The organism is Streptomyces sp. NPDC045778 (assembly GCF_056431945.1).
Genome location: NZ_JBWKJZ010000007.1, coordinates 234,540 through 338,617 on the forward strand (window position 1 = coordinate 234,540; position 104,078 = coordinate 338,617).

73 protein-coding genes and 3 pseudogenes (1 of these 76 only partly in view) are annotated in these 104,078 nt (G+C 72.6%); 35 read left to right on the top strand and 41 right to left on the bottom strand.

Features of this window, described 5'->3' with window-relative positions:
- Both AC07GB_RS11975 and AC07GB_RS11980 read right to left on the bottom strand, forming a co-directional pair.
- Positions 1-589: pseudogene (locus AC07GB_RS11975) on the bottom strand (transposase) (its annotated part extends 260 nt beyond the left edge of the window); the annotation flags it as partial.
- A 274-nt stretch (positions 590-863) separates the two neighbouring features.
- The gene (locus AC07GB_RS11980; protein WP_478844161.1) at positions 864-1,082 is read right to left on the bottom strand and encodes a hypothetical protein; all 219 of its coding nucleotides are present in this window, start codon (positions 1,080-1,082) and stop codon (positions 864-866) included.
- Positions 1,083-1,301: 219 nt separating this feature from the next.
- Here AC07GB_RS11980 and AC07GB_RS11985 point away from each other — a divergent pair, with 219 nt between their 5' ends.
- Positions 1,302-1,871, top strand: coding sequence for a hypothetical protein (locus tag AC07GB_RS11985; protein ID WP_478844163.1), 570 nt, complete (start codon positions 1,302-1,304; stop codon positions 1,869-1,871).
- Positions 1,872-1,879: 8 nt separating this feature from the next.
- On the opposite strand, the gene AC07GB_RS11990 is transcribed toward AC07GB_RS11985, so the two are convergent.
- Both AC07GB_RS11990 and AC07GB_RS11995 read right to left on the bottom strand, forming a co-directional pair.
- On the bottom strand, positions 1,880-2,731 hold the full coding sequence (locus tag AC07GB_RS11990; protein WP_478844165.1) for a helix-turn-helix domain-containing protein: 852 nt from the start codon (positions 2,729-2,731) through the stop codon (positions 1,880-1,882).
- Between the two features lie 10 nt (positions 2,732-2,741).
- Positions 2,742-3,476 (bottom strand): DUF6879 family protein, encoded by a 735-nt coding sequence (locus tag AC07GB_RS11995; protein ID WP_478844167.1) that lies wholly within the window; start codon positions 3,474-3,476, stop codon positions 2,742-2,744.
- 173 nt (positions 3,477-3,649) lie between these two features.
- On the opposite strand from AC07GB_RS11995, the gene AC07GB_RS12000 reads away from it, so the two are divergent.
- From AC07GB_RS12000 to AC07GB_RS12010, 3 genes are read left to right on the top strand one after another with little or no spacing between them, the layout of a single operon-like run.
- Positions 3,650-3,853 carry a hypothetical protein gene (locus AC07GB_RS12000; RefSeq protein WP_478844169.1) on the top strand — a complete coding sequence of 68 codons (204 nt, stop codon included), beginning with the start codon at positions 3,650-3,652 and terminating at the stop codon, positions 3,851-3,853.
- Positions 3,850-4,074 (top strand): hypothetical protein, encoded by a 225-nt coding sequence (locus AC07GB_RS12005; RefSeq protein WP_478844170.1) that lies wholly within the window; start codon positions 3,850-3,852, stop codon positions 4,072-4,074. Before AC07GB_RS12000 ends, AC07GB_RS12005 begins: the two co-directional genes overlap by 4 nt.
- A complete protein-coding gene (locus AC07GB_RS12010; protein WP_478844172.1) occupies positions 4,074-4,250 on the top strand; it encodes a hypothetical protein in 177 nt (58 codons plus the stop codon). The genes AC07GB_RS12005 and AC07GB_RS12010 overlap by 1 nt, the downstream gene beginning before the upstream one ends.
- Positions 4,251-4,455: 205 nt before the next feature.
- Here the strand turns inward: AC07GB_RS12010 and AC07GB_RS12015 are convergent, their stop codons facing one another.
- A complete protein-coding gene (locus tag AC07GB_RS12015) occupies positions 4,456-4,728 on the bottom strand; it encodes a DUF6355 family natural product biosynthesis protein (protein ID WP_478844313.1) in 273 nt (90 codons plus the stop codon).
- A 590-nt stretch (positions 4,729-5,318) separates the two neighbouring features.
- On the opposite strand from AC07GB_RS12015, the gene AC07GB_RS12020 reads away from it, so the two are divergent.
- On the top strand, positions 5,319-6,248 hold the full coding sequence (locus AC07GB_RS12020) for a phosphotransferase (protein WP_478844174.1): 930 nt from the start codon (positions 5,319-5,321) through the stop codon (positions 6,246-6,248).
- A 385-nt stretch (positions 6,249-6,633) separates the two neighbouring features.
- Positions 6,634-7,476, top strand: coding sequence for a SpcZ (locus AC07GB_RS12025; RefSeq protein ID WP_478844176.1), 843 nt, complete (start codon positions 6,634-6,636; stop codon positions 7,474-7,476).
- A gap of 100 nt (positions 7,477-7,576) precedes the next feature.
- Here the strand turns inward: AC07GB_RS12025 and AC07GB_RS12030 are convergent, their stop codons facing one another.
- From AC07GB_RS12030 to AC07GB_RS12055, 6 genes are all read right to left on the bottom strand, one after another.
- Positions 7,577-8,449 carry a TauD/TfdA dioxygenase family protein gene (locus AC07GB_RS12030; RefSeq protein ID WP_478844178.1) on the bottom strand — a complete coding sequence of 291 codons (873 nt, stop codon included), beginning with the start codon at positions 8,447-8,449 and terminating at the stop codon, positions 7,577-7,579.
- A gap of 89 nt (positions 8,450-8,538) precedes the next feature.
- The gene (locus AC07GB_RS12035; RefSeq protein ID WP_478844180.1) at positions 8,539-9,243 is read right to left on the bottom strand and encodes a hypothetical protein; all 705 of its coding nucleotides are present in this window, start codon (positions 9,241-9,243) and stop codon (positions 8,539-8,541) included.
- Positions 9,209-10,267: a GSCFA domain-containing protein gene (locus AC07GB_RS12040; RefSeq protein WP_478844182.1), complete on the bottom strand. Its 1,059-nt coding sequence runs from the start codon at positions 10,265-10,267 to the stop codon at positions 9,209-9,211. The genes AC07GB_RS12035 and AC07GB_RS12040 overlap by 35 nt, the downstream gene beginning before the upstream one ends.
- A 30-nt stretch (positions 10,268-10,297) precedes the next feature.
- Positions 10,298-19,459 (bottom strand): amino acid adenylation domain-containing protein, encoded by a 9,162-nt coding sequence (locus AC07GB_RS12045; RefSeq protein WP_478844184.1) that lies wholly within the window; start codon positions 19,457-19,459, stop codon positions 10,298-10,300.
- Complete coding sequence (locus AC07GB_RS12050; RefSeq protein ID WP_478844185.1) at positions 19,456-23,418, bottom strand: non-ribosomal peptide synthetase; 3,963 nt, start codon at positions 23,416-23,418, stop codon at positions 19,456-19,458. Before AC07GB_RS12050 ends, AC07GB_RS12045 begins: the two co-directional genes overlap by 4 nt.
- Before the next feature lie 428 nt (positions 23,419-23,846).
- Positions 23,847-24,731 carry a LysR family transcriptional regulator gene (locus AC07GB_RS12055; protein WP_478844186.1) on the bottom strand — a complete coding sequence of 295 codons (885 nt, stop codon included), beginning with the start codon at positions 24,729-24,731 and terminating at the stop codon, positions 23,847-23,849.
- A gap of 84 nt (positions 24,732-24,815) precedes the next feature.
- Here AC07GB_RS12055 and AC07GB_RS12060 point away from each other — a divergent pair, with 84 nt between their 5' ends.
- Together AC07GB_RS12060 and AC07GB_RS12065 are read left to right on the top strand one after the other, a co-directional pair.
- Positions 24,816-25,583, top strand: a complete 768-nt coding sequence (locus AC07GB_RS12060) for a sulfite exporter TauE/SafE family protein (RefSeq protein WP_478844187.1) — start codon at positions 24,816-24,818, stop codon at positions 25,581-25,583.
- 14 nt (positions 25,584-25,597) lie between these two features.
- Complete coding sequence (locus AC07GB_RS12065) at positions 25,598-26,131, top strand: hypothetical protein (protein WP_478844188.1); 534 nt, start codon at positions 25,598-25,600, stop codon at positions 26,129-26,131.
- On the opposite strand, the gene AC07GB_RS12070 is transcribed toward AC07GB_RS12065, so the two are convergent.
- Both AC07GB_RS12070 and AC07GB_RS12075 read right to left on the bottom strand, forming a co-directional pair.
- Positions 26,103-26,555 carry an SRPBCC family protein gene (locus tag AC07GB_RS12070; protein ID WP_478844189.1) on the bottom strand — a complete coding sequence of 151 codons (453 nt, stop codon included), beginning with the start codon at positions 26,553-26,555 and terminating at the stop codon, positions 26,103-26,105. The two genes, AC07GB_RS12065 and AC07GB_RS12070, sit on opposite strands and share 29 nt — an antisense overlap.
- Positions 26,556-26,772: 217 nt before the next feature.
- Positions 26,773-28,266: a carotenoid oxygenase family protein gene (locus AC07GB_RS12075; protein ID WP_478844190.1), complete on the bottom strand. Its 1,494-nt coding sequence runs from the start codon at positions 28,264-28,266 to the stop codon at positions 26,773-26,775.
- A gap of 229 nt (positions 28,267-28,495) precedes the next feature.
- On the opposite strand from AC07GB_RS12075, the gene AC07GB_RS12080 reads away from it, so the two are divergent.
- From AC07GB_RS12080 to AC07GB_RS12090, 3 genes are all read left to right on the top strand, one after another.
- Positions 28,496-29,620, top strand: coding sequence for a hypothetical protein (locus AC07GB_RS12080; protein ID WP_478844192.1), 1,125 nt, complete (start codon positions 28,496-28,498; stop codon positions 29,618-29,620).
- A gap of 58 nt (positions 29,621-29,678) precedes the next feature.
- The gene (locus AC07GB_RS12085; RefSeq protein ID WP_478844194.1) at positions 29,679-30,296 is read left to right on the top strand and encodes a TOPRIM nucleotidyl transferase/hydrolase domain-containing protein; all 618 of its coding nucleotides are present in this window, start codon (positions 29,679-29,681) and stop codon (positions 30,294-30,296) included.
- Positions 30,297-30,495: 199 nt separating this feature from the next.
- Positions 30,496-31,761, top strand: a complete 1,266-nt coding sequence (locus AC07GB_RS12090; RefSeq protein WP_478844196.1) for a hypothetical protein — start codon at positions 30,496-30,498, stop codon at positions 31,759-31,761.
- Positions 31,762-31,834: 73 nt separating this feature from the next.
- Here AC07GB_RS12090 and AC07GB_RS12095 read toward each other — a convergent pair whose 3' ends face one another.
- The 3 genes from AC07GB_RS12095 to abc-f form a co-directional block, all read right to left on the bottom strand.
- Positions 31,835-32,386, bottom strand: coding sequence for a CGNR zinc finger domain-containing protein (locus AC07GB_RS12095; RefSeq protein WP_478844198.1), 552 nt, complete (start codon positions 32,384-32,386; stop codon positions 31,835-31,837).
- A gap of 63 nt (positions 32,387-32,449) precedes the next feature.
- Entirely contained in the window at positions 32,450-34,081 is a 1,632-nt protein-coding gene (locus AC07GB_RS12100; RefSeq protein ID WP_478844200.1) for an ABC-F family ATP-binding cassette domain-containing protein, read from the bottom strand.
- Between the two features lie 78 nt (positions 34,082-34,159).
- Positions 34,160-35,794, bottom strand: a complete 1,635-nt coding sequence (gene abc-f, locus AC07GB_RS12105; RefSeq protein WP_478844202.1) for a ribosomal protection-like ABC-F family protein — start codon at positions 35,792-35,794, stop codon at positions 34,160-34,162.
- Between the two features lie 536 nt (positions 35,795-36,330).
- Here abc-f and AC07GB_RS12110 point away from each other — a divergent pair.
- From AC07GB_RS12110 to AC07GB_RS12120, 3 genes are read left to right on the top strand one after another with little or no spacing between them, the layout of a single operon-like run.
- The gene (locus AC07GB_RS12110; protein WP_478844204.1) at positions 36,331-37,737 is read left to right on the top strand and encodes an AfsR/SARP family transcriptional regulator; all 1,407 of its coding nucleotides are present in this window, start codon (positions 36,331-36,333) and stop codon (positions 37,735-37,737) included.
- Between the two features lie 14 nt (positions 37,738-37,751).
- Positions 37,752-37,946: a hypothetical protein gene (locus AC07GB_RS12115; RefSeq protein ID WP_478844315.1), complete on the top strand. Its 195-nt coding sequence runs from the start codon at positions 37,752-37,754 to the stop codon at positions 37,944-37,946.
- Positions 37,943-40,531, top strand: coding sequence for a BTAD domain-containing putative transcriptional regulator (locus AC07GB_RS12120; RefSeq protein WP_478844317.1), 2,589 nt, complete (start codon positions 37,943-37,945; stop codon positions 40,529-40,531). The genes AC07GB_RS12115 and AC07GB_RS12120 overlap by 4 nt, the downstream gene beginning before the upstream one ends.
- A 57-nt stretch (positions 40,532-40,588) precedes the next feature.
- Here AC07GB_RS12120 and exaC read toward each other — a convergent pair whose 3' ends face one another.
- The 5 genes from exaC to xylB all read right to left on the bottom strand — a co-directional run bounded on the left by exaC (position 40,589) and on the right by xylB (position 48,674).
- Positions 40,589-42,112, bottom strand: coding sequence for an acetaldehyde dehydrogenase ExaC (exaC, locus tag AC07GB_RS12125; protein WP_478844206.1), 1,524 nt, complete (start codon positions 42,110-42,112; stop codon positions 40,589-40,591).
- Between the two features lie 197 nt (positions 42,113-42,309).
- A complete protein-coding gene (locus AC07GB_RS12130) occupies positions 42,310-43,617 on the bottom strand; it encodes a GAF domain-containing protein (protein WP_478844208.1) in 1,308 nt (435 codons plus the stop codon).
- 162 nt (positions 43,618-43,779) lie between these two features.
- Positions 43,780-44,451: an N-acetylmuramoyl-L-alanine amidase gene (locus AC07GB_RS12135; protein ID WP_478844210.1), complete on the bottom strand. Its 672-nt coding sequence runs from the start codon at positions 44,449-44,451 to the stop codon at positions 43,780-43,782.
- Between the two features lie 1,455 nt (positions 44,452-45,906).
- Positions 45,907-47,226, bottom strand: coding sequence for an ROK family protein (locus AC07GB_RS12140; protein ID WP_478844212.1), 1,320 nt, complete (start codon positions 47,224-47,226; stop codon positions 45,907-45,909).
- Positions 47,223-48,674: a xylulokinase gene (xylB, locus tag AC07GB_RS12145; RefSeq protein ID WP_478844214.1), complete on the bottom strand. Its 1,452-nt coding sequence runs from the start codon at positions 48,672-48,674 to the stop codon at positions 47,223-47,225. Before xylB ends, AC07GB_RS12140 begins: the two co-directional genes overlap by 4 nt.
- 247 nt (positions 48,675-48,921) lie before the next feature.
- Here xylB and xylA point away from each other — a divergent pair, with 247 nt between their 5' ends.
- Entirely contained in the window at positions 48,922-50,088 is a 1,167-nt protein-coding gene (gene xylA / locus AC07GB_RS12150) for a xylose isomerase (RefSeq protein ID WP_478844216.1), read from the top strand.
- A gap of 333 nt (positions 50,089-50,421) precedes the next feature.
- Positions 50,422-50,694 (top strand): hypothetical protein, encoded by a 273-nt coding sequence (locus AC07GB_RS12155; protein ID WP_478844218.1) that lies wholly within the window; start codon positions 50,422-50,424, stop codon positions 50,692-50,694.
- A gap of 29 nt (positions 50,695-50,723) precedes the next feature.
- Here the strand turns inward: AC07GB_RS12155 and AC07GB_RS12160 are convergent, their stop codons facing one another.
- From AC07GB_RS12160 to AC07GB_RS12170, 3 genes are all read right to left on the bottom strand, one after another.
- The gene (locus AC07GB_RS12160) at positions 50,724-52,082 is read right to left on the bottom strand and encodes an esterase-like activity of phytase family protein (protein WP_478844220.1); all 1,359 of its coding nucleotides are present in this window, start codon (positions 52,080-52,082) and stop codon (positions 50,724-50,726) included.
- A 461-nt stretch (positions 52,083-52,543) separates the two neighbouring features.
- The gene (locus AC07GB_RS12165; RefSeq protein ID WP_478844222.1) at positions 52,544-53,911 is read right to left on the bottom strand and encodes an SWIM zinc finger family protein; all 1,368 of its coding nucleotides are present in this window, start codon (positions 53,909-53,911) and stop codon (positions 52,544-52,546) included.
- Positions 53,904-56,777, bottom strand: a complete 2,874-nt coding sequence (locus AC07GB_RS12170; protein WP_478844224.1) for a DEAD/DEAH box helicase — start codon at positions 56,775-56,777, stop codon at positions 53,904-53,906. Before AC07GB_RS12170 ends, AC07GB_RS12165 begins: the two co-directional genes overlap by 8 nt.
- A gap of 250 nt (positions 56,778-57,027) precedes the next feature.
- On the opposite strand from AC07GB_RS12170, the gene AC07GB_RS12175 reads away from it, so the two are divergent.
- From AC07GB_RS12175 to AC07GB_RS12185, 3 genes are all read left to right on the top strand, one after another.
- Positions 57,028-58,083: an acyl-CoA desaturase gene (locus AC07GB_RS12175; RefSeq protein WP_478844226.1), complete on the top strand. Its 1,056-nt coding sequence runs from the start codon at positions 57,028-57,030 to the stop codon at positions 58,081-58,083.
- Positions 58,084-58,237: 154 nt separating this feature from the next.
- On the top strand, positions 58,238-58,420 hold the full coding sequence (locus AC07GB_RS12180; RefSeq protein WP_478844228.1) for a hypothetical protein: 183 nt from the start codon (positions 58,238-58,240) through the stop codon (positions 58,418-58,420).
- A gap of 824 nt (positions 58,421-59,244) precedes the next feature.
- Positions 59,245-62,583 carry a hypothetical protein gene (locus AC07GB_RS12185; RefSeq protein ID WP_478844230.1) on the top strand — a complete coding sequence of 1,113 codons (3,339 nt, stop codon included), beginning with the start codon at positions 59,245-59,247 and terminating at the stop codon, positions 62,581-62,583.
- A 162-nt stretch (positions 62,584-62,745) separates the two neighbouring features.
- Here AC07GB_RS12185 and AC07GB_RS12190 read toward each other — a convergent pair whose 3' ends face one another.
- The gene (locus AC07GB_RS12190; RefSeq protein WP_478844232.1) at positions 62,746-63,603 is read right to left on the bottom strand and encodes a hypothetical protein; all 858 of its coding nucleotides are present in this window, start codon (positions 63,601-63,603) and stop codon (positions 62,746-62,748) included.
- A gap of 478 nt (positions 63,604-64,081) precedes the next feature.
- The gene (locus AC07GB_RS12195; RefSeq protein ID WP_478844234.1) at positions 64,082-64,357 is read right to left on the bottom strand and encodes a hypothetical protein; all 276 of its coding nucleotides are present in this window, start codon (positions 64,355-64,357) and stop codon (positions 64,082-64,084) included.
- 97 nt (positions 64,358-64,454) lie between these two features.
- On the opposite strand from AC07GB_RS12195, the gene AC07GB_RS12200 reads away from it, so the two are divergent.
- Positions 64,455-65,360, top strand: a complete 906-nt coding sequence (locus AC07GB_RS12200; RefSeq protein WP_478844236.1) for an oxygenase MpaB family protein — start codon at positions 64,455-64,457, stop codon at positions 65,358-65,360.
- On the opposite strand, the gene AC07GB_RS12205 is transcribed toward AC07GB_RS12200, so the two are convergent.
- Positions 65,349-65,870 carry a PadR family transcriptional regulator gene (locus AC07GB_RS12205; protein ID WP_478844238.1) on the bottom strand — a complete coding sequence of 174 codons (522 nt, stop codon included), beginning with the start codon at positions 65,868-65,870 and terminating at the stop codon, positions 65,349-65,351. The genes AC07GB_RS12200 and AC07GB_RS12205 overlap by 12 nt on opposite strands.
- A 138-nt stretch (positions 65,871-66,008) precedes the next feature.
- Between AC07GB_RS12205 and AC07GB_RS12210 the strand changes: the two genes are divergently transcribed.
- Positions 66,009-66,764 carry an alpha/beta fold hydrolase gene (locus AC07GB_RS12210; protein ID WP_478844318.1) on the top strand — a complete coding sequence of 252 codons (756 nt, stop codon included), beginning with the start codon at positions 66,009-66,011 and terminating at the stop codon, positions 66,762-66,764.
- 28 nt (positions 66,765-66,792) lie between these two features.
- Here AC07GB_RS12210 and AC07GB_RS12215 read toward each other — a convergent pair whose 3' ends face one another.
- On the bottom strand, positions 66,793-67,392 hold the full coding sequence (locus tag AC07GB_RS12215; RefSeq protein ID WP_478844240.1) for a class I SAM-dependent methyltransferase: 600 nt from the start codon (positions 67,390-67,392) through the stop codon (positions 66,793-66,795).
- Between the two features lie 184 nt (positions 67,393-67,576).
- On the opposite strand from AC07GB_RS12215, the gene AC07GB_RS12220 reads away from it, so the two are divergent.
- Positions 67,577-68,830, top strand: a complete 1,254-nt coding sequence (locus AC07GB_RS12220; protein ID WP_478844242.1) for an MFS transporter — start codon at positions 67,577-67,579, stop codon at positions 68,828-68,830.
- A gap of 13 nt (positions 68,831-68,843) precedes the next feature.
- On the opposite strand, the gene sbnA is transcribed toward AC07GB_RS12220, so the two are convergent.
- The 3 genes and pseudogenes from sbnA to AC07GB_RS12235 all read right to left on the bottom strand — a co-directional run.
- Positions 68,844-69,950, bottom strand: a complete 1,107-nt coding sequence (gene sbnA, locus AC07GB_RS12225; protein ID WP_478844244.1) for a 2,3-diaminopropionate biosynthesis protein SbnA — start codon at positions 69,948-69,950, stop codon at positions 68,844-68,846.
- A gap of 28 nt (positions 69,951-69,978) precedes the next feature.
- Positions 69,979-71,022 carry a 2,3-diaminopropionate biosynthesis protein SbnB gene (sbnB, locus tag AC07GB_RS12230; RefSeq protein ID WP_478844246.1) on the bottom strand — a complete coding sequence of 348 codons (1,044 nt, stop codon included), beginning with the start codon at positions 71,020-71,022 and terminating at the stop codon, positions 69,979-69,981.
- Between the two features lie 147 nt (positions 71,023-71,169).
- Positions 71,170-71,916 (bottom strand): annotated as a pseudogene (locus AC07GB_RS12235) (TauD/TfdA family dioxygenase); the annotation flags it as partial.
- A gap of 15 nt (positions 71,917-71,931) precedes the next feature.
- Here AC07GB_RS12235 and AC07GB_RS12240 point away from each other — a divergent pair.
- From AC07GB_RS12240 to AC07GB_RS12275, 8 genes are all read left to right on the top strand, one after another.
- On the top strand, positions 71,932-77,250 hold the full coding sequence (locus tag AC07GB_RS12240; RefSeq protein ID WP_478844248.1) for a non-ribosomal peptide synthetase: 5,319 nt from the start codon (positions 71,932-71,934) through the stop codon (positions 77,248-77,250).
- Between the two features lie 43 nt (positions 77,251-77,293).
- Positions 77,294-78,613, top strand: a complete 1,320-nt coding sequence (locus tag AC07GB_RS12245) for a cysteate synthase (RefSeq protein ID WP_478844250.1) — start codon at positions 77,294-77,296, stop codon at positions 78,611-78,613.
- Positions 78,610-79,176, top strand: a complete 567-nt coding sequence (locus AC07GB_RS12250; RefSeq protein ID WP_478844252.1) for a cysteine dioxygenase family protein — start codon at positions 78,610-78,612, stop codon at positions 79,174-79,176. The genes AC07GB_RS12245 and AC07GB_RS12250 overlap by 4 nt, the downstream gene beginning before the upstream one ends.
- A gap of 169 nt (positions 79,177-79,345) precedes the next feature.
- A complete protein-coding gene (locus tag AC07GB_RS12255) occupies positions 79,346-80,179 on the top strand; it encodes an MHYT domain-containing protein (protein ID WP_478844254.1) in 834 nt (277 codons plus the stop codon).
- A gap of 63 nt (positions 80,180-80,242) precedes the next feature.
- Positions 80,243-82,729, top strand: a complete 2,487-nt coding sequence (locus AC07GB_RS12260; protein ID WP_478844256.1) for a sensor histidine kinase — start codon at positions 80,243-80,245, stop codon at positions 82,727-82,729.
- Positions 82,726-83,160 carry a roadblock/LC7 domain-containing protein gene (locus AC07GB_RS12265; RefSeq protein WP_478844258.1) on the top strand — a complete coding sequence of 145 codons (435 nt, stop codon included), beginning with the start codon at positions 82,726-82,728 and terminating at the stop codon, positions 83,158-83,160. The genes AC07GB_RS12260 and AC07GB_RS12265 overlap by 4 nt, the downstream gene beginning before the upstream one ends.
- 123 nt (positions 83,161-83,283) lie before the next feature.
- Positions 83,284-83,697 carry a DUF742 domain-containing protein gene (locus tag AC07GB_RS12270; protein ID WP_478844320.1) on the top strand — a complete coding sequence of 138 codons (414 nt, stop codon included), beginning with the start codon at positions 83,284-83,286 and terminating at the stop codon, positions 83,695-83,697.
- Positions 83,678-84,292: a GTP-binding protein gene (locus AC07GB_RS12275; protein ID WP_478844260.1), complete on the top strand. Its 615-nt coding sequence runs from the start codon at positions 83,678-83,680 to the stop codon at positions 84,290-84,292. Before AC07GB_RS12270 ends, AC07GB_RS12275 begins: the two co-directional genes overlap by 20 nt.
- A 54-nt stretch (positions 84,293-84,346) precedes the next feature.
- Here the strand turns inward: AC07GB_RS12275 and AC07GB_RS12280 are convergent, their stop codons facing one another.
- The gene (locus AC07GB_RS12280; RefSeq protein ID WP_469921069.1) at positions 84,347-84,775 is read right to left on the bottom strand and encodes a PPOX class F420-dependent oxidoreductase; all 429 of its coding nucleotides are present in this window, start codon (positions 84,773-84,775) and stop codon (positions 84,347-84,349) included.
- Between the two features lie 93 nt (positions 84,776-84,868).
- On the opposite strand from AC07GB_RS12280, the gene AC07GB_RS12285 reads away from it, so the two are divergent.
- Positions 84,869-85,282, top strand: coding sequence for a roadblock/LC7 domain-containing protein (locus AC07GB_RS12285; protein ID WP_478844262.1), 414 nt, complete (start codon positions 84,869-84,871; stop codon positions 85,280-85,282).
- Positions 85,283-85,414: 132 nt separating this feature from the next.
- The gene (locus tag AC07GB_RS12290) at positions 85,415-86,467 is read left to right on the top strand and encodes a DUF6397 family protein (RefSeq protein ID WP_478844264.1); all 1,053 of its coding nucleotides are present in this window, start codon (positions 85,415-85,417) and stop codon (positions 86,465-86,467) included.
- 48 nt (positions 86,468-86,515) lie between these two features.
- Here the strand turns inward: AC07GB_RS12290 and AC07GB_RS12295 are convergent, their stop codons facing one another.
- From AC07GB_RS12295 to AC07GB_RS12305, 3 genes are all read right to left on the bottom strand, one after another.
- Positions 86,516-87,061, bottom strand: coding sequence for a tetratricopeptide repeat protein (locus AC07GB_RS12295; protein ID WP_478844266.1), 546 nt, complete (start codon positions 87,059-87,061; stop codon positions 86,516-86,518).
- A gap of 105 nt (positions 87,062-87,166) precedes the next feature.
- The gene (locus AC07GB_RS12300) at positions 87,167-88,066 is read right to left on the bottom strand and encodes an acyl-CoA thioesterase (protein ID WP_478844268.1); all 900 of its coding nucleotides are present in this window, start codon (positions 88,064-88,066) and stop codon (positions 87,167-87,169) included.
- A gap of 37 nt (positions 88,067-88,103) precedes the next feature.
- Complete coding sequence (locus AC07GB_RS12305) at positions 88,104-90,677, bottom strand: DEAD/DEAH box helicase (RefSeq protein WP_478844270.1); 2,574 nt, start codon at positions 90,675-90,677, stop codon at positions 88,104-88,106.
- Between the two features lie 61 nt (positions 90,678-90,738).
- Here AC07GB_RS12305 and AC07GB_RS12310 point away from each other — a divergent pair, with 61 nt between their 5' ends.
- On the top strand, positions 90,739-91,533 hold the full coding sequence (locus tag AC07GB_RS12310; RefSeq protein WP_478844272.1) for a metal-dependent hydrolase: 795 nt from the start codon (positions 90,739-90,741) through the stop codon (positions 91,531-91,533).
- Positions 91,534-91,562: 29 nt separating this feature from the next.
- Here AC07GB_RS12310 and AC07GB_RS12315 read toward each other — a convergent pair whose 3' ends face one another.
- Positions 91,563-92,573, bottom strand: coding sequence for a helix-turn-helix domain-containing protein (locus AC07GB_RS12315; RefSeq protein ID WP_478844274.1), 1,011 nt, complete (start codon positions 92,571-92,573; stop codon positions 91,563-91,565).
- A 112-nt stretch (positions 92,574-92,685) separates the two neighbouring features.
- Between AC07GB_RS12315 and AC07GB_RS12320 the strand changes: the two genes are divergently transcribed.
- On the top strand, positions 92,686-94,137 hold the full coding sequence (locus AC07GB_RS12320) for a pyridoxal phosphate-dependent decarboxylase family protein (protein ID WP_478844276.1): 1,452 nt from the start codon (positions 92,686-92,688) through the stop codon (positions 94,135-94,137).
- 28 nt (positions 94,138-94,165) lie between these two features.
- Here the strand turns inward: AC07GB_RS12320 and AC07GB_RS12325 are convergent, their stop codons facing one another.
- The 3 genes from AC07GB_RS12325 to AC07GB_RS12335 form a co-directional block, all read right to left on the bottom strand.
- Complete coding sequence (locus AC07GB_RS12325; RefSeq protein ID WP_478844278.1) at positions 94,166-95,581, bottom strand: MFS transporter; 1,416 nt, start codon at positions 95,579-95,581, stop codon at positions 94,166-94,168.
- A gap of 1,339 nt (positions 95,582-96,920) precedes the next feature.
- On the bottom strand, positions 96,921-98,702 hold the full coding sequence (locus AC07GB_RS12330; RefSeq protein ID WP_478844280.1) for an ABC transporter ATP-binding protein: 1,782 nt from the start codon (positions 98,700-98,702) through the stop codon (positions 96,921-96,923).
- Positions 98,699-100,624, bottom strand: coding sequence for an ABC transporter transmembrane domain-containing protein (locus tag AC07GB_RS12335; RefSeq protein WP_478844282.1), 1,926 nt, complete (start codon positions 100,622-100,624; stop codon positions 98,699-98,701). Before AC07GB_RS12335 ends, AC07GB_RS12330 begins: the two co-directional genes overlap by 4 nt.
- Before the next feature lie 303 nt (positions 100,625-100,927).
- On the opposite strand from AC07GB_RS12335, the gene AC07GB_RS12340 reads away from it, so the two are divergent.
- Entirely contained in the window at positions 100,928-101,662 is a 735-nt protein-coding gene (locus AC07GB_RS12340) for a L,D-transpeptidase family protein (protein WP_478844284.1), read from the top strand.
- 62 nt (positions 101,663-101,724) lie between these two features.
- On the opposite strand, the gene AC07GB_RS12345 is transcribed toward AC07GB_RS12340, so the two are convergent.
- Both AC07GB_RS12345 and AC07GB_RS12350 read right to left on the bottom strand, forming a co-directional pair.
- Positions 101,725-103,173, bottom strand: a complete 1,449-nt coding sequence (locus tag AC07GB_RS12345; RefSeq protein ID WP_478844286.1) for a Gfo/Idh/MocA family protein — start codon at positions 103,171-103,173, stop codon at positions 101,725-101,727.
- Positions 103,174-103,321: 148 nt separating this feature from the next.
- Positions 103,322-103,945: pseudogene (locus tag AC07GB_RS12350) on the bottom strand (heterodisulfide reductase-related iron-sulfur binding cluster); the annotation flags it as partial.
- Positions 103,946-104,078 lie beyond the last annotated feature (133 nt).

A 104,078-nucleotide genomic window follows, 5' to 3' on the forward strand; every position in this document is an offset into this window, starting at 1 on the left:
CCGGGGTCATGGCGGCCAGCCGCTCGCGCGCCACGGTGGCCAGCACTTCGAGATCGCGCGCACGCTGCACGGTCGCCTCGGTCTCCTCCAGCCATGAGGTGGCCTCGTCGCGCAGCTCGGCAAGCCGGCGTCGCTCCTCTACAAGGGCAGCGCTGGCCGAGACGACAGCCGACGCGGGCAATCCCGCCTTGGCGTAGTCCTTGACCATCACCGTGATGGCCTTGTCCAGGTCCGCAATCTGGCGGTCGAAGCCCTCGATGCGGTTTGCGTGCTGCACCTCGTCGCCAGCGGCCATGCCGACCCACTCAGCCGCCATCGCCTTGAGAGGGTCCGGGGCACCCAGCAGCTTGACGACCTCACCCCGGACGGCGGCCTCCATCGCTTCGGCGTTCACCATCTTGCAGGTGCACTTGGGGTCACCCGGGTACCGCTCGGCCAGGCCGGTGCATCGGTACCAGCGACCCTCGCGCCCCGTGGGCTTCATGCCGATGTGATGCGAGTTGCAGCCGGTGTGCTCGTTGCACAGCAGCTTCGACAGCGGGTAGGCCAGCGGCTGTGACTTCGGCTTGCCGTTCGCCAGCCGCCCCATGGCCAGCTTGAGGGCAGCCACCTCGTCCGGCGTAAAGGTGGTGTCCGGCGTGTGTGCGGTTGGGGTTGCGGAAGATCACCCGGGCGTTCAGCGTCGACTCGGACAGGAGCTTGCCCCGTGCGTTGACTGCCGACCACGGCAGGCCCGACCGCGTCAGCAGGCCAAGGATGTTGAGCCGCTCGGCCAGCTCGTTCGTGTTCATGCCGTTTTCGACGACCAGCCCCCACATGGCCTTGAGAACCAAGACCTCGGCCTCGCACTGGACAAGGTGTAACTAGCCCTTCTGACCATCGAGGTCGATCTGGGAACCATAGGGCGGGGCACCGCCCGGCCAACCGCCCTCCTCGGCGTCACGGCGCATCTTCTTGCGCCCCTCTTCCATGCTGTTGTCGTAGTCGTCCTCTACTACGCCGACGTAGATGCCGAGGTCGAGCCCCGCACAATTTGTGTATAGCGCAAGTAGCTGGAGGGTCGGCCCCTGAGCGCCAGTCACGAGAAGTATTGAGAGCAATCACGGGAGGTAAGGCCGGCGAGCACCTGGGGCCTCAACCTGACGCCCGGCCGTCCGGGGCTCCGGCCTGCGGGTACAAGCATGCCCAGCGGCGGGCTCCCGTGGGGTCTCCGGCGGCCTGGAGCCCCCGCCCGGGGCCGCCCCGGCTGTAGATCCCCGGACGAGGCCACGGGAGACCCCACGGAGCCCTACCCTCCCGACATGGCACTGGAACCCTGGGAAGCCACCCTCATAGCCGCGTCCGTCGGCGCTGTAGCTTCAACATCCGCCGTATTGCTCACGCACCTGCTGACCCGTGCCCGCGATCGCCGGCACAAGGTTTGGGAGCGCCGGATGGATACGTACGTCGAGTTGCTGAAGTCGCGTCGGGCCATGGGGTCCGTCCGGGGGGACTTCCTCGCCGAACGAGCTACCCCTTCCCAGGTCTTCGACGCAGAACAGGAACTCAAGGACCTCGGTCCACTCCGAGCGCAGCTCTCGATGTTCGGTTCAACAGCCGTCCAAGCCCTGGATGACCTGGCGTTGATCGGGTTCACGCAGTGGATGAAGGCCGTCAGCGAGTGGCGTGACTTCGACAACATGGCTCACGCTGACCCCGAGTCGAGTCGCAAGGCGGACGAGAAGCTTGAACAGATCAAGACGCTGAGCGAGAACGCCGACCTGGTCGAGAAGCGGATGACCGAGGCGATCCTGGCCGAGGCCGACTTCAAGGTGCCGTTCAAGCTGGAGCGCTGGCGGAGCCCCTTTCGAAGGGACGTGGTCAAGCGCTGACTGACCCGTCAACGCGGGTTCAGGGCATGCCGGGCGGAGTTGATGACGTTGTGAGCGTCGGCCCCGTACACGGCCGACTCGCTAAGGGTCTTCCAGACCTTCGAGTACAGGGCGATGTTGTCGGCGTCGTCCAACCACATCTCGGCGTGCCAGTCCTCCGCGACCACCAAGCGGTCATCAAGGACCCAGAAGCCGTTGGCGGGCACGATCTTGACGGAGGCCGTGAACGGGATGATGCCAAGCTTTACGGTGTCCATCCCGAGCATCCCGGTAAGCCGGTCGAGCTGGGCGGCCAGCACCGAGGGCGGGCAGATCAGCGACCGCAACGCCGCTTCCCACGTCAGGACGTGCAGCTTGCGGCCGGGCCGGTACAGCCACTCTTGCCGCTGCACCCTGGAGCGCACTGCGGCCTCAATGTCGCCGGCTCCGCCGAGCAGTTCGGCGTACCGCTGGATGACGTGGCGCGCGTACTCGGGGGTCTGCAACAAACCGGGGATCACCGACTCTTCCCAGACCCGCATTTCCGAGGTGCGGTCGATCTCAGCGCTCAGGCCCTCGTGCAGCGGCTTGAAGCCGTTCGCCAGCGCGCGACGCCATGACCGGATGTGGGACTCGAACCCCGCCAGCCGGGCGGCAAGCTCGGCGTACACGCCCGGCTGTTCGGTGGCATCGGCCCACGCCCTCAGGTCCTCGGGAGTGGCCGTTTGCTTGCCGTTCTCCAGCTTGCTGACCTTGGAGCCGGGCCAGCCGAGCCGCTGGGCGAGCTGCTGACCGGTGAGCCGACCTCCGGGGCAGGTGAACCGGAGTTCGCGCAGACGCGCCCCCAGGGCCAGCCTGGCTTGCTGGTAGTCAGTGCTCACCGGCCACGCGTCATTCGGTTGCGGCGAACTGGTCGAACGGCACCGCGTGGTGCATCGCCGCGTCACGCACCATGGCGTACCGCACGACCTCAGCCGGTTCGGTGATCAGCTCGATGTTCGTGATGTTGTCGGCGTCGTCGAAGTGCAGAAGGGCGACCAAGCGCGAGTCGAAGATCCAGAAGTCTTCGGCGGGCAGGTCGGGAGCGTCCTCGCGCCACAGGTACCGGATGTCCTCGCCGACTGCCGCATTGTGCCGGGCGTAGTCGAGCAAGAACCGCTGCTCGGTGGTCATCGGCTTGTCGGCGATGCGGACCCGGCCGACCCTCTTGCCTGCCTCGGTCTGGGCCTTGATGTTCACGAACCAGGGCTCGCTGGGGTCGCAGGGCGCGGAGCCGGTGGCCAAGAACGCCTGAAAATCCGGGTCCTCGCGGTCGGACGCGTAACCGCGTCGTGTCTCCAGCCGCCAAGCCGTGTGCTTGAAGGTCTCGAACAGACGGCGGAAGGTGGCCCGGTCGACAAGTTCGGGCACGCGCTCCATCTCCTTCGGTCCCCGGTTCACGAGCAGTTCGCGCGGCACGGCCACCGCTGCCTCGTCGGCCCCGAAGTGCTGGAGCTGTGCGAGGTCTTCCGGGGCGGTGACGGGCGTGCCCTGAACGATGATCTCGCCGGTGCCTTCGTCCGTGTGCAGGGCGGGGCAACCGTCGACCTTGCTGTCCGTGCCGGTGAAGCGCAACTGACGAGCCATGGACGCTCTCCCTTCGAGGGGTCTTGATCCAACAGCATGGGCCGGGTGCTGGGCTCGGTTCTACGGGGTCAGGCGGGGTGCAGGAGAAAACACCAGAAATCTTGGCGCGCAGTCGAGCAAATTCGAGAAAACACCATACCGTCAGCCAACTGCCCACCTCTAGCGTCCCGTTCATGGCTACCAAACAGCGGAACAACGTCGACCCGCACGCGGCGCTGGAGACCCTCAGAGCGGCACTGACCGAAGCCGGAATCGTCCTGCCTTCGCTGAGGGTCGACGCCGCGTCACCGCAACTGCGGCTGGTGGAGCTGGGACGGGTGCGCGCCGAGGTGGCCGTATGGCTCGCCGAGGCCCTCCGGCGAGGAGGCCGCGAGTGAACCAGCCAACGGGGGCACTGGTCGTCGACACCCAAACCAAGAAGCTCGGCTACGTCATGGGCCACGTCGGTCCGGCCGTGCAGCTCCGGCCGGTGACGGGCGGATGCGAGTGGGACGCCGACCCTGTTCACGTCCGCCGTGCAACGGACGAGGAGCGGCGCAGAGCCATGGAGGAGCGGACGCGCGCTCTGAACTCGGCCAGCAGCGGCGGGGTACTCTGATGACCGCGCCGGACACCTCGACCATGTCCGCCGAGTGCGCCGTCGCACAGCGTCCGGAGTACAAGGACCTGCACAGCAAATGCCGCCAGACCGAGGACGTACCGCTCCTCCACAGCAGCGGCATCCTGCTCATGCGGCGCTGCACCTGCCCCCACCACTACTACACCCCCACATAGGCCGCCGTGGGGTCCCCGTCGCTCTCCCTTGGGCATAGAGACGCCCCGCCGGGGCGAGTACCGGCGGGGCGTCTCTGTGCGGCGGGAGGGCCGTCCGTGGGCTCAGGCGGCGATGGCCGCCCGGAATCGGATCGGAGCCAGAGCGGCGCCCCCGGAAAGAGGTGGCGGGGCGCCCCCCCTGTGAGCGCCCCGCCGGTGGCCGGTGTCAGCAGGTGCGGCCGACGTAGTGGGCGCCCTGGATCTTGCTCGCGGACCCCAGCCAGGTCCTGCCGGGCGCGACGCACCGCTCGTAGTCCTGGGCCAGGGCGACCCTGACGTGGATCACCACACGGGAGCCGTCCGACGTGCAGTGCCGGTAGTAGGCGTCGGAACTCGTCTCGTAGAAGCCGCACGGGTCGGCAGCCGCCGGGGTCGCGGAGGCGGTCACCACCCCGAACGACGTCAGCGCGAGAGCGGCCGAACCGAGGGCGCCGATCACCTTGTGACGGATACGCACCAGAGAACTCCTTGGTCGGAAGAGAGGGGGACCGTACGCGCCGCGAGCGCGGTCGCCGGGACCCGGTCGTCGGCCCGAGGATCGCCGCCGCGCCCCCGTGCCGGAGGGCGGATCACGGCAGGTCTCACCTGGCGCATCGTTTCCGCATGTGCCGTTCGAGTGATCATTGAGGGAACGTCACCACCCATGAGGATCAGGCCATTCGGTGGCCAGGGTCACAACACACCGGCCTGGCGCGGCCGGTGGGGGCGGGCCTACGATGCGGATGCTTCGGCTGTGAAGGAAACGTGCGGCCGACGGCGTACCCGAACAACTGAATGCGTACGCGACTGGGGAAAGCCGGTGGGTCACCGGTTCTACGGCCCCCTGCCGCTTCCTTCCTGGAACGCGCGTAGGGGTTTTTCGTGCGGCACCGGCGGCCGTGGCGCGGGGTCCCGGCGCGACCCCAACCGAAGGGCAGGCAGAAGTACAGACCGACGGCGGCGCCCCGGAGTTGTTAGCGTGGAGCGATGCGGAATCCCCCTGAACAGTTCAGTGAAACGCGCCTGTGGGAAGCGTTGAGGGGATTCGGCGTGTCTCCTGCGAGTGTCACCTACGCCCCGGTGGGCTTCGGTGACTATCACTGGACGGTGACCGACGACGACGGCCGGCCATGGTTCGCCACCGTCTCGGACCTGGAGCACAAGGAGCACTGCGGGCAGGGGGCAGTGGCCGCGCTCAAAGGGCTCCGGCAGGCCATGGACACGGCGCTGGCCCTGCGCGACCGCGAAGGGCTGCGGTTCGTCGTGGCCCCGCTGGCCGCCGCCGACGGCGGTGCGGTCCTGCCCCTGGACGGGCGGTACGCGCTCACGGTGTTCCCGCATGTCCCGGGCCGGGCGGGGGAGTTCGGGCAGCGCCTGTCGCAGGCCGAGCGGGACCAGGTGCTAGAGCTGCTCGCGGAGCTGCACGGCAGGACGCCGCCGGAGACCACCCCGCCCACCGGCACGGAGCCGGCCGGGCTGCACGGCGTGCGCGCTGCCCTCGCCGAGTCGGACGGCCCCTGGACGGGCGGCCCGTTCGCGGAGCCCGCGCGGCGGCTGCTGCGCGAGCACAAGGAGGTGCTCGGCGCCCGCGTCGCCGCGTTCGAGGCACTCGTCGAGCGGGTGCGGGGCAGGGGCGCGCCGCTCGTCGTCACCCATGGCGAGCCGCATCCGGGCAACCTCATCCTGGGTGAGGAGGGCTATTCCCTGGTGGACTGGGACACGGTATGCCTCGCCCTGCCCGAGCGCGACCTCTCCCTGATCTCGGCCGACCCCGCGGCCCTCGCCCGCTACACCCGGCTGACCGGACGCACCCCGGACCCGGACGCCCTCGCGCTCTACCGGCTGCGGTGGAGCCTCCTCGACGTGGCGGAGTTCGTGGACTGGTTCCGCGGCGATCATCAGCACACGGAGGACACCGAGTCCGCGTGGAAGGGCTTCACCAGCACACTGGAGCAACTGGCGGCGGAGCCGGGCACCTGACCCTGGAGGCTTGCCCGCCGTCCCCGCCCTCGGCTTTCGAGGAATAAGCCGGAGAAACAGAAGCGGAATACGATGATGTCAGCTTCCCCTGCGCCTACGAAATAAAAACCGACACCTTATAGCTGCCCGAAAAGGAGCCTCAAGTACTCCCGGCCGAGATCACGGCCGCGTACCGCCGGAGCGCATTCCAGCAGCGTAAGTACCGTGTCCGCCGACGTCACGTGCACAGCACAGGCAGCAGGAAAGCGGAATGCGCTAACGGGAATAGAACGCAAGGAATTTCGGTGGCGTGGGACCGTTCTCTCCTCGTCTGCGGGACGCATGAGAAGGTGTACGGACGGCCGATGATCGTGCCGTGGGAACGGATGAAACAGGAGACAGGCAGATGAGTCGCACACCGGGCGCCCCGGAACCGGCGGAGAGCACCCCGGGACCGGCGGAGGCGGCGGAGACGACCGAGGCGTTCGACCGGTTCGTCGCCCGGCTCGCGGCAGGCCCGGCCGGCCCGGAAGACCCGGCCCCGCACGAGCACGAGCACGGGCCCGAGCTGCCGTCGTGGCTGGCCCAGCTGGCCGCGGCTCTGTTCCAGGGCCAGGACGAGCAGGCGGCGCGGGCCTGGGCGGCGCGCGTGCACACCGCCGTGGGCCGCCTCGACGGAGGCGTGCCGTTCGAGGTCGTCCACGGCTGGCACGCCCGCACCGTGGCGCCGCTGCTCACGGCCGTCGCCGCCCGGCGCGGTGGCGACAGCGCGGCCCTGGACGCCGTACAGCGCCTGCACGAGCGCGCCCTGGCGGGGGAGCGGGTGACGGAGGCGGAGTGGACCGACGCGCTCGGCCCCGCCCTGACCCAGGTCTACGGCTACGCCTACGCGTACGCCGACGCCTACGCCACGGCCTCCGTCAGCGCGCGCGAGTACGCGATGGACAACGACTACGGCGAGGAGAAGGCCGCCGAGTTCGCCGCCATGTACGCGAAGCTCAACACCGACGCCAACGCCCGCTCCTACGCCGACGCCAACGCCCTGGCGCACACGCGGGCGCTTGCGGCGGCCTTCGCCGAGGCCGACGCGCGGGCGTTCGCTCAGGCATATCCCTTCGCCTACGTCCACGCCTACGCGCTCGCCGACGCCGAGCGCGAGGAGCGCGCCGGACGCGACGAGCGGTACCGGGCCGCGTGCGCGCGGCTCGCGGACGGCCTGGCCGAGGCCCTGGACCGCGCCGCCGGCTGAGCCCGCGTACGGACGGACGATCAGCGGAGAGCCCGAGAAGGAGGGGGCGGCAGGCCACCGCGGCCTGCCGCCCCCTCCTTCTCGGCTCCTTCTCCGCGCGTCAGGCCGTGGGGCGGTGGCCCTTGATGGCGACGCGCTGGGCGTAGCGCGAGTGCGGGAAGTAGTCCCAGATCGCGTGGTGCTGCACGCAGCGGTTGTCCCAGAACACCAGCGTGTTCGGGGTCCAGCGGACGCGGCAGCTCAGCAGCGCGGTGTTGGTGATCTGCTTGACGAGCATGTCGATGATCGCGCGGCTCTCGCCCTTGGAGAGCTGCTCGATGTGCGAGACGTAGATGCCGTTGATGTAGAGCAGCTTGCGGCCCGTGTCGGGGTGGCGTGCCACCACCGGGTGCACGTTCACCGGCACGTCGTACTCGGGCGGCGGCGTGGCGCCCTCCCAGGCGAGCAGGCCGTTGTGGACGGCCGTCATCGGGTCCAGGAGCGCCTTCATCGCGGGCGACAGCATCTCGTACGCGAGGTGCATGTTGGCGAACATGGTGTCGCCGCCGCTGCCCACCTCCGGGGTGCGCGTGACGTACAGCATCGAGCCGAGCGACGGCTTGAGGTCGGCGGTGCCGTCGGCGTGCCAGCCGTGCCCCGCGACGTTCCGCGACTCCGCGTCGGCGCTGATCTCCAGGATGTGCGGGTCGGAGCCCTCGGGGGCGAGTGCCACCGGGTGCAGCTCGCCGAAGTAGCGGGCGACCCGCTTGTGGTCCTCGCCGGTGATCTCCTGGTCGCGGAAGACGAGGACGTGGTGGCGCAGGAACGCCCGCTTGACCTCGGCGACCTGCTCGTCCGTCAGCTCCTTGGACAGGTCGAGTCCGGACACCTCGGCGCCGATCACCGGGGTCAGCGCGTCGACGGCGATGTGGTCGTAGACCTCGGGCGGCCGGGTGGTGATGGCCTTGATGGCGTCGAGCGCGAACTGTTCCATGGTCGTGTCCTCCTACGGATCGGATGAAGGGGTGGGGCCGGTGGTGTCGGACCGCGCGGTGCGGCCCCGCGGCCGTGGGGTGGGGCCGGTCAGAGGCCTAGGGCGAGCAGTTCGGCCAGGATCAGGCGGCCGAAGGCGAGACTGCCGTGGATCGCGTCGGTGGCCTCGCTGAACTCCGGGCGCTGGACGCCCGCCCCGTCCGTGACGCGGGCGCGCAGGTCCACGACCTCGACGCCGAGTTCCAGGAGCGCGCGGCGCATGACGTCCTGGGCCGCCATGAAGACCACCGGGTCGGACATGCCGGGCACCCGTTGCGGCGGCATCACGGAGACCACGCGCAGGCCCAGGCCGCGGGCGTGCTCGTAGAAGGCGAGGGCGTCGCGGACCGTGGCGCGGACGAGGTCGTCGAAGAGGCGGCTCTCCAGGAAGCCCGGCACGAAGCCGTCGCCCACGCGGTAGACGTCCCAGTTCGCGGTGGTCGCGACGAAGTGCGCGCTGAAGCCGAACGTGCACACCAGCGGCACGGTGACGGCGTCGAGCCCCTCGGCGCCCAGCTCGTCGAGGAAGCCCCGGTAGAGCGTGTCGGTCTCGGGCTTGCGGAAGACGACGTCGTTGCCGCGCAGGTCGAAGAAGCCCGCGTTGAACTCGCGCCCCGAGCCCACGGGCCCGCCGCTGAAAGCGATCCCCGCCGCCTTGGCCGCCCGGCCGATCACCCCCGCGTGCGAGTCGCCGAGCAGCAGGAACCGGCCCGTGGCGGTCTCAGTGGGAGTTGTAGTAGTCGAGTACGGCGTCATCGCACCAGAAGTCCTCTCCGGCGGTCGGGGTGGTGGGGCGGGCGGCGGGCGGCCGCTGCTCGGCGGCCGGCCGCGGGGCCCGGGTGAGGCCGTCGAAGAACCGGCCCATGACGAAGTCGATGCCCTCCGGCGTGACCGTGCGCAGGTTCGGCTCGAAGAACCCCGCCCTGAAGGGGGCGCCGGTGACGATCTCGTACGACGGGAAGTAGTCGACGTGGTCCAGCTCTTGCGCGAGCTGTCCGGCCACCGCGCGCAGGACGGACTTGGAGTACGTGGTGGCGGTCAGCGCGTGGCCGCCCGTCGCGGTCGCCGTCAGCGGGACCGGGGAGACGGTGAGGAGTACCCGCAAGCCCGGGTTGAACGACCGGGCCAGCTCGACGGCGGCGGACAGGTCCCGGTGCACCTCGGCGAAGGTGAAGTTGTGGAACGCGTGCCGCTCGGCGTCGTAGGTGCCGCGCACGGTGCCCGGGCAGACCGGGTGGACCGTGCCGTCGGCGCGGTCCAGCCAGGCCTCCGTCAGGCCGAGCGTGAAGACGAGGCAGCTCGCCTCGGCGACCGCGCCCCGGATCGCCGCCAGGGTGTGCTCGCGCGCCCCGGCCAGCTCCTCGGGTGAGGCGTACCCCTCCGGCTCGACGGACGGCCGGAACGGGTCGAAGAAGCGGCCCTCCTCCTGCCACACCTCCCGCGGCGGGGCGCTCTCGCCGAACGCCCACGACAGCCACTGCCGCAGCGTGGCCGCGGTGTAGATGTTGCCGGTGCGGAACGAGAACGCGCCGTAGTGGCGGGCCTCGCGCTCGGCCGGGGTCAGGCCCGGCGGGGCCGGTTCGGCGTCGCGCCAGTTCATGCCGCGCTCCAGCAGGGCGCGGCCGATGTGCCGGGCGAAGCACGACCCGGCGGTGAGGATCACGTCGTCCTGCCCCAGGGCGAACTTGGGCGTCCACAGGTCGGTGATGTCGCGCGGGTCCGGCTCGGCCACGGCGGTGCGCCAGAAGGAGCGCGGCGGCAGCGATTGATAGGGGTTCATGAGGGTCCTTCGAAGGTGCGTCGGGCGGTGTCAGCCGGCCCCGGGGACCGGCGTCGACAGGGCGTTGACGGTGTCGGCCACCGCCCGCACCGCGGGCGCCCGGACGATGTCGTAGTGCGTGGTGTCGAGCGGGTGGCACTCCTGGAGGGGCAACCGCTCCTGCCACAGCCGCCGTTGACGCCCGGGCGCGCCGAGCGCGGGCAGCCCCGCCACCGGCCGCGTCGCGAGCCAGAGCCAGGTGGGCGTGGCCGCGAGGCCGGGCGGCTCGTGCTCCGCCAGGGCCGCGATGTTGGCCCGGCAGCAACGCGCCAGACGCTCCGCGTACGCCGTCGCCCCGGCGCTCGCCCCCGCGCCGCCCTGGTGCAGCTCGTGGGCGAAGACCGCCTCCAGGCGGGTGTCGTCGTACGCCCGGAAGTGCGGCCCGGCGTCCGGCGGCGGCGGGTCGAGCAGATAGAGCGCGTCGGCCGGGCGCCCGGCCGCCTCCGCCTCGGCGGCCATGGCCTGCGCCACCCAGGCGCCGAAGGACCAGCCCGCGAGCCGCCACCGCCACGAGCCGTGCGGGAAGCGCGCCTGGAGCGCCGCGTGGTACTGGCGGGCCCGCTCGGCGAGGGACCACACGGGCGGTTCGGCCGCGCGCAGCGCGGGATCGGCGATCAGACAGACGGTGAGACGGGGGTCGAGGGCCGACACCAGGGCGCGGTAGGCCTGGATGTCACCGCCGACCGGGTGCACCAGGCACACCACCTCGTCCCCGGTGCCCTCCTGCCAGACCTCCAAGGTGACCGGCTCCGCGGCGGCGGGCGCGACCTCGCCGAGGTGCGTGAGCACCTCGTTGAGGCTCACCCGGTGGCTGAGCCGGGACAGCTCGATGCCGACGCCGAAGCGGTCCTCCACCTCGGCGATCAGGTCGATCAGCGTCAGCGAGTCGGCGCCGTGGTCGTACAGCGAGGCGTCCGGGTCGAGGTCGTCGAGGCCGAGGGCGTCCCGGAGCCACCCGGCGAGTTCACCGGGGTCCGGGGCCAGGGGCCCGGCGTCCACCGCCTCGTCCTGCCGCGCGGGGGGAGCCGCGTCGGCCGGGGGCGCGTAGAAGTCACGCACCCGCTCGATGTCCGTCGTGGACACCAGGAGCTGCGGCAGCTGGAGGCGCAGCGCCCGTGCGAAGAGCCGCTGCCCCTCCTTGACCGCCAGGCCGAAGGCGAGGTGGGCCTGGTGACGGGCGTCCGAGCGCAGCGCGTCGCGCGCCATGCCGACCTCGCTCCAGATGTCCCAGTCGACGCCGATCCGCAGCGTGTCCTCGTCCGCGTGGGACCGGTACCGGGCGAAGCCGTCCAGGAGCCCCGCGGAGGCGGCGTAGTCGAACTGGCCGATGCCGCCGAAGAGCGCCGCCATGGACGAGCAGTACACGGCGAAGTCCGGCCGGTGACGCTCGATCAGGCGCTCCACGAGCAGCGCGCCGCCCAGCTTGGCCGCCGTCACCCACCGCATCGCCTCGCCGTCGCGCCGGGCGATCAGGCCGCCGCCCGCCGCGCCGGCGGCGTGCACCACGCCGTCGACCCGGCCGATGTGCCGCTCGATCCGGGCCAGGACGTCGTCGGCCGCGTCCGCGGCCAGGTCCGCCGTGACCAGCTCCACGCGCTCGGCCCACTGCGCCAGGTCGGCCGGGAGCCGCCCGCTGCGCGACAGCAGCACCACCCGGCAGTCGGCCTGGGTGAGGAGCCAGGCCGCGAGGGCGCAGCCGATGCCGCCCGTGCCACCCAGGACGACATAGGTGCCGCCCGGCGTCACGGACAGCGCGGAGGGCGCCGCGAGCGCGGGCGCGGGCACCGGGAGCAGGGCCTGGCGCCACCAGTAGCCCTGCCGCAGCGCGAGCCGCCGGGGCAGCTCGGCCGCGGCGTCCGCCCCGGAGAGCAGGCCCGCCACGGCGACGGCCCAGTCGGCGGGCGTGGCGCCGGGCAGGTCGAGCCAGCGGCCGTCGACGCCGGACTCCTGCGGCACGACCTCACCGGCGCCCGCGAGGAGCCCAAGCTCGGGCCGGTCCACGGCGCCCACGACGGGCTGGGCGCCGTACGACAGCCACCAAGGGCGCAGCCTGAGGTCACCGGCCGCCTGGACGAGCGCGGCAGGGGTGTCCAGACAGGCCCACCGGGCGCGCTCCAGGCTCGCCTCGCCGACCGGCCCCTCGACGGTGAGCGGCAGCGCGTGCAGCCAGTCGACCCCGGCCCCGGCCGCGTCGCCCAGGGCGTCGAACAGCTCCCGCAGCGAGTCCGCGTCGGCCGGGTCCACCGCGTACACGTCGTCGGCCACGCGGGCGAAGGCACCGGCCGCTTCGACCCGCACCACCCGCTCGTACGCCGCGTCGAAGGCGCGCAGCGCCTCGGCCGGCAGCGGCCCGGCCGTCATGACGACGAGCAGGCGGGGCGCGGCGGGGCCCTGGGTGCGGGCGGCGCGGGCGAGGCGCACCCAGTGCGGCTGGTGCAGCCAGTCGTCCTCGGGCAGCCGCTGCGGCGCCGGGACTGCCGTGCCCGGCCCAGCGGTCGCCGTCCGTGGCTGTGCCGCGCGCTCGAAGTCGTACGTCGTGAGGCGGAAGACCGGCGGCGGGAAGTCCCACGGCGCCTGGGCCGGGCCCTGCGGCCACCGCACGGTCCGGCCGGCCAGCCAGGCCTCGGCAAGGTCGTCGGCCGTGCGGCCCTCCGCGGGGCACGGCTCGTCGTCCGGGGTCACCTCGGTGCCGGACACCGTGCGCAGCCACGCGACCGCGGCGGCGGCGTCGGCGGGCACGGCCGCGGCCCGCCAGCGGCGCGGCGCGCGCCCCGCCTGGAGGTGGCACAGCACCTGGCCGTACGCCTCGGGCCGCGCCTCCAAGTAGGAGGCGATGCGCGCGGCCTCGGCGCGCAGGCCCTCCGCGCTGCTGCTGGAGAGCAACAGGCAGGCGGCGGCGGGGTGTTCGGCGGTGGCGCCCCGCGCCTCGGATGCTTCGAGCAGCAGGTGCGCGTTCGTGCCGCCGATGCCGAAGCTGCTGACGGCCGCGACCCGGGGCCGGCCTTCGGGCCAGGGGAGCGCCCGCGTCGGCACGTAGAAGGGCGCGATGTCCGGGCCGAGCTTCGGGTTGAGCTGGTGGAAGTCGACGTTGGGCGGGATCACGCCGTGGTGCACCGCGAGCGCGGCCCGCACCAGGCCCACCACGCCCGCGGCGGCGCCCAGATGGCCGATCTGGCTCTTCACCGACGTCAGCGCGCACCGGTCGGAGCCGTCCAGGTCGAAGGCCTGCCGCAGCGCGCCGACCTCGACCGGGTCGCCGAGCTGGGTGCCGGTGCCATGCGCCTCCACGTAGCCGAGGTCGGCGCTGGTGCGGCCGCTGCGGCGCAGCGCGGCGCGGATCACCTCGCGCTGGCCCGGCAGCGACGGGGCGCTGTAACTCAGCTTGCCCGAACCGTCGTTGTTGAGGCCCGAACCGGTGATCACCGCGTACACGGTGTCGCCGTCGCGGCGCGCGAGCCGCAGCGGCTTGAGCACGACCACGCCGACGCCGCTGGCGCCGATGGTGCCGCTGGCGTCGTCGCTGAACGGCCGGCAGTGGCCGTCCTTGGAGAAGATGTGCTGCGGGCGGTAGCGGTAGCCGTCGGTCAGGAGCGTGTCGACGAGCACGCCGCCCGCCAGCATCACGTCGGCGTCGCCCTGGCGCAGCAGCCCGGCCGCCACGTGCACGGCCACCAGCGAACTCGCGCACGCCGCCTGGACGGTGAAGGCAGGACCCGTCAGGTCGAGGTGGTAGGCGACCTTGGTGGTGAGGAAGTCCTTCTCCTGGTGGAGGGCCATCTGGAAGCTGTCGGGCAGCCGCTCGGGATCGGCCTCGCGCACCAGGGACTGGTAGTACGTGTTCTCGCCGCACCCGGCGACGATGCCGACGCGCCGCTCCGCGGGGTCCGCGATCCCGGCGTGCGCCAGGGCCTGCACACAGCTCATCAGGAGATGGCGCTGCTGCGGGTCCATCAGCCGCGCCTCCTGGCGGCTGATGCCGAAGTGCTCCGGGTCGAAGCCGAGGAGACCGGACATCTGGCTGCGGGCGCCGACCAGGCCTTCGGCGGCGTCGAAGTGCTCCATGCCACGGCCCCCGGACCGCACCAGGTCCCAGAAAGCGGCCAGGTCGTCGGCGCCGGGCAGCCGCACGGCCATGCCGACCACCGCGATCGGCTCGTCGGCCAGGCCCTCGGTCCCGGACTCCCCGCGCGCGGGCGCGGTGCTCGCCTCGGCGCCGGCCGCCCCCTGGTCCAGGAACCGGGCCAGGCCGCGGATCGTGACGTGCTCGAACAGGTCGGGAATGGTGAAGTCGAGGCCGGGCTCCGCACCGCAGCGCAGATGGAAGCGCATCAGGTCCAGGCTCGTCGCGCCCGCGTCGAAGAAGCGCTGCTCGGGCCCGACGGGACGGCCGAGCACCGATTCGAGCACCTCTGTCAGCCGCGCCTCGCGCGCCGACAGGACCGGCGCGGCCCCGCCCCGCGGCCGCAGCTCGTCACCGGGCGCGGTCAGCACCGCGCGGCGGTCCAGCTTGCCGCTGGGCGTGAGCGGCAGGCGCGTGAGCCGCCGGAACCGGTCGATCCGTACGTACGCCGGGAGCAGCGGCGCCAGATGGCGCGTCAGGTCCTCCGGCGCCGGGGTGTGCCCGGGGCACTCCAGGCACGCCACGAGGCGGCCGTCGCCGTCCCGCGTCACCACGGCATTGGCGACGTCGGGGTGGCTCAGGAGCGCCGCCTCGACCTGGCCCAGTTCGAGCCGGTGGCCGCTCAGCTTGATCTGCTGGTCGTCGCGGCCCAGGTAGTGCAGGAGGCCGTCGTGGTCGAAGCGGGCCACGTCGCCGGTGCGGTAGAAGGTGCCGAGACCGGGCAGGTCGACGAAGCGCTCGGCGTTCAGGGCCGGGGCGTTGAGGTAGCAGGGGGACACCATCGGCCCGCCGACGAGCAGCCGCCCGGGGCAGCCCGGCGGCACCGGCTCGCCGGCCTCGTCGACCACCCGCAGCCAGGCGCCCGCCACGGGTACGCCGATCGCGGGGCGCTCCGGCCAGCCGGCCGGGTCGCCCTCCAGGCACAGGGCGCTCACCACGTGCGTCTCGCTCGGCCCGTAGTGGTTGAACAGGCGCGCCCCCGGGAGCCCGGCGAGCCAGGCACGGATCGCGTCGGTGCACAGCAGCTGCTCGCCGGCGGTGATCACCTCGCGCAGGCGCGCGGGGTAACGGCCGAGCCGGACCCCGTGCTCGGCCAGGACCTGGAGCGCCACGTACGGCAGGAAGAGCCGCTCGATGCCGGCGGATTCGAGCTGTTCGAGGAGCGCGGGCGCGTCCTGGCGCCAGGCGGGCCGCACGAGGTGCAGCGTGCCGCCGCCGCACAGCGTGCTGTAGATCTCCTGGAAGGAGACGTCGAACGACAGCATGGAGAACTGCTGGGTGGCGGCGGGCGCCCCGAGGCCGCCGGACGTGCGCTGCCACTGGAGCAGATTGCACATCGTCAGCTCGGGCACCTGGACGCCCTTGGGGGTGCCGGTGGAGCCGGAGGTGAACAGCGTGTAGAGCGGTCGCACGCCGTCGTGCGGCGGAAGCTGCGGTTCCACGTGCGCGGGGGCGGCGGCCAGGGTGACCGGGTGGCGCGGCAGGCCCTCCGGGGCGATCGCGGCGACGGCCGCCTCGTCGCCGGGCGTGACGAGCACGCACAGCGGCTCCACCTGGTCCAGGATCTGCCGCAGCAGCCCGGGCGGGTACGTCGGGTCGAGCGGTACGGCGGTCAGGTTGAGCCGGGCGAGCGCGAGGAGCGCCACCACGTGCTCGACGGACGGCTGGAAGTACAGCGCGACATGGCACGGGCTGCCCGCCGGCACCGGGTGCCGCTCGTGCAGCTCGGCCGCGAGGGCCGCGGCGTACGCGTCGAGTTCGGCGTACGTCACGGTGCGGCCCTCGGCGGCGAGCGCGGGGGCGTCGGGCGTGCGCCGCGCCTGCCGGGCGAAGCCCTCGGTGACGGTGGTGAAGGGCAGCGGCTCCGCGGTGGAGCGGCCGAGGTCGGGCAGGGCGCGGCGGTAGGGCGCGACCAGCTCGGCCAGGGTGGTGCCGGCCCCGTCGGCCAGGTGGTCCAGGGCGCGCCGGAACAGCTCGTCGAGGGCCGCCACCTGGGCGGAGTCGAAGTGCGCGGTGTCGTACTCCCACAGGCAGTCGAAGCCGGTGCCGCGCTCGACGACCGACAGGGTCAGCGGGCACTTCGCCCGCTGAGGGACCGGCCACGCGGGGCGGGTCGCGCAGCCGGGCAGCGCGAACGCATCGAAGTCGGTGTTCTCCAGGACGAAAAGGAAGTCGAACGGCGCGTCGCCCGCGCCCCCCGCGCCCCGGTCCGCCAGGGCGTCGGCGAGGGCCACGTCCTGCCGGTCGAGGACGGCGCGCGCGGCGGCGCCGTGCCGCTCCAACTGCGTGCGGAGCCGTTCGCCGGGCGCCAGGTCGAGGGGCAGCAGGACGGTGTTGGCGAACATGCCGACGCTGGCCTCGAAGTCCTGCACCGGCCGGTTGGCCACGGGCCCCGCGATCCGGGGCCGGGCGCGGCCCGTCACCCCGTACAGGCCCCAGGCGTACACGCCGAGCAGGAGCTGGAAGCGGGTGAGGCCGAGGTCGGCGCAGAGCCGGTCGAGCGCGGCACGCCGGTCCGCGTCGAGCGTGGTGTGCAGCAGCCCCGCGCGGCCCTCGCCGCGGACCGGTTCCAGGGCCGCGTCGCCGGGCGAGCCGTCGGCGAACTCGGCGAAGTCGTCGTAGTGTGCGCGCAGTTCCTCGCGCTGCGCCCGGTATGCGGGGCGGGAGAACCACTCGCTCTGCCAGGTGGCGTAGTCGAGCGGGGTCGGCGCGGGCCGGGTCTCCCGCGCCGGTCCTTCACCGGGGTGCGCGTAGTCGGCCGACAGCTCGCGGAAGAGCACGTTGAGGGACCAGCCGTCGACCGCGATGTGGTGCAGGAGGAGCAGCAGTTCGCCACCGCCGGGCCGGGGCAGCCAGCAGGCCCGGAAGAGCTGGGGCAGCGCCAGGTCGAAGGGGGCGGCGAGGAACCGCTCGGTGAAGGCGCGGCGGCCGTCCTCGTCGCTCAGCGCCTCCTGGTCGGGCTCCGTCCACGGGTCGTACGGCTCGGCCACCACCTGCCGCACCCCGTCGGGCGTGGCCTCGAAGGCGGTGCGCAGCGCCGGATGGCGCTCGACGAGACGCCGCAGCGCGCGCCGCAGCGCGTCGGTGTCGACCTCGCCGTCCACGCGGAAGACCATCGGGACGTGGTACGCGAGGGACGCGGGGTCGCGCTGGTGCAGCAGCCAGAGGCGCTGCTGCTCGGAGGTCGCGGGGGCGGAGCGCGCGCCGGCCGGGGCGGGCGCCGCCGGGTAGGGCGAGCCGCCGGTGCCGTCCGTGTCCGCGCCCGCCTCGACGGCGGCGGCCAGCTCGGCGAAGTCCCCGTGCAGGACCACGGCCTGGGGCAGCTCGCAGCCCCAGCGGCGGCGCGCCTCGAAGCGCAGCCGCAGCGCCTTCAGGGAGTCGCCGCCGCACGCGATCCAGCGATCGGCGAGGCGCAGGCCGGTCAGGCCGAGGACCTCGCCCGCCAGGTCGAGCACCTCGCGCTGGTGGGGGGTGACGTCCTCGGCCGCGCCGGGCGCGTTCGCACGCCGCCAGGGCTCGTCGGCGCGCCGCAGCAGCGCCTCCTTGTCCACCTTGCCGTTCGCGTTCAGCGGCAGCGCGTCGACCAGATAGGCGCGGTGCGGCCGCATGTACGCGGGCAGGCTCGCCGCCAGGTGCGCCTCGAAGGCGTCGTACGAGAGGTCGGCGCCGAGGACCAGGTAGGCGAGCAGTTCGTTGACGCCGCTCGCGTCGCGGCGGGTGCACACATAGGCCTGGCGCACCGCGGGGTGCGCCACGATCTGCCGCTCCAGCTCGCCCGGTTCGACCCGGAAGCCGCGGACCTTGACCTGGCGGTCGGCGCGCTCCACGTACGCGATGTGGCCTTCGGCGTCCAGCCGCACCAGGTCGCCGGTGCGGTAGTGGCGCGTGGAGCCGTCCCCGTGCCAGGGCAGCGTGACGAAGCGGCGCGCGGTCTCCTCGGGAAGGTTGCGGTAGCCCGCGGCGAGCGCCTCGCCCGCCAGATACAGCTCGGCCACCTCGCCGGGCGCGGCCGCGCGACTGCCGTCGGCCGCCACGAGCAGCGTCCCGGTGCCCGGCAGGGCGCGCCCGATCGGCACCACGTCGCCGTCGAAGTCACGCGGAATGGGGTGGCACAGCGCGAACGTGGTGGCCTCGGTGGGGCCGTACACGTTGTGCAGGCGCGTGCCGCTGCCGGCGTTGTCGCGGTACCAGCGGCGGATGAGCCGGGCGTTGAGCTGCTCGCCGCCGGTGAGGACCTGGCCGACGGAGGAGAAGCAGTGCGGCACCTTGTCCACGACGGCGTTGAACAGCGCCACCGTGATGAACACGATGTCGACGCGCTGCCGCTCCAGGGCGGCAGCGAGAGCCTCGGGGTCCTGGACCGTCGCGTCGCCGATGATCACGCAGCGGCCGCCGGTGAGCAGCGGCACCCACACCTCGAAGCTGATCGCGTCGAAGGCGGGGTTGGACATGCAGGCGAAGCCGTGGCCCTCGCGCGTCTCGACGTAGCCGGGGCGGGCGAGGCGCAGGATGCCCGCGTCCCGCACCTCGACGCCCTTGGGCTGCCCGGTGGTGCCGGAGGTGTAGAAGACGAACGACACCGGCGCGGCGGGCGCGAGCCCGTGCGACGCGCCGTGGCCGCCGTCGAGCAGCGCGGCGACCGGCAGCGGCCGCACGCCGTCGGGCAGCGCGTCGGGTGCCGCGGCACCGTGGATCACCGCCACGCATCCCGAGTCGGTCAGGATGTGGGCGCGCCGGTCGGCCGGGCTCTGGGCGTCCAGCGGTACGACGACCGCGCCCGCGCGCAGCGCGCCGAGCATGGCGCAGACCAGCTCCCAGGAGCGCGGCAGGCAGATGGCGACGGCCTGGCCCGGGCGCACGCCGTGGTGGCGCAGGGCGGCGGCGACGGCGGCGCTCGCCGTGTCGAGCCCGCCGTAGGTGTGGGACCGCTCCCCTTCGACGACCGCGACGGCGTCGGGGTGGCGGCGGGCCCGGTCGAGCACCGACCGGGCGAGCGTCGGGGCCGGGGACGGCACCGGTGCGATGGTGGTCATTCCGCCTCCCGCGCCGGAGCGGACTGGGCGGACCGCGGCTGACCGGCCCCGGCGAAGCGGGCCAGTTCCGACTCGATCCGCGCGGCGACCTTGAGGATCTCGGCGGACTCCAGCATGCCCCAGTGGTCGCAGGCGATCGACTCCACCTCGAAGTCGCCGTCGGCGCGGTCCCGCCAGAAGTCCCGTACGCCCGCGAGGAAGTCGTCCGACGCGCCCTCGATCGCCTGGAGGAAGACGGTGCGGGCCGCGGTCGGCCGCGGGTCGTAGGCGACCGCGGTGGTGCGGTTGTGGTTGTAGATGTGGAAGTACTGCTCGATCTGCCGGTCGTCGATGCCCGGGTACATGCCGTTGAACTTCACCAGTTTTTCCCGGAATTCGGCCATGTCCACGGTGACGATGTTGGCGCGCTGCTCCTCGTTGCCCGCGCCCTGGGCGTCGAGCAGCACCACGCTGACGTCCTCGTGGCCCGCGGCGGCGAGGCGGCGGCCCATCTCGTGGACGACGAGACCGCCGTAGGACAGGCCGGTGAGGACCAGCGGCCCGCCGGACAGTGGCTCGATGAGCTTCAGATAGGCCTCGGCCATGGCCTCGACCGTGGGCAGGAAGTCCTCGCCGGGGTTCACGCCCGGGGACTGGACGCCGTGGACGCCGACGTGCTCCGGCAGCGCCTTGGCCAGCGAGAGGTAGCAGAAGGCGGTGCCGCCCGCCGGGTGGACGCAGACGACGTGCGCGTCGCCGTCGCCCGCGCGGAACCGCAGGAGGTTGCTCGGCGGCGCTCCCGACGCGCCCCGGCGAAGGCGTCCGCCCATCTCCTCGATGGTCGGGTGCAGCATGACCTCGCGGACCGACAGGGTCTCGCCGAAGGCCTCGCGGACGGCGTGCACGAGCTTGATGGCGGAGATCGAGGTGCCGCCGATGTCGAAGAAGCTGTCGCGGATGCCGATGTCGGGCTGGAGCAGCAGGCGCCGCCATATCTGATAGAGGGTCAGCTCTATGTGGTCGCGCGGGCTCGCCTGGTTGACCTGGGCGGGCCGGTCGGCGCGCGCCCGCTCCAGGAGCGCGGCGCGGTCGAGCTTGCCGTTGCGGGTCTGCGGCAGGCGCGGCACCTCGACGAAGACGCCCGGGATCATATGGGCCGGCAGGCGCCGCGCCAGGGCCGCGCGCCACTCGGCGGCCGGGCGCGGCGCGGCGTCGCCCACGCCCACGGCGGCCACCAGCTGCGGCTCGCCCGCCCCGTCGCGGTCGGCGATGACGGCGGCCTCGGACACGCCGGGCTGGTCGAGCAGCGTGGCCTCGATCTCGCCCAGCTCGATGCGGAAGCCGCGCAGCTTGATCTGGTGGTCGCGGCGGCCCGCGTACACCAGGTCGCCCTCGGGCAGCCAGCGGGCCAGGTCGCCGCTGCGGTACATCCGCGCGCCGGGCACGAACGGGTCGGCCACGAACCGCTCGGCGGTCAGGTCGGGACGGCCCAGATAGCCGCGCGCCATGCCCGCCCCGGCGATGTACAGCTCGCCCACCACGCCGACCGGGACCGGCCTGAGCCGCTCGTCGAGCACGTACGTACGGGTGTTGGCCACCGGCGGCCCGATCGGCGCCTGCCGCTCCAGGGGCCGCGGCGTGAGGTACGCGGTGCAGTACAGGGCGGTCTCGGTGGGGCCGTAGCCGTTGAGGATGTGCAGACCAGGAAGCACCTGGGTCATGCGGTGCAGGCTGTCCTCGGGCAGCGGCTCCAGACCGGTGTGGATATAGCGCAGGGACAGGCCCGCGAGGCGCTCCTCGGGGGCCTCGCAGATCCACTTCACGTAGGCGGGCGGAAGCAGCGCCTCCACGATGCGGTGCTCCCGCATCCAGCCCACGAGGGCCTCGGGGTCGTCGCGGACGTCCTTGGGCACCAGCTGGAGCACGCCGCCCGAGGTGAGCGGAAGCAGCAGCTCCTGCACCGAGGCGTCGAAGGCGAAGCTCGGCCACATCGCCGACGCCTGGCCCGGCGCCGCGTCGAACCGCGTCAGCCAGTAGTCCAGGAGGTTGAGGATGCCCCGGTGCGTCGCGGCCACGCCCTTGGGGCGGCCGGTGGAACCGGAGGTGTAGATCACGTACGCCAGGTCGTCCGGGCGGAAGCCGCGGCCGGGCGCGTCGTCCCTGAGCCCCTCGGCCTCGACGGCGGTCAGCGGCAGCCAGGCCTCGCCCGGCGGCGCGGCGTCGTTGCTCAGCACCAGCATGGCGCCGGCGTCCGCCGCCATGCCGGTGAGCCGCTCCGCGGGCAGCGCCGGGTCGAGCGGCAGATACGCGCCGCCCGCCTTCAGGACGCCCAGGATGCCCACGAGCAGGTCCACCGAGAGGTGCGTGTGCAGGCCGACCACGCGGTCGGTGCCGATGCCTCGCGCGATCAGGGCGTGGGCGAGCCGGTTGGCGCGCCGCTCCAGGGTGGCGTAGTCCAGCGTCTCGCCCGCGTGCACCACGGCGGTCTGGCCGGGCCGCTCCCGCACCTGGGCCTCGAAGCGCTCCACCAGGCCGGCGGGCGAGCCCGGGGCGGCGGTGTCGTTGAAGTCCACGATCACCTGGCGGCGGGCGTGCTCGTCGAGCACGGTCAGCTCGGCGACGGGCGTGTCGGGGCCCGCGGCCAGCTGCTCCAGGACGTGCCGCAGCTGACGGCCGTACCGCTCGGCCGTCCCGGCGTCGAAGAGGGCGGTGGCGTAGCCGAGCGTGCCCGTGAGCCGGCCGTCCTCCTCCGCCAGGGTCAGGGTCAGGTCGAACTCGGCGACCGGGCACGGCGTCGTGAGCGGCGTCGCCTCCAGGCCCGGCAGCGCCCAGGCGCCCGCCTCGCCGTCCCGCCAGGCGAACATCACCTGGAACAACGGCGTGTGCGCCAGGCTGCGGGCCGGCTTGACCAGCTCGACGACCTGCTCGAAGGGCAGGTCCTGGTGGCGCAGTGCTGACAACGTTGCCGTACGGACGCGGTCGAGGAACCCGGCCACCGTCAGGTCGTCGGACACCTCGATCCGCAGCGCCACGGCGTTGGCGAAGGAGCCGACGAGCCCTTCGAGTTCGCCGCCGCCGCGGTTTGCGGTGGGCATGCCGATCACCACGTCGGACTGGCCCGCGGCGCGCGCGAGCACCAGCGCCCACGCGGCCAGGACCGTCATGGACAGCGTCGCGTCGCCGCGCCGGCCGAGGTCCTTGAGCGCGGCCGTCAGCTCCTCGTCGAAGGCGAGCCGCAGCTCCCCGCCGCGGTGGTCCCGCTCGGCGGGGCGCGGCCGGTCGGTCGGCAGCTCCAGGAGTGCGGGGGCGTCCGCGAGGGCCTGCCGCCAGTAGGCGCCCTGCCGGGCCGCGGCCCCGTCGGGCGAGGCGTCGGCCAGCCACTCCTGCTGCCAGGCGGCGTAGTCGGCGTACTGCGCGGGCAGCGGCGGCAGCGGGTCCGGGGCGCCCGCGCGGAAGGCCGCGTACAGCGCGCCGGCCTCCTGGATCAGGACGCCCAGGGACCAGCCGTCGCACACGAGCTGGTGCGCCGTGAGCAACAGGACGTGCCGGTCGGCGCCGAGCGTCAGGAGGCGGCCGCGGATCAGGGGGCCGCGCGCCAGGTCGAACGGGGCGGTGGCCTCCTCCCGCCGCGTGCGCGCGAGTTCGGCCTCGGCGTCCGGGTGGCCGGTCAGGTCCTCGGTCGTCAGGCGCAGGCCCGTGCCGGGCGGGTCGATCTCCTGGACGGCCGCGCCCGCGACGGACACGAGGCGCGTGCGCAGCACCTCGTGGCGCGCGACGAGCGCGTCCAGGGCCCGGCTCAGCGCCGCCCGGTCCAGGGCACCCCGCAGCTCCACCGCCGTGGGCAGGTGGTGCGCTTCGCTCGCGCCCGGCATTTGCGACAGGAACCACAGCCGTTGCTGTGCGGAGGACGCCACCAGGGGGGCGGCGCGGTCCGCGGTCGGGAGGGTGACGGAAAGGGGGACGTCGCTGTTCGCGGACAAGGCTGACTCTTCCACTCTGCGGGTGGCGTGTTCACGGCGGTACGGGAAATGGTGACGGAAAGGCGCGGAGCTATCACTCAGCGAGGTCGGCCGAGTATTCCGACAGTTCCGAATTTGCAATCGGATCCAGAATGCGTCGAGCCTTTGGGGCCAAGGGGCGCTGATCGTACGCGAATTCGTTGCCGAGCCGGCCCGACGTGCCGTCTGACCTGCTGTGCGGCCTGTATACCTCCGGACAGGTGGGGAGCCGTCAACGGGATGATCGATCAGTCCTTGAGGGTCTGTCAATATGGCTGCGGCTGTCCTGCCCGGCCGCAAACGCGCGGTATGGGAAAGGTCATAGACTTAGGCTCGGGTATTGCCTGGAGGTGCCGGTTCCGGGCAGATTGAGCCGACCCCTCCGCGCCACGGGCCCCGTTCGCCGGTCCCTAAGCCGCCCGCCGCAGGTGCCCGGCGAGGGCCACGGTCGCCGGAGCCGCGGCCCGCTCCCCGACGCCCCAGGCCAGCAGGAGCCGCCGCCGTGCCCAGGGGTCCTGGAGCGCGCACACGTCGAGCGGCCGCCGCGGATCGAGGGCGCGGCGGGGTACGACGGCGAGCCCGACCCCGGCGGCCACGAGCGAGACGAGGGTGCTCAGCCCCGCGACGCTCGTGCGGTAGCGCACCACCGGGGCGTGCGGGCCGAGGTGCTCCTCGATCCAGCGGCGCAGCGAGGACTCGGCGTCGAGCCCCACGAGCGGATGCTCGGCGACCTCGCTGTACGACAGCGCGGTGCGCCCGGCGAGGATGCCGCCCGCCTGGCCGATCACCACCAGGGAGTCGTCGCCGAGGGGCTCCAGGTCGAGCCCGCTGTCCCGGGCCTCGTCGTCGACGACGACCCCGAGGTCGGCCTCGCCGTCGGCGAGCATCCGCACGGTCCGCGGGGTCCGGCTCTCCGTCACCGTGACATCGGTGTCCGGGTGTTCACGCAGGAACGACACCAGCGCCCGGGGCACGAGGCCGTGCATCGCGGATCCGCCGCTGAGCAGCGTCAGGGGCGCGGCGGGGGAGCGGGTGTAGCTGGCGACGGCGCTCTCCAGGCGTGCCGTGTGCGTGAGCACGTCCCGGGCGTGACGGGCGAGGGCGGTGCCCGCCGGTGTCGGCCGCACCCCTCGCCGCCCCCGGATCAGCAGCGCGACGCCCGCGTGCCGCTCAAGGGAGCGCACCCGGGCGCTGGCCGACGGCAGGCTCAGATGCATCCGGCGCGCGCCCGCCGTGATCGACCCCTCCGCCACGATGTGCAGGAAGAGCCGGAGGTCGTCCAAGTCGTAGCGCACCCCCGTGAGCCTATGGCACAGGCTGAGGCACAGTGTGTCGATTGCGCATTGTGGGCCCGCCCCTCACCGCGTGATGCTCGGCGGGTGTCCGAGATCCTGTTGGCCCTCGTCGCCGGTGTCGTCGCCGGCACGCTGAACGCGCTCGGCGGCGGTGGCACCTTCGTGGCGCTGCCCGCGCTCGTCGCGGTCGGCGTGCCGCCCGTGACGGCGAACGCGTCGTCGACCGTCGCCCTCCTGCCCGGCACCATGGCCAGCGCCTGGGTGTACCGCCGCGACGTCACGCCGGTGGGGGAGACGTCCACGACCGCGCTCACCTCGGTCAGCGCGGTCGGCGGCGGCCTCGGCGCGGGACTGCTCCTGACCCTGCCCGCGGCCTCCTTCGACGCGGCCGTGCCGTGGCTGCTCGCCTTCGCCACCGTCGTCCTGGCCTTCGGGCGCCGCTGGGCGCGGGCCCTCAGCGATGCCACCGGACGCCCCTTCGGCATCGGCTCCACGGCCGTGCTCGGCGGTCAGTTCCTGCTCGCCCTCTACGGCGGATACTTCGGCGGAGCCGTAGGCATCATGATGATGGCCCTGTGGAGCGTGGGCCTCGGCCTCGACACCGCGGTCAGCAACCCCATGCGGACCGTCCAGATCGCGGCCATCTACCTCACCGCGGCCGTCCTCTTCCTCCTCGCGTCGGACGCCCTGGACACCCCCTGGCTCCTCGCCGCCATGCTCACCGGCGCGGTGACGGGCGGCTTCACCGGTGCCCACTTCGCCCGCCGCCTGTCCGCGCGGGTGCTGCGGGGCGTCATCCTCACCACCGCCGTCACCATGACCGTCCTGTACTTCGTCCGCAGCTGGGGCTGACCGAGGTGCCCGACATGTCCGGAGGCCCCGCAGCCGCCCCACCGCCGTCGGACCCGTTCCCGGACGCGGCGCGTGCCCGGCTGTTCCTCGCGTACGAGGCGTACGAACTCTCCGAACGGGCGCGCACCGCCGTGCCGGTCGGCCGGCACGAGGTGGGCCCCGGCGGCACGCCCCGATCGCCGGGCGCCGCGCTGGCCGACGCCGCCCAGGTGCTCGCGTCCGCGCGCCGGTTGCTCGCGGCGGCCGTGGTGTACGAACGCCTCGGTGGCGCCTCCTGGCAACGCGTCGGCGAGGTGCTCGACCTACCGGCGCACACCGCGAGCGAGCGGTTCGCACCCGCCGAGGCGCGGTTCCGCGCGGGCGTGCCGGAGGCACCGTGCCGCTGGTGGTGTGCCCATGTACTGCGGGCGCCGCTGGAGGCCGCGCGCGACCTCGACGACTGGGTCCTGCGCCACGCCGATGGCGACGCGGACCTGGGCGCCGCCCCGGTCTCCGGCGGCCTGACCGGCGGCGCGGGCCCTAACGCCCTTGGCGGGCCTGCGCCATGAGGGCCCGCCGGCCGCCCCGCAGGGCCAGCGCGTGGTTGACGCGGAAGACCGGGCGTGCCATCGGCATCCAGCGCCGGAGCGCGGCCTTGCGGACGGTGACGTACTGGGTGAGCGAGGCGACGCAGCCGTCGTGCCCGTCGGAGGCCACGGTCCAGCGGACGCTGCCCGAGATGTCCCCGTCGAGCGCCGCCTCCAGGACCCGCTCGACCGGGTCCTCCACCACCGCGGTCAGGCTCGCCCTGAGCGCGTACGGGAGCACCGACCTGATCACGACCTCGCACTCCCGCTCCCCGGTCCGCCGCACGGAGTGGAAGGCGGGCCACCACGTGGCGTAGGACTCCACGTCGGCGAGCTTCGCGTACACGGTGTCCGGGGCGAGCGGGGCTCGCCAGGTGCCGGAGAGGCGGATGTCGTGGCGGTTCACGCGGTTCTCCCTGGGGACGGTGGGGCGGAGGACGGAATCAGCCGGGCGCGGGGCCCGCCCGTCCCTCCTGCCGCCCAACGACGGCGGCGAGCACAGGGTTGTGCGTGCCGGGCGGCGAAGCGGAACTCCTCCTGCTCGGGGGCGGCCTCAAGATCGGGACGTTCAGTGTGCGGGCCCGGCCCTGCCGTCTGACCACCGCGCGCGTCGGTGGACGCGCCTACTGGTCCGCCACCCAGCTGCCGTGGAAGCCGAGCGGCACCCGGCCGGGCAGATGGACGCCGGCCAGTGGGCGGCCCGTGAAGTCCTGTGCGGAGAGGACCAGCAGGTCGGTCGCGCCCCGGCCGGGGTCGTTCACGTAGGACAGGACATAACCGTCGTCCTCGTCCCGCGCGCCCCGGCGCGGCACGAACACCGGCTCGCTCGCCGCCGCGCCCTCGGGGAAGCGGTGCACCTGCCTGCCGCCGCGCAGCATGTCGTGTTTGACGAGGCAGTTGGTGAACTTCCCGGCCGGCGGCACGCCGTCGACCGTCTCGTACGCGCGCCACATCTCCGCCGCGCTCGCCGTGTACCCGAAGCGGTGCCTGCGGGAGACAAAGGACTCGTTCACGCGGGGGAACTCCTGCGGCAGGTCGTCGACTCGGGTGCCGCGGACCCGGCCGGCGCGCAGGTCGATCGTCCAGCGGTCCAGCGCCGGTGACCCGGTCGCCGTCGGCCCGCCGCTGCCCCGGCCGGCCGCGTGGAACGGGGCGGGCATGGAGGTGTACTCCACCACCACCTCATGGCCCTGGTCGTAGGCGTTCAGGGTGTGTGAGTAGTAGACGGGGTCGATCTCGAACCAGCGGGCGGGGCCTCCTGCCCGCGGCACGACCCCCACGCGCGTCGGGTGGCGCTCGTTCCAGACGTAGGGCACCAGCGCGCCCGCCTCGGCGGCCGCCGGGTCGAACGTGACCGGCACGTCCACGATCACCACGTACCCGCGGGTGAGCGCGAAGTCGTGCATCATCGGCGCGTCCGCCACCGGGATCCTGGTGGTCCGCGCCACCCGCCCGGTGCGGTCGACCACAAGGTGCCGCACATGGTCCCAGGTCGGGTAGTACGTCACCGCGTGCAGCTCGTCGGCCGCCGCGTCGTACTTCGTGTGCGCGGTGAACGAGCCCTTCAGGGTGCGGCGGAAGTCGTAAGGGCGCACCGTGCCCAGTTCCCCGTCCAGCTCGTACGGCAGCGGTCCGCCTTCCTGGAGCGCCAGGATCCGCCCCTTGTACGGGATCACGTGCGTGTTGCACGCGAAGTCGTCCGGCGGCACCCGGCCCGGGTACGCCTCGCCCAGCTTCTTTGCCACCCGGGAGGAGCGCACCCAGCGGTTGCGGTACCACTCGGCCCGTCCGTCGCGCAGCCGCACCCCGTGCACCATGCCGTCGCCCAGCATCCAGTGGTGCGCCCGCGGGTCCTCCAGGCCGAGCGCGTTCGGGCCGGTACGCAGATAGCGGCCGTCCAGGTCGCGTGGCAGCCGGCCGGTCACCTCCAGGTCGAAAGCGGTCAGCTCCTCGGCGACCGGCGCGAAAGCGCCTTCCAGGAAGGGAAGTTCACCGCCACCCGCCGCGCGGCCCGGCGCCGCCGCCGCGTAGTGGCCGCCCCCGTACCCGCCGACCACGCTGCCCGCCGCCGCGAGCGCCGCGCCCTGGAGGATCCTCCGCCGTGTGTGACTGGCCATCACGTCTCCCCGCTCCTCGTCGCCGTCCGGCCGGAGGGCCGGGCGTCCGCCGGTGTCGGGACAAGCCTGCGCCGACGGGGGCGCCGGGTCACGAGGCCCAGGACCCGGACCAGGGGTGGTGCTGACAACACTCACGCGCGTGCGTTCCCTCTTCGCCCGCCTTGCTGCACGCTCTCCTCACGCACGGCCCGCACCACTCGCCCGGCCGCACGCGACAGGGGGCAACGCCATGGACAGGAGACGCTTCGTCGGGGGCGCGTTGGGGGTGGCCGCGGGGGCCGCCCTGCTGCCGGTGACACCGGCCGGGGCCGCCGCGCGGGCCGACGGCTGGCAGCAGGTCCCGGTGCCCGGAGGCGTGGAGATGGCGGGCCTGCGCTCGGTGGCCGCCGCGGGGCCGCGCCTCGCCTGGGCCGTGGGCACGGAGGGCCTCGACCGCGGCACGTACGGCAAGCCGCTCTCGTACCTCTGGGACGGCACCGCCTGGTCCCGCACGGACACGGCCGCCCTGCGCCTCAACGGCGCTCTCATGAACGTCGCCGCCAACACCTCCGGCGACACCTGGGCCGTCGGACTCGACCGCGAGAACAGCCTGTGGCGCCTGTACGCCTGGGACGGCGACGGCTGGGAGCGGGTCCCCTTCCCCGGCGACGAGATCCCCGGCAACGCCGTCCACGACATCGTGGTCACCCCCGAAGGGGACGCCTGGGCCGTCGGGTCGTACGAGAACGAGGCGCGGACGATGCACTGGAACGGGCGGCGCTGGCGCTGGCTGCGTCCGCTGCCCAGCGGCAACAACAACACCGCGGTCGGGGTGCGCCGCACCCGCCGCGGGGACATCTGGATCTACGGCAGCGGAGTGTGCGCCCGCTGGGACGGCACCTGGCACGAGATCCCCGTGGAGGGGCACCCGAACTACGTCACCGGCATGCTCCCGGTCGCGTCGGACGACATCTGGGTGTGCGGCTACAACTGGATCCTCACCGGCGGCCGCCCGCCCGGGGCGAGGCTGCGCCACTACGACGGCACGGGGTGGCACCACGTCGAGCTGCCCTTCGTCGCCGGAGAACTCGTCTCCCTCGTCGGCGAAGCCCGGGACCGCCCCGACCGCATCGCGGGCTGGGAGTACCCGAACTGGAACCAGGCGCACTACCTCCGGTGGGAGAACGGGAGCTGGGTGAGCGAGCGGGGACCGGCGTCCACGTCCCCGGTACTGATGAGCGAGATCACGCGGGTTCCCGGGACCCGCGAGTACTGGGCGGCGGGTTCGACGTCCTTCTTCCCCTATCCGCCGGGCCAGGCGCGGATCGAGCGGCTGTGCCTGCCCGGCCCGACGGGCCCCTCCGCCCCCGGGTGATCGGCGCGGCGGCGGAAACTCACTACCGCCACGGCCGGAGACGGCGGAGACTCGCCCCATGTCTGACATGGAGGAGTTCCGGGAAGCGGTCACCGCGTGGGCGGCCGGCGGGCCCGGCGACCTTGCGCGCGACCTCGCAAAGCGGCTGCCGGTCCGGGTGGTCGTCCTGCTCGAAGGGCCGAGTGACGTCGCCGCGGTCGACGCCCTCGCCGCGAGCCGCGGCCGGGACCTGGCGGCCGACGGCGTCTGCGTCCTCGCGATGGGCGGCGCGATGAGCGTGGGCCGTTTCGCCCACCTCCTCGGCCCCTCCGGTCTCGGCCTGCGCCTCACGGGCCTGTGCGACGAGGCGGAGCGCCGCTACTACGCGCGCGGCTGGGAGCGGGCGGGCGCGGCGCGGCAGGACTTCTTCGTCTGCGCGGCCGACCTGGAGGACGAGCTGATCCGCGCCCTGGGCGTGGCCCGGGTCGAGCAGCTCGTCCGGGCGGAGGGTGACCTGCGTGCCCTGGAGACCTTCGTGCGCCAGCCCGCGCAGCGGGACCGCACCGAGGAGCAGCGGCTGCGGCGGTTCCTCGGCACGAAGAAGGGCCGCAAGATCCACTACGGCCGCGTGCTCGTCGAGGCCCTCGAACCCGACCGCGTCCCCGCCCCGCTCGACGGGCTGCTCACCAGCCTCTGACGGCCCCGGCCGCTCCCGCCCGCTCCTGTCCGCGCGGGCTCCGGGAACGCGAGCCCGGGGAAACGCGTGGCGTACCGGTGGTGGCGGGAACGTTGCCCCGCGTGCGGCAGGAGTGTCGAAGTTGTGGACGGGGTAGCGCTTCCTTCGACAGAATCACAGACCATACTGGTCAGGCCCTGATCACCCACAGAACGAGTCAATGGCCGAGAACAGCACCTCCTCAACCGCCGCCCCCGACACCGCGTGGCTGGGGCGCGGGCGCCACCTCGGGCCCGAGCCCGAGCAGGACGTCCGACGTAACCTGATCGCCCTCAAGGCGGCCGGGGTGCTCGACGACTTCCTGGACCTCGACCCCGCCGACGCGGCCCGCGCCACCGTGCTGCACCCGCGGGACGAGACCGCCGACCCCGGCCCCTCGGCCCGTCGCCTCTTCGAGGCCCGCTGGCGCGTCGCCGACGACGTCACGGTGCGCGCGCAGCTGACCACGTACGACCCCGAAGGCCGCCGCAAGGACAGCGAGGGTGTCCTCTGGGTCCTCGCCGCCGAGGCGGAGCGGGCGTGGGACGCGCACTGGCCCTCGCCCGCCACCATGTTCTGGCCCGACAGCGAGCGGGTCCCCTGGGACCACGACACGGTGCCGGACCTGCGCCTGCGGACCACGAACCACCTGCCGAAGGACGACGACGAGCTGCGCCGCCGGCTGCGGGACAGCATCCGGCAGAGCTGGTTCATCCACGTCGTCGTGCACGAGGCGATGACGCCCGACGCCATAGGGCAGCGGCCCGTCTCGACGTTCCTGCCGCCGAGCCTGCGGCACCGGGTGGTCGAGCACCGGGGCACACCGGAGCAGGCACAGATCGCCGACTTCGCCATGAAGCGGGAGGTGAGCGTCCGGATGCCGCGCGGCGGCGCCGTCATCCTGCCCGTGGAGCCGCGGAGTCCGGAGTACGACGCGGACCGCTTCACGGTGCGCAACGTCTTCCTCGACGGCTCGGAGCCCACGGAACTCCTCGACAGGATCGCGGAGTTCGCCGCGCTGCCCCGGGCGCTGCCGGAGGAGGCCGAGCGGGCCCTGACCCGGCTGCGCCAGGGCTGGCACCTGCTCACTCCGGACGAGGAGCTGGCCCACGCGCAGACCATGGTCACCAAGTACGCCGGGGCGCTCGACGCCATGACGAAGTCCCGTGACCTCTACCGGGAGGCGGCCGAGGCGGCCCAGGCCGCGCTGGCCGTGGCCTCCGGTGGCGACGGCGGGGCCCGGCCGCCCGGGTCGGGCCCCGCCAAGGCGGAGGGCTCACCGCTGAGCGCCCTGACGAAAGCGTTCGGCCGCTTCCGCAAGGACCCCCACAAGGAGCGGAACAAGGGCGCGGCGGTCGCGGAGCCGGACGAGAGGCCCGGCGATGATCCGGACGCGGACCCGGGCAGGGAAGCCGACGAGGACCCCGGCAAGCAGAGCCGCGCCTGAAGCGGACGCCCGAGCCGATCGGCTCCCGGCCGGTCTCCCCCCGGATCGGCGGACCACGGCCGGGCGGGGTGTGTCAGGCGGTCGTGGTCTTCTTGCGTGCGCGGTAGGCCGCGGCTTTGATCTTGTTGCCGCAGGACTCCATGCCGCACCACTGGCGGCGCATGCCGCGGGAGCGGTCGATGTAGACGCGGGTGCACTCCGGGTTGCCGCACTCCTTGAGGAGGGGGAGGTCGGGGCCGCTGAGGAGTTCGACGGCGTGGCGGGCGACGGTGGCCAGGGCCTGGGCGGGGGTGGCCTCGTTGTGCCGGCCGGTGAGGGTGAGCTGGGGTGTGACCGGGGTGTGGCGGGCGGCGCCGTTGAGGACGGCCAGGGCCTCGCGGTCGAGTTCCTGGCCGAGGCGGCGGTCGGTGAGGAGGCGGTAGAGGGCCTCGCGGACGGTGATCGCCGCCCGGACGTCGTCGTCCGTGCCGGGGGTGATCGTGTCCACGAGGCCTGATTCCAGGTACCAGGCGTTGAGCCGCTCCGGCGTCACGAACATCTCGAACCGCGTCGAGCGCCGTGCGCGGAGCGTGGCCGCGAAGTCGAGGGCCGGGTGTCCGCAGACGAAGACGTGGTCAAGATTCACATCACCATCCTGGCAGGTGACTGTCGGGGGCAGCAAGAATCGCCGCGGAGCCGGACCGTCCGCTCACTGCCCTCGGCCCTGCTCAAGCCGCATCGTGCGGCCCTGCCAACGGCGGCGCAGCCAACGGTCGTGGCTGGCCAGGACGATCGCTCCCGGGCCGCTCCCCAGGGCCGCTTCCAACTCGTCGCACAGGCGCGGGGAGAGGTGGTTGGTGGGCTCGTCGAGCAGCAGCAGTCGGGGCGGGCGGGCCACGAGGAGGGCGAGGGCGAGGCGCCGCCGCTGCCCGACGGACAGCCGGCCCACGGGTTGGTCCAGGTCTCCCGCGTGCAGCAGACCGAGCGAGCCGAGCGGCACCCGCTCGGCCCGCGCCGGACCCAGGGACAGCGCGTAGGTGTCCCGCGCCGTGCGGTCGGGCCGGTCGAACACGGTGTCCTGGGCGAGCAGCCCCACCGACAGATCACGCCGTCTGCGGACGACACCCTCGGCGGTGAGGTGTCCGGCGAGCACGGCGAGCAGGGTCGACTTGCCGGTCCCGTTGTCACCTGTGATCAGCAGCCGGTCGGTCGGCGACACCTCCAGAGCGGCGAGCGCGAGCCGGCCCGGCACCCGTACGTCGTGCAGCGTGACCAGGGGCCGCGAGTCCTCCTCCGCCGTCGCGGCCGGCGCTCCGGCCGCGAACCGCAGGGGGCGCGGCGGCTCGGCGACTTGCCCACGCTCCAACTCGTCAAGGCGCCGTGCGGCGTTGCGTACGCGGCGGGAGATCTGGCTCTGCACCCGGCCTGCCCGGTGGCCGTAGCCCATCTTCTCGTTGTCGAGCCGCCCCCGGCCCGGTGCGACCAGGTGGGCGGTCACGCCCGCCGCGTGCCGCAGTTCGTCCAGCTCCTGTTGCTCCTCGGCGTACCGGCGCTCCCAGCGCTGCCGCTCGGCGCGCCGCTCGCTCACGTAGGCGCTGTACGTGCCGCCGTAGCGCACCGGCCCTCCCACCGCCGGGTCAAGGTCGACGAGATCGGTACAGACGGCGTCGAGGAACGCCCGGTCGTGGCTCGCGGCCACCACGGTTCCGGGCAGCTCCCGGAGCTGTTCCTCAAGGAAGGCGGCGGCGCCGTCGTCGAGGTGGTTGGTCGGCTCGTCGAGGAGCAACGCCGACGGCCGCCGGACCAGGAGCGCGGCCAGGGCGAGCCGGCCGCGCTGCCCGCCGGACAGCGACCCGAGCGTGCGGTGATGCCCGAGCGCGCCCAGGCCGAGGCCGTCCAGGACCAGGGCCGCGCGGCGGTCGGCGTCCCAGGCCTCGCGGTCCTGGGCTTGTTCGAGTTGTCTCCCGTAGGCGCCGAGGAGTTCCTGGTGGGCGGGGGTGCCCTCGGGGGCGCGGGCGAGTCGCTCGCCGAGCCGTTCGAGCTGGGCGAGGTCCTCCCGAGCCTCGCGCAGCGCCTCGTCGACGACCGCGGCGATGGTCGAGTCCGCGTCGAAGGGCATTTCCTGGTGCAGGAAACCGAGGTCGCCGGGGCGCGAGACGCTTCCGGCGTCCGGTTCGTCCGCCCCGGCGAGGAGCCGTAGCAGGGTGGACTTGCCGACGCCGTTCTCCCCGATCAGGCCGATGCGGTGGCCGGGCGGCGCGGTCAGGCAGACGCCGTCGAGGACGCGTCGGCCGCCGAGGACGCGGACGAGATCACGGGCGAGCAGAGCAGGCTCGGGCACAGGAGGTCCGTTCCAGGTGAGGGGTGGACGGCCCGCGGGGCACACGGCCTCGGCGCGGGCTTCTGGGCACCTGGGGTCTCACATGGCGGGAGCTGCGGTTTCTGTGAGTGTTCCGTCGGTGAGGTGCAGCCAGCGGTTCACTCCGATCTGGGTGAGGAAGCGTTCGTCGTGGCTGATGACGATGAAGGCGCCTTGGTAGGCGTTGAGGGCGCTTTCGAGTTGGTGGGTGCTGGTGAGGTCGAGGTTGTTGGTGGGTTCGTCGAGCAGGAGCAGGTGGGGGGCTGGTTCGGCGCACAGGAGGCAGGCCAGGGTGGCGCGCAGCTGCTCGCCGCCGGAGAGGACGGCGACGGGCAGGTGGGCGCGTGGGCCGCGGAAGAGGAAGCGGGCGAGCAGGTTCATCCGCTCCGCCTCGGTGCGGTGGGGGGTGTAGGCGGCGAAGTTCTGCGCCACCGTGTGCTGGGTCTCCAGCAGGTCCAGGCGCTGGGAGAGGTAGGCGATCGGGCCCTCGTGGCGTTTGATGTGCCCGCTGCCGGGGGTGAGGTGGCCGGTGATCAGGCGGAGCAGGGTGGTCTTGCCCGCGCCGTTGGGCCCGCTGAGCGCGATGCGTTCGGGGCCGCGCACGCTCAGGTCGATGCCGCCCTCGGCGAAGACGGGCCGTCCTGCGTGGTGGACCTGTAGCCCCTGGGTGAGGACGAGGTCGCGTCCGGCGGGCACGTGGGTGTCGGGCAGTTCCAGGGTGAGGCGCTCCTCCTGGCGCAGGGCGCGCCCGGCTTCCTCCAGGCGGGCTTTGGCCTGGCTCACGCGGTCGGCGTGCAGTTGGCCGGCTCGGCCCGCGGATTCCTGGGCGCCGCGTTTCATGGTGCCGGCGAAGATGCGGGGCAGGCCCGCATTGCTCAGGTTGCGGGCGGCGTTGCTCTGGCGGCGCTCGGCGCGTTCGCGGGCCTGTTGCAGCTCGCGTTTTTCGCGCTTCAGCTCCTGCTCGGCGTTGCGGATGTTCTTCTGGGCGGCCTGCTGCTCGGCGCGCACGGCCTCTTCGTAGGCGGTGAAGTTGCCGCCGAAGAAGCGCAGTTCGCCGCTGTGGAGTTCGGCGATGTGGTCCATGCGGTCCAGCAGGGCGCGGTCGTGGCTGACCAGGAGCAGGCAGCCGGTGAAGTCCGCCAGGGCGTCGTGGAGGTGGTGGCGGGCGGTGCGGTCGAGATTGTTGGTGGGCTCGTCCAGGAGCAGGACCTCGGGGCGCTTGAGGAGCTGGGCGGCCAGGCCGAGGGAGACGATCTGGCCTCCGCTGAGCGTGTCCAGGCCGCGCTCCAGGGCCAGTTCGGCCAGGCCCAGGCGGTCGAGCTGGGCGCGGGTGCGTTCCTCGATGTCCCAGTCGTCGCCGATGGTGGCGAAGTGCTCCTCGCGTACGTCACCGGACTCCACGGCATCCAGCGCGCCGATCACCGCGTCGACGCCCATGACCTGCGCGACGGTGAGGGTGCTGCTCAGGGGCAGATGCTGGGGGAGGTAGCCCAGAGTGCCTTGAATTTTCAACGTACCGGTGGCGGGCTTGAGTTCACCGGCGATGAGCTTGAGCAGGGTGCTCTTGCCGGAGCCGTTGGGAGCGACCAGACCGGTGCGCCCGGCGGCCAGGGTGAAGGACAGGTCGTGGAAGACGGGGGTGTCGTCGGGCCAGGCGAAGGAGAGGTTCGAGCAGACGACAGCGGCATCGGACATGGAGGTGACCTCGGACAAGTGACGGGCAGACAGACCTCTGCCCTGGCAGGCGTGGGACAAGGAGGTACGACGAAGACGGCCACGGCACGCACGCTCCTACAGCGCCGTCCGACGGCCGGTCACATCCGGGTCTCACCCGGAGATGTCGTCGTCACCCACCACGTCTGCGACTCCTCGATTCCTCGATGAAGCGGTCCAAGTCGCTCACAGCGTAACAGGGGCAGCCGGTGCGGCCGGTTCAACGGCTGTCATACGCGTCTCCTGCTGGCCGGTACCGGGCGGGGTCGGGGGTCGGGGCAGGGGTGCGAGTGCTGGGGGTGGGCTCCGCCAGGTGCGAGGGTGCGGCGCTCACCCGCGCGGCGGTCCTTCTCTCATCGGCGCGCCGGTCCTACTCCCACCTGCGCGGCGGTCCTTTCCTCGGCGCGGTCCGGCGACCTCGTGACGCGCTGCCCAGCTAGGATTCAGGCCGGCGTACGTCGTGGGGGCGACGGCGTGCCGAGTGCCCGGGGGGAGGCGGCGCCGGCCCGCCGTGCGGCATGCGCGCCCGAAGCGTCAACGGGGTGGGGCGGAAGATGGTCACCGGGGTCACCGGGGTCACCGGGGACACCGGGTTGCGGTTCGTGCTGCTCGGTCGGCTGCGCGCGTGGTGTGGCAACAGGGAGTTGGAACTCGGCCCTCCGCAGCAGCAGGCGTTCCTCGCGGTGCTGCTGCTGCGTCAGGAACGGGCCGCCTCGGTCGACGGCGCCGGGGAGGCCCTGTGGGGCGGGAGCCCGCCACCCCGCCGCGTCGTGTGCACCCTGCTGACGTACGCCTCGCGGCTGCGTGAACTCCCTGAGTCGGACCGGCCCGTGGGCAAGTCCCCCCAGGCCCTGGTGTCCGTCCCCGACGGCTATGCGCTGCGTGTGCCGCGCGAGGCCGTGGACCTCGCCCGGTTCGAGGGCCACGTCGTCTCGGCGGGCCGGGCCCGGGCGGCCGGACAGCTCGCGGAGGCCCGCGCCCGGCTGCGCCTCACTCTGGAAACCTGGCAGGACGCCCCCCTGCCAGGCATCCCCGGAGCCGCCATGGAGGCGTACCGCGCCTGGATCGCCGACCAGCGCGTGACAGGCGTCGAAGCCCGCCTGGAACTCGACCTGGAACTCGGCCTGGAACCGGACCTAGAACTGGACGGCCCGCAGCCGGTTCTCGCGCGACTCGCCGGCCTGGCCGCGCGCCACCCCCTCCGGGCACGGCTGCGCGCCCTCCGGATGCGGGCACTGCGCCGCGACGGCCGACCCACCGAAGCGCTCGCCGTCCACGACGAGCCCCGTCTGCTCCTGAGCGAGGAACTCGGGCTCGAACCCGGCCGCGACCTCACCCAGGCACGGGACCTGCTCACGGCGCCGGACCCCACCGGCGGCACCGGCCGCCCGGGCCCTTCCGCGCCGCCGCTGCCCGCCCAACTCGCGGGCGAACGCGCTGACTTCACCGGGCGTGCCGCGCTCGTGGCGGAACTGTGCGCGCTCTCCTCGCCCCGCTCGGCGACCGGCCCGCGCGCCGGGACGGTTCCCCTGGCGAGAGGGGTCTGCTCTCCTCGCGTGCCGGACCCGTCACGGCGGCACCGGCTTCCCTGGTGGCACTCCTCCCGTGACCTCTCACCAGCCCGAACCCCTCGGCAGCCCGTGACGTCCCGTCAACCCGGAGCCCCCCGCCGGCCAGCGGCCTCCCGTCGACCCGTGACCTCCCGTCAACCCGCCAAAAGGCCCTCACGCCAAATGGTCCCCACGTCATTTGGAGACATCCCATGCCCTCCACCGATTCCCCCGACCACTCCTCCGACGGCGCCTCCGGGCAGACACCCGGCCACCGCTTCGCCGTGCTCGGCCCCCTCCGCGTGCACGACGGGTCGGCCGCGGTACCCGTCGGCGCTCCCCGACTACAGGCGGTGCTCGCGGTCCTGCTGCTGAGGGCGCGTACCTCCGTGTCGGCCGGGGAACTGATCGCCGCGGTCTGGGGCGACGACGCCCCGCTCGGCGTGGTGGGGTCGTTGCGTACCCACGTCTTCACTCTGCGTCGACTCCTCGAACCCGACCGGGCACCCGCGCCACCGCGCGTACGCTGCGGACGACGGGCGACGGCTACACCCTGCACGTCGCCCCGGAGGACGTCGACCTGACGGTCTTCGAGCTGCGTACGGCCGAGGCGCGGCAGGCCCGGGCCGCCGGCCGGCTCGAACGGGCCCGGTCCCTGTTCGTCTCGGCGCTCGACCTGTGGCGCGGCAGTCCGCTCGCCGGCGTGCCGGGCCCGTACGCCGAATCCCAGCGCTCCCGCCTGGAGGAGCTGCGCCTGTCGGCGGTCGAGGCCTGCTGGGAGGTCGAGATCGCGTTGGGCGGGCACGAGCGCGCGATCGGCCCCTTGCGCGCACTGGCCGCCGAACACCCCTGGCGCGAGCGGATCCACGAGCTGCTGATGACAGCGCTCCACCACGCCGGCCGTCCGGCGGACGCACTCGACGTCCACGCCCGCGTCCGCCGCGCTCTCGCCGAGGAGCTGGGCATCCGCCCGGGGCCCGGCCTTGAGCGGCTCCAGCAGCAGATCCTCACCGAAGGCCCCAGGGGGCAGGCGGGGGACGCGGCCGAACCCCTGGCGCCGGGCCGGCACCACGGACCGTCTCAACTGCCCCAGGACCTCGGCGACTTCACGGGCCGGAGCGCCGAGGCCGACCGGCTGTGCGCCGCGCTGGACAAGGGCGGGGTCGTCGCCCTCAGCTCCATCAGCGGGATGGGCGGCATCGGCAAGACCGCCCTGGCCGTCCACGTGGCCCGGCGGATGCGCCACCGCTTCCCGGACGGGCAGCTCTACGCGGACCTGAGGGGCACCGACCCCCGGCCCGCGGAGCCCATGGAGGTGCTCGGCCGCTTCCTGGGCGTCCTCGGCGTGCGCGCCGGTCACCTCCCGAGGCTGCCCGAGGAGCGCGCCGCCCTCTACCGTTCCCTGCTCGCCACCCGGCAGGTGTTCGTCGTCCTCGACAACGCCCGCGACCCGGCCCAGGTGCGCGACCTGCTGCCCGGCGCGCCCGGCAGCGCGGTGGTGGTCACCAGCCGCTCCCGCCTCGTGGGCCTGACCGGGGCCACCCTCGTCGACCTGCGCCCCATGGCGCGGGCGGAGGCCTTGGAGCTGCTGACCCGGATCGTCGGCGAACCGAGCGTGGCCGCCGAGCCGGAGGCCGCCGCCGAGGTCCTCGACGCCTGCGGCCATCTGCCGCTCGCCATCCGCGTCGTGGCCTCCCGGCTCGCCGCCCGGCCGGACCACACGCTCGCGGGGACCGCCGCGCAACTGGCGGACGAGCGGCGCCGCCTCGGCGTGCTCAAGGCGGAGGACACCGCCGTGGAGACGACCTTCCGGCTCGGCATGGAACTGCTGGACCCCGAGCAGATACGCGCCTTCCGGCTCCTCGCCCTGCCCGAGATGCCCGAACTGGGCGTGCCCGACGCCGCCGCGCTGCTCGCCCGGCCGGAGCGGCGGGCGGAGGAGCTGTGCGAGTCGCTGGTCGACCTGAGTCTCCTCGAGTCGGTCGCCCCCGGCCGCTACCGCTACCACGACCTGCTCCGGCTCTTCGCCCGCCAGACCGCGCGCGCCGAAGTGCCGGACCACGAGCGAACCGCCGCGCTCACCCGCCTCCTTGAGTTCTCCCTGGCCGCCGCCCTTGGCGCCCACCGGGCGTCGCTGCCCGACGACGTGTTCCCCGGGCAGGTGGCCGCCCTGCGCTACGAAGGCCTGCACTTCACCGGCCCGCAAGAGGCCAGCGCCTGGCTGCTCGACGAGCAGACGTCGCTCCTGGGGCTCATCGAACAGGCCGCGGGCGACGCCTCCCTGTCGCTGACCGTCTGCGCGGACCTGCTACTCGCGGCGGACCCGCTCGGCCGCCTCGGCGCCCAGCCCTACGGCATCGAACGCGCCGCCCGGGCCCTGGCCGAGGCCGCCCGCGCCGCAGGTCACCGCACCGCGGAAGCACGTGCCCTGTACATGCTGGGCAGCTCCGTGCAGTACCGCTTCGCCATGCGGCTCGGCGCCCCCGCCCTCGACCGGGCCATCGAGCTGTGCCGCGAGGCGGGGGACCGGACGCTGCTCGCGCACGTCCTGATCACCCGGGGCGGAGGCGCCCTCGCCCTGCGCGACTTCACCGCCGCGCACGCCCTCCTGACCGAGGCGCTGGCCCACGGAAGGGCCCTGGCCAGCCGAGGCATCGAGGCGTACGCGCTCGGCTTCCTCGGCCTCGCCCTGCTGGCCACCGGCCAGGCCGAGGAGGGCCTCGCGCACTGCCGCGAGGCCGTCGCCATCACCTGGGCCACCGGAGACGTGGCGGGCCGGGCCAACGCGCTGCACAACCTCGCCCAGGTCTGCCTGCGGACCGGGCGGACAGCCGAGGCCTTCGACAGCCTGCACGAGAGCCTGCGCCTCTGGCGCGAGACGGGCTCCCGCTTCCGCGAGGGCCTCCTGCTCGGCGCGATCGCCCAGGCCCACAACCTCTCGGGACGCCCCGCGGAAGCCGCCGAACACGCCGCGCGAGCACGGGACATCGCCGAGGCACGCGGCGACGCGGGCATTGCTGCCCGTGCCCTCGCCCAACTCGGCCACGCCCACCGCGCCCAAGGCGACACCCGCCAGGCCCAGGAGCACTACCGCCGCGCGCAGAACGTCTTCCGCGAACTCGGCCTCCCCGACGCGGACGACATCGCCCGGCACCTCGAAGAACTCTGAGATACGCGGTCGGCCGCCCGAGGCGCAGCGCCCACCTCGGGCAACCGCCCTCGGCCCTTAGAAGAACCCGAGCTTCTTCGGACTGTAGGAACACAGGATGTTCTTCGTCTGCTGGTAGTGCTCCAGCATCATCTTGTGCGTCTCACGGCCGATGCCCGACTGCTTGTAGCCGCCGAAGGCGGCGTGCGCCGGGTACGCGTGGTAGCAGTTCGTCCACACGCGCCCCGCCTGGATCGCCCGCCCGGCGCGGTACGCCGTGTTGATGTCCCGCGTCCACACACCCGCGCCGAGCCCATACAGGGTGTCGTTGGCGATCTTGATGGCATCGTCGAAGTCGTTGAACGACGCCACCGAGACGACCGGGCCGAAGATCTCCTCCTGGAAGATCCGCATCCGGTTGTCGCCCTCGAAGATCGTCGGCTGTACGTACCAACCGCCCGCCAACTCGCCGTCGTATTCGACGCGCTGGCCGCCGGTGAGGATCTTCGCACCCTCCTGCTGGCCGATGTCCAGGTAGGAGAGGATCTTCTCCAACTGGTCGTTGGAGGCCTGCGCGCCGATCATCGTGTCCGTGTCCAGTGGGTGGCCCGGTTTGATCAGCTCGGTGCGGGCGACCGCCGCCTCCAGGAACTCGCTGTAGTTCCCGCGCTGGACCAGCGCCCGCGAGGGGCAGGTGCAGACCTCGCCCTGGTTGAGCGCGAACATCGTGAAGCCTTCGAGGGCCTTGTCCCGGAAGTCGTCGTCGGCCGCCCAGACGTCGTCGAAGAAGATGTTCGGGCTCTTGCCGCCCAGCTCCAACGTGACCGGCTTGATGTTCTCCGAGGCGTACTGCATGATCAACCGCCCCGTCGTGGTCTCACCGGTGAACGCCACCTTCGCCACGCGCGGGCTGGACGCCAGCGGCTTGCCCGCCTCCACGCCGAAGCCGTTGACGACGTTCACCACGCCCGGCGGCAGCAGGTCGCTCACCAGGCTCAGCCACACGTGGATCGATGCCGGGGTCTGCTCGGCGGGCTTGAGCACCACGGCGTTCCCCGCGGCGAGCGCGGGCGCCAGCTTCCACGTCGCCATCAGGATCGGGAAGTTCCACGGAATGATCTGCGCCACCACACCCAGCGGCTCGTGGAAGTGATACGCCACCGTGTCGTCGTCGACCTCGCTGAGCGTCCCCTCCTGCGCGCGGATCACCCCCGCGAAGTAACGGAAGTGGTCGATGGCCAGCGGGATGTCCGCCGCCAGCGTCTCCCGTACCGGCTTGCCGTTCTCCCAGCTTTCCGCCACCGCCAACTGTTCGAGGTTGGCCTCCATCCGGTCCGCGATCTGCCGGAGCACGGCCGCCCGCTCACCGGCGGACGCACGGCCCCACGCGGGCGCGGCGGCGTGCGCCGCGTCCAGCGCCCGCTCCACGTCCTCGGCCGTACCCCGGGCGATCTCCGTGAACGGCTGCCCGTTGACCGGACTCGGGTTCTCGAAGTACTGCCCACGCGCCGGCGGCACGTACTCGCCCCCGATGAAGTGGTCGTACCTGGCCTGGTAGGACACGACCGCGCCCTCGGTACCCGGCGCCGCGTAACGGGCCATCTTGACTGCCTCCCCGGACACGCTGCCCGCCGTTGGGCAGCTCTCGCCGGGAGCGTACGAAGCGCGAGGTTGCAAGTACGTTGCGTACGGATGAGGCCCGCGCACACCGCGACACCCGCACGTGAGGCCGCGCTGCACCAGGCCGCGGTGCCTTCGGGCGCTGTGCCCGTCGTGCCCGTGTCGCCGTTGCGGCCCCGTCAGCGGGAGCGCGCCGGGCCACGGGCACTACGGTCGGAGCGCGCGCGGCCGCAGCCGTCCACCGCCAGCTCCTGGTCAAGGGCCCGCAGCCGGGCCACCACCGGTGGCGTCGGCCGCACCGCGGCCAGCGCCCGCCACACCTCCACGTCCTCCTCACCCCACGGCGCGTGCGCCCAGTCCGACAGGAGGTCCGGGTCCCCACGGGCGATCAGCGCCGCCCGCATCTGGTCCGTGAGCCGCCGCCGCAACCGCGCCACGGCGGGCGCCCGCGCCCCGGGCAACAGCGGCCCCGAGTAGACCGAGAACGCCGCCGTCACCGCCCCGCACCCCAGCCGCCGCTCCACCACGTCCACATCCGACGTGACCGGCACCACGAGGCGGTACGGCCGCGACCGCAACACCTCCGGCCCCAGCACCTGCCGCAGCCGCGTCAGCTCCGCCCGCAACGTCACCGGCGTCACCGCCTCGTCCTCGTACAGCGCGCACAGCAGTTCGTCGCCGCTGAGGCCCTCCGGGTGCCGGGCCAGCAGCACCATGATCTCGCTGTGCCGTCGGCTCAGGCGCCGCTTGCGTCCCCCCACGAGCACCAAGGCCTCATCACGGCCGAGCGCCGTCAGCTCCAAGGCGTCCGCCGGATCCGTCTCCGGCGCGAGCAGGGCCAGTTGAGACTCGGCCGCCCGCGCCACCGCCTGCACGAAGGCCAGGCTGTGCGGGTGGGCGAGGCCGTCCCCGCCGGTCACGTCGACAGCCCCGAGCAGGCGCCCGGTGCGCGGGTCGTGCACCGGCGCGGCCGCACACGTCCACGACTGGACCTCGCGGACGAAGTGCTCCGTGGCGAACACCTGCACCGGTCGATCGACGGTCACGGCCGTCCCCGGCGCGTTGGTCCCCATCGCCGACTCCGCCCAGCGCGCCCCGGGCACGAAGTTGATGCGCCCCGCCCGCGCCCGGGTCGTGGCGTGACCCTCGACCCACAGCAACCTGCCGTGCGCGTCACACACCGCTAGCAGATGCTCGCCGTCCTTGGCGAAGCCGCCCATCAACTCCCGGAACAGCGGCATCACCCGCGACAGCGGATGCTCCGCCCGATACGCGCCCAGATCCCCGGCTGTCAGCTCGACCGCCGCCCCGGTGTCCGCGGGGCTGACCCGGGCCCGCGCCGAACGCCGCCACGAGTCGGCCACCACGGAGCGCACCGGCCGTGCGACGGTACCCGCCGCGGTGAACCGCTCATGGGCCCGGCGCATCGTGCGGACCCGCTCGGCGGGGTCGTCGCCGTGTTCAAGGGCCACCCACGGATCGGTCAAGTCGGCCTCCCGGACGGCGATGACGGCGATGACGGCGATGACGGCGATGACAGCGGTGCGGTGTCGTGCGGTGCTGCCATCGTCACCCCGGGAACAGAAGCCGACAAGCGCCCGCGCGTCCCCGTCGGCCGATCTTCCCGATTGTCCTGGCCGTCCAGGCCGTCAGACCAAGTTGATCATTCGGATGTAGCGCGACCAGTCCCAGTACCGTCCGGGGTCCGTGTGATCGGTGCCGGGGACCTCCACGTGACCGATGATGTGCTGGCGATCCTTGGGGATGGCGTACTTGTCGCAGATCGCCGCTGTCAGGCGGGCGGACTGCTCGTACATCGCGTCGGTGAAGTACTCCGGTTGATCCACCCATCCTTCGTGCTCGATGCCGATGCTGCGCGTGTTGTAGGTCCAGTTGCCCGCGTGCCAGGCGACGTTCCGCTCGCTGACGCACTGTGCGATGTGTCCGTCCTTCGAGCGGACCACGTAGTGCGCGGACACCTTCTTCGCCGGGTTCTTGAAGATGGCCAGCGTGTCGGCGTACGTCTCCTGGGTGACGTGCACGACGACGTAGGTGACGGGGTAACTGCTGGGGCGGTTGGAGGCCGTGTAGTTCGAGGAGCTGGCCGGTACCCATTCGAGGGGCGGATAGGCGGCCGCCCGTGTCTTCGCCACGGCGTGGGGGGACGTCAGCAGGGCCGAAGGCACGGCGGCGAGAGCCGCGCCCTGGAGGATGCGGCGCCTGCTGGGCAGCAGTCTCGACGGGCGCGGCGCCTGTGGTCGCGTACCGTCGCCCGGCACGTCCGGCGTCTGGCGCGTCGCTCGTTCACTTGCTTGATCCATGGCTGTTCTGCCTCTCGGTGGGGGGAGGGGCTGGGCCGCACGGGGTGTGCGACTCAGGGTGCGTGGAAGGCTGGATCGGGCAGGGAGAGCTTCATATCTCGTGGCGCGCGGCATAGCCGCGATGGCGCTGTGCGAGGTCCGAGCCGGCCGCGCCGGAGGCTGCCGGGCCGGTCCGTGTCGTGGTCGTCTCCCGGAGCCGGGCGTACGGGGCACGGCGGGACCCGTGTGCGGGCAGCCGCTCTTCCCGGAGCGGCACCACGTGGGGGTGGCTCGTGTCGCAAACGCTGGCCAGGGTTGCTTGCACAGTGTGAGTGGCGTGCTGGTACGCGTCCAGATCGCTGGAGCCGAAATTCTGTGGGGGCGTTGTGCGAGGGCGAGTTCGGCGAGAGGGCTGGGGCTTGGTGCGGGGGGTCAGCAGGGGCGGGGGGCTGATCATTGTGGGGGATCCGCTCTGGCTGTGGGGTTGGGCGGGTATGTGGGGTTGGTGTGTGTGGTGGGGGGCGGGCTGTGTGGCTGGTGGGGGTTGGTTCGGGTTGTGTGGCGGGGGCGTGTTGTGGGGTTCGGTTCGCTCTGGCTGTGGGGCTGTGGCGCTGTGCCTGTTATGGGGTTGGGGCCGGGCTGCGTGGGTGGTGTGTGGACTGTGGTTGGTCCGGACTGGATAGGGGCGGGTCCGGGCTGTGTGGCTGCTGTGGGGGTTGTGGAGCTGTCCCGGGCTGCGTGGGTGGCGTGTGGTCGGTCTGGGCTGGATAGAGGCTGGCCCCGGGCTGGGCGGCGCGGCTGGCCCGGCTGTGCGGGGACCGGCCTGTGTAGCTGGTCCAGGATGTGTGGTTGGGCGGCCTGTGTAGCTGGTCCAGGTCACGCGGTCGGGCCGGGGGCTGCGGCTGGTCCAGGTCACGCGGTTGGGCCGTGCCACGTGACTCTAAAGCCGCGCGGCAGGGCCAGGCCGTGCTGAGGATCTGGCGTGCGCGGCCTGCCCACGCGAGCCGTCGCGGGCACGAGGGTGACACTTCCGGCCATGGTCGTGCGGAGCTGACGCGCCGGTCCCAGCTTGATTTCCCCTGACATGCGTGACCTCGACATGTGAATCCCCCGATCATGGCGGCCCCGCCCCACCGTTTGCGAGGTGGTCGGCTCACGTGAATTACCGTACGGGCGCGGGCGATTGAGGTGGAAGTGCTTGCAGCGCATCTGTGTATGGCACGGTGGCTGTGGAAAACCTGATCACTCGTGTGGGGGACAGGGAGACGAAGGCCCGGCGTTCGCCCGGCCCCGGCCCCGGCCCCGGCCCGGGCCAGCCCGGCTCAGCCCGGCCGCGTACTGCCCGCTCGGGGGGTCCGAAGTCGGCCGGGCCTCGCCCGGCCGGATCGGATGAGGGCTAGGCGGCCCTCGCCGCGACTACGCGCTCCCTGTCGGGACTACACGCCCCTCGCCGGGACTACACGCCCCCCGCCGGGGCTACGCGGCCCCCACCGGATCATCGAGCACCGCCTGCACCACAGCATGTGCCGCCCCCAGCACTGGCCCTTCCGAGCCGACCCGAGAGACGACGACAGCGCAACCACGACCCGCGGTGCGCTGGCCCAACTCCCCTTCCAGGCAGGGAAGGAGCCACGGGGCGAGGCGGGACAGGGCCCCGCCGAGCACGATCGTCCGCGGGTCGAGGAGGTTGACGGCGCTGGTCAGCGCGATCCCCAGCGCGGTCCCGGCGTCGCGCAGGGCCGCGAGAACCCGCTCGTCGCCGGCGGCGGCGCGCTCCGCAAGCAGGCCGACCCGGTCCGGGCCCGGCGGCAGTGCCGCTTCCTCGCCTGGCTCTGGAGGCAGTGCCGCTTCCTCGCCTGGCTCTGGAGGCAGTGCCGCTTCCTCGCCTGGCTCTGGAGGCAGTGCCACTTCCTGGTCCAGGCCCGACAGCAGCCCCGCGGCACGCAGCACCGCTTCCTCTCCCGCGTACCGTTCCAAGCACCCGCGTCCCCCGCACGCGCACACGGGTCCGTCGGGGCGTACCGGAACATGCCCCAGCTCACCCGCGAAGCCCCGGCTGCCGCGCAGCAGCGACCCGTCGACCACGAGTGCCGCGCCGATGCCGATCTCGGCGGAGACGTGCAGGAAGCCGTCCGGTACGCCGTCGCCCAGCCACAGCTCCGCCAGGGCTCCGAAGTTGGCTTCGTTGTCGACGGTCAGTGGCAGGTCCGAGGCGAGGAGCGCGCCGATGTCGGTGTGGTGCCAGTCGAGGTTGGGGGCGCGCACGAGGGTGTGGCTGTCGCGGGCGACCAGGCCGGGTACCGCGACCGCGAGGCCTGCTGGGCGCAGCCCCTCCCGCTCGGCTTCCCGGATGACCTCGTGGATCAGGGAGGCGAGGTCCGCGAGTACGGGCTCCGGCGCGCGCCCCCGATTGCTCACGCGTCGCTCGGCACGCGCGCGTACGTCACCGCGCAGGTCGACCGCGCACACGGCGAGATGGTCGACGCCTACCTCGGCGCCGACCCCGACGGGCCCCCGCGCGCTGACAGCGAGCGCGGAACCGGGACGGCCCACCCTGCCAGGCCGCTCGGGCCCCAACTCCTCCAGGAGCGCCGAGCGGATCAGTTCATCCACCAGGGTGGACACCGCCGCCCGCGTCAGGCCGATCCGGGAGGCCACGGAGGCGCGTGACAACGGCCCGTGCGCGGCGACTGTGTGCATGACGCGCGCGAGGTTGCGGCGGCGCATGCCTTGCTGCGTGTCGGGCAGCGGGGAGCCGGACGCTCCGGCGCGCGTCGTGTGCGGTGGTGCGCTCATGCCCTGGTGTCCCCGTCCAGCAGGGGAGCGGCGTCGCACAGTACGTCCGTGATCCTGGAGAGCGTCGTCTCGTCCCGCTCCACGGCGTCGAGCACCCGCCCGCGCGCGGTGTCCCAGCGACGCGCGACAGCCGCCGGGTCCTCGCCGGTGAGCAGGCCGGCGGCCTGCGCAGCGGCGCCGAGCGCGACGAGTTCACCGGCCTCGGGAATCTGCACGGGCCGACCGGAGAGGCGCCGTACGGTGTGCTGCCAGGCACTGCCGCGCGCTCCGCCGCCGATGAGGAGCAGGGGCTGCGAGCGGTCGGCGTCCGCGTCCAGGACGGCGTCCAGAGCGCCCAGGAGCGCGTGCACCGCCCCGTCGTAGGCCGCCTGGAGGATCTGGCCGGGGGTCGTGTCGTGGCGCAGTCCGTGCAGCAGGCCCGACGCGTGGGGCAGGTCCGGGGTGCGCTCTCCGTCGAGGTACGGGAGCAGGGTGACGGACCCGCCGGGCTGCACCGCGTCGCGTTCCAGGCCCAGGAGCGTGGCCACGCGGTCGACGGCCAGGGTGCAGTTGAGCGTGCAGGCGAGCGGCAACCAGGCCCCGCGCGCGTCGGCGAACCCGGCGACCGTGCCCGTGGGATCCGTGCCGCGGCGCTCCGAGACCGCGTACACGGTGCCGGACGTGCCGAGGCTGAGCACGGGGGTACCCGGGCGCAGACCGAGCCCCAGGGCTGCCGCCGCGTTGTCGCCGGAGCCGGGCGCCACCAGAGTGCCCTTGGGGAGCGGCAGTTCACCGCCGCCGCGCACGGTGCCGACGACCTCGCCCGGGAGCGCCACGCGCGGCAGTGTCGCAGGGTCGAGGCCCACGAGGCCGAGGATCTCCTCGTCGTACGACTCGGTGGCGGACGCCCACCAGCCCGTACCGGAGACGTCGCTCCGGTCGGTGGTGCCGGTGCCCGTGAGGCGCTGTGTGAGGTAGTCGTGGGGGAGGCGCACGGCAGCGGTCGCGCGGACCGACGCGGGCTCGTGCTCGGTGAGCCAGGCCCACTTGGTGACGGTGAAGGACGGCCCTGGCACGCTGCCGACGCGGTCGGCCCATGCCTGGGCGCCGCCCAGTTCCTCGGCGAGCCGCCGGGCCTGCGGCGCGGAGCGTACGTCGTTCCACAGCAGTGCGGGACGGACGGGCCTGCCGCGCTCGTCGAGCGTGACGAGCCCGTGCTGCTGCCCGGCGACCGACACGGCGGCGGCCTCGCGCGCGAACGTGCCGCACTGGCGCAGTGCCTCGCCCAGGGCGCTCCACCACTGCTCCGGGTCGCTCTCCCGCAGGGGGCCCGAGGTGACGGTGTGCGGTGCCTGGCCGCCGGCGACGATCCGGCCCGTGGCCGCGTCGACGACCAGGACCTTGGTGGACTGCGTGGAACTGTCCACACCGACGACAAGGGGGCCCTCGGCTGCTGGCGCTGACGACATCGGCGTCTCCGTTTCCGTTGCTCTGCGCTTCTCGGGAGTACCGGAGTCTCACCCGGCACTCGGCCTGTCCCACAGGGATGTGCCCACCCTTGGGGGTGCTTCTGCCGCGGGCGTGCCCGCTCAGAGATACCCATGTGGCTCTCGGCGAGATACCCGATGTGGCCCTCGGCCTTCTCAGGGGCGCGTGAGGATACTAATTTGTCAACCGCCATGACGAAATAGTCCAGGAGCCGTGGAGGAGCCGCACATGAGCTACCAGCCCACCCCGGAGGACAAGTTCAGCTTCGGCCTGTGGACCGTCGGCTGGCAGGGTCGAGATCCTTTCGGCGATGCCACCAGGGCGCCGCTGGATCCCGCTGAAGCGGTACGTCGCCTCGCGGAAATCGGGGCCTACGGAGTGACCTTCCACGACGACGACCTCATCCCGTTCGGCTCCTCCGAAGCCGACCGCGCCACCCACGTCAAGCGTTTCCGCGCGGCCTTGGACGCCACCGGACTCGCCGTCCCGATGGCGACCACCAACCTGTTCACGCACCCCGTGTTCAAGGACGGCGCGTTCACGGCCAACGACCGGGACGTCCGCAGGTACGCGCTCCGCAAGACGATCCGGAACATCGATCTCGCCGTGGAACTCGGCGCGCGAACCTATGTCGCCTGGGGCGGCAGGGAAGGTGCCGAGTCCGGCGCGGCCAAGGACGTGCGTGACGCGCTCGACCGGATGAAGGAGGCCTTCGACCTGCTCGGCGCCTATGTGACCGAGCAGGGGTACGACCTGCGCTTCGCGATCGAGCCCAAGCCGAACGAGCCGCGTGGTGACATCCTGCTGCCCACCGTCGGACACGCCCTCGCGTTCATCGAGCGCCTGGAGAGGCCCGACCTCTACGGAGTGAACCCCGAAGTGGGCCACGAGCAGATGGCGGGCCTGAACTTCCCGCACGGCATCGCCCAGGCCCTGTGGGCGGGCAAGCTCTTCCACATCGACCTCAACGGCCAGAGCGGCATCAAGTACGACCAGGATCTGCGGTTCGGCGCGGGGGACCTGCGCAGCGCCTTCTGGTTGGTGGACCTCTTGGAGAGGGGCGGTTACGACGGGCCGCGGCACTTCGACTTCAAGCCGCCGCGCACCGAGGACTACGAGGGCGTGTGGACGTCCGCCGCGGGCTGCATGCGCAACTACCTGATCCTGCGCGAGCGCGCGGCGGCCTTCCGCGCCGACCCGGAGGCCCGTCAGGCGCTGCGTGAGGCACGGCTGCACGAACTGGCCCTGCCCACCGCCGACGACGGCCTCACGGGGCTGCTGGCCGACCGCGGCGCCTACGAGGAGTTCGACGTGGCAGCGGCCGCCGCCCGCGGCATGGCCTTCGAACGGCTCGACCAGCTGGCCATGGACCACCTCCTGGGAGCGCGAAGCTGATGGCCGGGCTCACGAGGGCGTAGGCCATGTGTGCCGGAACTGTCCGTTCCGCAGCCCGTGTGTGTATCAACTCCCGTACGAGGGTCGCGTCATGACCGGTTCGAAGTGACTCTTGTCGGTATGACCATGCCGCCCGTTCCGCCACAGCCCCCTCGTTCGCCCGGTGACGTCTCTCCTGGAGACGGCGGCTTCGGCTCACCTCCTGGAGGCGGTGGTTACGGCTCGCCGCCTGGCGGATACGGGCCGCCTCCCGGGGGCGGCGGCTGGCAGCCACCGCCCGATGGGAGGCCGCCCGGGCGGCGTAACGGCCTGTTCATCCTGATCGCCGCGCTCTTGGCGGTCGGGGTGGTGGTCGTCGTGGCGCTCGTCGCCACCGGAAGCGACGACTCGCCGGACGACAAGAAGCCTTCGAAGAGCACCCGGAGCAGCGATCCCCGCCCCACGCCCTCGCTGAGCATCCCCACAGAGATCCCCACGCGCCTGCCGAGCGAGCTTCCCAGCCAGCTCCCCACGGAGCTGCCCAGCGACTTCCCGACGCTGCCCACGGGCCTGCCGAGCGACCTGGAGTCACTCCTGCCTACGCCCGCGGCCGACGACGTGCCGTGAGCGCCCCCTTGCCCTGAAGGCCGGCGTGCCTACAGCGCTCGGGGCAGCCTCACGTACGTCACGGAGGTCTCTACGCCGCTGTCGACGAGGCGGCCGTCCTTGTCGAAGGCTTCAGGGCCGTCCGTCATCCCGAAGTCGTTGTCGTTGATGAGCGCCAGCGTGCGGCGGTCGACCCGGGCCACCCCCTCGATCTTTCCGGGCACCCCCTTGACGGCGCCGAGGTCCACGGCCAGTCGCTTGCGCAGCACCGGCACACCCGAGGCCTGAGGGTCGTCCAGTTGCTCCAGAGAGGGGCGCGTCGCGGCGTTGTCCCACCGCTTGCCGAGAATGTTCGCGCGCGGGTCCAGACGGACGAGCTGCAACCGGGCCGCCTTGTCGGTGCGCTCCTCCACGAGCAGGCGATCGCGGCCGACGGCGACGAGGGAGGAGATCTTCAGCTCGGAGGTGTCGTCCTCCCCGGGGTCGACGACATTCACCGGGTCGAAGCGGTACGCGTACTCGGCCGTGACTGTCTGCTTGCCCGGGGAGAAACGCAGCAGCCGGACCGTGCGCGAGCCTTCGCCCGTGCCCTCGTCCGGCAGCGACAGCGGGCTCTGCACGGCCATCACCAGGTCACCGCCCGGCAGCTGCGCGAGGCCTTCGAAGCCGCGGTTGACCTTCCGGTGCAGGAGCACTCCCGGCAGCGCCTCGACGACGGGGTAGTCGGCTCCCCGCAGCTTCAGCCCCTTGGGGACGTAGCGCTTGATGACCTTCCCGCGCGCGGAGACGTGCACCAGCGAGGGGCCGTACTCGTCGACCAGCCAGAAGCTGCCGTCGGTAGCGCGGACGATGCCTTCGGTGTCCAGGCCGTTCGGGTCGTACGAGAGAGGCTTGGCGGCGTTGTAGGAGTACGGCGCCTCGTCGCGCCCCTCCTGGTTGGGCAGTCCGGTGACCGGCTTACCGGAGCGCGTGGTGATCGGCAGGGCGTCGATGACCTTCACCGAGCGGCCGGACACGCGGATCTTCACGATCGCCGGGTCGAAACCGGGGACAGGGAACGTCCGGCGCTTCTTGCCGTCGACCTTGATCTGCCCGTTCGGGCCTCGATCGGTGACCGTCCAGAACTCGCCCTTGCGGCCCGCCGGGTAGATGTCGCTCCCGATGCCGCCGAGGTCGACGCCGCGGTCATTGCGTACGGTCCCGGGCAGCAGACGGTTGCTGAACTCGCCCAGAGAGATGTCGCCCAGCGTGGCCTTGGCGGTGACGCGCGCGGTACCTCCCTGTCGCCCGGAGTCGACCGGGAGGCCGATGGCGGTGCCGCTCATCGCGAGAGCGGTGAGCAGGGCGAGCGGCACACCGACGGCGGTGGAACGACGGACACGGCGCTGACCGGCGACGGGCGCGGACATCGGGGCCTCCTGGAGCACGAGATCGGTAACGGCGCCACCCTCGGCCGCCCGCACGAACACCAGGTGTCGTGAGCGTGAACCTCCAGGAGTCCTGTGGATGAATCACGTGGTGTTCATGGAGATCGCGTTTCCGTACCCGCGCTCACCGTGCGCGGTCTCGGGCCGAGCGTCCACGACGCGCCGACGGCGCCTCCCGCGAGGGGCAGGAGGCGCCGTCGGCCATCACCAGCCGATCAGCAGCGGTGGGGGCACCTTCCTCGTCATCCCCTTTCGGCTAGATCCGCACGACTGCACCGGCGTGCTCCACGCTCCTTGATGCCGTGACCTCGCTCAATCGCTGACCGGGGCGAGTGCGCGTGCCGGTGTTCCCGGCGCACGCGGCGCATGTCTGGATACGCCGGTGTCGCCGTACACGTTTCAGCCATGCGGAACTACCGCTACCGCCCCTCACGCCAGTGCGGTCATTCGCCGCCCGTCACCACCGCGAGGGCCGTCGCCGGGTCGTGGGCCGCCGCCCCTGCGGGCACCCAGCGACCGCGCTCCTTGCGGTACGGCCACCAGCGGCCGTCGTGCCCCTGGCGGAGCTGGGCGTCGGAGCCGACGACCGTCCAGCGGTTGCGCGCGGCCCGCAGTGTCGGACGCTCGTCCTCGTCCCACGCCGCGTCGAGCGCGGCACGCGCGCGTGCCAGGCTCTCGCCTTCCGGAGACCACTCCTCTTCCAGTACGGCGAGCCCGGCGCGGCCGCCGTACCCCCAGGCCCGTACGGCACGCGCGAGCCCATCCCTGTCCCTGCCCGAGCCCTCCGCGAGCCGGGCGCCGATCACCGAGGGCGCGGCCGTCGCAAGGCGTACGGCGTCCTCGGAGAGCGTCAACTCGGCCTCGACGGGCAGCCCTTCGTGGCCAGGGGAGAGCGCCTCGGCAAGGAGGCGGTGGGCCTCGGCCGCCGTGCGGGACGCGAGGAACGCGAGCGCCGTCACGTCGACGCCGGGCGCCGGCTCCGTCTCCGTGTCGAGAGACGGCGGCAGGCCGGGCTCAGGAGGCAGCGGAGGCAGCTCGGGCAGGGGAGGCAGGATCAGCCCGTCCGCGTACGCCTGGACGGCGTCCACGCCCTCCTGAGCGGCCTCGGCGGACTCCGCCGGCGGGGCGGCTTCGATGTCCTGGCGTGCGACGCTGCGGACCTGCAACTCGTCGAGGAGTTCCCGCTCGCCGCGGCCCCGCATCAGGAGCAGGGCGAACGGATCCTGGTCGAGCAGCCGCGCCATCTGGTAGCAGAGCGCCGCCGTGTGCCCGCAGTGGTCCCACGCGTCGCAGTCGCACTCGGGCTCCAGATCGCCGATGCCCGGCAGGAGTTCGACACCGGCTGCCGCGGCGTCCTCCACCAGGTGGGGCGGCATGTCCCGGTCGAGCAGCGCGGCGATGTGCCCGGCACGCTCGACGGTCATGCCCAGGAAGTGGTCCCACTCCTGCGGGCTCAGCCGCTGCAACAGTACGTCCGAGCGGTGCGGCGTGCCGTCCTTGTCCAGCACGACCGCCGTGATGCGCCCGGGGCGCACGGAGACCGCACCCACGGCTCCCGCGCGCGCCAGCCTGCGGCCCGCCTTGAGCTGCGCGGTGTCCAGCGCCGTGTCCTCCAGGGCTTGGAGCCAGGCGCGGCCCCACCAGGTCTGCGCGAAGCCCTGCCCGTGGGCGGGCGGCAGGGCGGCGAAGGTCCGCTCGCCGTCACCCGTCGCCGCGTCGCCGTTGTACGCCGTCACATGACCACCCCCGTTGTAGTCGCTCATGCCGTCCTCGTGTGCCCCCGAGTGAGCCTCGTCGTACGCGTCACTCATCGCGGCCCCCTCGCAGCTCCACCAGGTCCGCCAGCTCGGCGTCGGTCAGCTCGGTCAGGGCGGCCTCGCCGGCGCCGAGGACGGCGTCGGCCAACGCGCGCTTGCGCAGCAGCATCTCGGCGATGCGGTCCTCGATCGTGCCCTCCGCGATCAGGCGGTGCACCTGTACGGGCTGCGTCTGGCCGATGCGGTAGGCCCGGTCGGTGGCCTGCGCCTCGACGGCCGGGTTCCACCACCGGTCGTAGTGCACGACGTGCTCGGCCCGCGTGAGGTTCAGGCCTGTGCCTGCCGCCTTCAACGACAGCAAGAAGACAGGCACTTCACCGTCCTGGAAGCGCTGCACCATCGCTTCACGTTCGGCGATCGGCGTGCCGCCGTGCAGGAACTGGGTGGGGATGCCGCGCGCCGCCAGGTGCTGTTCGATGAGCCGGGCCATCTGCACGTACTGGGTGAACACGAGGACACTCGCGTCCTCCGCCAGGATCGTGTCGAGCAGCTCGTCCAGGAGCTCCAGTTTCCCCGAACGGCCGGTGAGGTGCGGCGCGTTCTCCTTGAGGAACTGCGCGGGGTGGTTGCAGATCTGCTTCAGGCCGGTGAACAGCTTGACGATCAGTCCGCGGCGGGCGAAGCCGTCCGCGCCGGAGATGTCCGCGAGCGCCTCGCGTACCACCGCTTCGTACAGGCCCGCCTGTTCGGTGCTGAGCGACACCGCGCGGTCGGTCTCCGTCTTGGGCGGCAGCTCCGGGGCGATGCCCGGGTCGGACTTGCGGCGGCGCAGCAGGAAGGGACGCACCAGTTTCGCGAGCCGTTCGGACGCGGCCGGGTCCGAGCCGCCCTCGACGGCCTGGGCGTAGCGGGTACGGAACGTGCTCAGCTTGCCGAGCAGCCCCGGAGTGGTCCAGTCGAGGATCGCCCACAGCTCGGAGAGGTTGTTCTCCACCGGGGTGCCGGTGAGCGCCACACGCGCGCGTGCCCCGATGGCGCGCAGCTGCTTGGCCGTCGCGGAGTACGGGTTCTTGACGTGCTGGGCCTCGTCGGCGACCACCAGGCCCCAGTCGACTTCGCTGAGCCGCTCCGCGTCCAGTCGCATCGTCCCGTAGGTGGTCAGGACGAACTCGCCGTCGGCCAGGTCCTCCAGGCCGCGCTGGGCCCCGTGGAAGCGGCGCACCGCCGTGCCGGGCGCGAACTTCTGGATCTCGCGCTGCCAGTTGCCCATCAGGGAGGTCGGGCACACGACCAGGGTGGGACCTGTCGTGGCCTCGTCGCTCTGGCGGTGGAGGTGCAGCGAGATCAGCGTGATGGTCTTGCCGAGGCCCATGTCGTCGGCGAGGCAGCCGCCGAGCCCCAGGGACGTCATCCGGGCCAGCCAGTTCAGGCCGCGCAGCTGGTAGTCACGCAGCTCCGCGGCGAGCGCCGCGGGTTGCCCGACGGGCTCCATGCCCTCCGGGTCCGCGAGCCGCTCGCGCAGCGTCGCAAGCCATCCGGTGGGCTGTACGTCGACGCGTCGGCCGTCCACGTCGGTGGTGCCCGTCAGGGCCGCGCTCAGCGCGTCGATGGGGGTGACCTTGCGGTCCTGCTGTGCGAGTGCCCGGCGCGCCTCTTCGGGGTCGATGAGGACCCACTGGTCGCGCAGCCGGACCACGGGCCGGTTCGACTCCGCGAGCCGGTCGAGTTCCTCGCGGCTCAGCTGCTGGTCGCCGAGAGCGAAGCGCCAGTTGAAGGCGAGCAGCGCGTCGGCGGAGAGGTACGACGGCGTGTCCGACGCCCGCTTGGCGGGGCCCTGGGGAGACTCGCCGTCGTCGTCCGGACCGATCACGGCGCGGGCGGTGAGGCTGCGTGCCAGCTCCCTCGGCCAGTGCACGTCGACCCCCGCCACGGCGAGCACACGCGCGCCCTCGCCGAGGAGAGCCGTGACCTCCTCGTCGGCCAGTTCGATGGCATCGGGCACCGTCGCCTGGAGCAGCGGGCCGAGCGGCGACCACGCGCGCGTGGCGCGCCGCAGGGCCAGGAGGGCGTCCATACGCGCCCGCGGACCGAAGGACTGCGCCGCGGCGCCGGAGCCGGACCACACCTCCGCGGCGTCGGCGACGAGCGACGGGTCGCTGACACTGTGGATCTGCACCACGGCCCGGAAGGGCAGCCGGGTCTCCTGGGAAGACTCGGCAAGGAGGCCGGGGACCTCCACCCGCAGGGAGATCCGCACGCCCGCGTCGTGCCCCGCCGCGACATCCGTGGCCCAGGGCCGCTGCTCCGGCACGTGCTGGGGCTCGGGTGCGGCGAAGGCCCGGTGGCCCGCGGCCGGCACGGCGGCCGGGGAGCGGGGCAGCGTGTCGGCGACCGCGTCCAGGAACTGGCGCAGCAGCCGCTCCGGGGCGGGCAGCCGCGGCGGAACCGCGCCGTCGAGCGGGACGGTGTGGGCCGCGGGAGGCATCGCGGCGGCCAGCTCACGCAGCCGCTCCAGGTCTCCGGCGGCGAGGGGCCCGGCGCGCCAGGCGTCGTGGTCGCTGTCGGTCAGGCCCGGCAGCAGCAGCCCCCGGGCGGCCAGTTGCAGCGCGAGCACGGCGGCCGTGCCCCAGAAGGCCGCGGTGGGGTGAGCCCCGGAGGCGGCCCGCACGCGGGTGAGGACGGGCAGCGCGACCCGTACCGGAAGCAGCACCGCCGATACGACGTGAAGGCTGACCCCGTCGTCGTCCGGCACCGCGACCGTCAGGTCCTCGACGGTGCCCGCGGTCGTGGCGGGCGGAGCCTCGTCTAGGTGCCAGAAGGCGACGTGCCCGGTTCGCCCGGGGTCACCGGGCACGAACACGACGGAGCACTGGGAGAGTTCTGAGATCTCGGAGGGAGTGACAGCGGGGAGCCTGTGCACAGCGATGGCGCATTCCTCAAATTTGACTAATGAGACCGGAGCGGCCGAGAGTACAACACACTTCCTGCCATCCGGGGCTTGCTCAGCCGTGATCCCGATCACTCTCGGGGGGTGGGGGTGTACTCAGCACCCCTATGGCCCCCGGCTGGCACCCCGCGCGATACGGGTGGTGGCGCCATGGTTGCCAACGGTCACTGATCCGTACGTTTCCTCAGGTCAGCCCGTCCTCGTGGAAGCCGGAGAACCCACCATGCCCCAGGCAAGCACAGCCGTCGCGGACCGCCCCGCGAGTGTGCCACGGCAGCCGCCCGCCGGAAGCGACTTCACCCCGCTGCTGCGCACCGTGAAGTCACAGGGCCTCCTGGAGCGGCGCACCGGCTGGTACGCGCGCACGATCATCGTCAACGCGGTGGCACTGGCGGCTGTGGCGGTGGGCCTGTTCGTCCTGGGAAGCACCTGGTGGGTCCTGCTGCTGGCTCCCGTCCTGTCCGTGCTGTGCGTCCGCACCGCGTACATCGGCCACGACGCCGGTCACTCCCAAATCACCGGCAACCGCAAGGCCGCCAGGCTGATCGGCCTATTCCACGGCAATCTGCTGCTGGGCATGAGCGTGAGCTGGTGGAACGACAAGCACAACCGTCACCACGCCAACCCCAACCACATCGAGAAGGACCCCGACGTCGCCGCCGACGTCCTGGTGTTCACCAGCAAGCAGGCCAGGGTCCGCGTCGGCTTCCGGCGCTGGCTCACCCGCCACCAGGCCTGGCTGTTCTTCCCCCTCACGCTGCTCCAGGGCATCGCCATGAAGGTCTACGGCTTCCAGGACCTGCGCCGCCAGAGCCCGCGGGGGCGCGTGGTGGAAGGCGCCCTCCTGGTGGCTCATCTCGTGGGGTACGGGGCCCTGCTCCTGACCGCGATGCCCTTGGGGCACGCGCTCGCGTTCGCCGCGCTCCACCAGGCCCTGTTCGGCCTGCACCTGGGCATGGCCTTCGCACCCAACCACAAGGGCATGGAGATGCCCGACCCCGACGGCGAGCGCTGGGGACACCTCCAGCGGCAGGTGCTCACCTCCCGGAACATCCGTGGTGGTGTGGTCACCGACTGGCTCCTCGGCGGCCTCAACTACCAGATCGAGCACCACCTCTTCCCGAGCATGCCGCGCCCGCACCTGCGGCTCGCCCAGCCGCTGGTCCGCGCACACTGTCATGCTGTGGGTATGCCTTACGCAGAGGCCGGCCTGATCGATTCCTATCGGCAGGTGCTTCGCCACATGTACGAGGTGGGGGAGCCGCTTCGGGCCGAGTGACGCCGAGGCACCGAGAAGCCCCCACGGCATGGCTCGGGGTTCTCTCGGGGTCGCACCTCAGGGGTCGGTCAGGGTCGCGTTCTGGAACTGAGGGCGGGGCCGATCCCGTTTCTCAAAGCAGAGAGCGGCAACAGCCGCGAAGGAGGCGACGGACATGTCGAAGAAAGCGAAGATCGCCGCGGGAGGCGTCGCGGCAGGGCTCATCCTGCTGATCTGGCTGCCCTGGTGGGCAGCCTTCCTGATCGTGCTCGGCGTTCCGGCGGCGGCCTATCTGACACTCGACCCCTCGCAGCGACGCAGGCTGCGCCGCGTCAGCCGCAAGGAGCTGGGCCGCTGAGGGGGGCTCCGCGACGGGCGTGGGGCTCGGCGCGCAGGCCTAGCGGGTGCTGCTCCGGTTGTGGGGTGGGGTGGTCTCTTTGTGGCCGGGGCGTGGGGCGTGGGTCTTGCCGGCGGCGGGGTGCGCTGCGCTGGGCGGCGTTGCGCGAGTCCGCGACGTGCGGGAGAGGAGCCGGGGACGCGAGACGAACCGAAGGCGTGGGGTGGGGGCGGAGGCTCGGAGGAAGTACCAGCTTCTCTCGCAGCCCCGGTTCGCCCAGGTATCCCCGTGCCCAGGCGCGGGCGCGCGAAGCCGGAGGCGCCGGGGAACCCGGAGGTACGGGAAGCCGGAGAGGCTGGGAAATCCGGAGTCCGGGAGATCAGAGCGGCCGGAAAGCCGAAGGTGTGAGGAGACCCGAGGTGCCTGGAGAAGCGGAGGAAACCGCAGACGCCGGGAGCTTGGAGGCGCGCGGTGAAGGGGAAGCGAGAGGCGAACGAGGAAACGCCAGGAGAACGAGAAGACCCATGGCGAACGAAGAGACCGGTGGCGAACGAAGAGACGCATGGTGAACGAGAAGACGCAGAGCAGACACAAAGAAGAAGGAAACGCCGAGAAGAGACACCCGAGAAGCCCAGCCCGATCGAAATCCCGTTGCGCCAGCCGCTCAGGCCCCGCACCATTGCGCCCATGACTTCCGGAAAGGAGGCCCAGCGATCCACCGGTGATCGCTGATGGCCGCACACGAAGCGTCCTCGCCGACGCACTCTGCCCAGCCCCGGCCCGCCGCTCCCCAGCCCGCTCTCGCGCCCTTGACGCCGGCCTGGCTGAGGGCTCACTTCGACTCGTTGCCCTACCCGGCACGCACCAGCGCGCTCGCGCGCTACGCCCGTACCCTCGCCCCGGACGCGTACGACTCCCTGCGCCGCGCCCTCGAGGCTGGCACCCCTGACGACCGGCACACCGCACTCTTCCTCGCAGTCGCCCGCCGCGACCTCGACACCGTCGCCGACGCTCTGAACGATCCGCTGTTGCGCCGGCGCGCCCTGGCGGCGGCCATCCGGCTGCCCATCGCCGACGAGGCCTTGGAGCAGCTCGGGCTGAGTCCCGTGAGTGCGGCTCGGCGCAAGACGTACCGTGTCCTGCGATTCAGCCGTCGCTCCGCCCTCGCGGCCCGTCTCCTGCCCGCCGTGCACCAGCAGTACGGCGCCCGGGACGCCGCTCTGCTACTGCCCGCATGCCCCACGGAAACCGTCGCCGACTGGCTGCCCAGGCTCGACCCGCCTCAAGGAGTGCTCCACACATTGGCCCGCACGGCGCCTCTGGCCGTCGCGGGCCTGCTCGCCTCCCGTTCCAGGGGCACCCCTGGTAACCACCGTCGCTTCACGGGCGGCGACCGCACGCTGGCGAGCCTCGCCGTGCGGCGGGACCGGGAAGCCGCCCTGCTCCTGCTCGACCAAGCCCCCGACCTGCTGTCCGGCTCCGCGGCCCGTCACTTGCTGCGGTGGCCTGACCGGGTGCTGGAGATCCTGCGCGCCGCGCCGCCCAGGGAGGACGGTACGCCGCGCGAACTCCCCCTGTCGCAGGGGCCATTGCCGCCCGCCGTGCGCCGCGCCCTGCGAGCGCTTCCACCTGATGGCCTGGTGGAGCTTGCCCGGCGTTGTCCGCCGACGCCCGCCCACCCCAGTCGTTGCAGTCGCGTGGACGTCTCCCCGGATGGCCTGTTGGCGCTGCTCCCCGCGCCGGAGCGAGGCCACCTGCTCAGGCAACGGACCGGACGGGCGCGCGCCATCCGCAGCATCCCTCTGGCCACGCTCGCGGCCCTGTCTTCGGCCGACCGCGCGCGACTGGTGGGCCCGTGGGTGGAGCGTTGGTCGAGCCGTGAGTGGATGGTGTGCCGGCTCGCGCCCGCGTTGCCGCTCGCTCAGGGTGAACCGCTGCTGCGCGCCCTCGCCGAAGGGCATCGTGTCCACTCACGGGCCCTGGCCTGGCCCGCGCTCCTCGCGTGTGCCGAACTCGAAGGCATCCCCCGAGAGTTCGCCCGGATCGCCGTTGACTGCGAGCGGGCGTGGCACGATCAGGACGCGGTACGCCGTGCCGCCTTGGAGCAGTTGTCCGGGGTTCCGGGACGGCTCCTGGCGGCCCTCCCTGACCGTGTGCTGCGTGATGCGGCGCTGACCAGCGTGCAGTCCCGCGACTCGACTCTCGGCACGTTGCGTGCGGTCGACAGGCTGTTGCGTCGTGCTGTTCACGGCGCGGCTTCGCGGGGGAGGGTGGGCCGTGCTGCCTACGCCGCGGAGTTGCTGTGCCATGTCGTCAGTGACCCGCGCCTCACGCCGTCGACGCGCCCCCTGCACCTCGACGCGGCGACAGCGCAAGCCATGTGGCATGCCGCAGCGCCAGAGACACGCGCGCGTGCCGACCTCCACGTCCCCCTCGCCGAACTCCTGGCACCTCACCTGGATGCCCTGCCCGACCTCGACGCCCTGGTGCGCCGGACCGCGCTGGAGGACGACGACCCGCAGAGCGCGTCGCGTGCGGCGGCTGCCTGGGTGGCGCCGGGGCCGCTGCGGGAGAGGCGCTGTGCCGAACTGATCGGCGTCGACGCCTCGTTCGCGACACTGCCGCGGGTCATGGAGGTGCTCGCCACCCGGCGCACCGACCTCCTGAGCCCCGTCCTCGCCGCCGCTCCAGGGGGCCTGGCCGGCCGCGTGCGTCCCCGGGCCGTGGCGTGGGCTCCCCGGCTGCGCTCCGGTGTCCGAGGCCGCTGGCTGCCCGCGCAGCGCCACGCCTGGGAAGCGCACCACGCGGGGGTGGCCCAAGACCCGCACGCCCCGCTGCGCGCCCGTGCCGACGCGGCCGCTCAGCTGCATGACCCGAGTCTGCTCATCGGGCTCGCCGACACCGCCCCCCAGCCGGTCGCCGCTGCCGCGCTGGGAGCGCTGGGGCCGGCCGTCGAGCCACTCCTGGCCGAACGGCACACGGGCCGCCGCACGGCGGCGACCGGCAGCGAACCCGTCCTCGACGCGTTGCTGCGTCATGCCGCGGCGGGCGGCGCCCGCGGACGCGCCGCCATGGGCGCTCTGCGGAGCCTCCTCAAGGCCCTGCCCGAGCGGGACGCCCTCAGGCTGCTCACTCCTGTCGCGCACGCGGCGGACGCACCCGTGGGCTCCCGCAAGGAAGCCGCCCGAGCGCTGGCCGAACTGCCCGGGGACGTGGCCCATGACACGCTGGTGTCCGCCTGGGACGCGCCACGACAACACCGGGACGTGCGTGCCGTCCTGGCGCTCGCCCTCGTGGCCGCCATCGACCGCCCCGGAATCGCCGATCGGCTGCTGCCGGGTGCCACCGAACCCGCCGTTCGCGAGGCCATCATCCACACGCGCGGAGGGCCCGTCAGGCACTTCACGGCGCAGGCCTACCGCGCGTTCCTGATCCGCCTGCTGCGGGAAGCGGACGAGGAAACCGCCGTCGCCGCGTGCCGGGTACTGCCCGCCTGGTGCGCGCCGGACAGTGACGAGGGGCTGCGAGCGGTGGTCGCCATGGTCGTCGACCCCGCGCGAAGCCGTCGAGAGTGGAGCGCGGCGGCACGGCTGATGATGGGGTTTCCCCTCGGCCAGTCAGGGCCGCGTGTCCTCGCCGACGCGTTCCGCGAGCTGCGACGGCGGGGGCACGGGCGAACCGGCCATCCTGAGAGGCAGGACGCCGTGCGCCGTCTTGCGGGCCTTGCCGCCGCCCTGCCGCAGGTCCTGGACGCGGCCGCGGAGACCCTGACCGTCGCCGACGAACTCGCCACGGCCCTGGGCGCTGTGGGACTGCGACGCGAGACGGCCGTTCTCCTGTGGGAGACCTGCCTGGCAGCGCTGCGGCACGGCCGATGTGACCGCGAACGCTGGGAAAGGCTGTTCGTCCTGGTCGAGGAACGGCCTGAACGTCTCGCCCTCGGGCGCGAGCCGTATCTGGACCTCGACGCCCCCCGCGCCAGGGACGCGCTGCTCGCCGCCGCCCGACTGGTGAGGGAACGCGGCACTCCGATATCGGGGCTGATGGCCCTCACGTTGGTGAGCGTCGGCGGAAGAGTGACTTCTTGGGACGAGACCTGGCGGGAGGAACTCACGGCTCTGCGACGCCATGAAGACCGCGACACGGCGACCGCCGCGCTCCTCCTGGGCACCAAAACGCACTGACTGGGTGCCAGGGGCCACACACTGCCTGGGCGCCAGGGGGGAGACCCTGGCTGGGTACCGGGAGAAAGACGCTGACTGGGCACCAGAAGGCACTGATCCGCCATCCCAGGGCGCGCGGGCTCCGCCACGCCCAGGAAACCCGCGGCCAGGGAACCGCCCCTCCTAGGAGGGCCGCACCGCCATCCCGTCGAGCGCCGCGAGCAGACCGGGCAGTTCGGGGCCGCGCCCCACCGGAAGCACCTCGCCCGGCTCCTCGTCGAGCAGGACGAACGCGATGTCGTCGGTCCTGGCGACCATGGACCAGCCAGGGCCGTCGGCACGCAGCGTACGGGCCTCCCCGGAGGCGAACGACGAGCGGACCCGCCCCAGGGGCGGAGGGGTCTCCACGTAGGCACGTACTTCCGCGAGGACGCGTCGTACGCCCGTCAGCGGCTCGGGGTCCGCGGCCTCGGCGGCGCCCGCCTGGGAGCCGCCCTGAGGCTGCCCGGCCCCGGTCCCGGCCTCGCCGCCGGTCGCGAAGTCGGCGTCGTCGATCTGCTCACGCCAGGCGGCCCACTGGAGGGCGATCTCGTCGGCGCCCAGGCGCCGCTGCGCAGGCCCCCAGCCGTGCGACTCCGGCGGCGACAGGGGAGTGCGGTGCGGCTGACCGGGTTCGGGCTCGGGATCGTGCGGCGCGGGCACGCCCGGCGCGGCCACCGCCACCGCGAGCGGCCAGCCCGGCAGCGCCTCGACCACCGTGCGCTCGTCCGGCGACAGGTCGTACTCCATCCCGCAGTCCCAGGAGGCGATCGCGACGGCGACGAGCGACACGTCGTCGGTCACGACCGTCCACCGCGCGCCGGAGCCGTCCTGGCCGAGCACCAAGCCGTACCCGGCGGCCACCGGCGGCAGCCCGAGGGCCGCACACGCCTCCGGATAGTCGTCACCGAGCACGCTGGGGAACTTCGCGGGCGTCAGCAGCACCGCGGTGAGCACGTACAGCGCGTCGTCATCGGCGGCGGCGTCGTCCGTTCCGGCCATGCAGGCCTCCCATCACTGCCCACTCGTGTCTCCGACGGCGCACCATAACCACTGGCCCCAGGCGCCGTCGAGGGGCGGTGACCAGGAAAATCCGCTCGTGCGCCGGAGCCGGTGCCCTCTACGCTGCTTGTCATGTCTCGGGTCAGTTCACACTTCGTGTGTCTCGCGTGCCGCGTGTCGTACAAGAAGCCGGCCGACCACGCGCGCGTGCGCCACGACGTCTGCCCGCGGTGCGGCGACACGCTGCTCGACGCGGGCTCCGCGCTCGCCGTACCCAAGCGCCGGGATCTCGCCGCCTGGCGCGCCCTGTCGGCGCTCCTGAGGGCGGGCGTGCGCTTCCGCACGGACTGCTGCGGGTGCGGCCCCGGCTACCGCCCTCGCACGCCGCGTGAGGTCCGTGACCGACTCGCCCACGCCGCCGAGACCGGGATCCCGCTCGGACAGGCGCTCGTCTGCCCCGACCCCACCCACACCGACGTCAGGCGGACGGCAGGCCGAGGAGGGTACGCGCCACGGCCCCCGGCGACTCGTCGTGCTCCCGCGCGAGGGCGATGACCGCCCGGCAGGCCAATTCACTCACTCCGAAGGACAGCGCTTCCGGCGAGACCCAGCCGACGGCCTCGTCGATCTGCTCCTGGTCGTCGTCGGCGCAGGCCGCCACGTAGACGGCTGCGGCTTCGAAGAGATTGTGGGTGCGCTTGTCGTCGCCCAACGCCGTATCCACCCTCCACAGCTTGCGGATCCTGTCGAACATTCAGGTCACCTTCCCCCGTGCGGACGCGCCGCTGGGTGCTCATTCTCCTTACCCCAAAGTAAAGTTGAAGGCTCGGCGGCAGAAGGGGAACCCTGCGGTGAAGCGCTACGAGCGGCTCCAGCACATCCGGCGCCTCCACCCGGAGAAGGACTTCCTGGAGATCTACCGACTCTCGGCGACCTACGAGTTCCCCTGGGACCACACGCGCGCGCTGGAGCTCGCGCTGTACCGCACTTACGCGGTGCCGAGCATCGGCGCCCTCCTGGCCCGGACGGCGGAGTTCACCACCCGTCCGCAGAAGCGGTACGACGACACGGCACTGCTCCTCGACGCCGTCGTCGAGCACGGCTTCGACAGCGACAAGGGACGCACGGCCATCCATCGCATCAACCAGATGCACCGCAGCTACGACATCAGTAACGACGACATGCGCTACGTGCTGTCCACGTTCGTCGTGATGCCCAAGCGGTGGATCGACACCTACGGATGGCGCAGGCTGTCACGGCACGAGATGGCCGCCTCAGCGGTGTACTACCGCACTCTGGGCCGGCACATGGGCATCAAAGAGATCCCCGGTTCCTACGAAGAGTTCGCCCAGTGCCTCGACACCTACGAAGAGGCCCATTTCGGATGGGACGAAGGAGGGCGCAGCGTCTCCGACGCGACTCTGGAGCTGATGATCTCCTGGTATCCGCGTCCGCTCGCGCCCCTCCTGCGCGCGGCGACCCTGGCGCTGCTCGACGAGCCGCTCCTGCGGGCCTTCCGTTACGAGGCGCCTTCCGCCATGACGCGTGGACTGACCCGGCGCGCGGTGCGGCTGCGCGGCCGAGCGGTCCGCATCTTGCCGCCGCGTACGTCCCCGCACTACGCACGGCAGAACTGGGAGATCAAGGGCTACGCCGACGGCTACCGGCTCGACGCCCTCGGCACCTTTCCGGTGCCCGGTGTGCGCGGCTGCCCCGTGCGGCACGTGGAGGCGTCCGCGGCGGGCTCAACCGAGTGACGCGAGGGTCTTGCGCAGCCAGGTCAGCTCGGCGCGGCTCGTGGCCCGCGCGATGGTGAGGATGCCCTGCCGGAACGGGTCGTCCAGTTCCTCCGCGCTCAGCGGCCGGTCGCCGTCGTAGAAGAAGCTGGCCGGTTCCTGGAGGAAGGCGAGGCGCCGCCGCAACACCGCGGCCTGGGCGTCGGCGTCCTCCAGGTGCCGCAGGAAGGCGAGCACGGTGAACCAGCGGTTCTCGTCCGTGATGTCCGCCCGCGCGGGCTCGGCCAGGCGCCGGCGCAGCTCGCCCCTGCCGTCCGCGGTGAGGCTCAGGACGTGGCGCGGCGCGGCCACGGCGCCGGGCTGTGTCTCGCGGGCCAGCAGACCCGCCTTCTCGAGCCGCTTGATGGCCGGGTACAGCGTGCTCTCCGCGACCGGGCGGACGTGCCCCGTCAGGGCGGTGATGCGCTTGCGCAGTTCGTAGCCGTGCAGCGGGCAGTCGTACAGGAATCCAAGGATGGACAGCTCCAGCATGCCCGCATTCTGCCGCACTCACGGAGTACATCGGTTCCGTAGTACTACGTGGACGATGTATGGTGCGGGAGACGCGGGACGAAGCCGCGGAACACGACATCCGGCGGACACGGCATCCAGGGGGAGCGGGACATGACGATGCGCGACGCGCGGTTCGACGCGGAGGGCAGCCGGATCCGGTGGACGGAGTTCGAAGGCGCGGGGCCCGCGCGCGTGTACGTGCACGGTCTCGGCGCGGCTTCGGCTCCCTACCACGCGCACATCGCCGCCCGGCCCGAACTGGCCGGACGCAGGTCGCTGTTCGTGGACCTGCCCGGACACGGATTGAGCGACCGCCCCAGCGGCTTCGGCTACACCCTGGAGGACCACGCGGACGCGCTGGCCGCGGCGCTGGACGCGGCGGACGTGCGTGACGCGGACCTCGTCGCGCACAGCATGGGCGGCTCCGTGGCCATCGTGCTGGCCCACCGCAGGGCCGATCTCGTGGCCCGCCTGGTCCTCACGGAGGCCAATCTCGACCCGTACCCGCCGAAGACAGCGGGCAGCAGCGGAATCGCGGACTACGAAGAGGACGCTTTTGTCGCCGAGGGCCACGCGCGCGTCCTGGAGAAGGTCGGCCCGGGGTGGGCCGCGACCATGCGCCTCACCGATCCGCGTGCTCTGCACCGCAGTGCCACAGGGCTCGTGCGCGGGACACGGCCCACGATGCGCGCGATGCTGATGGGCCTCTCCGTAGAACGCGTCTACGTGCAGGGCGCGTTGAGCGGTGACGTCCCGGGCAGCGACGACCTGGAGGCGTCCGGTGTGCGGATCGTCACCGTGCCGGGCGCCGGGCACAACGTCATGCTGGACAACCCGGCGGCCTTCACCGCGGTGCTGGCGGGGCGCTCCTGAACGACGCCTCCCTGGCGCGCGGAGACAGTCAGCCCTGACGTACGGCAAGGGCGAGGAAGCGGTCGTCCTCGTCGACGTACGACGTTATCCGCCAGCCCGAGCCCGCCAGCAGGGGACGCAGGGTGGCCTCGGCGCGCAGGTCGTCCGGGGTGAGCCGACGGCCTTGGCGGGCCGCCAGGGCCGCGCGCCCGACGGGGTGGAACAGCGCGAGCAGTCCTTCTGGACGCACCACCCGCGCCAACTCCCGCAAGTTCTCCGCCGGGTCGGGCAGGTGCGCGATGAGGCCCGCGCCGAACACCGCGTCGAGCGTCTCCGCGCGCACCGGAAGGCGCGCCACGTCCGCGAGCAGCAACAGGCCGCAGGGCTGTCGGCCTGCCCGTACGGCGGCCTCCAGCATGGCCGGAGTCAGGTCGGCTCCCAGGACCGCCCCCGAGGGCCCCACGGCGTCCCTCAGGGCAGGCAGGGCGCGGCCCGTGCCGCACCCGGCGTCCAGGACGCGGGCACCCGGCCTCAGGCGGAGTTCGGCCACGGCGGCACGGTAGGCGGGGCCGTCGTCGGGGAAGCGGCTGTCCCAGTCGGCGGCGCGTGCCGCGAAGAACTCCTGGACGCGTGTGTGGTCGTCGGTCATGGCCTCATGATTCCGCATGCCTCAGGAGGGGGGGCGCGCATCGGGTCTCACGGGGCGGTCGGCCCCCGGGTGAGCCCCGCGGCACGCGCGCGTCCTGTGCGCGTTCTCCGAGGTCACGAGGTGTGACTCCGAGTGAGAGTCACTTTTGTTCATAAATGATCATGTTTGCTAAGGTCTGGGCCTCATGACGCCGCAGAAGCGTGACTACGCCAAACTCTGGTTGGCCTCCGGAACTTCAGCCTTGGGAGACGGGGTCACCCTGGCCGCGGGCCCGCTCCTGATGGCGACCCTCACCGACGATCCCGCGCTCATCGCGGGCGCCGTCTTCGCGCAGCAACTCCCCTGGCTGATCTTCTCACTCCTCAGCGGCGCCCTCGTCGATCGTGTGGACCGCCGGATCGTGGTGGCCGTCGTCGACGCGGTACGCGGAGTCGTGATTGGCGCGCTGGCCCTCCTCGCCTGGAGCGACCTGCTGAGCGTCCCGGCCGTCTACGGGGCGGTCTTCCTGATGGGCCTTGGCTCGACGCTCGCGGACAACGCCAGCCAGGCCCTCGTCCCGAGTGTGGTGCCCCCGGAGGACCTCGCCAAGGCCAACGCCTGGCTCTCGGGAGCCCGGATGCTGTGCAGCCAGTTCGCCGGACCGCCCTTGGGCGGGTGGCTCTTCGTCGCGGCGGCCGCGCTTCCGTTCGGCGTCGACGCCGCCACCTTCCTCCTCGCGGCGGGACTCGTGTTCTCCATACGCCCGCGCACCCGCGACGCGGAGCAGGCGGCGGGCCCCGGTCCGGCCCGCTCCTCCATGCGGCGCGACATCGGCGAAGGGTTCCGGTGGCTGTGGAACCACCGCGCCCTGCGGCTGCTCGCCCTCGTCGTCGGACTCATGAACATCACCTTCGGTGGTGCCTTCGCCGCGTACGTGTTGTACGCGCGCGAGCGTCTCGGGCTGACCGAGGTCGGCTACGGGTTCCTGCTGTCGGCCACGGCCGTCGGCGGCGTCGTCGGCACACTGTCGGCCGCGCGTCTGGACGCCCGGTTCGGCGCGGCCCCCCTGTTGCGGGCCGGGCTGCTCGTCGAGACGTGCTCCCACCTCGTGTTCGCCGTGACCCGGTCGCCATGGGTGGCGGCAGTCACGCTGGTCGTCTTCGGGGCCCACGCGACCGTCTGGGGCGTGGTCGCGGACACCTACCGGCAGCGGGCCGCCCCGGCCGGGCTGCTCGGCCGGGTCAACAGCGTGCATCTGCTGTTCAGCATGGGCGGGCTGGCGCTCGGCTCGCTGATCGGCGGTGTCGTCGCCAGGACGTTCGGCATCGTCGCGCCGTTCTGGGTGGGATTCGGGGCGATGGCCGTGGTCGTCGTCCTCGCATGGGGTGCCATGACGCCGTCCGTGTTCGCGGCCCCGGCGGAAGAGCCCGCCCCGGCGAGAACCACCCTCCCGTCCTGAACCCCGCGACGGCTCAGGAGCCCCGTGCCGGCTCCTGGGGCCGTACGGGCCGCTCGACGGGGCGTACGGGCTGTCCGGGCTGTTCGATGGACTGCACAGGCTGCATGGGCTGCACGGGCTGCACGGGCTGCTCGATGGGCTGTACGGGCTGCTCGACCGGCTCACCCCAGCCCTGCGGCGAGCCGAAGTGGCGCTCCACCCACGCGGGGTCGTACACGGAGTCGACATAGCGCTCGCCCTGATCGGGGGCGAGCGCCACGGCAGTGAGGGCGGGGGCGTCCCCGCGCGCGGCCAGCCAGCGCAGCGCACCGCTGACCACCGTGCCCGTCGACCCACCGAACAGGAAACCCTGCCGCGCCATCGCATGACAGCTGTCGACGGTGTCCCGCTCGGGCACCATCACCACGTCGTCCACCAGGCTCGCGTCGAGCAGCGGAGGCCGCACCCCCGCGCCGAGGCCCGGGATCATCCGGGGCAGCGCGGGGCCGCCGAACGTCACCGAGCCGACGCTGTCGACGGCCACGATCGTCACGGGCCTGCCCCGCTCACGGAAGTAACGGGCGCAGCCCATCAGCGTGCCGCCGGTGCCCGCCCCCACGAAGAGGACATCCAGGTCCGGGAACTCGGCCGCGATGGCGGGCGCCGTACTGCGGTAGTGCGCCTGCCAGTTGTTCGGGTTCGCGTACTGGTTGAGCCAGACGTACCGCGCGTCCTCCTCGCACATCCGGTGCACCAGGTCGAGCCGCGCGCCCAGCAGGCCGCGGCTCTCGTCCGCCTGCGTGACCACGCGGACCTCGGCGCCGAGCGACTCCATCAGACGGCGGCTCGCCCGGTTGCACCGGGAGTCCGTGACGCAGACGAAGCCGTATCCCCGATGCGCCGCGATCATGCTCAGCGCGATGCCGAGGTTGCCCGAGGACGACTCGACGATCACGGACCCAGGGGTGAGGACACCGTCCCGCTCGGCCGCCGACACCATCTCGAGGGCCGCCTTGAGCTTGATGGAGCCCGCGAGGTTGAAACCCTCGCACTTGAGGTGGAGCGGCACCCCGAAGACCGATTTGAGACTCACGAACACGTCATCCGCGTTGATCTCGTAGGGGGCTGAGACAACCGGCACTTCATCACCCCTTTCGTTCGGGCACCGACTAGGCGCCGGTACGTCCGTAGCGGTCGAGTTCGTGGAAGAAGCCCTCCACGACTCCGAGCCGTCCCGCCTCCCGCAGCCGGTCGTGGACGTGCCTGCCGAGAGCGATGTCGAGGACACCCAGGCCGAACGGGGAGAAGATCACCGGGCGGTCCGTCGGGACCGCGACCCGGCCCTCCAGGACGTCGTACAGGGTGCCGTCGATGAAGTCGCGGTTCCCCTGGCGCTGTTCGGTCAGGTGGACGGAGGTGTCGGCCTTCAGGCAGTGCTCCACGTCGTCGACGAAGTTCGCCGAGGCCAGCACCACCTCGGGGGCCACGTCCCGCAGTGACACGTTGAGCACCAGCGGGTTGTGCGCGAACCACGCCGGGTCGTGGACGTGCGGCGTCGCCGCGACGGTGGCGAAGACCACCAGGTCGCTGCCCCGGATGACGTCCTCGGCGGTACGGCCGACGACGGCCCGGGCACTGTCCGGGCGGCCGTTCACGTACTGCGCGAACGCCGCCGCGTGGTCGTCGGACAGGTCGTGGACGCCCACCTCGTCGAAGGTCCAGCCGGTGGCCTCGAAGTAGTGGTGGATGTAGCGGGCGATGAGCCCGGTGCCGACGAAACCGATACGGCGGGGCCGCTCACCCGGGCTGAGCCGGCCGGCTGCCAGGACCGCCGAAGCCGCGGTCCTGGAGGCGCTGATGATCGAGCTCTCCAGACACGCGAACGGGTAGCCGGTGTCGTGGTCGTTGAGCACCAGGACCGCGGACGCGCGGGGGATGCCGGACGCGACGTTGTCGGGGAAGCTGGAAATCCACTTCAGGCCGTCCGTCGGCCGCTCGCCGCCCACGGACGCGGGCAGCGCGATGATTCGCGACTTCGGCCGGTCCGGGAACCGCAGGAAGTACGACGGGGGATTGACCGTGGAGTTGCGGCCGTGCAGCCGGTAGACCTCCTCGACGAGATCCACCACCTGCTTCTCGCCGCCGGTGAGCACCTGGGCGACCTGCTCGCCGGTGATCACGGCGAATGACGGCACGACGGGCTCGTGGGACAAGGCTGACTCCAACCGTGAGGGATGCGTGGGCTTGGGGGACTGCTGGGTGTGCGGCGAGGCGCTTGGGCGACGTATGCGCGCGTGGTGCCGCCGTGGCGGTCGGAAGCGGCCGGGGCGGGACGGTGGCGCGCAGCCCCGGCCCCGGTGTCAGGACCGCGCCGTACCGGAGAAGGCCGGCAGCGTCACAGGGTCGCCGAGGACGACCGCGACCTCACGGGAGCCCTCGTACGGCTCCCGGCTGTGCGCCATCCGCAGGTTGTCGACGATCATGAGGTCCCCGGTCCGCCACGGCTCGCGGAGCGTGTGCTTCTCGTACGCCTCGTTGATGGCGAGCACGGTGGTCTCCTCGATGGCCGCGCCGCCGCCGTAGCGGGTGTTGAAGGGCAGGCCGTCGTCGCCGAACTCGAACTTCAGGTACTCGCGGACGGCCGGGTCGAGCGTCCACTCGCTGAGGAACGAGACCTGGTTGAACCAGGCCCGGCGGCCCGACACCGGGTGGCGCAGCAGGGCCGCGGAGCGCTGGCGCGTGCGCAGGCCGCCGTCGCCGGACCAGTGGGTCTCGATGCCTCGGGCCGCGCAGTACGCGTCCACGGCCGCACGGTCCCCGGTGCCGAAAGCCCCCGCGAGGCTGATGCCGGTGAGGTCGGTGTAGGTGCGGTCCAGGAGCCAGCCCTCGTTCTCGAACCGCTCCACGAGGGCGGCGGGCAGCGCCTCCAGCACCGCGTGGGAGTCCGCGACGGCCGTCACGCCACCGGAGGAGGGCGCCGACAGGCACGCGAACATCAGGGTTCCCGGCACCTCCCGGGCATAGCTCAGCTCGTGGTGCATGCACATCGGCTGCTCGGCGGGCCACTCCGACTGGGCGGCCACTCTCTGCTTGCGGTTCGTTTGGTGGGTCGTGTGCGGTCGGTGTTGGGTGTTGAGGTCGGGGTGCGGGCGGTGTTTGAGGCGCCGTCTGTGGGTTTGCTGGTGGAGCGGTTGGAGGGTGCTGAGCGGGCGCGCCTTGCGTTGTCGGCGCGGGTGCGTCCGGAGTTGGTGCCGTTGTCGTTCGCGCAGCAGCGGTTGTGGTTCCTGGGTGAGCTGGAGGGCCCGAACGCCACCTACAACATTCCCGCGGGTATCCGTTTGCGCGGGGAGTTGGATGTGGAGGCGTTGCGGGCGGCGCTGAATGATGTGGTGGCGCGGCATGAGGTGCTGCGCACGGTGTTCCCGATGGTCGACGGCACGCCGCGGCAGCAGGTGTTGGATGTTGGTTCGATGGGTTGTGAGCTGAGGGTTGTGGACGTTTCGCCGGATGAGGTGGGGGAGGTGTTGGCTGAGGCGGCGGGTTGTGTGTTTGACCTGTCGGTGGATGTTCCGCTGCGTGCGTGGCTGTGTGCCACGGGTCCGCGGGAGCATGTGTTGATGCTGGTGTTGCATCACGTGGCGGGTGATGGCTGGTCGATGGCGCCGTTGGCTCGTGATGTGTCGGTGGCGTACGCGGCCCGTGCTGGGGGGCGGGTGCCGGAATGGGCGCCGTTGCCGGTGCAGTACGCGGACTACGCCTTGTGGCAGCGGGAGTTGCTCGGTGAGGAGAGCGATCCGGAGAGCGTGATGTCACGCCAGCTGGCGTACTGGCGTCAGACGCTGGCCGACGTACCGGACGAGCTGGTACTGCCCGTCGACCGGCCGCGCCCTGCCGTCGCGTCACACCGTGGCGGCATCGTGGACCTCGGGGTGAATCCGGACGTCCATGCCCGACTTCTGGACGTCGCGCGGGCGCACGGCGTGACCCTGTTCATGGTGTTGCAAGCGGGCATGGCGGCACTGCTGAGCCGCTTGGGCGCGGGCCGGGACATCCCGTTCGGTGTTCCGGTGGCGGGTCGTTCGGATGAGGCGCTGGAGGACCTGGTCGGGTTCTTCGTGAACACGCTGGTCATCCGCACGGACGTGAGCGGCGACCCGACCTTCGCCGAGCTGCTGGAGCGGGTCCGGGAGACGGGCCTGGGAGCGTACGCCCATCAGGACATCCCCTTCGAGCGCCTCGTGGAGGAACTGGCCCCCACGCGGTCCATGGCACGCCACCCCCTCTTCCAGATCATGCTGGCCCTCCAGAACAACGCCCAGGCGGACCTCGACTTCCCCGGGCTTCAGGCCGAGGCCGTCCCCGCGGGCCACGTCTCGGCCAAGTTCGACCTGGAGATCGGCCTCAGCGAGCGGTACGGCCCCGCGGGCGAGCCCACCGGCCTGCACGGCAGCATCATCTACGCCACGGACCTGTTCGACCGCGCGACGGCCGAGTGGATGGCCAAGCTGTACGCCAGGGTCCTGGACGCCGTGACCACCGACACCTCGACACCGCTCAGCCGCGTGGAGATCCTGGAGGAGACCGAGCGCAAGACGATCCTCGAGACGTGGAACGACACCGAGCACCGCACCCCCGTACGGAACCTCCCCGACCTGTTGCAGCACCAGGCGGAACACACCCCTGACGCGGTCGCCGTACTCTTCCAGGACGTCGACGCCGCCCCCGGGCACGACCGCGACGAACTCACCTACGCACACCTGCACGCCAGGGCCAACCGCCTCGCCCGGTTGCTCATGACGCGCGGCGTGGGGCCGGAGACGCTCGTCGCCGTCTGCATGGAACGCTCACCGGACCTGGTCGTCACGCTGCTCGCGGTCCTGAAGGCCGGTGGCGCGTACGTACCGATCGACCCGGAGTACCCGGCCGACCGCATCGCCCACGTCCTGGACGACGCGCGGCCCGCCGTCGTCCTCACCAGCCGTGCCACCGACGCGGCCCTGGAGACCGGCAACGGCGCCGACCGGATCGTGATCGACACCCCGCAGACCGCGTCCGCGCTGGGCGGACTGGACGCCGGGGCGATCGACGACAAGGAGCGCACCTCCGCACTGCTGCCGTCCCACCCCGCGTACGTCATCTACACCTCCGGTTCCACGGGACGCCCCAAGGGCGTCGCCGTTCCGCACCGCGCCGTGACGAACTTCCTCGCGGCGATGGGCGACCGCTGCCCGCTGGACGCCGGGGACCGCCTCCTCGCGGTCACCACCGTGGCCTTCGACATCCACGTCCTCGAGCTGTACCTGCCGCTGCTCACCGGCGCGTCCGTGGCGGTCGCGCCGCGTACCGCGGTACGCGACCCGCGACTGCTCGCGGCCCTCGCCCAACGCCTCGACATCACGGTCATGCAGGCCACGCCGACGCTGTGGCAGGCCCTGCTCGACGAGGACGCCACAGCCATGAAGGGCGCGCGCGCCCTGGTGGGCGGCGAGGCGCTGCCGTCCGCCCTCGCCGACCGGATGCTGGCGACCACCGAACAGGTCACGAACCTGTACGGCCCCACAGAGGCGACCGTATGGGCGACCACCGCGCGGCTGACCGCGGGCGACCAGGATTCCGCGCCGTCGATCGGGCGCCCCTTGTGGAACACCCGGGCGTACGTCCTCGACGACAGGATGCAGCCGGTGCCCGCGGGCGTCGCGGGCGAGCTGTACCTGGCCGGGGAGCAACTGGCGCGCGGCTACCTGGGCCGCCCGGAACTGACGGCGGAACGCTTCGTCGCCTGCCCGTTCGGGGCGCCCGGCGAGCCCATGTACCGCACGGGCGACCTCGTACGCTGGAGCGCCGACGGAAGCCTGGAGTACCTCACCCGCGTCGACGACCAGGTCAAGATCCGTGGGTTCCGCATCGAGCTGGGCGAGATCGAGGCCGGGCTCACGGCCCACGCCGAGGTGGCCCAGGCCGCCGTGGTCGCCCGCGACGACGCGCACGGCTCGCGGCAACTCGTCGCCTACGTAGTCCCCGGTTCCCGCGCGGAGGAACGCGACCAGGAGCGCGAGGACCGTCAGGTCGAGGACTGGCAGAGCGTGTACGACTCCCTGTACCGGGACATGGCACCGGACGACGGGACCGAACTGGGCGAGAACTTCGACGTCTGGATCAGCGTCTACGACGGCAGCCGCATCCCGGAGAGCCACCTCCAGGAGTGGCGGTCCGTCATCGTGGACCGCATCCTCGACCTGGAACCCCGCCGCATCCTCGAACTCGGCGTCGGCAACGGCCCGCTCCTGGCCCGCGTCGCGCCCGGCTGCGAGGAGTACTGGGGCACCGACGTCTCGGCCGAGGCGATCGAGGTGCTGCGCCGAGGAGTGGAGCAGCGGCCGGAGCTGCGCGACCGGGTCCACCTGCGCGCGCAGGGAGCCGACGTCACCGACGGCCTGCCGCGTGACTACTTCGACACCATCGTGCTCAACTCCGTCGTCCAGTACTTCCCGAACACGGAGTACCTCCTGGAGGTCCTGCGCAACGCCGTGGACCTCCTCGCCCCGGGCGGCCGGATCTTCGTCGGTGACGTGCGGAACCTGCGTCTGCACCGCTACCTGTCCACCGCGGTCACGCTGCGCAGGCATGAGCCGGACAGCGGGGCGGACGCGCTGCGCCGGGCGGTCGACCACATGGTCATGAGCGAACAGGAACTGCTCGTCGACCCCGACTTCTTCCCCGCGCTGTGTGCCGCGTCGCAGGAGCTGGAGCACGCCGACATCCTGGTCAAGCGAGGCGTGCACCACCACGAGATGTCCCGGCACCGCTACGACGTGGTCCTGCACAAGAAGTCCTCCGCCCGGCCCTCCGCCCGGCCCGCGGCAGACGCCGAGGAGACGACACTGCGCTGGGGCACGGACGTGACCGACCTCGAGGGCCTCGCCGGCCGGCTGAGCGCCGACCGGAGCGCTGCGCTCCGCGTGACCCGCGTGCCTCATCGAGGCCTCGCCGGTGAGATCGCCGCGCTGCGCCTCCTCGACGCGGGCGAGCCCGTGGACACGGCGCTCGCCGCACTCGGGAACGACGGATCCGCGGCCGGGGCACTGGACGCCGAGGACCTCCACCTGCTGGGCGAGCGCCTCGGCCGCCGGACCACGGTCACCTGGACCGGGACCGCCGACGACGGCTCCATGGACGCCGTCTTCACGGCACCGGAGCCCGGGGCCCGGCGACCGGGCGGACCCGCCGACGCGTACCGGCCCGCGGGACCCACCCGGTCCGACCTCTCCTCGTACACCAACAACCCCGTGGCCAGGAGCCGGAGCGGAGCCGCCCTGACCGGCGCGCTGCGCGACCACCTGCGCGACCGGCTGCCCGAGTACATGGTGCCCGCGGCCTTCGTGGTCCTCGACGCCCTGCCGCAGACGGCCAACGGCAAGCTGGACCGGCGAGCCCTGCCCGCGCCCGACCACGCCCCGGGCGCGCTGGGCCGGGCCCCCGCCTCGGTGCAGGAAGAGGTCCTGTGCGGCGTCTTCGCCGAGGTCCTGGGGCTGCCCCAAGTCGGTGTCGACGGCAACTTCTTCGAGCTGGGCGGCCACTCCCTCCTCGGCGTGCGCCTCGCCGACCGGATCCGGTCCGTGCTGGGCGTCGAGATCGGCATCCGTGACCTGTTCGAGGCGCCGACCCCCGAAGCGCTGGCCGCCCGCCTCGCGGACGCCGGCATGACCCAGGAAGCGCTCGGGGGCCTCCTCCCGATCCGCGCCAAGGGCAGCAGGCCGCCGTACTTCTGCGTCCACCCGGCGGGCGGGGCCGGCTGGTGCTACGTCCCGCTGACCCGCCACATGCCCCAGGACCAGCCCTTGTACGCGCTCCAGGCCCGCGGCCTCGGCCCGGCGCCGGAGGAACTGCCGTCCTCGCTGCGGGACATGGCGGCGGACTACGTCGCACAGATCCGCGCGGTCCAGGAGACGGGGCCCTACCACCTCATCGGCTGGTCCTTCGGCGGGATCGTCGCGCACGAGATGGCCGTACTGCTCCGCGCCGACGGCCACGAGGTCGCCTCCCTGGTGATCATGGACGCCTATCCGATGCCGGAGGAGGAGAACGCCGACGACAGCACCGAGCCGGTGGACCTCACGGAGGTCGTGGTGCAGGGCGCCGGACGGTTCGGCGCCGAGCTGTCACCGGAGGAGATCGACCGCTTCGCCCGGGTCATCGACAACAATGCGCGCATCCAGCGCGCCCACGTGCCAGGCGTCTTCGACGGCGACGCGCTTCTCGTCGTGGCGGCCGACGACCGCGAGGAGAGCGGCGCCGACGCCGGACTGTGGGCCCCCTACGTCACCGGCACGACGGCCGAGACCGAAGTGCCCTGCCGCCACGACGACATGGCACACCCGGACATGCTGCGACGGGTCTGGGACGCCGTGACAGAGCACGCGCGCCCGGCCCAGGGGCAGTGAACCCGCCATCCCACGGAATTGGAATAGAGTGAGAAAATCAGAGATGCGCCATTATTCTCTGTTCTGTCCGGTATGCGGACTGAAGCAGGTGGATGACGGGCTGACGCTGTCCTGCGCCGACGACCACGCGTCGGCGCTGTTGCGGACGGAGTACGAGGCGCGGACGTTCGAGCCGCTCCCGGACGACGACGGGATCTTCCGGTACCGCCCGTGGCTTCCGGTCGTCCGCACCTTCACCGGTGCCGGACGCACCACGGTGCTGCGCAGCGAGCGGCTGTGCCGCTTCCTCGGCCTGCCCGGCCTCCGCGTCGCCTTCAACGGCTACTGGCCGGAGCGCGGCGGATTCCTGGAGACCGGGACCTTCAAGGAACTGGAGGCGTACACGGTCCTCGGCCGCATGCCGGAGAACGCGCCGGTCCTCGTCGTCGCGTCCGCGGGCAACACCGCGGCCGCCTTCGCCGCCGTCTGCTCCCGGTACGCCGTGCCGTGCCTCCTGATCATTCCCGAGACGGGCCTCGAACGGCTCAAGCTGCGCGAGGACCTGCACCCCGCGGTGCGCCTCGTCGTCGTGGAGGACGCCGACTACGCGGACGCGATCGCCCTCTCCGAAGAGGCCGCGAAATGGCCCGGCTTCGTCCTGGAGGGAGGCGTGCGCAACGTCGCCCGCCGCGACGGCCTGGGCACCGTGATGTACGCGGCGGTGGAAGAGACGGGCGAGCTGCCCGAGTTCTACTTCCAGGCGGTCGGCAGCGCCGCCGGCGCCATCGCCGTGCACGAGGCCGCCGAGCGGGTGCGGGAGACGACGTCCGCGCCCACCGCGGCCCCGCCCCGGCTCGTCCTCTCACAGAACGCCGGGTTCGCGCCCATCCACGAGGCCTGGCAGGGCCGAACGCGGGCCTTCACCCCCACGGAGAAGTCCCTCCAGGACGTGTTCGCGGACGAGCTGACCAACAGACGGCCGCCCTATGCCGTGCACTCCGGCGTGTTCGACGTGCTCACCGAGAGCGGCGGCGATGTGGTCACCGTCGACAGGAAGGCCGCCGTGGCGGCCCGGGAGGTCTTCCGCGACCTGGAGTCGATCGACCTCGAACCGGCCGCCGCGGTCGCCGCGGCGTCGCTCTTCACCGCGGTCACGGAAGGCAGGGTTCCGCGGGATGCCTCCGTCCTTCTGAACGTCACCGGCGGCGGCCGGGCACGGCTTGCCCGCGACCACGTGCTGCGCCAGGCCGAGCCTCATCTGCGGGTGCGGGTGGACGGATCCCACGACGCGGCTCTCGACTCCATCAGGGCGCTGTTCGACACCGACACCGCTGACGCCGCCGATGCCGCCGACGCCGGCTTCGTGGGGAGTGAGCGCCGGTGAGGGTGGCGCTCACCGCCCGCATGGCGGAGATGGTGTCCGCGCTGCGGGACCGGATAGGTGGCGAGGCGCTGGCCGACGGCACGGACCCGGAGCCGTGGACCACCGCCGGGAACGTCCTGGCCTCGTTCCTCGACGACCCCGGCCTGCTGACTGCGGAGCAGTGGGAAGCCGACCCGCACGCCTACCGTCAGCACCTGCTGCACGCCGAACCGGACGGTTCCTTCTCCGTGGTGGCGCTGGTCTGGCTGCCGGGCCAGGAGACCCCGGTCCACGACCACGTGGCCTGGTGCGTGGTGGGCGTCCACCGCGGCGAGGAGGTCGAGGAGCACTTCCGGGTCGCCACCGACGACCACGGCCCCCACCTGGTCCGGGTGGCCCACAGTGTGAACGCCGAAGGGTCGATCACCTCCGTCTGTCCGCCGGGCGACATCCACCTCGTACGCAACGGAACGAGCGACAAGGTGGTGTCCCTGCACATCTACGGAGCGAACGTCGCGGCGCGGGGGACGAGCATCAGGCGCTCCTACGACTTGCCGGTGCGTGACCTTCCGGTAGGCGTCTGACACCGGGGTACCGGGTCGGTTCCCCGACCCGGTACCTCCTCAAGGGGGAACCACGGCGCGCACGTTCGAGCGCGGCGCGATCGTTCAGGGACATCTCCGCGTCAGATAGCAGTAGCTTTCGAACTGCGCCCCCGCCGCGCGCCCCCCGCGGGACTAGCGTCCCTGCGTCATGGGACACCTGGACCACGCCTCCTTCGGCTGGCTGACGCCCGTGCTGTCGTACGTCATGGCGTGCGTCGGTGCCGCGCTCGGCCTGCGCTGCACCGTGCGCGCCCTGGACACCACGGGACGCTCGCGGCGCAACTGGCTCCTCACCGCGGCCTCGGCGATCGGCACCGGCATCTGGACGATGCACTTCGTGGCGATGCTCGGCTTCGGAGTGAGCGGTACGCAGATCCGCTACGACGTGCCGCTGACCCTCCTGAGCCTGCTCGTCGCCATGGCCGTCGTCGGCGCCGGGGTCTTCGCCGTCGGCTACGGCCGCGACCGCGGGCGCTCGCTGGCCCTCGGGGGCCTCACCACGGGGCTCGGCGTCGCGAGCATGCACTACCTGGGCATGGCCGCGCTGCGCCTGCACGGCGACGTCACCTGCGACCCGGTCCTCGTCGCCCTGTCCGTGGTGATCGCCGTGGTCGCGGCGACCGCTGCCCTCTGGGCGGCGCTGAACATCAAGTCGACGCTCGCGGTGGCCGTCGCCTCACTCGTCATGGGCGGCGCGGTCAGCAGCATGCACTACACCGGCATGCTGGCCGTGAGCGTACGTGTCACCCCTTCCGGGGCGGGACTGCCCGGGGCCACGACGATGCAGTTCATCTTCCCCCTCGCCGTGGGCCTGGGCTCCTATCTGTTCCTGACCTCGGCGTTCGTCGCACTGTCCCCCAGCGCGGGCGAACGCGCGGCCTCCGCGTCGGCCCAGCGCCCCGCCGCACGTCCCCATGAGCATCCCCTCGAACGTCCCGTTGAGCGCCCCGTTGAGCGCCCCGTGGGACGCACTGCTCCCTAGCGGCACATACGAGACGGCGACGAGCGGGCGCCACGCGCCCCCACCCTTCCGAACGAGGAGGCCATGCGCATACCCCGGAACGCCCCCGACCCCGCCACACCCGCCGAGCCCGCCCCGGCGCGCGGCCGCCGCGCGCACGCGGGCCCGCCCGCCGACGAGCCCCCGCCCGCAGAGGCCCCGCCCCACGGAGCAGGGCCCGCCGATACAGGGCTCCCACGCGTGGGACGCCGGTGGCCGCGCCCCCGCACGGTGCGCGCCAAGGTCGTATGCCTGCTGATGGTGCCGGTCGTCTCCCTCCTCGCGCTGTGGGCGTACGCGACCGTCAGCACCGCCCAGGACGTCGCGTCGCTACGGCAGACCCAGCGCGCCGACACCGCCGTGCGCGCCCCGGTCGCCGCAGCCGTCACCGCGCTCCAGGCCGAACGGACCGCGGCCGTGCGCCACGCGACCAGACCCACCGCGGACCGCGCCGCCGCCCTGCGCAGACAAGCGGACCGGACCGACCGGGCCGTGGCGAAACTACGCCTCGACGAGGACCACACGGTCGCCGACGGAGCGGGACTGCCCGCGGCCGTGGGCCACCGCCTCGACCAGTTCGCCACCGACGCCGAGCGGCTGCGTACCGTGCGCGGGTCCGTCCTCGACCGCCGCACCGGGTGGGACGACGCGTACGGGCAGTACACGAAGGCCATCACAGCCGCCTTCGGAGTCGGCGGCGCGCTGGCCGGCCTCCAGGGTGCCGAACAGGGCTCCCACGCGCGCGTGCTGCTCGAGTTCTCCAGGGCGGGCGAAATGCTGGCGCGCGAGGACACGTTGCTGGCCGGTGCCCGGCTCGTGGGCGCCCTCGACGGAGAGCGGCTGCGCCGCTTCACCGGAGCCGTGGACACCCGGCAGACGCTCACGGAAGCCGCCGTGAGGGACCTGCGCGGCCCCGAACGACGGGCATGGCAACGCCTCACCGGGAACCGCGCGTACGCCGACGTCCGGGCCGTCGAGGACAAGGTGCTGGCCGCCCGTCCCGGCAAGCAGGCCGTGGAAGCGGCACCCGCCCGCGTCTGGGACGCCGCCCACGCGACCGTGCGGGACGCCCAGCGCACCCTCGCGGAGCGTGCGGCACGTGATGCCGCGGACCGCGCCGACCCGTTGACGCGCGGAGTGTTCACCGTGGCGGGCGCCGCCGTGCTCTGCGGTCTCGCCGCGGTCGTGGCCTCACTCGTGATCTCCGTACGCATCGGCCGCGGCCTGGTCGTCGAGCTGGTCGGACTGCGCAACCGGGCCCTGGAGATCGCCCGTCGCCAACTCCCGCACGCCATGCGGAGGCTGCGCGCGGGCGAGGAGGTCGACATCGCCTCGGAGGCCCCCGAGGGGCCGCCCGCCGAGGACGAGGCGGGGCAGGTCGCGGAGGCGCTCGGCACGGTGCACCGCGCCGCGCTCAGCGCCGCCGTGGAGCGCGCCGAGCTGGCGAGCGGCATCTCCGGGGTCTTCGTGAACCTCGCGCGGCGCAGTCAGGTGCTCGTCCACCGGCAACTCGGCCTCCTGGACACGATGGAGCGACGAGCCGACGATCCGAACGAACTCGGTGACCTCTTCCGGCTCGACCACCTCACCACCCGCATGCGCCGACACGCCGAGAGCCTGATCATTCTCTCCGGAGCCGCACCGGGCCGCGCCTGGCGCGTTCCGGTGCCCCTGACGAACGTCGTACGCGCCGCGGTCTCCGAAATCGAGGACTACGCGCGCGTGGAGGTACGCCCCCTGCCCGAAGCCTCCGTGGCGGGCGGCGCGGTCGCCGACCTCACCCACCTGCTGGCCGAACTGGTCGAGAACGCCGCCCAGTTCTCACCGCCGCACACCAAGGTGCGGGTCACCGGTGAACCCGTAGGCAACGGCTACGCCCTGGAGGTCGAGGACAGGGGCCTCGGCATGACCGCCGACGCCCTCGCCGAGGCCAACCGGAGAGTCGAGGAGTCCGAGGCACTCGACCTGTTCGACAGCGACCAATTGGGCCTCTTCGTAGTGAGCAGACTCGCCGCGCGCCACGGCATCGGGGTGCGCCTGGTCACCTCTCCCTACGGGGGCACCACCGCCGTCGTCCTGTTGCCCACCGCACTGCTGCACCACGACGACCCCGCGCCTGCGCCGCACCACGAACCGGTGGAGCGGCCGTCCACCCGCGCACCCGGTCACAGTGCCGCCGTCGGCGCGCAGGGTGAACACCGGGCGCTGGGCCTGTCCGGCGAGCATCCCGCGCCGTCGCCGGCCGGCGTCACGGCACTGCGCCTGCGCGGGCCCGCGGACACGATGCCCTCCGGGGGCACACCCGCCCCAGAGCCCGTCACCCATCCGATGGACGAACTGCCCCGCCGCGTACGCCAGGCGAGCCTCGCCCCGCAGCTGAGGAAGCGCACACCCGTGACCGAGAGCCCCGACATCGCCGCCGAACGCAGCCCTGAGCGCGTACGAAGCCAACTGGCCGCCTACCGGGACGGCTGGGCCCGAGGCGGCGGGCGCCCACCCGGCAGCGCCAGGAGCGAAGGAGACCCCGCATGATCCAGGAAACCGGCCTCACCGCGAACCGGCCCGGCGAACTCGACTGGCTCCTCGACGACCTGGTGGCACGCGTCGGCGACGTGCGGCACGCGGTCGTGCTGTCCAACGACGGGCTCGCGGTCGGCGCCTCCACGGCCCTCGCCCGCGAGGACTCCGAGCACCTGGCCGCCGTCGCCTCCGGGTTCCACAGCCTCGCCAAGGGCGCGGGACGGCACTTCGGAGCGGGCGGCGTGCGCCAGACGATGGTCGAGATGGACGACGCCTTCCTGTTCGTGGCCGCGGCGGGCGACGGCTCCTGCCTCGCCGTCCTCAGTACGGTCACCGCTGACATCGGCCTCGTCGCGTACGAGATGGCGCGCATGGTCAAGCGCGTCGGGGCGCATCTGACGACCCCCGCGCGCTTCTCCGAACCGCCGCCGAGCACCGGATGACCGAGGCGGCCGGACATGATGACCGACAACCCGGACGCGATGACGGACAGCCCGGACGTGATGACCGAGAACCCGGACGCGACGACGGACAGCCCGGGCGTGATGACCGACAACGCGGGCGTGATGACCGACAACAGTGACGGCGCCGCGCGACGGCACGGCAGCCAGTGGTACGACGGCGAAGCGGGGCCCCTGGTCCGTCCGTACGCGATGACCGGCGGACGCACCAGACCGGCAGCCAGTGGTGTGCGGTTCGACCTGATCGCCCTGGTCAGCCTCACCAAGGGGGCCTTGCGTCCGGGCGACGACGCGGCGCTCGGCCCCGAACACCGGGTGCTGCTCGGTCTGTGCCGCGCCGACCCCCAGTCCGTCGCCGAACTCGCCGCCGGTGCCGACCTGCCCGTGGGCGTGGTCAGGGTGCTGCTCGGCGACCTCCTGGAGGAGGGCCGCGTTCAGGTGCGCCGGCCCGTGCCTCCCGCCCAGCTCCCTGACGAGACGATCCTGCGAGAGGTGATCGATGGGCTCCGAGCGCTCTGACGCCGCGGCCGACGAGACCGGTGACGACACGCCCCTGGCGTTGAAGATCCTGGTCGCCGGAGGCTTCGGCGTGGGCAAGACCACGTTGGTCGGCGCCGTGAGCGAGATCCGGCCACTGCGTACGGAGGAATTCCTCAGCGAGGCGGGCCAGTCGGTGGACGACACCGACGGCGTGGACCGCAAGGTCACGACCACGGTCGCGATGGACTTCGGCCGCATCACCATCAGGTCCGGGCTCTCCCTGTACCTCTTCGGCACCCCGGGACAGGACCGCTTCTGGTTCCTGTGGGACGAGCTGTCCCAGGGAGCCCTCGGCGCCGTGGTCCTCGCGGACACGCGGCGGCTCGAGGACTGCTTCCCCGCCGTGGACTACTTCGAGCACCGCGACATCCCCTTCGTCGTCGCCGTCAACTGCTTCGCCGACGCGCGGACGTACGGCGCGCACGACGTGTCACGGGCCTTGGACCTCGACCGCGGGACACCCGTGGTCCTGTGCGACGCCCGGGACCGTGACTCGGGGAAGGAGGTGCTGATTCGCCTCGTCGAGTACGCCGGGCGGAGGCATACCGCCCGGCTGCTCGACTCGGTCGGCTGACGGGCCGCCCCGCCCACCCCGCGCGCCACACCGGTGTGAGCTGGCAGCGCGCCCTCAGTCGGAGACGGCCGCGTACGCGAGCACCTTGTCGATCCTCACCCGTACGAGGAGTTCCCCCGGCACGCCGTTGCGCGCGCCGAACTCCTCGGCCCGGTCCTCGCCCATGTAGCGCCCGCCGATGCGGGCCGCCCAGTGCCGCACCTGCTCCAGGTCCTCGGACAGTTCGGCCCTGCCTTGCAGGACGACGAAGGCGAATGGAGGCGCGTCGTCGTCGACGCACAGTGCCACACGCCCGTCGCGTGCGAGATTGCGCCCCTTGACAGTGTCCTTGCCGGTGTTGAACACGAGGTCGTCCCCGTCGAGGAGGAACCAGATCGGAGCCACGTGCGGGCTGCCGTCGGCGCGGACGGTGGACAGCTTGCCCGTCCGGGTGCCCTGCGAGACGAAGGCCCGCCACTGTTCGTCAGTCATCTTCTGTGCCATGTCCCCATCATGCTTGCCGGGACGCCGCAGGTGGTGAAGGCTGGCAGGTCAGATCCTCCAGCCAGGGGGAGCGAGACACGGGGAGAAGGGACCATGGCGCAGAACACGGGCCTGGGCTGGCTGCTCGACGACCTGACGAAGCGCGTGGAACACGTACGGCACGCGCTGGTGCTGTCCAACGACGGCCTGGTGACGGGGGCGAGTTCGGACCTGCCGCGCGAGGACGCCGAGCACCTGGCGGCGGTCTCGTCCGGCCTGCACAGTCTGGCGAAGGGCTCCGGACGCCACTTCCACGCGGGCCGCGTACGCCAGACGATGATCGAGTTCGATGACGCCGTCCTGTTCGTGACCGCGGCGGGCGAGGGCAGCTGTCTGTGTGTCCTCAGCTCGGCGCAGGCCGACATAGGCCAGGTCGCGTACGAGATGACACTACTGGTGAACCGTGTCGGGGAGCACCTCGGCGTAGACGCCCGGCATCCGGAGCGGACACCGGTCGTAGACCTCTGACCTGCTACTGACTCGCTTCTGACCTGCGTGAACGCGGGCGAGAGCAGAGTTATCCACAGGCCGAGCGGGAGGAGGGCCGCGCGAGCTACGGTTTTTCCCAGGAGCAGTGACCAAGCACGGGGGAGAACCGCCATGACTGGCGACACGCAGACGATGACGCAACCCGCGTCCACCACGCCCACGGAAGGGGCCGCCCCGCCGACGGCCCCGGCCGGCCGGTCCGCACCGCTGGCGCGCAGCCGCGCCGCGCGGGAACTGGGCCTCAAGCGCGGCGAGTTCGAGCTGGCTGTGATGCTGGGCCGGGTCCGTACGGTCCCCGACCCGGCGGGGACGCGCCGCCGGGTCAGCAGGGAGGAGATCGACCGCGTCCGTGAGACACCCGGCTTCCCGGAGTCCTTGCGCGAAGGCGTCAGGGCCGTGGGGACCGCCGAGGGCGCGGCATTGCTGGACATCACCCAGGCCCGCTTCACCCGGCTCGCCCGCACGGGGGTGCTGACGCCGGTCAAGTTCTATCTGAACCGTTACCGAGCCGTCGTTTGGCTCTATCTGGTGGAAGAGCTGCGCGAGTTCGCCGCGTGCGAGGCCAACGCTCCGCTGCTCACCGGCCGTGCGCCCGACCTGATGCGGGCCCAGCTGGCGAGCGGTGTGGACCTGCGGGCCCGCAACTGGCGCCGTCGCCAGGTGGGCTTCCTGCTGCGGCAGTCGGAGGACCCCTGGGAGCGCGTGGCGGTGACGGCTTCCTTCCTGGACCCGATGAGCCTCGCCGAACTGGTCCGGGATCCGTATGAGCGGGCGTATCTGCACCGCCTCGGACCCCAGCCGCTCACCCAGGCCGCCCCCGAATCCCCGACGACCCGCATCGTCGAGCGGCTCACCACGGCCGACGACCCCGACGAGATCAGCTGGTTGCGGGCCAATCTGGGCCTCGGCCTGGCGGAGGCCCGGCGGCACCGGCCCGCACCACGGCCGGGCCGCCCGCCCATCATGGCCGCCCCGCGCCTACATCGAGCGCCGGAGCAGCCGCTGACAGCCGCGACCGGTGACGGACGCGGAGCGGGCCAGCCCTCGCTGCCCTTCTCCTCGACCCCGGCGGTCGCTCCCCCGGCGAGGGACGCGGGCCGCAGGGAAGAGCCTCGCGGCCTGCTGAGGTGGCTGCGCCGCAGGCGCGCACAGCCGGAGGACTGAGAGCACACCGGATGGCCGCGGACTGGCGGTGCGACGGCGGCTGTCGCGTCAGACGGTCGCGTCGAGGTCCTCGGCGTAGTGCTCGATGGCGGGACGGTAGGCGGCGATCTCCGGGTCCCGGCTCGTGGCGGCGACCAGGTTCAGCAAGATCGTCATGGCGTCGTGGGCCTGGCCCGTGTTGTACAGCGCCATGGCGAGGAAGGTCCGCAGCGCTCCGTCGTCGGGGTACTCCGCCACCGCGTCCCGAAGGGTGGCGACGGCCTCCGGATATTGGCCGAGGACGCGGTATGTACTGCCGAGGCCGAGGAGTGCCCCGCGGCGGTCCTCGTCGGAGAGGCCGCGGTGCTTGATCGCGCGCAGATAGTGCGGCAGCGCCTCGGCTTCGAGGCCGAGCGTGTCGTGCACCCAGGCCGTCTGGTAGGCGACTTCGGCGTCACGGGGGTGGCTCTCGCTCAGGGCGAGCAGGAGGACGCGGGCCTCCTCACGGCTTCCGCTCTCCCGCAGTCGCACGGCCCGGGCGAGTAGCTCGTCCCGGCCGCGGCCTTCCGCAGCGGCCGTGCCGCTCGCCCGTCCCGCGTCGTCGATGCCGTTCATGCCGTGCTCCCGTTCCCCGTAACCGTCCCCCGTGCCAGGAGGCATCCGTGTCCCGTCACCCGAACCGAACCCGCCGCCCCCCGGCGACGGGGCCCGCCATGGGGCTCAGCCGTCCGACCGGCCACCCGGGTGGCGGGGCGTGTGCGGGCGGAACAGGCCTTCCTGGACGACCGATACGAGCAGCCGCCCCTCACGATCGTAGATCCGTCCGCGCGCCAGGCCGCGGCCCCCCGTCGCGATGGGCGACTCCTGGTCGTACAGGAACCACTCGTCGGCGCGGAACGGACGGTGGAACCACATGGCGTGGTCCAGCGAGGCCATGTCGAAGCCGCGCGGCCCCCACAGCGGCTCCACCGGGATGCGGACGGCGTCCAGGAGCGTCATGTCGCTCGCGTACGTGAGCGCGCAGGTGTGCACGAGCGGGTCGTCGCCCAGCGGGCCGACGGCACGCATCCACACCGCGCTGCGCGGCTCGGCGTCCTTGACCTCCTCGGCGGTCCAGCGCAGCCGGTCCACGTAGCGGATGTCGAAGGGCTGGCGCCGGGCCATGCGCTCCAGCTGCTCGGGGAGCGCGCCCAGATGTTCCTTGATCTCTTCGGCGACCGTCGGCAGCGACTCCGGGTCGGGGGCGTCGATACGCGGCGGGAGCTGGTGTTCGAAAGCGCCCGGTTCTGCCTTGTGGAAGGAGGCGGTGAGGTTGAAGATGGTGCGGCCCTGCTGGACGGCCGTGACGCGGCGCGTGGTGAAGGAGCGCCCGTCACGGACCCGTTCGACCTGGTACACGATGGGCATGCCCGGGCGGCCCGGGCGCAGGAAGTACGCGTGCAGCGAGTGCACCGGCCTGTCACCCTCCGTGGTGCGCCCGGCCGCCACCAGTGCCTGCCCGGCGACCTGCCCGCCGAAGACACGCTGCAAGGACTCCTGGGGGCTGCGGCCGCGGAAGATGTTCACCTCGATCTGTTCGAGGTCCAGCAGGTCGACCAGGCGGTCCGCGGGATTGTTCATGGGAAGTCCTCGACTTCTGTCCGGGAACGAGGGGGGCTCAGAGCTGGCCGACGTCCGTGACCCGGACGACGGCACGGCCCTCCGCGTCGGAGGCCGCGAGATCGACCTCGGCGCTGATGCCCCAGTCATGGTCGCCGTTGGGGTCGGCGAACGTCTGGCGGACGCGCCACAGACCGTGCTCAGGATCCTCCTCGATGCGCAACAGCTTGGGGCCGCGCGCGTCCGGCCCGGTGCCCAGGTCCTCGTACTCGTCCCAGTACTTGTCCATGGCCTCGCCCCACGCGTCCGCGTCCCAGCCGGACTCGGCGTCCATCTCGCCGAGCTCGTCCACCTGGTCGAGGGCGGCCAGCTCGACACGGCGGAAGAGCGCGTTGCGCACGAGCACGCGGAAGGCGCGGGCGTTGGCCGTGACCGGCTTGACCTCGTCGGCCTTCTCCTGCGCCTCCTCGGCCGTCATGACCTCCGGGTTCGCGAGCTGCTCCCACTCGTCGAGGAGGCTGGAGTCCACCTGGCGGACCATCTCGCCGAGCCAGGCGATCAGGTCCTCCAGGTCCTCGGACTTCAGGTCGTCCGGGATGGTGTGCTCCAGGGCCTTGTACGCGCTCGCCAGGTAGCGCAGCACGATGCCCTCGGTGCGGGCCAGCTCGTAGAAGGAGGTGAACTCGGTGAACGACAGCGCCCGCTCGTACATGTCCCGGATCACGGACTTCGGGGACAGGGGGTGGTCGCCCACCCACGGGTGGCTGGTCCGGTAGGTGTTGTAGGCGTGGAAGAGGAGGTCCTCCAGCGGCTTCGGGTAGGTGATGTCCTGGAGCCGCTCCATGCGCTCCTCGTACTCGACGCCGTCGGCCTTCATCAGGGCCACGGCCTCACCGCGCGCCTTGTTCTGCTGGGCGGCGAGGATCTGGCGCGGGTCGTCAAGGGTGGACTCCACGACGGAGACCATGTCGAGGGCGTACGACGGCGACTCGGGGTCGAGGAGTTCGAAGGCGGCCAGGGCGAAGGTGGACAGCGGCTGGTTGAGCGCGAAGTCCTGCTGGAAGTCGACGGTCAGGCGCACGACGCGGCCGGTGGCGTCCGGCTCGTCGAGCTTCTCCACGACGCCGCCGTCGAGCAGCGAGCGGTAGATGGCGATGGCGCGGCGGATGTGGCGCAGCTGCTGCTTGCGCGGCTCGTGGTTGTCCTCCAGGAGGCGGCGCATCGCATCGAAGGCGTTGCCGGGACGGGCGATCACCGCGAGGAGCATGGTGTGGGTGACGCGGAAGCGGGACGTCAGCGGCTCCGGCTCGGAGGCGATGAGCTTGTCGAAGGTGTTCTCCGTCCAGCCCACGAAGCCTTCGGGCGCTTTCTTGCGCACCACCTTGCGCCGCTTCTTCGCGTCGTCGCCCGCCTTCGCGAGGGCCTTCTCGTTCTCGATGACGTGCTCGGGCGCCTGCGCCACCACGAAGCCCGCCGTGTCGAAGCCCGCGCGCCCGGCGCGGCCCGCGATCTGGTGGAACTCGCGGGCGCGCAGGGTGCGCACGCGGCTGCCGTCGTACTTGGTGAGCGCGGTGAACAGCACGGTGCGGATGGGCACGTTCACGCCCACGCCGAGGGTGTCGGTGCCACAGATGACCTTCAGAAGGCCGGCCTGGGCGAGCTTCTCCACGAGCCGCCGGTACTTGGGCAGCATCCCGGCGTGGTGGACGCCGATGCCGTGCCGCACGTAGCGCGAGAGGTTGCGGCCGAACTTGGTGGTGAAGCGGAAGTTGCCGATCAGCTCGGCGATCTGGTCCTTCTCGGCGCGCGTGCACATGTTGATGCTCATCAGCGACTGCGCCCGCTCGACGGCCTGGGCCTGCGTGAAGTGCACGATGTAGACCGGGGCCTGCTTGGTGTCGAGAAGCTCGGTGAGCGTCTCGGTGATGGGTGTGAGGCGGTACTCGTACGACAGCGGGACGGGGCGCGTCGCGGAGCGGACGATCGACGTGGGGCGGCCGGTGCGCCTGGTGAGGTCCTTCTCGAACATCGACACGTCGCCGAGCGTCGCCGACATCAGGATGAACTGTGCCTGCGGCAGCTCGAGCAGCGGGATCTGCCAGGCCCAGCCCCTGTCGGGCTCGGCGTAGAAGTGGAACTCGTCCATGACGACCTGGCCGATGTCGGCGTCCTTGCCGTCGCGCAGCGCGATGGAGGCGAGGACCTCGGCGGTGCAGCAGATGACGGGGGCGTCGGCGTTCACGGAGGCGTCGCCGGTGAGCATGCCGACGTTCTCGGTGCCGAAGAGCTTGCACAGCTCGAAGAACTTCTCCGACACCAGGGCCTTGATCGGTGCGGTGTAGAAGGTGGCCTCGTCGCGGGCGAGGGCCGCGAAGTGCGCCCCGGCCGCGATCATGCTCTTGCCGGATCCGGTGGGTGTCGAAACGATCACGTTCGCGCCGGACACGACCTCGATCAGAGCCTCCTCCTGGTGGGGATAGAGGGTGATGCCGCGCTCCTGGGCCCAGCCTTCAAAGGCTTCGTAGAGGGCATCGGGGTCGGCGTCCTGCGGCAGCTGATCGATAAGGGTCACACCCCCATCTTGCCTTCCCGCCGCCCGGATCAGGGAACCGGACGACAGCTCCAAGATCATGAACGTTACGCTGGGTCGCCAACGGGGCATCGCGACAATGGAAATGGGGCGGGCAGCAGCGATGATGGGACCGGCACACTCACTGTCGGGGGCGGCGGCCTGGCTGGGGGTCGGCGCGGCCGCCACGGCCGCCGGGCACTCCATGCCCTGGCCGGTTCTGCTCGTCGGCGCCCTGATCTGTGCCGGGGCCGCGCTCGCCCCGGACCTCGACCACAAGTCGGCGACCATCTCGCGCGCCTTCGGTCCGCTCTCCCGCGGCCTGTGCGAGATCGTCGACAAGCTCTCGTACGCCGTCTACCGCGCCACGCGCAAGCCGGGGGATCCGCGTCGCTCCGGCGGGCACCGGACGCTCACCCACACCTGGGTGTGGGCCGTCCTGATCGGCGCGGGCTCGTCGGCGCTCGCCGGTCTCGGCGGCCGCTGGGCGGTGCTCGCCCTGCTCTTCGTGCACATGGTGCTCGCCATCGAAGGGCTGCTGTGGCGGGCGGCGCGTGGTTCGAGCAGCGACGTGCTGGTGTGGCTGCTCGCCGCGACCAGCGCCTGGATCATGGCCGGGGTTCTGGACAAACCGGGCAATGGTTCGGACTGGCTGTTCACCGGGGACGGCCAGGAGTATCTGTGGCTGGGCCTTCCGATCGTGCTCGGCGCGCTGGTGCACGACATCGGGGACGCGCTGACCGTGTCCGGGTGTCCGATCCTGTGGCCCATCCCGATCGGCCGGAAGCGCTGGTATCCGATCGGGCCGCCGCGGGTGCTGCGGTTCCGCGCGGGCAGCTGGGTCGAGCTGAAGGTGCTGATGCCGGTGTTCATGCTGCTCGGAGGAGCGGGCGGCGCGGTCGCGCTGAACTTCGTCTGAGGCCGGGCCGGCGGCGCGACGGCCCCCGCTCAGGGGCTGACGGCGTCGTCGGCGGCGGCGAGGCGCGGCCGCCGCGCGCCGAACGTGCGGCGGTAGGCGGCCGGTGTGGTGCCGAGCCCGCGGTGGAAGTGCTGGCGCAGGACGTTGCCGGTGCCGAAGCCGGCGCGCTCGGCCACGGTGTCGACGGGCAGGTCCGTGGTCTCCAGGAGTTCCCGCGCCCGGGCGAGGCGCTGCTGGATCAGCCGGCGCAGCGGGGTGAGCCCCGTCTCACGGGCGAAGTGACGGCCGAACGTCCGCGTGCTCATCGCGGCGCGGTCGGCGAGCTGCCCGATGGTCAGGGGCTCGTGGAGATGGCGCAGCGCCCAGTCCAGGACCGGTGCGAGCCCGTGGCCGTGGGCGCTGACGGCCGTGCTCGGCGGGACGTACTGCGCCTGGCCGCCTTCGCGGTGCGGAGCGATCACCATGCGGCGGCCGACCTCGGCGGCCACGGCGGAGCCGAAGTCCTGGCGGACGATGTGCAGGCACAGGTCGATGCCCGCGGCGGTGCCCGCGCTGGTGAGGACCGGGCCCTCGTCCACGTAGAGGGCGCGTTCGTCGACGTGGACGCGCGGGTAGTGGCGGCGCAGCTCGGCGGAGTGCATCCAGTGGGTGGTGGCGGTGCGCCCGTCGAGCAGACCGGCGGCGGCCAGGACGAAGGCGCCCGAGCACAGGGCGGCGATCCGCGTCCCCCGCCGATGGGCCGCGCGCAGGGCGTCGACGAGGGCGGCGGGCGGCTCGTAGTCGGGGGTGAGGCAGGCCGGGACGACGACGAGGTCGGCGTCGTGGATCGCGTCGAGACCGCGGTCGGCCTGGAGACGCAGCCCGTTGAGGGAGAGCTGCGGGCCCCTCGGCACCTGGCACAGTGCCAGCTCGTACCAGCGCGGGTCGAGGTCCGTCCGATCGCGGCCGAACACTTCGCAGGGCACGGCCAGCTCGAAGAGCGGACTGTTGTCGAGGACCGGCACGGCCACCCGCAAGCGTCGGCTCCGGGGCGTGGGCATGGCGTAAATCTAGTGGACCGTGACGTTACCGCCACTGTCAGGGGCGGGGCCAGGGGCCGATGCTGGGCGCATGACGCAGGGATCTTCAGAGATTCAGGGATCTTCAGAGCGGATGGTGGGGGCGCCGGGCCCGTTGGAGCTGGGGAGCGAGGAGGCCGCGCGACTCCTCGAGGTGGCGAGCGACCTCGTGGTGCGGCACGTCGAGGAGGTGCCAAAGGGCCCGGTCTCCCCGGCCGCGCTCGGCACCGGGGAGATCCGCGCCTGGCTGGGCGGATACGACTTCGCTGCGGCCAGGCCGGGCGAGGAGGTGCTCACGGAGGTGATGGGCGCGCTGCGGAGCTGGGGCGTGCAGACGACGCATCCGCGCTACTTCGGCCTCTTCAACCCGACACCGACGTGGTGGGGGGTGGCGGGCGAGCTGCTCACCGCGGGTGTCAATCCACAGCTGGCCGCGTACAGCCACGCTCCGGCCGCCGTCGAGATCGAGCGGCACGTGCTGCGCTTCCTCGCGGACCGCCTCGGGCTGCCCCCTGCCTCGGAGGGCACCTTCACGGTCGGGGGAGCGGAGGCGAACCTGACGGCCGTGGTCGTGGCGCTGACCCGCCGCTTCGAGAAGTACGCGGAGCAGGGGCTGGCGGGTGCGCGCGCCTGCCCCGTCCTCTATACGTCCGCCGAGAGCCATCTGGCCTGGCTGAAGATCGCGCACCTCACGGGGCTCGGCCGTGAGGCCGTGCGGCTGGTGCCGGTGGACGCGGGGTGCCGGATGGACGTGACGCGGCTGCGGGCGTTGCACGAGGCGGACGTGGCGGCGGGCAAGGTGCCGTTCCTGCTGGTGGGGACGGCGGGGACGACCGGGGGCGGGGTCCTCGACCCACTGCCTGAGCTGGCCGGACTCGCGCGGGAGTGGGGGCTGCACTTCCACGTCGACGCGGCCTGGGGCGGGGCGGTAGCTCTGTCGGACCGGCTGCGACCGTTGCTGGCCGGTGTGGAGGAGGCGGACAGCGTGACCGTCGACGCGCACAAGTGGCTGTCAGCGCCGATGGGCGCCGGGATGTTCGTGACCCGGCACGCGGGGGCGCTGGCGGAGAGCTTCCGGGTGGACACCACGTTCATGCCGGATACGGAGGGGGTGGGTGATCCGTATGTGACGAGCGTGCAGTGGTCGCGCCGTTTCGCGGGCCTGAAGATGTTCCTCGCGCTGGCCGCGGTGGGGCGGCGGGGGTTCGCGGAACAGCTGGAGCGCGATGTCGCGAGGGGGGAGCTGTTGGCGCGGAGCCTGGGTGAGAGCGGGTGGTGCCGGATCAATGAGACGCCATTGCCGGTGGTGTGCGTGGTGGATCCTGACGCGGACGCGCTGGGGGAGGAGCGCAGCCTGCGCTGGCACACGGCTGTCGCCGAGGAGGTGGTGCGAAGCGGCCGTGCGTGGATTGCCCCGATCCGGCTGGCCGGGCGGCCTGCGCTGCGGTTGTGTGTCACCAGCTACCGGACGCGTGAGCGGGACATCGAGGAGACGGTGTCCGCCCTGACCGAGGCGCGGGGGACGATGCCCCTGCCGCCGCCCTGACCAGGCCGCTCGGTGATCCGGGGCGAGGTCACGGGCCGGGCCCCGTCCCACGCCCGGCGCGGCCCTTGTCTCGGCTCGCCTCTCCGGTGCGCGCTCCGGCCAGCCGTGCTCCGAGAGCCCGCCACACGGTGATGAGCAGGCACACCGCGACACAGCCCGCCGCGGTGATCCGTAGCGCGACGTCGGGGGCGGCCCCGGAGCCCGCCCCACCGGGCTGGCCGGTGACGGCCCCGGCGAGGCTCACGCCGAGGCCGGCGGTGACGGTGACGGCGGTCTTGGTGACGCCGGGGGCCTCACCCGCCCGTTCGGGGCTGATGACGGCCTGAGTGGCGATGAGGGTCAGCGAGTTGGCGACGCCGAGGACCGCGCCGCACACGGTGGCAGTGGCGAGGAACGCCGTCAACGAGGAGGCGAGGGACAGCGAGCCGAGGGCAAGGGCCGCCGCTCCCAGGCAGCTGAGCAGGAGCGGCACGGCGCCGTGTGTCGGTACGCGCCCGGCGAGGGGGCCCGCGAGCGCCAGGGCGAGGGCCGGGGCGAGGAAGGCGACGCCCGCCGACGTGACCGAGAGGGCCCACTGCCCTTGGAGGGTGAGGGGGACGACGAACAGGAACATCACGGTCGCGGTGTTGGCGGCGGCCCCGGCGAGGGTGAGCGCGATGTAGGGACGGTTGCGGAAGAGGGTGAGGCGTATCAGAGGCCGCGGGGCGGCCCGCTCGTGGCGTACGAACAGAATCAACAGACCGGTTACGAGCAGGGCTCCGCCGCCTGCGGCCGTAAGGGGCAGGGTGGGGCCGCGGTCGATGAGGACGCTGAGCGCCGCGAGGGCGGCCGTCGCGGTGAGCAGACCTCGCCAGTCGACGGTGCGGGACGCGTCGGCGTCGTAGCTCTCGGCGGTACGCGACGCGCAGACGGCGCCGAGAGCGGCGAGCGGGACGTTGAGCCAGAAGATCGCCCGCCAGGACAGTGCCTCGGTGAGGGCGCCGCCGGCGAATGGTCCGCAGGCGGTGGCGACGCCGCCGATGCCGAGCGCCCAGCCGGTGGCGCGGCCACGCAGGTCGCCGGGGTAGACGTTGGTCAGCAGTGAGAGCCCCACCGGCATGGTCAGCGCCGCGCCCGCGCCCTGCGCCACGCGGGCGCCGACGAGGGCGGGCAGCGTCGTGGCGACCGCGCACGCCATGGAGGCCGCGCCGAACAGGGTGAGGCCGGCGACCAGGAGCCGCCGTCGCCCGAAGAGGTCGCCGAGGCGTCCGGCGCCGAGCATCAGGGTGCCGGTGGACAGCAAGTACGCGCTGATCACCCACTGGAGTCCGGTTCCTGCGATGTGCAGGTCGCGGCCGATCTGTGCCAGCGCGAGGTTCAGGCCGAACGCGTCGAGATGGATACAGAAGACGCCCAGGGACAGGGCGAGGAGGGCCCACCGGCGCTCACCGGCCGAGGCTGTCATGTTTCCGCCCTCCTGAGACGCCGCTGTGCGGGGCTCGTCGCTGGTCGTGGATACCGCTGTAGGGGCGTATGAGGCCGTCTGCCCCGGGCCGGTCGCGGTGGAAGTACTGGGTGGGGGAGGGGAATTGGCGCAGCCGGAGGGCGCCCTTGCCGTCAGGGGTCAGGGCGTCGCTGCTGGAGATCCAGTAAAGGGGGCCGCGGAAGACCACGTGAGATCAAGGGAGGCCCGCGCACACTGGCTTACCGTGCGTCCGGGAAACCGGCGAAAGGTGAATCCCGAAAAGCTGAGAGCCGGAGCGCCGGAGCGCCAGAGAACCGGAGAACCTGAGACCCGGAGGCACCGGAACCTGCGAGCCCGCTGAAAGGCGCGTGAGCGCTGAAAGAAGGGCCGCTGCCCTCGGGAGTCGCTCGACGAACGACTGAAGCAGCATCACCGCAACTGGAGCAGCATCACCGTAACTGACACGGATTCACTTGCCAACCCCTTCGCCCGTGCGGTCACACGCCCACGGAATCGGCGCAAATCGACACTCCTCGCGTCGCGGAGGCCGCGATTTCGGCCATCAAAGCCGGAGGGCGGGCGAAGGCCCTGGCGGAGGGTGATGCCATGGGGCGCCGCGCCGTCGCGCGTCACGACCGGCGATGCGCCACCCGTGACGGACTGCCGTGTCCGTGCTGCCCGTACCCGGTCGGGCCTGGAATGTTGCCGCGACAAGCCGGAAAGGTCCGGTTTCGCGGGTCGGCGGCCTGAATCAGACCCCTGGGTGTTGGCTGCTGTTCGACACCCTGTTAGTAATTTCTTGCCGCATAAGAGGGGCGGTTGTCGGGCGTTTGTCGAAGGCCCGGTAACAGACTTCCGGAATGGCCCCAGGTGGTGCGGCGGCGCTATGGCGCATGAACGCGATGAATGCGTGACAGCCCCGGACGATCCTCGACCCAGGCAATTCCCGCACTTCTCTCCACCGAATCGGGCGGATGTGATGGCGTTGACCGCGCAGGAACTCGTTCAGGCCGTCGGGCCGCGGCGGGTGCTGCGGAACAGGTGCTTACGTGTGCCGCGAACGCGGCGGCCCACGGCGTCGTACGGCGGCCCGTGGACGGGGGCCCGACAGCCTGAGACCGGTCCGCCCGCTCCTCTACCTCCCCCGGGAGGAGCGGGCGGACCCCAGCCGTGACAGCGGCTCTTGTGACCTTGTCGAGGGGCCGCGCCGAGAACGGCGCGGCCGAGGAGGGGAGACGGTGGCCCGGTGCGACCCGGGCCACCGCCCCGCCCTGCGAAGCTCGGCCACCCCGTCATCCGCGCCGGGACTGGTGCCGCCCCCGCTCGTCCCGTCGCCGCGTCACCCGTGCCAGGACTTCCACAGCGCCGCGTACGCCCCTTGGGCGCGCACCAGCTCGTCGTGGCTGCCGAGTTCGCTGATGCGTCCGCTCTCCACCACGGCGATGACGTCGGCGTCGTGCGCGGTGTGCAGGCGGTGCGCGATGGCGACCACCGTGCGGCCCTCCAGGACCCGGGACAGCGAGCGCTCCAGGTGCCGGGCCGCGCGCGGGTCCAGGAGCGAGGTCGCCTCGTCGAGGACCAGAGTGTGCGGATCGGCGAGGACGAGCCGGGCCAGGGCGATCTGCTGGGCCTGCGCGGGCGTCAGGCTCAGGCCGCCCGAACCGACCTCCGTGTCGAGGCCCTCGTCGAGGTCACGCGCCCAGGTGTGCGCGTCGACCGCGCCGAGGGCGGCCCACAGCTCGGCGTCCTCGGCCCCGGCCCTGGCCAGGCGCAGGTTGTCGCGCAGGGAGCCGACGAACACGTGGTGCTCCTGGTTGACGAGCGCCACATGCGCGCGCACTCCCTCCGCGGGCATCCGGGCCAGCTCGGCGCCGCCGAGGGTCACCTGACCCGTGCGCGGTCCGTAGATCCCGGCGAGCAGCCTGCCGAGCGTGGACTTGCCCGCGCCGGAGGGGCCGACGAGGGCCACCCGCGAGCCGGGCTCGACGGCGAGGGACACCTCGCGCAGCACGTCGACGCCCTCGCGGTAGCCGAAGTGGACGTCGTCCGCGAGGACGTCACGCCCGTCGGGCACCACGCCCGCGTCACCGGCGTCCGGCTCGATGTCACGCACACCCACGAGCCGGGCCAGCGAGACCTGCGCCACCTGGAGTTCGTCGTACCAGCGCAGGATGATCCCGATCGGGTCGACGAGCATCTGCGCGATCAGCGTGCCCGTCGTCAGCTGGCCCACGCCGATCCAGCCCTCGAGGACGAACCAGCCGCCGATCATCAGGACCGAGAAGAGGACGGTGACGTGGGTGGCGTTGATGACGGGGAAGAGGACCGACCGCAGGGAGAGCGTGTAGCGCTCCCAGGCCGTCCACTCCTTGATGCGGCGCTCGGACTGCTCGACGCGGCGCGCGCCGAGCCGGTGTGCCTCCACGGTGCGGCCCGCGTCGACGGTCTCGGCGAGCGCGGCGGCCACGGCGGCGTAGCCCGCGGCCTCCGAACGGTACGCGGACGGCGCCCGCTTGAAGTACCAGCGGCAGCCGACGACGAGCAGCGGCACGGCGACGAGCAGCGCGGGCGCCAGCGGCGGCGCGGCCACCGCGAGCCCGCCGACGAGCAGCGCAAGCCAGACCACGCCGATGGCCAGCTGCGGCACGGCCTCGCGCATGGCGTTGGCGAGCCGGTCGATGTCCGTGGTGATGCGGGACAGCAGATCACCGGTCCCGGCCCGCTCCAGGACACCCGGCGGCAGCCCGACCGACCGCACGAGGAAGTCCTCCCGCAGGTCCGCCAGCATCCGCTCGCCCAGCATCGCGCCGCGCAGCCGCACCTGGTGCACGAACGCGGCCTGCACGACGAGCGCGAGCGCGAACAGGACCACGGTGCGCTCCAGATGGATCTGCCGCGCGTCGTCCGCCACGTCCTCGACGAGGCCGCCGAGCAGATAGGGCCCCACCATCGAAGCGGTCACGGCGAGCGTGTTCACCACCACGAGCAGGACGAAGGCCGTGCGGTGCCGCCGCAGCAGCTCGCGCACATAGGTCCGTACGGTCGCCGGGGCGCCGACGGGCAGCGTCTCCGCCGTGGTCGGGGCCGCCGGGTCGTACTCCGGCGGCGCCAGGCCGATCATGCCGTCTCCTCGATGTCGATGGTGTGCTCGTCCAGGGCGCCCGCGGACTGCGCCGCACCGGCCGCCTCGGCCGCCTCGGTGTCGGTCTCCCGCGTGACGACCGCCCGGTACTCCGGCCGCGTGACCACGAGTTCGCGGTGCACGCCGACGGCGGCGACCTCGCCGTCGCGCAGGAACACGACCCGGTCGGCGCGGTCCAGTAGCAGTGGCGACGAGGTGAGGACCACCGTCGTACGGCCCGCGCGCAGCTCGTGCAGGCCGTCCGCGATCCGGGCCTCCGTGTGGGAGTCGACGGCGGACGTCGGCTCGTCCAGGACCAGTGCCTCGGGGTCGGTGACCAGCGACCGTGCGAGCGCCAGGCGCTGCCGCTGGCCGCCGGACAGGGAACGGCCGCGTTCGGTCAGGTGCGCGGCCATCGGATCGTCGGCCACGGAACCCTGCACCAGCGCGTCGAGGACGTCGGCGCACTGCGCGGCGGCCAGCGCCCGCCGCGGGTCGACCGCCCCGGACGCCGGTACGTCGAGCAGCGACCGCAGCGTTCCGGAGAGCAGCACCGGGTCCTTGTCCTGTACGAGGACGGCGGTACGGGCCGTGTCGAGCGGCAGGCCGTCGAGAGGGACGCCGCCGAGGCGCACCGACGGCAGGTCGGTCTCGAACGCCGGGTGCCCGCCGAGCCGTTCGGCGAGCCGTCCGGCCGCGTCCGGGTCGCCGCACACGACGGCGGTGAGCCGTCCGGCCGGGGCGAGCAGGCCGGTGGCGGGGTCGTAGAGGTCTCCGGTGGGCACCCCCGACTCTCCGGTGGGTGCCCCCGATTCTCCGGTGGGTGCCCCCGATTCCCCGGTGGGCGCCCCCGATTCTCCGGTGGGCGCCGCCGCTGCTTCGGCGGTCGCCGCGGACGCGCCCCTCTCCGCGCCCGCGGCCCCGCCCGCGCGCTCCAGCGAGAGCACCCGGGCCGCCCGCTTCGCGGAGGGACGGGAGAAGGAGTACGCCATGGCGATCTCCTCGAAGTGCCGCAACGGGTAGTTGAGCAGCATCACCGCGCTGTAGACGGTGACGAGTTCGCCGACCGTGACGCGGCCCTCGCGGGCCAGGTGCACGCCGTGCCAGACGAGCCCGATCAGCAGCAGTCCGGGCAGCAGGACCTGCACGGCGGAGATCACCGCCCACATGCGCGCGCTGCGCACGGCGGCGGCCCGCACCTCCTGCGAGGCGTCGCGGTAGCGATCCAGGAACAGCTCCTCGCCGCCGATGCCGCGCAGCACCCGGAGGCCCGCGACGGTGTCCGAGGCCAGTTCGGTGGCCCGCCCCGCCTTCTCGCGCTGGTGGTCGGCGCGGCGGGTCGCGCGCGGCAGCAGCGGAAGGACCGCGATAGCGAGCACGGGGATGCCGATGGCGACGACGACGCCGAGCCCGGGCTGGTAGACGACCAGGCCCACGCACACCACGAGGACGGTCAGGGCCGCCGCCGCGAACCGCGACAGGGCCTCCACGAACCAGCCGATCTTCTCCACGTCACCGGTGGACACCGCCACGACCTCACCCGCGGCCACCCGCCGGGTGAGGGCGGCCCCGAGCAGCGCGGTCTTGCGGGCGAGCAGCTGCTGCACGCGCGCGGCGGCGGTGATCCAGTTGGTGACAGCGGTGCGGTGGAGCATCGTGTCGCCGCCCGCGATGGCGAGCCCCGCGAGCAGGACGACCCCGCCGGCGACCGCGAGCCGTGTGCCCGAGCCGTCGATCACGGCCTGTACGGCGAGGCCGACCATGTAGGGCAGCGCGGCGATGCCGAGGAAGTGCAGCAACCCCCAGGCCAGCGACTTGAGCTGGCCGCCCACCTGGTTCCGGCCGAGCCACAGCAGGAAGCGGGGGCCGGAGCGGACGTCGGGCTCGCCCGGATCGGCGTACGGAAGATCACGAATGTGCATGGGATCCCAGCTTCGGTGCGGTACGCGCGGCGGTGACAGTGACAGTGACAGTGACAGTGACAGTGACAGTGACAGTGATGTGACAGTGGCGGTGACGAGAGACGCGGAGGACGTGGCGGACGCCACGAAGCCCAGCCCCCGCCGAACGACACGCTGAACGCGGTAACAAACCGTGCAAGGTTCGCCTCGCACCGTGGCCCGAAGCAAACGATTTTCCGGTGTCCGGCAAAGAGTCGGCCATTCCTGCGGGCCGGGCGGGGGCGCCGACGAGGGACCGCAGGACCCAGTGCGACCATGGAGCGCATGCGTAGAGCCGGTGTGGTGCGAACGGCGGCCGCGGCCGCCGCCTGCTCAGTCGTCCTGACGTCCTGCGGCGGCTCGGGGGGCGACGAGGGCGGCGACGCGGCGCACTCCGCGCAGGGCGGCGGCCGCGGCACGGCCAGGACCGCCGCAGACCCCAAGCGCATCCCCGGTGTCGGCGACCGGCTCCAGTCCCGGATCCCGAAGAACGCCCGCCAGGTCGTCGCCGTCTACGGCGAGGAGAAGGACTCGGCGAAGGCCACCGTCGTCCTGTACACGAAGACGGGCGCCACCTGGAAGAAGACGCGCAGCTGGCCCGCCCACAACGGCAAGAAGGGCTGGACCCCGGACCACCGCGAGGGCGACAAGCGCAGCCCGGTGGGCGTGTTCTCGCTCAGCGACGCGGGCGGCGTCCTCGCCGACCCCGGCGCGAAGCTCCCGTACACGCGGACCGCGTCCCTCCAGGCCCCGCACTACTGGCCCAAGACGCACTGGCACGACTTCGACTACGTCGTCGCGATCGACTACAACCGCGTCAAGGGCACCCCGCCGAACGACCCGACGCGCCCGCGGGGCCAGTCCAAGGGCGGCAGCATCTGGCTGCACATGGACCACGGCAGCGGCACATCGGGCTGTGTGAGCCTGTCGAAGTCCGGCATGGAGTACCTGCTGCGCACCCTGGACCCGCAGCGGCACCCCGTAGTCGTGATGGGGGACAGGGCGACCCTCAAGACCTGAGAGCCGCCCTTACAAAGCCCCGCTACCAGGCCCCGCTACAAGCCCCCGCTACAAGGCCCCGCTCACGCCTCCTTCGGCTTCTCCGAGTCCATGCCCGGCCGCGCCTTCCGCCACAGGCCCCGGGTGAAGTCGGGGATCTCCTGCGGCGCGCCCTTCGCCTTGATGGAGGCGTGGCTCAGCGGCACCGGCGCGGTCCACGTCGCCGCGTCGTACACGTCGAAGTCGGGGACGAGGCCGAGCCGCATGCACTGCATCAGGCGGAACACCAGGAGGTAGTCCATGCCGCCGTGCCCGCCCGGTGGGTTGGCGTGTTCCTTCCACAGCCAGTGGTCGAACTCCGCCGCGTACGTGGAGAAGTCGCCCCACCGGTCGTCGGTGTGGTCCGGCTCGATGTAGATGCGCGCGGGATAGTCCTCGAAGAGGCCCTTGGTGCCGCCGAGGCTGTTGACACGGCTGTAGGGGTGCGGGGTCGAGACGTCGTGCTCCAGGCGGATGACCCGGCCCTTGGCGGTCTGCACCAGGCTGATGGTCCGGTCGCTCTCGATGTACGTCTCCTTCCAGCTCGGGTCGCCCGGCGGCATGTGTGCCTTGCGGTACTCGGCGAGGCCGAGGGCGGGCGTGCCGAAGCTGGAGATGTGCGTGGCGCGGTCGCCGCGGTTGATGTCCAGGTAGTTGGCGGTGGGCCCGAAGCCGTGGTTGGGGTACAGGTCGCCGCGCAGCCGGGTGTGCCACAGGCGGCGCCACGGGGTTTCGTAGTAGTCGGGGTCGAACATCAGGGCGCGCAGGTCGTGGTTGTAGGCGCCGGCCGCGTGCAGCAGGTCGCCGAACTTGCCCGCGTGCGCCATGCGCAGCACGCGCATCTCGTTCTTGCCGTAACAGCAGTTCTCCAGTTGCAAGCAGTGTCTGCGGGTGCGTTCGGACAGGTCGACGAGTTCCCACAGGTGGTCGAGGCGGAGCGCGAGGGGACACTCGACGCCGACGTGCTTGCCGTTCAGCATGGCCGACTTGGCCATGTCGAAGTGCCAGTCCCACGGCGTCGCCACGTACACGAAGTCGACGTCGCCGCGCGCGCAGAGCTTCTCGAAGTCGTGGTCCCCGTTGGTGTACGTCGCGGGGGCCGGCTGGCCCGCGGCGACGACCTTCTTCGCGGCCGCCGCGGTCTGGTCCTTGGCCGGGTCGCACAGCGCGACGACCCGTACGCCCGGCTGCGCGAGGAACAGGTCGATCATGCCGCCGCCGCGGTTGCCGAGGCCGATGATGCCGACGCGGACGGTGGACCGTCCCTCGAACGGTACGCCGATCATGGTCTTGCCCTTGCGGGCGGGCGCGGGCGCGGGCGCGGCGGCGGGGCCTTCGGCCGCGTCGCGCGTACCTGCGTGGGCGGCGCCGCCGCCCGCGAACGTGCCGAGCCCGAGCCCGGCCCCCGCGATTCCGGCGGTGCGCAGGACCGCGCGCCGGGAGTGACCGTCGGTGGATTCGTCAGGTGCCGGTGTCGCGTTCTCGTCGTGCATCGGACCTCCGTCGTCACAGTGCCATGTCACTGGGCGGGGCCCACCCTGATGGCGGTGTGCACGTGACGCAAGAGACCGCGGTGGCCGAGGGCTTGGACTTTTCTTCCCCCGGGAGCGGGAGCGGGAGCGGGAGCGGAAGGGCGGAGGGTCAGGGCCGCGTCGCCCGCTCCAGGTCCAGCAGGACCGACCGGTACTCCCGGCCCGTGGCCTGTTCCATGCCCACCTCGCACATGCGGTTGGCCGAGAGGTACGCGTCGTAGGACCGGGCCGTGACCTCCGCGGCCTCCGCGCGGGTCGCGGACGCGCTCAGCTCGGGGTGCAGCATCCCCCGGTCGCCCGCGAAGGCGCAGCAGCCCGTGTCGTCCGGTACGACCACCTCGTCCGCGCAGGCCTCGGCGACGGTCCGCAGCTGCGGCTCGTCGCCCAAGTGCCGCATGGAGCACGTGGGGTGGAGCACGGCGGTGCCCACGGTCCTGCGGACGGTCAGGCGGGGCAGCAACTCCTCGGCGGCCCAGACGACGGAGTCGACGACGGTCAGCTCCGCGTGCAGGGCGCGGTTGTCGGCCGTCAGGTACGGCACGACGTCGTGCGCGATGCCGAGCGCGCAGGACGAGGCGTCCACGACGAGCGGCAGGGCCCCGCCCGCGGTCCAGCCCCAGGCGGCCTCGACGACGCGGTTGGCCATCACGCGGTTCCCGGTCTCATACCCCTTGGAGTGCCAGATCGTCGCGCAGCACGTACCGGACACGTCGTCCGGAATCCACACGGGCCTGGGGGGGGGGGGGGGGGGGGGGGAGGGGGGGGGGGGGGGGGGGGGGGGGGGGGTTGGGGGGGGGGGGGGGGGGGGGCGCGGGGGGGGGGGGGGGGGGGGGGGCGGGGGGGGGGGGGGGGTTGGGTGTCTTGTC

Coding starts and splice junctions, on each gene's coding strand:
- AC07GB_RS11985 (WP_478844163.1), top strand. CDS start 1,302: ATGGCACTGGAACCCTGGGAAGCCACCCTCATAGCCGCGTCCGTCGGC.
- AC07GB_RS11995 (WP_478844167.1), bottom strand. CDS start 3,476: ATGGCTCGTCAGTTGCGCTTCACCGGCACGGACAGCAAGGTCGACGGT.
- AC07GB_RS12000 (WP_478844169.1), top strand. CDS start 3,650: ATGGCTACCAAACAGCGGAACAACGTCGACCCGCACGCGGCGCTGGAG.
- AC07GB_RS12010 (WP_478844172.1), top strand. CDS start 4,074: ATGACCGCGCCGGACACCTCGACCATGTCCGCCGAGTGCGCCGTCGCA.
- AC07GB_RS12025 (WP_478844176.1), top strand. CDS start 6,634: ATGAGTCGCACACCGGGCGCCCCGGAACCGGCGGAGAGCACCCCGGGA.
- AC07GB_RS12030 (WP_478844178.1), bottom strand. CDS start 8,449: ATGGAACAGTTCGCGCTCGACGCCATCAAGGCCATCACCACCCGGCCG.
- AC07GB_RS12035 (WP_478844180.1), bottom strand. CDS start 9,243: ATGACGCCGTACTCGACTACTACAACTCCCACTGAGACCGCCACGGGC.
- AC07GB_RS12040 (WP_478844182.1), bottom strand. CDS start 10,267: ATGAACCCCTATCAATCGCTGCCGCCGCGCTCCTTCTGGCGCACCGCC.
- AC07GB_RS12045 (WP_478844184.1), bottom strand. CDS start 19,459: ATGACCACCATCGCACCGGTGCCGTCCCCGGCCCCGACGCTCGCCCGG.
- AC07GB_RS12065 (WP_478844188.1), top strand. CDS start 25,598: ATGTCCGGAGGCCCCGCAGCCGCCCCACCGCCGTCGGACCCGTTCCCG.
- AC07GB_RS12075 (WP_478844190.1), bottom strand. CDS start 28,266: ATGGCCAGTCACACACGGCGGAGGATCCTCCAGGGCGCGGCGCTCGCG.
- AC07GB_RS12080 (WP_478844192.1), top strand. CDS start 28,496: ATGGACAGGAGACGCTTCGTCGGGGGCGCGTTGGGGGTGGCCGCGGGG.
- AC07GB_RS12085 (WP_478844194.1), top strand. CDS start 29,679: ATGTCTGACATGGAGGAGTTCCGGGAAGCGGTCACCGCGTGGGCGGCC.
- AC07GB_RS12090 (WP_478844196.1), top strand. CDS start 30,496: ATGGCCGAGAACAGCACCTCCTCAACCGCCGCCCCCGACACCGCGTGG.
- abc-f (WP_478844202.1), bottom strand. CDS start 35,794: ATGTCCGATGCCGCTGTCGTCTGCTCGAACCTCTCCTTCGCCTGGCCC.
- AC07GB_RS12110 (WP_478844204.1), top strand. CDS start 36,331: ATGCGCGCCCGAAGCGTCAACGGGGTGGGGCGGAAGATGGTCACCGGG.
- exaC (WP_478844206.1), bottom strand. CDS start 42,112: ATGGCCCGTTACGCGGCGCCGGGTACCGAGGGCGCGGTCGTGTCCTAC.
- AC07GB_RS12135 (WP_478844210.1), bottom strand. CDS start 44,451: ATGGATCAAGCAAGTGAACGAGCGACGCGCCAGACGCCGGACGTGCCG.
- AC07GB_RS12140 (WP_478844212.1), bottom strand. CDS start 47,226: ATGAGCGCACCACCGCACACGACGCGCGCCGGAGCGTCCGGCTCCCCG.
- xylB (WP_478844214.1), bottom strand. CDS start 48,674: ATGTCGTCAGCGCCAGCAGCCGAGGGCCCCCTTGTCGTCGGTGTGGAC.
- xylA (WP_478844216.1), top strand. CDS start 48,922: ATGAGCTACCAGCCCACCCCGGAGGACAAGTTCAGCTTCGGCCTGTGG.
- AC07GB_RS12160 (WP_478844220.1), bottom strand. CDS start 52,082: ATGTCCGCGCCCGTCGCCGGTCAGCGCCGTGTCCGTCGTTCCACCGCC.
- AC07GB_RS12165 (WP_478844222.1), bottom strand. CDS start 53,911: ATGAGTGACGCGTACGACGAGGCTCACTCGGGGGCACACGAGGACGGC.
- AC07GB_RS12175 (WP_478844226.1), top strand. CDS start 57,028: ATGCCCCAGGCAAGCACAGCCGTCGCGGACCGCCCCGCGAGTGTGCCA.
- AC07GB_RS12180 (WP_478844228.1), top strand. CDS start 58,238: ATGTCGAAGAAAGCGAAGATCGCCGCGGGAGGCGTCGCGGCAGGGCTC.
- AC07GB_RS12190 (WP_478844232.1), bottom strand. CDS start 63,603: ATGGCCGGAACGGACGACGCCGCCGCCGATGACGACGCGCTGTACGTG.
- AC07GB_RS12195 (WP_478844234.1), bottom strand. CDS start 64,357: ATGTTCGACAGGATCCGCAAGCTGTGGAGGGTGGATACGGCGTTGGGC.
- AC07GB_RS12205 (WP_478844238.1), bottom strand. CDS start 65,870: ATGCTGGAGCTGTCCATCCTTGGATTCCTGTACGACTGCCCGCTGCAC.
- AC07GB_RS12210 (WP_478844318.1), top strand. CDS start 66,009: ATGCGCGACGCGCGGTTCGACGCGGAGGGCAGCCGGATCCGGTGGACG.
- AC07GB_RS12215 (WP_478844240.1), bottom strand. CDS start 67,392: ATGACCGACGACCACACACGCGTCCAGGAGTTCTTCGCGGCACGCGCC.
- AC07GB_RS12220 (WP_478844242.1), top strand. CDS start 67,577: ATGACGCCGCAGAAGCGTGACTACGCCAAACTCTGGTTGGCCTCCGGA.
- AC07GB_RS12245 (WP_478844250.1), top strand. CDS start 77,294: ATGCGCCATTATTCTCTGTTCTGTCCGGTATGCGGACTGAAGCAGGTG.
- AC07GB_RS12255 (WP_478844254.1), top strand. CDS start 79,346: ATGGGACACCTGGACCACGCCTCCTTCGGCTGGCTGACGCCCGTGCTG.
- AC07GB_RS12260 (WP_478844256.1), top strand. CDS start 80,243: ATGCGCATACCCCGGAACGCCCCCGACCCCGCCACACCCGCCGAGCCC.
- AC07GB_RS12265 (WP_478844258.1), top strand. CDS start 82,726: ATGATCCAGGAAACCGGCCTCACCGCGAACCGGCCCGGCGAACTCGAC.
- AC07GB_RS12270 (WP_478844320.1), top strand. CDS start 83,284: ATGACCGACAACAGTGACGGCGCCGCGCGACGGCACGGCAGCCAGTGG.
- AC07GB_RS12275 (WP_478844260.1), top strand. CDS start 83,678: ATGGGCTCCGAGCGCTCTGACGCCGCGGCCGACGAGACCGGTGACGAC.
- AC07GB_RS12280 (WP_469921069.1), bottom strand. CDS start 84,775: ATGGCACAGAAGATGACTGACGAACAGTGGCGGGCCTTCGTCTCGCAG.
- AC07GB_RS12285 (WP_478844262.1), top strand. CDS start 84,869: ATGGCGCAGAACACGGGCCTGGGCTGGCTGCTCGACGACCTGACGAAG.
- AC07GB_RS12290 (WP_478844264.1), top strand. CDS start 85,415: ATGACTGGCGACACGCAGACGATGACGCAACCCGCGTCCACCACGCCC.
- AC07GB_RS12295 (WP_478844266.1), bottom strand. CDS start 87,061: ATGAACGGCATCGACGACGCGGGACGGGCGAGCGGCACGGCCGCTGCG.
- AC07GB_RS12300 (WP_478844268.1), bottom strand. CDS start 88,066: ATGAACAATCCCGCGGACCGCCTGGTCGACCTGCTGGACCTCGAACAG.
- AC07GB_RS12305 (WP_478844270.1), bottom strand. CDS start 90,677: ATGATCTTGGAGCTGTCGTCCGGTTCCCTGATCCGGGCGGCGGGAAGG.
- AC07GB_RS12310 (WP_478844272.1), top strand. CDS start 90,739: ATGATGGGACCGGCACACTCACTGTCGGGGGCGGCGGCCTGGCTGGGG.
- AC07GB_RS12315 (WP_478844274.1), bottom strand. CDS start 92,573: ATGCCCACGCCCCGGAGCCGACGCTTGCGGGTGGCCGTGCCGGTCCTC.
- AC07GB_RS12320 (WP_478844276.1), top strand. CDS start 92,686: ATGGTGGGGGCGCCGGGCCCGTTGGAGCTGGGGAGCGAGGAGGCCGCG.
- AC07GB_RS12325 (WP_478844278.1), bottom strand. CDS start 95,581: ATGACAGCCTCGGCCGGTGAGCGCCGGTGGGCCCTCCTCGCCCTGTCC.
- AC07GB_RS12330 (WP_478844280.1), bottom strand. CDS start 98,702: ATGATCGGCCTGGCGCCGCCGGAGTACGACCCGGCGGCCCCGACCACG.
- AC07GB_RS12335 (WP_478844282.1), bottom strand. CDS start 100,624: ATGCACATTCGTGATCTTCCGTACGCCGATCCGGGCGAGCCCGACGTC.
- AC07GB_RS12340 (WP_478844284.1), top strand. CDS start 100,928: ATGCGTAGAGCCGGTGTGGTGCGAACGGCGGCCGCGGCCGCCGCCTGC.
- AC07GB_RS12345 (WP_478844286.1), bottom strand. CDS start 103,173: ATGCACGACGAGAACGCGACACCGGCACCTGACGAATCCACCGACGGT.